Origin of the sequence: Xylanibacter caecicola, assembly GCF_013166515.1 — a bacterium.
Lineage (GTDB): Bacteria > Bacteroidota > Bacteroidia > Bacteroidales > Bacteroidaceae > Prevotella > Prevotella caecicola.
On sequence record NZ_JABKKJ010000002.1, the window covers coordinates 1 to 115,343 of the forward strand.

Annotated in this window: 94 protein-coding genes, 1 tRNA gene and 1 other RNA gene (1 of these 96 running past the window's edge); 44 read left to right on the forward strand and 52 right to left on the reverse strand. The window is 48.0% G+C overall.

The window, feature by feature from the left end:
* Nucleotides 1–379: 4Fe-4S cluster-binding domain-containing protein (locus tag HPS54_RS01735; protein WP_172343751.1), on the reverse strand; the 379-nt coding region annotated here is incomplete at its 3' end.
* 28 nt (nt 380–407) lie between these two features.
* Between HPS54_RS01735 and HPS54_RS01740 the strand changes: the two genes are divergently transcribed.
* The 10 genes from HPS54_RS01740 to HPS54_RS01785 all read left to right on the forward strand — a co-directional run bounded on the left by HPS54_RS01740 (nt 408) and on the right by HPS54_RS01785 (nt 11,518).
* On the forward strand, nt 408–620 hold the full coding sequence (locus HPS54_RS01740; protein ID WP_172343753.1) for a hypothetical protein: 213 nt from the start codon (nt 408–410) through the stop codon (nt 618–620).
* Between the two features lie 1,608 nt (nt 621–2,228).
* Nucleotides 2,229–3,059, forward strand: coding sequence for an SGNH/GDSL hydrolase family protein (locus HPS54_RS01745; RefSeq protein WP_172343754.1), 831 nt, complete (start codon nt 2,229–2,231; stop codon nt 3,057–3,059).
* Nucleotides 3,060–3,108: 49 nt separating this feature from the next.
* Entirely contained in the window at nt 3,109–4,557 is a 1,449-nt protein-coding gene (locus tag HPS54_RS01750; RefSeq protein ID WP_172343755.1) for an MBOAT family O-acyltransferase, read from the forward strand.
* A 12-nt stretch (nt 4,558–4,569) separates the two neighbouring features.
* A complete protein-coding gene (locus HPS54_RS01755; RefSeq protein WP_172343756.1) occupies nt 4,570–5,649 on the forward strand; it encodes a DHHW family protein in 1,080 nt (359 codons plus the stop codon).
* 11 nt (nt 5,650–5,660) lie between these two features.
* A complete protein-coding gene (locus HPS54_RS01760) occupies nt 5,661–7,139 on the forward strand; it encodes a DHHW family protein (protein WP_172343757.1) in 1,479 nt (492 codons plus the stop codon).
* 13 nt (nt 7,140–7,152) lie between these two features.
* Nucleotides 7,153–8,733 (forward strand): PQQ-binding-like beta-propeller repeat protein, encoded by a 1,581-nt coding sequence (locus tag HPS54_RS01765; protein ID WP_172343759.1) that lies wholly within the window; start codon nt 7,153–7,155, stop codon nt 8,731–8,733.
* Nucleotides 8,730–9,542: a carboxylesterase family protein gene (locus HPS54_RS01770; protein ID WP_172343760.1), complete on the forward strand. Its 813-nt coding sequence runs from the start codon at nt 8,730–8,732 to the stop codon at nt 9,540–9,542. The genes HPS54_RS01765 and HPS54_RS01770 overlap by 4 nt, the downstream gene beginning before the upstream one ends.
* A gap of 49 nt (nt 9,543–9,591) precedes the next feature.
* Nucleotides 9,592–10,155, forward strand: coding sequence for a Crp/Fnr family transcriptional regulator (locus tag HPS54_RS01775; RefSeq protein ID WP_172343761.1), 564 nt, complete (start codon nt 9,592–9,594; stop codon nt 10,153–10,155).
* 89 nt (nt 10,156–10,244) lie between these two features.
* Entirely contained in the window at nt 10,245–10,928 is a 684-nt protein-coding gene (locus HPS54_RS01780; protein WP_172343762.1) for a hypothetical protein, read from the forward strand.
* Entirely contained in the window at nt 10,925–11,518 is a 594-nt protein-coding gene (locus tag HPS54_RS01785) for a hypothetical protein (RefSeq protein WP_172343763.1), read from the forward strand. The genes HPS54_RS01780 and HPS54_RS01785 overlap by 4 nt, the downstream gene beginning before the upstream one ends.
* 348 nt (nt 11,519–11,866) lie before the next feature.
* Here the strand turns inward: HPS54_RS01785 and HPS54_RS01790 are convergent, their stop codons facing one another.
* Genes HPS54_RS01790 through HPS54_RS01820 form a run of 7 tightly spaced genes read right to left on the reverse strand, consistent with a single transcriptional unit; the run spans nt 11,867 to nt 21,552 of the window.
* On the reverse strand, nt 11,867–12,193 hold the full coding sequence (locus HPS54_RS01790) for a DUF2149 domain-containing protein (RefSeq protein WP_172343764.1): 327 nt from the start codon (nt 12,191–12,193) through the stop codon (nt 11,867–11,869).
* Complete coding sequence (locus tag HPS54_RS01795; RefSeq protein WP_172343765.1) at nt 12,190–12,789, reverse strand: MotA/TolQ/ExbB proton channel family protein; 600 nt, start codon at nt 12,787–12,789, stop codon at nt 12,190–12,192. Before HPS54_RS01795 ends, HPS54_RS01790 begins: the two co-directional genes overlap by 4 nt.
* Nucleotides 12,786–13,502 (reverse strand): hypothetical protein, encoded by a 717-nt coding sequence (locus tag HPS54_RS01800; protein WP_172343766.1) that lies wholly within the window; start codon nt 13,500–13,502, stop codon nt 12,786–12,788. The genes HPS54_RS01795 and HPS54_RS01800 overlap by 4 nt, the downstream gene beginning before the upstream one ends.
* Nucleotides 13,490–17,845: a cobaltochelatase subunit CobN gene (locus HPS54_RS01805; protein WP_420907306.1), complete on the reverse strand. Its 4,356-nt coding sequence runs from the start codon at nt 17,843–17,845 to the stop codon at nt 13,490–13,492. The genes HPS54_RS01800 and HPS54_RS01805 overlap by 13 nt, the downstream gene beginning before the upstream one ends.
* A gap of 18 nt (nt 17,846–17,863) precedes the next feature.
* Entirely contained in the window at nt 17,864–19,996 is a 2,133-nt protein-coding gene (locus tag HPS54_RS01810) for a TonB-dependent receptor (RefSeq protein ID WP_172343769.1), read from the reverse strand.
* A gap of 16 nt (nt 19,997–20,012) precedes the next feature.
* Nucleotides 20,013–20,699: an HmuY family protein gene (locus HPS54_RS01815; protein ID WP_172343771.1), complete on the reverse strand. Its 687-nt coding sequence runs from the start codon at nt 20,697–20,699 to the stop codon at nt 20,013–20,015.
* Nucleotides 20,700–20,712: 13 nt separating this feature from the next.
* Complete coding sequence (locus HPS54_RS01820) at nt 20,713–21,552, reverse strand: calycin-like domain-containing protein (RefSeq protein WP_172343772.1); 840 nt, start codon at nt 21,550–21,552, stop codon at nt 20,713–20,715.
* Between the two features lie 493 nt (nt 21,553–22,045).
* Between HPS54_RS01820 and HPS54_RS01825 the strand changes: the two genes are divergently transcribed.
* The 4 genes from HPS54_RS01825 to glmM all read left to right on the forward strand — a co-directional run bounded on the left by HPS54_RS01825 (nt 22,046) and on the right by glmM (nt 26,241).
* The gene (locus HPS54_RS01825; protein WP_172343773.1) at nt 22,046–22,957 is read left to right on the forward strand and encodes a glycosyltransferase family protein; all 912 of its coding nucleotides are present in this window, start codon (nt 22,046–22,048) and stop codon (nt 22,955–22,957) included.
* Between the two features lie 121 nt (nt 22,958–23,078).
* Nucleotides 23,079–24,104 carry a DHH family phosphoesterase gene (locus HPS54_RS01830; protein WP_172343774.1) on the forward strand — a complete coding sequence of 342 codons (1,026 nt, stop codon included), beginning with the start codon at nt 23,079–23,081 and terminating at the stop codon, nt 24,102–24,104.
* A 113-nt stretch (nt 24,105–24,217) separates the two neighbouring features.
* On the forward strand, nt 24,218–24,856 hold the full coding sequence (locus HPS54_RS01835; protein WP_172343775.1) for a BamK family beta-barrel-assembly machinery protein: 639 nt from the start codon (nt 24,218–24,220) through the stop codon (nt 24,854–24,856).
* Nucleotides 24,856–26,241, forward strand: coding sequence for a phosphoglucosamine mutase (glmM, locus tag HPS54_RS01840; protein WP_172343776.1), 1,386 nt, complete (start codon nt 24,856–24,858; stop codon nt 26,239–26,241). The genes HPS54_RS01835 and glmM overlap by 1 nt, the downstream gene beginning before the upstream one ends.
* Before the next feature lie 172 nt (nt 26,242–26,413).
* Here the strand turns inward: glmM and HPS54_RS01845 are convergent, their stop codons facing one another.
* From HPS54_RS01845 to HPS54_RS01890, 10 genes are all read right to left on the reverse strand, one after another.
* Complete coding sequence (locus tag HPS54_RS01845) at nt 26,414–26,926, reverse strand: hypothetical protein (RefSeq protein ID WP_172343777.1); 513 nt, start codon at nt 26,924–26,926, stop codon at nt 26,414–26,416.
* Nucleotides 26,910–27,899 (reverse strand): tRNA epoxyqueuosine(34) reductase QueG, encoded by a 990-nt coding sequence (queG, locus tag HPS54_RS01850; protein WP_172343778.1) that lies wholly within the window; start codon nt 27,897–27,899, stop codon nt 26,910–26,912. The genes HPS54_RS01845 and queG overlap by 17 nt, the downstream gene beginning before the upstream one ends.
* Nucleotides 27,877–28,488: a polysaccharide deacetylase family protein gene (locus HPS54_RS01855; protein WP_172343779.1), complete on the reverse strand. Its 612-nt coding sequence runs from the start codon at nt 28,486–28,488 to the stop codon at nt 27,877–27,879. The genes queG and HPS54_RS01855 overlap by 23 nt, the downstream gene beginning before the upstream one ends.
* Nucleotides 28,489–28,530: 42 nt before the next feature.
* The gene (locus HPS54_RS01860; protein WP_172343780.1) at nt 28,531–31,905 is read right to left on the reverse strand and encodes a glycosyltransferase family 117 protein; all 3,375 of its coding nucleotides are present in this window, start codon (nt 31,903–31,905) and stop codon (nt 28,531–28,533) included.
* 270 nt (nt 31,906–32,175) lie between these two features.
* Complete coding sequence (locus HPS54_RS01865) at nt 32,176–32,631, reverse strand: YqaA family protein (RefSeq protein ID WP_172343781.1); 456 nt, start codon at nt 32,629–32,631, stop codon at nt 32,176–32,178.
* Nucleotides 32,622–33,548, reverse strand: a complete 927-nt coding sequence (locus tag HPS54_RS01870; RefSeq protein WP_172343782.1) for a hypothetical protein — start codon at nt 33,546–33,548, stop codon at nt 32,622–32,624. The genes HPS54_RS01865 and HPS54_RS01870 overlap by 10 nt, the downstream gene beginning before the upstream one ends.
* 65 nt (nt 33,549–33,613) lie before the next feature.
* Nucleotides 33,614–34,882 carry a phosphoribosylamine--glycine ligase gene (gene purD / locus HPS54_RS01875; RefSeq protein WP_172343783.1) on the reverse strand — a complete coding sequence of 423 codons (1,269 nt, stop codon included), beginning with the start codon at nt 34,880–34,882 and terminating at the stop codon, nt 33,614–33,616.
* A gap of 107 nt (nt 34,883–34,989) precedes the next feature.
* On the reverse strand, nt 34,990–37,161 hold the full coding sequence (locus HPS54_RS01880; RefSeq protein WP_420907307.1) for a S9 family peptidase: 2,172 nt from the start codon (nt 37,159–37,161) through the stop codon (nt 34,990–34,992).
* 46 nt (nt 37,162–37,207) lie between these two features.
* Complete coding sequence (locus HPS54_RS01885) at nt 37,208–38,692, reverse strand: THUMP domain-containing class I SAM-dependent RNA methyltransferase (protein WP_172343784.1); 1,485 nt, start codon at nt 38,690–38,692, stop codon at nt 37,208–37,210.
* 65 nt (nt 38,693–38,757) lie between these two features.
* On the reverse strand, nt 38,758–39,654 hold the full coding sequence (locus HPS54_RS01890; RefSeq protein ID WP_172343785.1) for a serine O-acetyltransferase: 897 nt from the start codon (nt 39,652–39,654) through the stop codon (nt 38,758–38,760).
* A 507-nt stretch (nt 39,655–40,161) separates the two neighbouring features.
* Here HPS54_RS01890 and HPS54_RS01895 point away from each other — a divergent pair.
* The 10 genes from HPS54_RS01895 (at nt 40,162) to HPS54_RS01940 (ending at nt 51,858) form a co-directional block, all read left to right on the forward strand.
* On the forward strand, nt 40,162–42,426 hold the full coding sequence (locus HPS54_RS01895) for an inorganic phosphate transporter (protein ID WP_172343786.1): 2,265 nt from the start codon (nt 40,162–40,164) through the stop codon (nt 42,424–42,426).
* A gap of 273 nt (nt 42,427–42,699) precedes the next feature.
* Nucleotides 42,700–43,419: a head GIN domain-containing protein gene (locus HPS54_RS01900; protein WP_172343787.1), complete on the forward strand. Its 720-nt coding sequence runs from the start codon at nt 42,700–42,702 to the stop codon at nt 43,417–43,419.
* 121 nt (nt 43,420–43,540) lie between these two features.
* A complete protein-coding gene (locus HPS54_RS01905; protein WP_172343788.1) occupies nt 43,541–44,272 on the forward strand; it encodes a sugar phosphate nucleotidyltransferase in 732 nt (243 codons plus the stop codon).
* Nucleotides 44,269–45,087 carry an ATP-grasp domain-containing protein gene (locus HPS54_RS01910; protein ID WP_172343789.1) on the forward strand — a complete coding sequence of 273 codons (819 nt, stop codon included), beginning with the start codon at nt 44,269–44,271 and terminating at the stop codon, nt 45,085–45,087. Before HPS54_RS01905 ends, HPS54_RS01910 begins: the two co-directional genes overlap by 4 nt.
* A 12-nt stretch (nt 45,088–45,099) precedes the next feature.
* Nucleotides 45,100–46,035 (forward strand): CDP-alcohol phosphatidyltransferase family protein, encoded by a 936-nt coding sequence (locus tag HPS54_RS01915; RefSeq protein WP_172343790.1) that lies wholly within the window; start codon nt 45,100–45,102, stop codon nt 46,033–46,035.
* Entirely contained in the window at nt 46,028–46,735 is a 708-nt protein-coding gene (locus HPS54_RS01920; RefSeq protein WP_172343791.1) for an HAD family hydrolase, read from the forward strand. Before HPS54_RS01915 ends, HPS54_RS01920 begins: the two co-directional genes overlap by 8 nt.
* Before the next feature lie 31 nt (nt 46,736–46,766).
* Nucleotides 46,767–49,334, forward strand: coding sequence for a DUF5686 and carboxypeptidase-like regulatory domain-containing protein (locus HPS54_RS01925; RefSeq protein ID WP_172343792.1), 2,568 nt, complete (start codon nt 46,767–46,769; stop codon nt 49,332–49,334).
* Nucleotides 49,335–49,400: 66 nt separating this feature from the next.
* Nucleotides 49,401–49,886 carry a PaaI family thioesterase gene (locus HPS54_RS01930; RefSeq protein WP_172343793.1) on the forward strand — a complete coding sequence of 162 codons (486 nt, stop codon included), beginning with the start codon at nt 49,401–49,403 and terminating at the stop codon, nt 49,884–49,886.
* Nucleotides 49,887–50,209: 323 nt separating this feature from the next.
* Nucleotides 50,210–51,223: a LacI family DNA-binding transcriptional regulator gene (locus tag HPS54_RS01935; protein ID WP_172343794.1), complete on the forward strand. Its 1,014-nt coding sequence runs from the start codon at nt 50,210–50,212 to the stop codon at nt 51,221–51,223.
* Nucleotides 51,224–51,420: 197 nt separating this feature from the next.
* Entirely contained in the window at nt 51,421–51,858 is a 438-nt protein-coding gene (locus HPS54_RS01940) for an META domain-containing protein (protein WP_172343795.1), read from the forward strand.
* Between the two features lie 99 nt (nt 51,859–51,957).
* On the opposite strand, the gene HPS54_RS01945 is transcribed toward HPS54_RS01940, so the two are convergent.
* Both HPS54_RS01945 and HPS54_RS01950 read right to left on the reverse strand, forming a co-directional pair.
* Nucleotides 51,958–52,617 (reverse strand): DUF4230 domain-containing protein, encoded by a 660-nt coding sequence (locus HPS54_RS01945; RefSeq protein WP_172343796.1) that lies wholly within the window; start codon nt 52,615–52,617, stop codon nt 51,958–51,960.
* Nucleotides 52,604–53,281, reverse strand: a complete 678-nt coding sequence (locus HPS54_RS01950; protein ID WP_172343797.1) for a DUF4230 domain-containing protein — start codon at nt 53,279–53,281, stop codon at nt 52,604–52,606. Before HPS54_RS01950 ends, HPS54_RS01945 begins: the two co-directional genes overlap by 14 nt.
* Before the next feature lie 210 nt (nt 53,282–53,491).
* On the opposite strand from HPS54_RS01950, the gene HPS54_RS01955 reads away from it, so the two are divergent.
* Nucleotides 53,492–54,073 carry a DUF4738 domain-containing protein gene (locus HPS54_RS01955; protein WP_253951906.1) on the forward strand — a complete coding sequence of 194 codons (582 nt, stop codon included), beginning with the start codon at nt 53,492–53,494 and terminating at the stop codon, nt 54,071–54,073.
* 170 nt (nt 54,074–54,243) lie between these two features.
* On the opposite strand, the gene HPS54_RS01960 is transcribed toward HPS54_RS01955, so the two are convergent.
* The 3 genes from HPS54_RS01960 to HPS54_RS01970 all read right to left on the reverse strand — a co-directional run bounded on the left by HPS54_RS01960 (nt 54,244) and on the right by HPS54_RS01970 (nt 56,460).
* On the reverse strand, nt 54,244–54,996 hold the full coding sequence (locus tag HPS54_RS01960) for an exodeoxyribonuclease III (RefSeq protein WP_172343798.1): 753 nt from the start codon (nt 54,994–54,996) through the stop codon (nt 54,244–54,246).
* Between the two features lie 280 nt (nt 54,997–55,276).
* Nucleotides 55,277–55,753 (reverse strand): 6,7-dimethyl-8-ribityllumazine synthase, encoded by a 477-nt coding sequence (gene ribH / locus HPS54_RS01965; protein WP_172343799.1) that lies wholly within the window; start codon nt 55,751–55,753, stop codon nt 55,277–55,279.
* Nucleotides 55,753–56,460, reverse strand: coding sequence for a tetratricopeptide repeat protein (locus HPS54_RS01970; protein ID WP_172343800.1), 708 nt, complete (start codon nt 56,458–56,460; stop codon nt 55,753–55,755). The genes ribH and HPS54_RS01970 overlap by 1 nt, the downstream gene beginning before the upstream one ends.
* Nucleotides 56,461–56,607: 147 nt before the next feature.
* Between HPS54_RS01970 and recF the strand changes: the two genes are divergently transcribed.
* A complete protein-coding gene (gene recF / locus HPS54_RS01975) occupies nt 56,608–57,717 on the forward strand; it encodes a DNA replication/repair protein RecF (protein WP_172343801.1) in 1,110 nt (369 codons plus the stop codon).
* The gene (locus HPS54_RS01980) at nt 57,717–58,007 is read left to right on the forward strand and encodes a DciA family protein (RefSeq protein ID WP_172343802.1); all 291 of its coding nucleotides are present in this window, start codon (nt 57,717–57,719) and stop codon (nt 58,005–58,007) included. Before recF ends, HPS54_RS01980 begins: the two co-directional genes overlap by 1 nt.
* 11 nt (nt 58,008–58,018) lie before the next feature.
* Here HPS54_RS01980 and HPS54_RS01985 read toward each other — a convergent pair whose 3' ends face one another.
* The 11 genes from HPS54_RS01985 to HPS54_RS12975 form a co-directional block, all read right to left on the reverse strand.
* Nucleotides 58,019–58,564, reverse strand: a complete 546-nt coding sequence (locus HPS54_RS01985; RefSeq protein ID WP_172343803.1) for a 5-formyltetrahydrofolate cyclo-ligase — start codon at nt 58,562–58,564, stop codon at nt 58,019–58,021.
* On the reverse strand, nt 58,561–60,294 hold the full coding sequence (locus HPS54_RS01990; RefSeq protein WP_172343804.1) for a S41 family peptidase: 1,734 nt from the start codon (nt 60,292–60,294) through the stop codon (nt 58,561–58,563). The genes HPS54_RS01985 and HPS54_RS01990 overlap by 4 nt, the downstream gene beginning before the upstream one ends.
* Entirely contained in the window at nt 60,281–60,724 is a 444-nt protein-coding gene (locus HPS54_RS01995; protein ID WP_172343805.1) for a dCMP deaminase family protein, read from the reverse strand. Before HPS54_RS01995 ends, HPS54_RS01990 begins: the two co-directional genes overlap by 14 nt.
* A gap of 6 nt (nt 60,725–60,730) precedes the next feature.
* Nucleotides 60,731–62,836 carry a M3 family metallopeptidase gene (locus HPS54_RS02000; protein ID WP_172343806.1) on the reverse strand — a complete coding sequence of 702 codons (2,106 nt, stop codon included), beginning with the start codon at nt 62,834–62,836 and terminating at the stop codon, nt 60,731–60,733.
* A 97-nt stretch (nt 62,837–62,933) separates the two neighbouring features.
* On the reverse strand, nt 62,934–63,629 hold the full coding sequence (locus tag HPS54_RS02005; protein WP_172343807.1) for a Crp/Fnr family transcriptional regulator: 696 nt from the start codon (nt 63,627–63,629) through the stop codon (nt 62,934–62,936).
* Nucleotides 63,630–63,644: 15 nt separating this feature from the next.
* Nucleotides 63,645–64,673 carry an FAD:protein FMN transferase gene (locus HPS54_RS02010; protein WP_172343808.1) on the reverse strand — a complete coding sequence of 343 codons (1,029 nt, stop codon included), beginning with the start codon at nt 64,671–64,673 and terminating at the stop codon, nt 63,645–63,647.
* Between the two features lie 24 nt (nt 64,674–64,697).
* Nucleotides 64,698–65,387: a DUF6048 family protein gene (locus HPS54_RS02015; protein WP_172343809.1), complete on the reverse strand. Its 690-nt coding sequence runs from the start codon at nt 65,385–65,387 to the stop codon at nt 64,698–64,700.
* The gene (locus tag HPS54_RS02020; protein ID WP_172343810.1) at nt 65,338–65,823 is read right to left on the reverse strand and encodes a DUF6452 family protein; all 486 of its coding nucleotides are present in this window, start codon (nt 65,821–65,823) and stop codon (nt 65,338–65,340) included. Before HPS54_RS02020 ends, HPS54_RS02015 begins: the two co-directional genes overlap by 50 nt.
* Entirely contained in the window at nt 65,811–66,773 is a 963-nt protein-coding gene (locus HPS54_RS02025) for a glycosyltransferase family 2 protein (protein ID WP_172343811.1), read from the reverse strand. Before HPS54_RS02025 ends, HPS54_RS02020 begins: the two co-directional genes overlap by 13 nt.
* 56 nt (nt 66,774–66,829) lie before the next feature.
* Nucleotides 66,830–67,375: a DUF4199 domain-containing protein gene (locus tag HPS54_RS02030; RefSeq protein ID WP_172343812.1), complete on the reverse strand. Its 546-nt coding sequence runs from the start codon at nt 67,373–67,375 to the stop codon at nt 66,830–66,832.
* A 334-nt stretch (nt 67,376–67,709) separates the two neighbouring features.
* On the reverse strand, nt 67,710–67,841 hold the full coding sequence (locus HPS54_RS12975; RefSeq protein WP_256378086.1) for a hypothetical protein: 132 nt from the start codon (nt 67,839–67,841) through the stop codon (nt 67,710–67,712).
* Nucleotides 67,842–67,959: 118 nt separating this feature from the next.
* On the opposite strand from HPS54_RS12975, the gene ffs reads away from it, so the two are divergent.
* Both ffs and HPS54_RS02040 read left to right on the forward strand, forming a co-directional pair.
* Nucleotides 67,960–68,058, forward strand: an RNA gene (ffs, locus tag HPS54_RS02035) — signal recognition particle sRNA small type.
* 1 nt (nt 68,059) lies between these two features.
* Nucleotides 68,060–68,133, forward strand: a tRNA-Thr gene (locus HPS54_RS02040).
* 335 nt (nt 68,134–68,468) lie between these two features.
* Here the strand turns inward: HPS54_RS02040 and HPS54_RS12980 are convergent.
* Nucleotides 68,469–68,594, reverse strand: coding sequence for a hypothetical protein (locus HPS54_RS12980; RefSeq protein ID WP_256378087.1), 126 nt, complete (start codon nt 68,592–68,594; stop codon nt 68,469–68,471).
* 876 nt (nt 68,595–69,470) lie between these two features.
* Between HPS54_RS12980 and HPS54_RS02045 the strand changes: the two genes are divergently transcribed.
* From HPS54_RS02045 to guaA, 5 genes are all read left to right on the forward strand, one after another.
* Nucleotides 69,471–69,740, forward strand: a complete 270-nt coding sequence (locus HPS54_RS02045) for a co-chaperone GroES (protein ID WP_172343813.1) — start codon at nt 69,471–69,473, stop codon at nt 69,738–69,740.
* Between the two features lie 198 nt (nt 69,741–69,938).
* Nucleotides 69,939–71,567 (forward strand): chaperonin GroEL, encoded by a 1,629-nt coding sequence (groL, locus tag HPS54_RS02050; protein ID WP_172343814.1) that lies wholly within the window; start codon nt 69,939–69,941, stop codon nt 71,565–71,567.
* Nucleotides 71,568–71,988: 421 nt separating this feature from the next.
* The gene (locus HPS54_RS02055) at nt 71,989–73,527 is read left to right on the forward strand and encodes a RapZ C-terminal domain-containing protein (RefSeq protein ID WP_172343949.1); all 1,539 of its coding nucleotides are present in this window, start codon (nt 71,989–71,991) and stop codon (nt 73,525–73,527) included.
* A gap of 18 nt (nt 73,528–73,545) precedes the next feature.
* Nucleotides 73,546–74,349: a sugar phosphate nucleotidyltransferase gene (locus tag HPS54_RS02060; RefSeq protein ID WP_172343815.1), complete on the forward strand. Its 804-nt coding sequence runs from the start codon at nt 73,546–73,548 to the stop codon at nt 74,347–74,349.
* Nucleotides 74,350–74,378: 29 nt separating this feature from the next.
* Entirely contained in the window at nt 74,379–75,989 is a 1,611-nt protein-coding gene (gene guaA / locus HPS54_RS02065; RefSeq protein WP_172343816.1) for a glutamine-hydrolyzing GMP synthase, read from the forward strand.
* Between the two features lie 66 nt (nt 75,990–76,055).
* Here guaA and HPS54_RS02070 read toward each other — a convergent pair whose 3' ends face one another.
* From HPS54_RS02070 to HPS54_RS02080, 3 genes are all read right to left on the reverse strand, one after another.
* Nucleotides 76,056–77,807 carry a pectate lyase family protein gene (locus tag HPS54_RS02070; protein WP_216653014.1) on the reverse strand — a complete coding sequence of 584 codons (1,752 nt, stop codon included), beginning with the start codon at nt 77,805–77,807 and terminating at the stop codon, nt 76,056–76,058.
* Nucleotides 77,804–80,431, reverse strand: coding sequence for a glycoside hydrolase family 88 protein (locus tag HPS54_RS02075; protein WP_172343817.1), 2,628 nt, complete (start codon nt 80,429–80,431; stop codon nt 77,804–77,806). The genes HPS54_RS02070 and HPS54_RS02075 overlap by 4 nt, the downstream gene beginning before the upstream one ends.
* A 78-nt stretch (nt 80,432–80,509) precedes the next feature.
* On the reverse strand, nt 80,510–81,901 hold the full coding sequence (locus HPS54_RS02080; protein ID WP_172343818.1) for a glycoside hydrolase family 28 protein: 1,392 nt from the start codon (nt 81,899–81,901) through the stop codon (nt 80,510–80,512).
* Between the two features lie 697 nt (nt 81,902–82,598).
* Between HPS54_RS02080 and HPS54_RS02085 the strand changes: the two genes are divergently transcribed.
* Entirely contained in the window at nt 82,599–83,195 is a 597-nt protein-coding gene (locus HPS54_RS02085; RefSeq protein WP_172343819.1) for an RNA polymerase sigma factor, read from the forward strand.
* 202 nt (nt 83,196–83,397) lie between these two features.
* Here the strand turns inward: HPS54_RS02085 and rpe are convergent, their stop codons facing one another.
* The 6 genes from rpe to mscL form a co-directional block, all read right to left on the reverse strand.
* Entirely contained in the window at nt 83,398–84,057 is a 660-nt protein-coding gene (gene rpe, locus HPS54_RS02090; protein ID WP_172343820.1) for a ribulose-phosphate 3-epimerase, read from the reverse strand.
* Between the two features lie 12 nt (nt 84,058–84,069).
* On the reverse strand, nt 84,070–84,195 hold the full coding sequence (locus tag HPS54_RS12985) for a hypothetical protein (protein ID WP_256378088.1): 126 nt from the start codon (nt 84,193–84,195) through the stop codon (nt 84,070–84,072).
* Nucleotides 84,196–84,267: 72 nt separating this feature from the next.
* Nucleotides 84,268–85,947, reverse strand: a complete 1,680-nt coding sequence (locus HPS54_RS02095) for a SulP family inorganic anion transporter (protein ID WP_172343821.1) — start codon at nt 85,945–85,947, stop codon at nt 84,268–84,270.
* Between the two features lie 458 nt (nt 85,948–86,405).
* Nucleotides 86,406–87,035, reverse strand: a complete 630-nt coding sequence (locus tag HPS54_RS02100) for a flavodoxin family protein (protein WP_172343822.1) — start codon at nt 87,033–87,035, stop codon at nt 86,406–86,408.
* 16 nt (nt 87,036–87,051) lie between these two features.
* Entirely contained in the window at nt 87,052–87,372 is a 321-nt protein-coding gene (locus tag HPS54_RS02105; RefSeq protein WP_172343823.1) for a heavy metal-binding domain-containing protein, read from the reverse strand.
* A 523-nt stretch (nt 87,373–87,895) separates the two neighbouring features.
* Nucleotides 87,896–88,327, reverse strand: a complete 432-nt coding sequence (gene mscL / locus HPS54_RS02110; RefSeq protein ID WP_172343824.1) for a large-conductance mechanosensitive channel protein MscL — start codon at nt 88,325–88,327, stop codon at nt 87,896–87,898.
* A 188-nt stretch (nt 88,328–88,515) separates the two neighbouring features.
* Between mscL and gap the strand changes: the two genes are divergently transcribed.
* Entirely contained in the window at nt 88,516–89,526 is a 1,011-nt protein-coding gene (gene gap / locus HPS54_RS02115; protein WP_172343825.1) for a type I glyceraldehyde-3-phosphate dehydrogenase, read from the forward strand.
* Between the two features lie 231 nt (nt 89,527–89,757).
* Here the strand turns inward: gap and HPS54_RS02120 are convergent, their stop codons facing one another.
* The 7 genes from HPS54_RS02120 to HPS54_RS02150 form a co-directional block, all read right to left on the reverse strand.
* On the reverse strand, nt 89,758–91,803 hold the full coding sequence (locus HPS54_RS02120) for an alpha-amylase family glycosyl hydrolase (RefSeq protein WP_172343826.1): 2,046 nt from the start codon (nt 91,801–91,803) through the stop codon (nt 89,758–89,760).
* Between the two features lie 41 nt (nt 91,804–91,844).
* On the reverse strand, nt 91,845–93,767 hold the full coding sequence (locus tag HPS54_RS02125) for a glycoside hydrolase family 13 protein (RefSeq protein ID WP_172343827.1): 1,923 nt from the start codon (nt 93,765–93,767) through the stop codon (nt 91,845–91,847).
* A 10-nt stretch (nt 93,768–93,777) separates the two neighbouring features.
* Complete coding sequence (gene pulA, locus HPS54_RS02130; RefSeq protein ID WP_172343828.1) at nt 93,778–95,688, reverse strand: type I pullulanase; 1,911 nt, start codon at nt 95,686–95,688, stop codon at nt 93,778–93,780.
* Between the two features lie 24 nt (nt 95,689–95,712).
* Entirely contained in the window at nt 95,713–97,848 is a 2,136-nt protein-coding gene (locus tag HPS54_RS02135; protein WP_172343829.1) for a glycoside hydrolase family 97 protein, read from the reverse strand.
* Nucleotides 97,849–97,866: 18 nt separating this feature from the next.
* Nucleotides 97,867–100,536 carry a 4-alpha-glucanotransferase gene (locus tag HPS54_RS02140; RefSeq protein ID WP_172343830.1) on the reverse strand — a complete coding sequence of 890 codons (2,670 nt, stop codon included), beginning with the start codon at nt 100,534–100,536 and terminating at the stop codon, nt 97,867–97,869.
* 21 nt (nt 100,537–100,557) lie between these two features.
* Nucleotides 100,558–101,862 (reverse strand): MFS transporter, encoded by a 1,305-nt coding sequence (locus HPS54_RS02145; RefSeq protein WP_172343831.1) that lies wholly within the window; start codon nt 101,860–101,862, stop codon nt 100,558–100,560.
* A gap of 128 nt (nt 101,863–101,990) precedes the next feature.
* The gene (locus HPS54_RS02150) at nt 101,991–103,016 is read right to left on the reverse strand and encodes a LacI family DNA-binding transcriptional regulator (RefSeq protein ID WP_172343832.1); all 1,026 of its coding nucleotides are present in this window, start codon (nt 103,014–103,016) and stop codon (nt 101,991–101,993) included.
* A gap of 295 nt (nt 103,017–103,311) precedes the next feature.
* On the opposite strand from HPS54_RS02150, the gene HPS54_RS02155 reads away from it, so the two are divergent.
* The 7 genes from HPS54_RS02155 to HPS54_RS02185 all read left to right on the forward strand — a co-directional run bounded on the left by HPS54_RS02155 (nt 103,312) and on the right by HPS54_RS02185 (nt 114,358).
* A complete protein-coding gene (locus HPS54_RS02155; RefSeq protein ID WP_172343833.1) occupies nt 103,312–106,329 on the forward strand; it encodes a SusC/RagA family TonB-linked outer membrane protein in 3,018 nt (1,005 codons plus the stop codon).
* 54 nt (nt 106,330–106,383) lie between these two features.
* Entirely contained in the window at nt 106,384–108,093 is a 1,710-nt protein-coding gene (susD, locus tag HPS54_RS02160) for a starch-binding outer membrane lipoprotein SusD (protein WP_172343834.1), read from the forward strand.
* Between the two features lie 52 nt (nt 108,094–108,145).
* Nucleotides 108,146–109,336 (forward strand): SusF/SusE family carbohydrate-binding protein, encoded by a 1,191-nt coding sequence (locus tag HPS54_RS02165; protein WP_172343835.1) that lies wholly within the window; start codon nt 108,146–108,148, stop codon nt 109,334–109,336.
* A gap of 111 nt (nt 109,337–109,447) precedes the next feature.
* Entirely contained in the window at nt 109,448–110,908 is a 1,461-nt protein-coding gene (locus HPS54_RS02170; RefSeq protein ID WP_172343836.1) for an Outer membrane protein SusF domain-containing protein, read from the forward strand.
* A gap of 625 nt (nt 110,909–111,533) precedes the next feature.
* The gene (locus HPS54_RS02175; protein ID WP_172343837.1) at nt 111,534–112,433 is read left to right on the forward strand and encodes an Rpn family recombination-promoting nuclease/putative transposase; all 900 of its coding nucleotides are present in this window, start codon (nt 111,534–111,536) and stop codon (nt 112,431–112,433) included.
* Nucleotides 112,434–112,454: 21 nt separating this feature from the next.
* The gene (gene miaA / locus HPS54_RS02180; RefSeq protein WP_172343838.1) at nt 112,455–113,405 is read left to right on the forward strand and encodes a tRNA (adenosine(37)-N6)-dimethylallyltransferase MiaA; all 951 of its coding nucleotides are present in this window, start codon (nt 112,455–112,457) and stop codon (nt 113,403–113,405) included.
* 23 nt (nt 113,406–113,428) lie between these two features.
* Entirely contained in the window at nt 113,429–114,358 is a 930-nt protein-coding gene (locus HPS54_RS02185) for a diacylglycerol/lipid kinase family protein (protein WP_172343839.1), read from the forward strand.
* A 9-nt stretch (nt 114,359–114,367) separates the two neighbouring features.
* Here HPS54_RS02185 and HPS54_RS02190 read toward each other — a convergent pair whose 3' ends face one another.
* Nucleotides 114,368–115,066 carry a Crp/Fnr family transcriptional regulator gene (locus HPS54_RS02190; RefSeq protein ID WP_172343840.1) on the reverse strand — a complete coding sequence of 233 codons (699 nt, stop codon included), beginning with the start codon at nt 115,064–115,066 and terminating at the stop codon, nt 114,368–114,370.
* Nucleotides 115,067–115,334: 268 nt separating this feature from the next.
* Here HPS54_RS02190 and HPS54_RS02195 point away from each other — a divergent pair, with 268 nt between their 5' ends.
* Nucleotides 115,335–115,343, forward strand: partial view of a glycogen debranching enzyme N-terminal domain-containing protein gene (locus HPS54_RS02195; RefSeq protein WP_172343841.1) — the 5' end (the start) only. The gene runs 1,941 nt beyond the window's last position; 9 of the gene's 1,950 nt are visible here — the first part of the coding sequence; it begins with the start codon at nt 115,335–115,337; its stop codon lies off the right edge, out of view.

Sequence of the window (115,343 nt, forward strand, 5' to 3'; positions counted from 1 at the left end):
TGAAATTCTGTACCTTCTCCGTGTGGTAGTTGATGCCGTTGGTGGAGAAGGAGAAGCGGTAGGAGTTGAACCAGTGGTGGTTCAGTCTGTACATCTCCGTCTTCAGATAATCGCATATCTTGTCTATAAGATCTATTTCGAGGAACGGCTCGCCGCCGATGAAGTCCCAGATGACACTTTCCTCGTTGAACTCGTCCTCATGTTCCAGAATGTAGTCGATGGCTTGTTTTGCCACCTCCCACGACATGCGCTCTTTCGTGTTCTTGCCCACAAGGTAACAGTACTTGCAGGCAAGCTGGCAGTCCTTCGTCACGATGAACGTGATGCTCTTCGCAAGCCCTCCGCTCCATTCGGAGGACTTCGTTTTTAAGTTCTTCATAAAAGTAAATTAACAGATGGAATAAGGCATGACAGCGGTTATCATACCCTATCCCATATCCGGTTTGTTTAACGAGAACTATGACCGCAGTCATACGCGCACGTTCCCGTACAGGTTCCGCTGCAATGAGTCATACATGTTCCGCGACATGAGCCTTGGCAAGAAGCATTGCAAGTTGTGTAACATGAACCTCTACAATTCCCGAGGCAACTTGTGCTACAACCATAACGGCATCCCATAGGAGATTCTTCCGCAGCCTTCACAATAGCAGGTGTACCAGCCAGGACGATAGCGCCAAGAATGGGCAATGCGCCTTTGGCTGCTTTTTTGAAGAACTCTCTCCGAGACTGGAGTTCCTCCTTTTCTTTCTTCCCTTTCATAAGAATTAGAATAGATACCTATCGACCTCCCAGTTTCGGTGTAAATAAAAGATTTATTGATGAAACTATACAAAAAAGCGTGGAGATCCGTGCCTGTTGCCCGTCCCACACTCTGAGGCTTCTCGCATTGCCCGAAATAGTTGAACGAGCAACGCGAAACCCACGCCGATGAGTTTATATAATTATCCCTATATTCCTAACATCGCACACCTTATTATAATATATACAATAAAGGCATGATATACGGATATAAGGATGCCTATAAAAACATCCCATGAGCATCTACCGTTGCCATGTTCTGACTATTTCAAGAAATTTTGCGAGAATTTCAGAGTGTCAAGAACAAAGCGCTTAGCAAACGCCTTCTATATATAGCGACTTCCGTCCCACCCTTTACCGCGTCAGTACGGTATTTAAACCGTCCCTAAGCCCGGCGTGAGAAAGTACTCAAACTTTTATGAGGGGCTATGGCGGACACGTCCGTCGTGCCTTACGAAGCATGAGACTTCGGAAATCGATGCAAAAATAATGAATTATTTTATAAATACATAAAAAAAGAAAATAAATTAGAGTGAGTTCGGGATAAGAAATTCGTTATAAAAGTTGGTAATCTCGCAAATATTTTGTAACTTTATATTTGAAACACAATAACTTACAAATAATAATAAGTGATGATTACCAACTTTTATAACGAATTTCTTATCCCGAACTCGCGCATGTATGTCTACGTATTTCGACACACTTAACCGTCTTGGTTCTTAATATATCCGTATTCTGATTTTGACACATTGCTCTGTTGTGTGTGTATGTTCTGTCATTTTGCCAATCGAAAAATGTCACTCAAAAATCTTGTTTTAGATGTTTGGGATGTATAGAAAGCGCCTTCAGAGCGTAGAAAAGGCGGCTTATAATTCTGAAGTTACGCACTTTTGGCTGCAAAGTGCGTAACTTTAGCCATTAAAGATGCCTCTTTCAGCTTATTTATATGCCATCTTTAGATCCTAAAGATGCCTGTTTTAGCACCCAAAACATGTTGTTTTTCGTTCCGTATAATGCACACTTTTGCTGTTTCTTGTATAATAAGTTGATATGTTGAGAGTTGTTCCTGCACATGTATTTTCGCGTTTTTCCGGCAAATTGTGCTTCTGTTTCTGAATATTGCAGTGTCAGAGAGTTGCGTAAAATCATAAAGTAATGAGAAAAGATAAAAATCGTTACAATCTGATTTGTGCATCCATGGCATATCAAATCCGCTGTTTGGCATGCCGGTTATTGGTCTTTATTGATAAAAATCACCCTTTTTATCGCCTTTTACATACAGAAAGTATTAAAAAACAGGCGGTTCAAACAAAACTATCGGCAATACATGCACGGTTTGACAAAAGTTTCTTATTTTTGCACTCTCATTCAAAAACTTGTCTATAAGTGTCGTGGCATTAAGCAAGTTGACGATTGTCAAAAACAAAACTATGGTTAGGATGATTACCTTCATGCTGTCGTGGCTGTTGCTATATACCTGTAATACGGGTATACGGGCGCAACATGCCGGCATATCTGCGGTGCAGGCAAATAGCAATATGAATGTGGTGATACTCGGAGACTCCAACACTTCTATCGGCGGTGACGCATGTGACCGTCCCCAAGGTTGGAGCAAGTGGTTCCGTGACAAGTTTGCTCCCGCCACATGCCGCAGCTATGCAAGGAGCGGTGCAACGTGGACCAATACGGTGCGGACTACATACAACACAAAAGAGTATACGGAAAAATTGAGTGACAACAATGTGATATATAATCAAGTAAACAGGCTAAAGGAAGACTGTGACGCCAAAAGGCATGTCGAACCAAACCTTATACTTATTGCCGCCGGCACAAACGATGCTTGGTTCAGTACCTCGCGACCCGGTGTCTTCTCAAAGACGGCAGATAATGCCTTTGAGTATGACGGCGGATTTATAACCGGTCGCAAGGCTTCAGACATAAGGACACTTGCCGGTTCGGTGCGTTATTGTTGCGAGATGCTGATGGAACGTTTCCCCGATGCACAGATCATCCTGCTCACACCCATGCAGTCTGTTGCTGCCGGGACAGACGGAATACGCCGTGCAGGCGACATAATAGAGGGCTGTGCGCATCGCATGGGACTTGGCGTGATAAGGCAGGATCGCGAGAGTTGCGTCTATTATATCCGTGAGAAGAAATCGGCAAGATATACCATCGACGGCACTCACACGAGTGAAGACGGCGCAAGGCGTAACGGATGTTATATAGCCAACCGCGTCAGTGCCATGCTTCAGATGTAGGTATGCCCTTTGCGCGGTTATTGTAGTACATACTTTTAGGATATTAATAATGGTTTTCTCAGATTTATTCTTTCTCTTTGAATTCATTCCGACATTCATGCTTTGTTATTTGTTGGCGGCTTTTGTCGACAACAAACTGCTCTCTACCGAAACTGAACGCAGCAACAACGCCCGCAACTCCATGCTTGTCATCTTCTCGCTGATATTCTACGCATGGGGAGAACCGGTGTATGTGTTTCTCATGCTGGCATGTGTCTTTATCAATTATATTGCCGGTCTGAGCATAAACTGCTGCGAGGGAGGCAGGCGTAAGGCGGCTCTGACCGTGGGACTTATATGCAATATAGCAATACTCGGAACGTTCAAATATCTCGGTTTCTTTGCATCTGTGCTGGCAGATGTCGGCGTTGAAGTCTCTGTTCCCAAAATATCATTGCCCATAGGCATAAGTTTCTACACATTCCAGTCCATATCCTATCTTATAGACGTTTACCGTAAGGAGTCTCCCGTACAGCGCCGTTTCACCGGATTGTTGCTTTATATCTCCATGTTTCCGCAGCTTATTGCCGGACCTATCGTCAGGTATGGCACGGTGGCGGACGAGATACACAACCGCCGTGTGTCTGTAAACGACTTTGCCGACGGTTCATACCGTTTCTTTATAGGGCTTGGAAAGAAAGTAATTATTGCCAATCAGCTTTCCGAGATAGCCGACCAGTTCCTTGTAAACGGTCTTGGCTCGCTCTCCACTACAGGCGCATGGATCGGTATAGCGGCATTCACACTTCAGATATACTTTGATTTCTCCGGCTATTCGGATATGGCTATCGGCATGGGACGTTGCCTCGGATTTCATTTCAACGAGAACTTCAACCACCCTTATTGCTGCAAGTCAATAACCGATTTCTGGCGCCGCTGGCACATGTCGTTGGGAAGTTTCTTCCGCGATTACGTATATATACCCATGGGCGGCAACCGTCGTCACCAGACTGTCAACATAATGACTGTGTGGTTTCTGACCGGTATGTGGCATGGTGCAAGCTGGAATTTTATTATCTGGGGAGTGTTCTTCGGCGTGATACTTATGATAGAGAAGAAGACAATTTTGCGTGTGCGTGAAAAAGTTCCTGCACTGTTCCTGCATATTTACAGCATTGTTATTTTTGTTACGGGCTGGGGAATATTCTATTATGACGACTTCGACAAAATGAAGAAGTTCTTCAATGCCTATATTGGAAATGCACCCGTATTCACCGACTTCGTGTCTGAAAGTGCCATATTGGACAATTTCTGGCTATGGACGGCAGCCATTCTTTTCTGTATGCCGGTAAGACGTGCAGCCTCTAATGTTTTATGCCGGATTACAAGTTGGAATGATAACGTCCATGGCATGTGTGTTTTTACAGCCAGAGTGACTGTGTCAGTGGTCTTGCTTTCCCTCAGTGTAGCGCTCTTGGTGGGAGCCACAAACAACGCATTTATCTATACACGTTTCTGAAAATACGGTCTTATGAGAAATATACGCACATACATATTACTGCCCGTTGTTATTTTCCTACTGTCGGTATCGCTCCTTAATTCCTTTGCCGGTACACAGGGGCGGCATACGGCAAGAAGATATACGGATACAGTGACGGCGTGTCTGCCGGCTCACAAGTCGCCTACGGGTATTATCATTTCTGGTCGTGGAGACAGTGTAAGAGCTCTCGAACCCTTTTGCGGTGTGCCGGGAGGATGCATGCACTATGCCGATGCCGTGAACAGATATGATGAAACGTTCGGAGACAGCATACGGATTTATTGTATGGTGATACCCACTGCCGTCGAATATTACTGTCCGGACACGGCGCGGACGTGGACAAGAGATGAGCTTCCCGTGATAAACGGAATTTATGAACATCTGTCCCAACGCGTGCGTGCTGTGGATGTGTATACTGCGCTTGGCAACCATGTCGCCGAGAACATATATGCCCGTACCGACCACCATTGGCTGCCGTTGGGCGCATATTATGCAGCAGAAGAGTTTGCCCGCATTGCCGGCGTACCGTTTCGTACACTCGGAAATTATGACAGTCACGTCATAAGAAACTTTGTCGGTACAATGTACCGCTTTTCAAAAGACATTTCCGTAAAACACGCTCCCGAAGAATTCATCTATTACACGCCGCGCGATGTGGAATATACCACCACTTCCATCGCCTATACCTTGGACAGGAGCCGGCGGCGTGTGGTGTCTGAGACAGCCCCTGTCGAGAAACCTTTCTTCCGTACATACGCCGACGGGAGCAGTGCCGCATATTGCACCTTTATGGGAGGCGACACAAACCTTACCGTCGTAAGGACATCTACCCGGAACGGAAGGCGGCTTCTTGTGCTTAAGGATAGTTTCGGCAACGCACTGCCCGGATATCTCTTCCATTCGTTCGAGGAGATACATGTGGTGGACTGCCGCTATTTTACAAAGAACATAAAGGATTATATCGGCGCCAACGGTATTACCGACATACTGTTTGCCAATAACATAGGGCATGCCTGTTCATTGCGTACAAGCAACTCGTACAACCATTATCTTACAAAAGACACTGATTAAACAAAAACGTTATGACAAGAAACAAGATATATATATTATTGATTGCCGCGGTATTCATTACGTTCACTGTGGTCTTCGATACGTTTCCCCGCAGTACATACTCTGAATTAGAGAAGCGCGAATTGGCTTCGTTTCCGGAATTCTCGTTCGAGAAACTCTTTGACGGAAGTTTCACACGCGATGTGTCTTCATGGTTCAGCGACAGCGAACCTTTCAGAGACGACCTTATGTCGTGCAGCATGCAGATAAAGGACATGATACGTCTTACGATGTCCGAAGACAATGTCACCTTTCATGCAAGTGCCGACGCGCCTGCCGCCGTACAGGAGACGGAGACAGACAAGGATGCCATTGCCAACAGGAACGTGGACGAATACCATAACGAGCTTACTGCCAACGAGAATGCAAAGATTGCCAATGCCGGCATAATCGTAGTGGGGACAGGCGATAAGGTGCGTGCCCTTATGGCATACGGCGGAGGTTCTAAGGGCGGCGTGTCGTATGCCGGGGCAGCCAACAAATACAAGGAGACGTTTGGCAACAAAGTGAATGTTTACTGTATGGTTATCCCTACGGCGGCGGAATATTATTGTCCGGAGAAAGCCCGTAAATGTACGAACAGCCAGCAGGCTACCATCAACAACATACATGCACATCTGCGTCCCGACGTTAAGGCGGTGGACATCTATACTATATTGGGAGAGCATGCCGCGGAAGACATATATCTTCGCACCGATCACCATTGGGCACCCCTCGGCGCATACTATGCGGCATACAAGTTTGCCAAGGTTGCCGGTGTGCCTTTCAAGGATTTGAAGCACTACGACCGCAAGGTGGTGCGCAATTATGTGGGCAGCATGTACGGATATTCAAAGGATGCGTCGTTGAAGAACGCCCCGGAAGATTTTGTATATTACGTTCCGCGCGGCGTACAGTACACCACCACGTATATCAACTATACCATAAACAGCCACTATCAGGTGACGGGAGAGCAGAAACCTCAGAAGAGCATATATTTCTTCAAATACCGCGACGGACACAGCGGTGCGTATTGTACGTTCATGGGAGGTGACACAAAGATAACCCAGGTGCGTACTTCCACAAAGAACGGACGGCGCGTGATGATACTGAAAGACAGTTTCGGTAATGCCATTCCCGGCTATCTCTTCTTTTCGTTTGAAGAGATACATGTTGTAGACGCACGCTATTTTACAAAGAATATGGTTGACTATGTAAGGGAAAACAAGATAACCGACATACTGTTTGCCAACAACATATTCAACGCCTATTCCGGTGCCGTATGCAAGAAATACGTTCATTATCTTACGCAAAGGCACGGCGCAATGGCTCCCAAGGACGAGGTGAAGGACGAACACACACATGCCGCGCATGAGCGTAAAGACACTGTGGCACACCATGCAATCCATAAAAAGCCGGAACCTGCGGTTGACAATGTAAGTGAAGAGGCGGAAAAGAAAGAAGAGAAATGATAACTTTATGACCATGAAAAATATTATTATCGTATTGTCGTTTGCCCTTTTTGCTGTTTGTTGCGGCAGAACGGGCAATGGCAAGAGCGGTGGGGGAGAACCCGCAGCTGTCGATTCGGCAGCACACCGCGCCCCGACACTTGAAGAACTGTTCCTTCCCGACACCTGCTATGCGTCGGCAGAAGGTCTTGAATGGTGCACGGAATATGCCGACTCGCTCTCGCAGACGCTGCAATATGTGGATGATGCTTATGAGAAAGCGGGTGGAGTACGCACGTTCCGCAAGACTCTTATGCGCAATGCCGACTTCGGAAGAACGATAAAAGGCACTCCGACAACTGTGGAAACGGCATGGGTGTTTAATACGGAATACGATTCGCGCCCTACAAAATACGGAACATGGGGCGGCGGAACAGGCTGGACGGGACAGCCTCTGTATGTAAAATGGAGTGCCGCCGACATATCCATGTTTGCCAAGAACGGGCATGCTCTTGCCCGGGGATTTACGGGAGAGGAGATAATGGTAGGCTCGTTGTGCGGCAATGTATATTTCATCGACTTCAATACGGGCAAGCCTTCGCGCCGGCACTATGCTTCGGGCAACGTCATAAAGGGTACTATGTCGCTCGACCCGGAGTTCAAGAACCTTTATGTGGGGCAGGGCGTGCCGCACGACGAACCGTTCGGAAGTCTGGTCTTCGACCTTCTTAAACACGAGCGCACGCAGATATTCACCCGCGACCCGAAAGCCCGGCGCGGCTGGAATGCCTTCGATTCGTCTCCCATAGTTGCCGGAGGTTATCTTTTCTGGGCGGGAGAGAACGGTTCCGTTTATAAGTTCCGCCGCGAACAGGGACGGCTCAGTCTTGCCGCCGTGGCACGTTACAGAGCCGAGGGCATGGCTCCGGGCATAGAGTCGAGCCTGTGCGTATATCGCAACTACGGCTTTTTCTCGGACAACAGGGGCAATATAATATGTATAAACCTTAATACGATGAGACCGGTGTGGCACTGCAAGAATCTCGACGACTCCGACGGCACACCCGTTTGCCGCGTAGAGAACGGGCACCCTTACCTTTATACTGCCTGCGAGGTAGACAAGCAGGGCAACGAAGGTTTCTGCCGTTTTATAAAGCTCGATGCCCTTAACGGCAACGTAGTATGGGAGCAACCGATACGATGCACACGCTTTGTTCTTCCCGACAAGACGCTCGACGGCGGAATGTATGCCACTCCTTTACTTGGCAGCGGCGACTGCAAAGGCATGGTTTTTGCGAATATATGCCGTAACAAGGCAGGAAAGAAGCTCGGAGAACTGACGGCGTTGAGCACGTCCGACGGTAGGATAATATACACCGTGCCGCTTGACTACTTCGCATGGTCGTCGCCGGTGTCGCTCCGTAACGAGAAAGGAGAGATGTATATCTTCACAGGCGATGCCTCGGGCAGCATATATCTTGTTAGGGGAAAGACCGGAGAGGTGATTTTCAAGAAACACGTAGCCAACAACTTCGAGTCGTCGCCGGTGGTTGTGGGCAATTCAATCGTTGTCGGTTCCCGTGGAACGGCAATATATAAATTTACAGTAAGATGAAACGGATAATACTTATAGCGGCACTGCTTGTTGTCTCTGTCGTACGAATGTCGGCGCAGTATGATTTTCTTATAGCCAACCGCAATGTCATTCCCGGAGGCTATGACTTCTGGATCTATACTCCCGAGGACTATTATTATACCATGGAGTCCACGCCTGTAGTGATATTCCTGCACGGTGCGAGCCTTTGCGGCAGAAATCTCAACAGGGTGCGCCGCTACGGTCCGTTGGATGCCATTGTAAAGGGAAGGCAGATACCGGCTCTTGTCATCGTGCCTCAAAATCCGGGAGGAGCGTGGAATCCCAAGAAGATAAACGATGTGCTTGAATGGACAAAGAGTAAATATCCGGTAGACTCTACGCGTGTTTACGTGTTGGGCATGAGCCTTGGCGGTTATGGTACTATGGACTTTGCCGGTACTTATCCCGAGAAAGTGGCGGCAGCGATGGCGCTTTGCGGAGGATGTACGCTTAAGAATCAGGAGGGATTGGGGCGACTTCCTCTTTGGATACTGCATGGTACCGCCGACCGTGCCATATCCGTAAAGCAGTCGCAAGTGGTTGTTTCCAATCTTCAGGGCAATGGACTTGACACGCGTCTGCGTTTCGACTGGCTTAAAGGGGCGTCGCACGGAGCATTGGCGCGCATATTCTACATGAGAAAGACATACGACTGGCTGTTCTCCCATTCGCTTACGGATAAAGGAAGACCGGTGAGCCGTTGGTTCTCGATAACCAATGCCGACCTGTCGAAGGCATATCAGGACATGTCGCCGGAAGTTCCCGATCCTGAAGTGATAGACGATTGACGGAGACGTACATCGAACTTGTTATATATAATAATGTACACGGAAAAGTATGAAGTCATTCAATCAATACGAACAATACGCCGACATGGAGTTTCTGCGTGAATACTGTCTCAGGGAAGGCACGATCAGGCATTTCGACAAAGGCGAAGTCGTTGTACGCCGTGGCGGAAAGATAAAGTTCATGGGTGTTGTGGTGAAAGGATACTTTAAATATACCGTTACGGATAATGACGGAAACGCTCATGTCACGGGCTTTGTGTTCGGCGGCGGCATTGTCGGCGATTTCCTGAGTACCGTCGGGGCTGACAGTGTCGGCGCGGACATCACGGCGGCGACGACTGCCGATGTGATGGCGTGTGATTTACAGACAATAAAACGCCTGTTCATTGAAAACCCGGATGAATTCCGTGCCTTTGCAATAGGACTGTTCCGTCATGCTTATATGCAGTATCTCGACCTTCATACAAAGTCGCCTAAGGAACGTTATATGGCACTGTTGAAACGTTGCCCGGACATATTGAATCATATTTCCTTGAAGGAGATGTCTTCCTATCTGTGTATAACGCCGACGCACCTTAGCCGAATACGTAGGGAACTGACGTTTGGCGGATAATATTCGATGGTACGTGCAACTCTCAACATTTGTTGAGGGTTGTTTTGTTTATATGGTATAAATTTGCGGTTGTACAAACATTTAACGCTATGAAACATCAAAGATTTCTCTTTTCAGCCATTGCCGCCATGGCGGTATGCTGCTTGTTTATGCTCGGTTCTTGTCAGATAGCCGAGGCGGTGATAGCCGGTACGACATATTACGACACGGAAATAAAGACCAATGACAACCGGTTGATAACGGGACGTATCGGCGGACAGCGTTCGTCAAATCTTCCTTCAGGCTCCAAAACGATAAGCATAAAGACCGATGAGGGCAGAATGAAGATAAAGAGCGAGACGATAGAGTATATGAAACTGGCGCGGAAAGGACATCCCGAAAAGCAGCAGATGCTGGTGTATATGGACTTCAAGATGCCGTACAAGAAGAAAGGCGTGCAGAAATACCGCACGTTCAAGAGATGGCAGGTGCTTGACAATGCGGGCGACCACCTGCTTATAACAGCCTATGGCCATTCGTACAGCCTTTCAAAAGACGGCGCGCTGGTTATCACCTACAGTTCGGACGAAGGCATACAATACTGCATACAACGTCGTGGCGACGACTGCCCGATACTTATCGGCAGGAGTATCTCCGGGCGATCATTCATGCGGAAACAGTGGCAGGCATATCTTGAGGATGACGCAGTGTTGTGTAAGAAGATTGCCGACAAGGAGATAGACGCGTTCGACTTCAAGTCTATTACCGAGCAATATACTCCCGGACGAAGATGAAAAGACGCTTTATAGGACTGCTGCTTGCGCTGTCATGCCTGCAAAGTCTTTCGGCACAGGAGTTTTCCAAGGACGGTTCCGCGCTTTATAGCATCGGTGCGGGATATGAACGGATGCCGGATGCCTATTCCGCCGAGGGCTTTTCGTTGGGCGTAAGTGTGAGATTTTATACGTCCGGGCGAATGTTCTGCGAGCTTATGGGGCATTGGGGCACTCACGAAGGCGACAAGACTGTCATGCAGAAAGGCAAACCGTTTGCCGTTCATGACGAGCGCGACTGTTTGTTGGCTGCGGCAGGTGCCGGCTATGATGTCTTTCAGGATGCGGGCAAACGATACGCCCTTTATGTCAAGGCGCTTGCCGGGTATGGTGTAAGGTCTTCCCGGTATGACGATTATATGCCGTCCGATGCCGACGACGGTTCCGTCACTCTCGGATGTGAAGACAACCGGAAAGGGCTTGCGTTTGTCGCCGGCGTGGGATTTGACGCACGTTTCGGACGTTGGACGCTGACGCCTTCGGTCGATGCTATCTTTGTCGGCGGCAGGTGGAATGTCGCTCCTATGCTGTCGTTCGGTTTCTTTTATTAACGGTTAAAAGCCGTGTCGAGATACTAAGTCAACGTGATTCAGGCGTTTTTATTACCTCCGGACTTGTATCTGATATGTAAGGACATTGCATGGCATCCTTAAAAATATGCGATAGGTTTCTATCTCATATGCGATAGATTTGTATCTCATATGCGTTACGTTTCTATCTCATATGCGATAGATTTGTATCTCATATGCGTTACGTTTCTATCTCATATGCGATAGATTTGTATCTCATATGCGATAGATTTGCATCTCATATGCGATAGATTTGCATCTCATATGCGATAGATTCGTATCTCATATGCAATAGCTTTGTATCTCTTATACACGTTGTTTGTCACTCGGTCATTCCGGCACGTATATTATCTCTCCGTTGTCCAGTTCATAGGCAATGCCTACTTTCTTGCCCTTTGCCCCATTCTTTTTATCCTGGTTTTCTGACGGCGTGTAGCGGTTTATCTTTTGTCCCTCCTTTGTTATTATTTCCATGTTATCTTTGCCGGGATTTTTCACCATGGTGAAATCGTCCTGACTGAACATTTCCGTCATGTTATATCGCGTCACGAGCGCAACCATAAGGGCTACGGCAAAGACCATGGCAACGTCGAACAGGTTGCCGACAACGCTCATCGGGTCGTTGTCTTCCTCGGTTTTCAGTAAATTACGTCTCATTTGCTCTTCTGTTCGTTTATAAGTTCGGCTATAAAGTCCAGGTTTGTCATGTCCCGGAGATACCAGCGCTTTTTAACTTGCTGTGTTATGAAGCCCACCGCGCCGGAGAACAGTCCTACGACAGTCGTGGCAAATGCCACCTGCATGTTGTATGCCATTGAAGCGATGTCTCCGCTTGCCAGTCCCACCAGTGCCGGTCCCATAGGGATCAGCGTTCCCATAAGCCCCAGCATGGGTCCCATCTTTGTAAGTGTCTTCGACGTGTCGAGATCCTTGTCTGCCGTGATTTCAAAGCCGGCAAGCAGGCGTTGTACGTGTGCATGGCTTTCTTTTCTCTCCAATATCATGCGTATGTGCCTTACTACCGGTGATGTGTTGTTCTCGGGCAACCGTCCGGCTAAAGTCTCTATTTCGTCGGGTGTAAGCCCGTCGAGCAGGTCGTGCAGCATGGCACCGGTACGGCGAATTGACAGATACTGCCCGAAGAAACTGCCTATCAGCAGCAATGCCCTACCGAAAAGCATTATCAACAACACGATGACAGGAACCAGAAGTCCCGTCGATATCCAATAAAGAATGTCAGAAATATAGTTCATAGCTTTAATATTGATTTATGTTTGTTTATCGATTGTCTTTTTATTCTAAGTCTCCTTGCGGTCATTCCGGCAATTATCCCAATAGCCAGAAGTATCGCGAACCCACAGAAAGCGCTCCAGTCCACATCCCCTTCAGCCTCGACGGATGTCCTCCCGTTTACTGTCGCGATGACGCCGAGTATGGCTGTAAACGCATTCAGGAGGAACAACAGCTCCAACCGCAGTTCTTTTTCAGGGATTAATGTCCTCATCGCCCGCGAGCCTACCGGTATTGTTATTGCTATTATCATGCCGAGGCTCCATGCCACGAGCTTGAAGTCCGCGCCGGGCAATGAGAATATGGTGAATACCAGCAGACTGAACAACACGGGGAATATAAGTATGCCCGGAAACCAGCGGAGGGCACGGTACATCCGCAGCGTGCGCTTTTTTATGCCGCCTGCCGTAAGCATGTGGGCTGCCAGCATGCAGTATGCCATCTGTATGATCACCTCTATGCTGAGCACCACCGCTATGTCGAGCATCAGTCCGGTGTCGGCGAGCCAGTCCGCAATCTGTGTCCTCGACTGCTCTATGGCGTACTGCCACATCGTTCCTGTGAATATGCCGCACACGACAGCGGTCGTACATACGGAGCGGAACTTTCGTGCAGCCTGCTTGAGCATGAAGCTCAGGCAGACTGTCACCATAAGTATGATAACTACCGTTTCCATGTCTGTTTGCCATTGTTTCTTCTGCGTCGTTGCACTATCAGTATAAGTATGCCTGCAATGGCGACAACTGTTGCCACGGCAACGGCTGCACCGTTAACTGCGCCTGTCTTCTTTTCCGTTGCATCGTTCATTTCCTCTTTCTTCATCACAGTTCCCTTTTTGCCGTCGCCCATGTCGGCTTCGCGTATTTCCCTGATGTTCCTGTTGTACTGTTCGGCAGCGGCAGGGCTTGTCTTCGATGCGATGTATTGGCGCAGTTTGGCATTGTCGCACACAAAACCCGAGCACGACGGCTTGTACTTGTTTACCAGGTCCGTGTGCAGTCTGGCTATGTCCGCAACCTGTCCGGCACTTGCTTTCCACAGTCCCTTGCGTGCGCTTTCCAGCATGACGGCGGTGATTTCCTCCAGTGCGGCAGGATTGTTGCTCTCGAAATACTTCCGTACTCCTATGTCGAACTTGTCCTTTACATACACATTATATATATTGTCCCACATCTGTTTGTCCACGGCTTTCGGCTTCATGACGTTCCATCCGTAAGTGTTGCGCACCACCTCCGCAAATGTCTCGGCGCTGCTTGCCCCGCCTTTCATCCTTTCTTTTATATACTCCGGATTGAAAATCGTTGTGCGGCTCTCCACGCCTATAGCCTCCTTTACGTCCTGCATGCGTGCGTTGTTGCGGTTCCTGTAGTCGCTCAGATATGCGTCCGGATCCTTTCCGGTAACGTTGCGTACGGCAAGGTTCAGCCCTCCCATGAACTCATATACATGGTCAAGGCTCAGCGCTCCCCACGTGTTGCTTTGCCTTGGCTGCACCACGGCGTCGGTATTTGTCAGTGCCGCCTCAAGAACATGCTGCCTTGTCGCCTCCCAGTCCTTTTCACTACCGTAGAAAGCACCCATGTTGTTGAGATATACATCAGCTATCTCGCTCTCTTTCTCCCAGCGGTCGCCCGCCTGAACCATCCCGGTTATCCCCGTTCCGTAGTTACCGTTCACGCCTCCGAATACGCGGAATGTCGACATCTCGCGTGCTTCTTTCGGTGTCAGCCCTTTCGCTGTAAGAATCTTTTCAGCCTCCGTAACGCTTTGCGCCACAAGGTTGTCATATCTCTCATTGCCTGCCGCCGCTGCCATTTCCACGGCACGGTTGATGAGGAACAATCTCGACGCGGCAATGTCGCGCAACTGTCCGCTTGTTTGCACTACAACGTCTATGCGCGGACGCCCGAGCTGTTGCGACGGGATAAGGCGCAGATCTGTCACACGTCCGAAAGCGTCGCGCACCGGTTCCACGCCGAGCATGTACAGCACCTGTGCTATTGTGGCGCCTCCCGTCTCTATAAATTCGCTGCTCCACAGTGTATAGCTTACTTTGCGCGGCAGCGAGTCGTTGTGGTTTTTGCGGTACATGGCAATTGTGTTGTCGGCAAGTTGCCTGCCTTTTTCCCATGCCGCCTCGGTGGGAGTCTCTTCCGCGTTTATAGCAAAAAGGTTCCTTCCGGTAGGCAAAGTGTTCGGATTTACAATCGGATCGCCGCCGGCAGACGGTGGCGTGTATCCTCCGTTCAGCGCATTTATCATCGATGCAAGTTCCCGTTCGGGACTTTCCACGAGCGCTTTGCGGTATTTCCCGACGTTTTTCAGCGTGCGCTCCACCTCCATTATTGCCGTAGCCATGTCTATTTCATCCTTGCTGTATTTCTTTCGCGGCTTCATCATTGCCGCCATGCCGCCGGCATTCTTCTTTAGCATGCCGTTCCCTTTGCCCCTTTTCATGGCAGCCTCCATCTTCTTCAGCTGCTCTTTGCTTGCTCCCATCATTCTTGCCATGGCGAGCGCCTTGTCGGACGACATGCCTTTACCGCCTGTCGGCTTCATTCCTTTACCGCCCGTCGGCTTCATGCCTTTCATCTTTTTGTGAACCGTTCCCGTTTCCATTTCCTCAGCCATTGCCATCATTGCAGCCATGCCTTTCGGAGCGTTGCGCTCGGCATCTATTTCCCGTGCCTTTGCCAGCTGAGCCTCCGTAATGCCTGCCGTCTTGCAGATAAAGGCGTCCGTGGCAAGTGTCGGATTGGCAAGGAGCCTGCCCACAACAGCCTTTGCAGGCTCTATGTATGTGCGGTTGAACAACATGCGGTGCTTCTCTGTCTGCACGTTGGCACGTCCGCGCATCTTGTCGAGTGCGAGAAGACCGTACGCGATCGGTTCCGTTGCCATGGAATAGACACTCGATACAATCCGTTCCGCATCGTATGGAACACCTATTATATATAGTGCCCCTGTTATTTTCTCGGACGCAAGCTCCTCCCCGAAGTTCTCTATGCGCTGTATCTCATCCTCCGTATACGGCTTTCCGGCGATGCTGTCAAGCCCGAGGTCGCGGTGTATGCCTAACTGTAGCGTTATTTTCTTTACTGCCACGGCGGCTCGGGCAATAGCCTGCCTGTCTCCTTTGCCGCCGTTGGAGGGCAGAAGGTTGTTGTATATCTTTATGCTCTCGGTCAGTTTGCGGTATATTCCCCTCACGTTGCTTTCCATAAACGGAGGAGTTATGTGCGACTGGATGCCTGCGTATGAACGCCTCTTGGCTATCATGGCTTCGCCCACGTTGTTGATTGTATATATGTAGAAGTGGGGCAGAGAACCGACGAGTCTGTCCGACCAGTCGTTGCTGCTCAGCGCCACCTGCTTGCGCGGTGTGTATTCAAGGCTTCCGTGCGTTCCGAAGTGTATCATGGCATCGGCATTGAACCCGAAGCGTGCCCACAAGTATGATGCGATATATGTGTGGGGAGGCGCTGCGTCGGTGCCGTGGACAATCTTGAACGCGTTGTCTCCGCTGCCTGCCGCAGGCTGAGGCAACAGCACGATGTTGCCGAGACGAAGTCCGGATACGGCGAGACGGCCGTCTTCGCTTACCATGTATTTGCCCGGAAATTCTCCGTTGACTTTTATTACCTCATTATACATGTCGGGGCGCAGCGCCGTTTTCGTCCACTTGTCATATTGCTCTTTGCTTATCAGTTCCGGTTTCCCGTTCTTTATAAAGCGTCCCGATGCTCCCTCGGCGTAAGTATTGAAAACCGGACCGTGCTTTTGGAGCATCTTTCCCAGTTCTTCGGCGGTTTCCGGAAGCCCGTCCACGTTGTAGCCCTCACGCTTCATGCGTTTCAGAAGGTTGAACAACGACGGCACGACCTCCATGCCGCTTGCCGTCAGGGCGTTCTGTCCCGGACCCTTATAGTAGTATATCGCCACACGCTTCCGGCTGTTAGGCTTATGCTTTAATGCCACATAGTTGTTGACCGTCTGCACGAATGTCTCAAGGCGTTCGGGTATTGCGTATGTATGCTGCAAGCCCTCCCCGTCTTTGTAATTGCCGAATAATGCAAACGGGCGTATCGCCCCGTCTATCTCGGGAGTCACTATGCTCTGCGACATGAAACCGCCGCTCATTCCCATCTTGTCCGCTTCCCACTCTTCGGTGAGCCTGTTCACGTTAAGCGGTGAGAACAGCGGAATGTTGTTTGCCGTAAGAAAATCCACCATATAGTCGCCCATACGCCCGTGTGCCATGTTGATTACGGCGGCGGTATGTATGGAGTCTGCATGACCGTCATTTATGAACTTGCGCATCGAGCTTACGCAGTATACCATGTTGCCTGTCTCTTCAAGTCTTTTGACAAGGTCTGCAGGCTCACCCATCTGTCCTGTTACTATTATCTGCGGGGCACCGGCTTTTATAAGACGGTGCTTTTTCAGATAAGCATGATATTCGGATACCGAGTTGAAGAACACATCCTCCTCGTCCTTGTTCTCCATGTTGTAGTGATAAAGCAGTCCGCTTGCTTTCTCTATGGCAGCATCGGGCGCGTCGGCAAACAGCCTCTTCCCGTCAACGAACCTGCGTACATAGTTCAACAGACTACGGTAGTTCTTCCTTCCCCCGTTTTGCAGATATTCCTTCATCTCTTCCGCCTGTACGGAGTCTACCGACGTGATGTCGTTGTCCGGATTGGTGGCGGCTGTGGTAAGCACCGGAAGTCCGTTTCCGGCGGCATCCTTTATCAGCTCCCTCTGTTCGGCGGTTATGCGCAGTCCCATACCGTTGATGAAGACCATGTCGTAAGAGCCTATCTCGTCAAGATTATCGGTGTCAAGCTCGCTTATCTTTATGAATGAGTTTGTGTTTGCCTTTGATATCTGCCCGAGATTGATAATCTGGTAGTTTACGAATGCTATGCGTGTCGTTGACGCCCATTGGCTCCATGCCACGGCGAGAGCAAGCAGCACGGTTAATGCCGATACGGCTGCAACAGCCTTTTTCTTGTTTATTTTCAGTCTTGTCATAAGCTATTTGAATATTTTATCGATATCCACCGATATACCGGCGGCGAGTGTCGTGCCGGTTGTGGACGGTGAGTTGTTGTAATAATACGACGGTCTGTAGTTCAAGAGATTGTCCGCCGCCAGTGTGATATTGACGCCTTTGGCAATCCGTTGCGCAAGGCTCAGTTTCCACATTGCATATCCCGGATACCTCTGTCTCGATGTTTCCTCATACGATGACACGCTTGTATACTCGTCGGTGGTGACGCCTGACAGGAACCTTCCGCTCAGAGTGATGCAGAAGCCGTAGCTTTTCCATTGCCGGTCGTACTCTATCCGTGCCGTCGCCGTGTGCGGACGGGTGCTCGATGTAAGCGGTTCGCCTGCCTTTATGTGTTCGTGTGTGTAGGCGTATGATGCGCTTGCACCGAATCCGCAAGGATATTTCACCTGTGCGTTGACGTCGAAACCGGATATCTTCAACGGCGCCATGTTTACGTATTGCATGCCGTTGAGCGCCTTGTTCCATGCCGTTGTGATGCGGTTGTCCACCTTATTATAATATCCTGTCACGGTTACGCTGCACCGTCCCTTTATGTATTCTGCCAAGAGTGAGAAGTTGTGGCTTCTTTCCGGTTTAAGGTTTTCGTTGCCGTAAATCATGAATATGCTTGCCATGTCGAAACTCATGTACATCTCTTTGAGTGTAGGTGCGCGGAAACCGCCCGAGTATGAACCCCGTAACGAGCAGTTGCCGACCTTGTACATCATGCCGAGCTTGGACGACAAGTTGTTTGCCCGTGCCTCCGAATAGTAATCGTAGCGCAGTCCGGCTATAGCGCTCAGCTTGTCGGTGACATGCAAGTCCGCCTGTGCGAAAGCGTCGCAGGTGTACTGCCGCTTGCTGCCGTTGTTCTCAAACTGGTATGACATGAGATAGTCGCGCATGTAGTCTCCGCCTACGGTAAGCACGTTTTTCCTACCTGTCTTGTGATTGTAGAGCGCCCGCAGACTGTTCTGCACGTTGCTGTAGTCGCGTATGTCGTTGCGGCTTGACGTTATAAGGTCGCTTTTGTCATACTGGTCGAAAGAGTACGCCACCTCTATGTCGTCCTTTCCGCCGGCAAACGAATATCTTCCCTTTATGCCGCCGCTGAAACTGCGGTAACGGTTTCTGGTGTCGGCAGACTTGTCGCGTTCGCGAAAATAATATCCTGCACGTCCCGTAAAGTTCAGTCTGTCGGTCGCGTTGAACGTAAGCCGTTCCTTTATATTCCATGTCTTGCTTCCGAAAACGGTGGAGTAGTCGCCGTCGCGACCAAGGTCTATGGCGTCCGCGTGTGTGTGCTGTATGTTCGTAAGGCTGTTGAACTTGCCTGACTTGAAACTGAACGAACCGCCGTATCTCTGATTGTTGTGCGCCCCTATGCGTGCGTTCAGGTTGGCTGTCCACGGCTCCGTGGCATCGCGTGTTATCACATTCACCACTCCGCCGACGGCGTTCGAACCGTATAGTGACGATGCCGCCCCTTTGACAATCTCTATCCTTTCTACATTGTCCATGTTAAGTCGGTTGTAGTCTATGTTGTCGAGGGTCTCGCCCGCTATCCTCTCGCCGTCCTGGAGAAACAATACCGAGTTGCCGCCGAAGCCCTGCATGTTTAGTGTAACCTGCTGGTCCATTGCGTATGAGAACTCTATGCCGGGTATTTCTGCCTGTAGCAGTTCGCCGATGTGGGTTGCATCGGTCTTCTTTATGCGGTCGGCGGAAATGACCTTCGTCACTATCGGCGCGTCTTTCAGCAGCTTTGGTGTCCTTGTCCCGGTGATTACGACGGTCTGTAGTCCTGTCTCGTCCTCGTTTAACGCCAAGTCAAGCCGGTTTGTCTTTATCGAAGGCTTGCCCGTGCGTGGTATGTATCCGATGTACGATACTTGCAGTGTGGGGTCTTCACCTGCCGGTATCACTAATGTATAATGTCCTTTTGTGTCGGTGGTTGTTCCCGTGTGCGGTCTGTGTTTCAGCGAAACCGACGCGCCGATGAGCGGTGTTCCTCTCCCGTCGGTAACGGTTCCGTTTACCGTCCTTTGGGCGGAAACGGCAGAGGCGGTCATGACAAGGAGCGCAATGAATACCTTTCTTAATATAGTCTGCATGTCTTTTCGCTTTTTATCATGGATTGTTCATTATTAGTATGCCTTGTTCCGCCTGCGGATATATGTAATAATCGATGGTCATGTGACCTTTTATGCCTGCCGGATTCATAAAGTCCGACAATTTAAGACCAATGTGCCTGCCGTCTTTCAGCTTTACTATATATACCCTCCCGGACAGTGTGTAGGCAGGCGGCATGTTGCTTGTGTCCACATCAAGCCACCTCGACAACACCTCGTTGTAGTATGACGACGCATACAGGATGTTGCCGTCCATCATTCCCGACATGTCCGTTGCAATGCGGTCGGTGGTGTATACGTCTTCCGCAAACACCGCTCCTGCTGGCAGCGGCTTGCCCAAGACGTTTTCATCCGTTTCGCATACCGACGCTCCGTTTGTCTTCGTGTCGTAGCGGTGCACGGCAATGTCCCATTCCGCGGGCGCTGCGTCGGTGCTGTCTTCTCCTATTTCGGTGGTGTGGCACACCTTGTTGCGGAAGTCGATATAGGTCCACTTCTTGTAGTCCGTGGCGTCGATGCACACTTTACCCGATGCCGTGGCGTCGCCTGACGGCAGGAAACCGTATCCGTCTGGCGTGCTTTCTTGAGGAATATCGTATATATCGTCCAACATACCGTTGCATGATGAGAGTGACAATAATGCCACTCCCGTCAATAACGCTGTAAATATAGATTTTCGTTTCATGCCGTTTCCTTGCTTAGTTGGATGCCGACGCACTTGCAGGAGACCACGTTATTGTGAGACCGCCCATGACCGACGGAACGCTGAATACAAACTCCGGTGAGTTCTTCTCACTGTCGATACTTGCTTTCAATGTGCATGGATATTCCTTCTTGCTCTCTTCGGACATGCCCATTAAGCAGCTTCCCGCACCCTCTATGGTATATATGTCTCCGTTCATGGTCACTGTCGCATCATTTATGGTGAATGTTCCCCATGTGTCCGAAGTGTATGATATGTTCACCTTCCCGTTGTCCGCCACCTTGACCGTCACCGTCTGGTTCTCGCTTGTCATGCCTTGCGGAAAGTATTGTGCCACGGCTTTTGCCATGCCTTCATAGCTTCCTGTCACCATAACGTTTGCGGGCGCGTCGCCTTCGATGAAATCAACGGTCATGCCACCCATCACCGCCGGTACTGTAAACCTGAATGTGCTTCCCGATGCGCTTACTTCCGCACTCAGACTACATTCGTAACTCTTTCCGGTTCCGTTCATGCCCATTATCGTTGTGCCTGTGCCTTCGACCTTATATGTCGCCCCGTTCTTGGACACGGTGGCATTCTTTATTTCAAATGTGCCGAATGTCTCGGATACGTAGCCGATGTTTACCTTGTTGTCTCCTTCACGTGTGATTTCCAGTTTTTCGCCTGTTGCATACATGCCGTCGGGGAAATACTGTGCGGTGGATTTTGTGTATCCGTTATAGACCTTTGCTATTTCCTTGCCATAGTTCATGTCTTCACTGTTTTCATCGTTGCTGCATGACATCATGCACAGGGTCATGACAGCCAGCATAAAGATACTTTTCAATTTCATGATTTAAATGTTTGTTGTTGTTCTGATGTTTGTTTGTAAATTGCAGGATGCAAAGTTATAAGTGCGGCAGTTCATCTGCAATACTTAAAATTTGGTAAAATAAATTTGTATTACATGAATGAAAAATACTTACAAATAACCATCACGACAGCCGGATGTCCACGGTTTTCAATGCCTCTTGTCATAATTTTCAGGTAAAAAAGCCTTGTTCATATACCAAGTTGTAACATGTTGATTATCCGTATGTTACGTATTGCTTTCCAAGAGGTGCCCTTTTGCATTCTGAAAGACGGCGTTTTAGCGTCCAAGAGGTGCCCTTTTAGAACGCAAAAGGGCACCTCTTGAAAAACGGGGGATAATTCATGGTTTCAAGCAAGGTTATGTTGTGATGTGGCAGAGGTTATATCCGGTCTTATAAATAAAGGTATTAAATGTTCGGCAATCTCGTGAAAAAGAATTAATTTTGTGGCGATTAATATTAAAAAATATAACGATGAAACCAACTCTTATATTACTGGCTGCCGGCATGGGCAGCCGTTACGGCGGTTTGAAGCAGCTTGACGGACTGGGACCTAATGGTGAGACGATAATGGACTATTCCATCTATGATGCCATAAAGGCGGGTTTCGGCAAGATTGTATTCATTATCCGCAAGGACTTTGAAGAAGACTTCCGCATCAAAGTGCTTGACAAATATGAGGGACATGTGCCTCTTGAACTGTGTTTCCAAAGCCTTGATGCGCTTCCGGAGGGCTTCAGCTGTCCCGAAGGACGTGTAAAGCCGTGGGGCACCAACCATGCAGTGCTTATGGCAAAGGACGTGGTGAACGAACCGTTCTGTGTGATAAACTGCGATGACTTCTACAACCGCGACGCCTTTATGGCGATAGGTAAGTTTCTTGCTGAACTTCCCGAAGGAAGTACAAACAGATATGCCATGGTGGGTTTCCGCGTGGGTAATACACTTTCTGACAACGGAACAGTGGCGCGCGGTATATGTTCTACGGACGAGGACGGAAACCTTACCACCGTGGTTGAGCGCACGGAGATAATGAGAGTGGACGGAAAGGTGTCGTACAAGGACGAGAACGGCGAGTGGGTAGCAGTGGAAGACAACACGCCGGTGTCGATGAACGTATGGGGATTTACGCCTGATTACTTTGCACATAGCGAAGCATATTTCAAGGAATTCTTGTCTGCTCCGGAGACAAAGACAAACTTTAAGGCGGAGTTCTTTATCCCGCTTATGGTAAACAAACTGATAAACGAGAAGACGGCAACCGTGAAAGTGCTTGACACTACAAGCAAATGGTTCGGCGTTACGTATGCTGCCGACCGTCAGGGCGTGGTAGACCGTATCAGCGCACTTGTGGCAGAGGGCGTTTATCCGGAACGTTTGTTTTAACGGCAGATGCCTACGAAGGTTTTTTGCATGTATTTTTAAGTGAACAATATAAATGTGGCAGGGGCTTGCGGACCGGTGTCTACAAGTCCCTGTTGTGTGTGATGAATATATAGTACGAACGATGAACATTAATATACTGACCGATTTTGAGGTGGAACAGTTTTGCCGTATCGTCGATGCATCCGACAAGATTGTTATCTGCTGTCATCAAAATCCAGACGGCGACGCCCTCGGTTCAAGTCTCGGAATGGCTGAATATCTGCGCACAATGGGCAAGGAACCGCTCGTGGTCGTGCCGGATGCCTTTCCGGATTTTCTACAGTGGATGCCGGGAACAGAGCGTGTTGTCCGCTACGACAAGTACAAGGAACGAGTGGACGCGGTTTTGGCAGAGGCTGATCTTGTGATGTGCCTGGACTTCAATACACCCGGGCGCACGGATAAAATGGCGGATGCTCTTGTGGCATCGCCGGCAAGCAAGATACTCATCGACCATCATCTCGATCCCGACATAGATGTGGAGATGAAGATTTCGCAGCCGGAGGCAAGCAGCACATGCGAACTGGTGTTCAGGCTGATATGGCAGATAGGCGACTTCGAGAGCGTGACAAGAAAATGTGCCGTGCCCCTTTATTGCGGAATGATGACGGATACGGGCGGCTTTACGTACAACTCCACGCGTCCGGAAATATTCTTCATCATCAGTCAGTTGCTGACAAAGGGCATCAACAAGGACAAGATTTACCGCAATGTCTACAACAATTACAGCGAGTGGCGCATGCGCCTGATGGGGCATGTGTTGTACAACCGTCTTGTGGTAATGCCTGAGCAACATGCCTCTTACTTTATCCTTACACGCCGTGATCTCAAAAAATTCCATTATGTAAAGGGGGATGCCGAGGGATTGGTGAACATGCCTTTGCAGATAAAGGGCATGCGTCTGAGCATCTCTTTGCGCGAGGATACCGAGCGCGACAACCTTGTATGGGTGAGCCTTCGCTCTGTTGACGACTTCCCGTGCAACCGCATGGCGGAGAGATATTTCAACGGCGGAGGGCATCTCAATGCCTCCGGCGGACGGCTTACGTGCACCATCGAAGAGGCGGAGAAAAGAGTGAGGGAAGCCATTTGCAACTTCCGTCCTTGATGTCCGTATCGTGGCGTATGGGTTAAAGTAGCATAATATATGGTGTGTTGTTTGTCGTAATTGGCATGTTTTTTGTAAATTTGCCGTTATAATTGTATTATCAGATATAATATATGAATAAAATAACTTATGTGTTCATGGCGTTCTTTGCCATGATTCTTGCGGCTGCGTGCGATGATACGGAGACGTATGCAGAACAGAAAGACAGGGAGCGTGCTGCCATACAGGAGTATATAAGAGACTCGTCGGTAACGGTGATATCGGAAGAGCAGTTCTTTGCTCAGGACACCACTACCAATCTGGAGCGCAACGAATATGTCTTGCTTAACCGTTCTGGAGTGTACATGCAGATTATACGCAAGGGATGCGGTGAACGCATCAAGCCGGGAGAGACCACTACGGTGCTCTGCCGTTTCAAGGAATGGAACCTGTTGACGGACTCTCTGCAGCTTACCAACGAGGTAATGTCGTTTGCCCACATGGTGGACAAAATGAATGTGACGAACACCAGCGGTTCGTTCTCGGCGTCGTTCTTAAGCGGACAGAGCGTTATGGCAAGCTTTTACAACAGCACTTCGGTACCTTCGGGCTGGTTGGCTCCGCTGAGCTACATAAAGGTGGGGCGGCAGTCATCTCCCGATGAAGAGATTGCCAAGGTCAAGATTATAGTGCCTCACACGCAGGGACACCGGTATGCGTCGTCCGGCGTATATCCTTGTCTTTATGAATTAACTTACGAAAGAGGAAGATAATGACACTTATAAAGTCTATTTCAGGCATTCGCGGAACTATCGGTGGGTGCACGGGCGACACGCTCAATCCGTTGGATATAGTGAAGTTTGTAACGGCATATGCCACATTTATCCGTCGCAGCACCCGTAATGGGGCAACGGGCAGGATTGTTGTCGGTCGCGATGCCCGCATATCGGGCAGGATGGTGGATAGTGTGGTGTGCGGAACGCTCATGGGTATGGGCTATGATGTCGTCAACATCGGGCTTGCCTCAACTCCTACGACGGAGCTTGCCGTGAGCATGGCAGGTGCCGATGGCGGCATAATAATCACTGCAAGCCATAATCCGAGACAGTGGAATGCCTTGAAACTTCTTAACCGTTACGGTGAGTTCCTTAACAAGGAAGAGGGCAATGAGGTGCTTGCCATTGCGGAAAAGGAGGATTTTGAATATGCCGATGTGGACAGCCTCGGGCATTATATAGAGGATAATACATATAACAAGAAGCATATTGACTCGGTACTTGCTTTGAAACTGGTAGACGTTGAGGCTGTCAGGAACGCACGTTTCAAGGTGTGTGCGGATACGATCAACAGTGTGGGCGGCATCATATTGCCGCAGCTTTTTGAGGCATTGGGCGTTGAATACGAGATCTTGAACGGTGAGCCGAACGGTGACTTCGCGCATAATCCGGAGCCGTTGGAGAAGAACCTCGGTGGAATAATGGGCAAGATGAAGTCCGGCGGATTTGATCTTGGCATCGTGGTAGACCCGGATGTGGACCGTCTGGCGTTCATCTGTGAGGACGGAACAATGTTCGGAGAGGAATATACGCTTGTTTCCGTTGCCGATTATGTGCTGGAACACACTCCCGGAAATACTGTTTCGAACCTCAGTTCCACGCGTGCGTTGCGCGATGTGACCGTCGGTCGTGGCGGAAGCTATGCCGCATCGGCTGTGGGAGAGGTTAATGTAACGACCAAGATGAAGGAGACCGGTGCAGTGATAGGCGGTGAAGGAAACGGCGGCGTGATTTATCCTGAAAGTCATTACGGTCGCGATGCCCTTGTGGGTATTGCCCTGTTCCTGTCTTCTTTGGCTCATAAGAAGTGTAAGGTGAGCGAGTTGCGGGCATCTTATCCGAACTATTTCATTGCAAAGAACCGTATAGATCTTACTCCCTCAACCGATGTGCCGGCAATCTTGCGTAAGGTTAAGGAGATGTACAAAGATGCCGATGTAAACGATATAGACGGTGTAAAAATAGACTTCAGTGACTGTTGGGTGCACCTCAGGGCATCAAATACGGAACCTATTATACGTGTTTACAGTGAGGCTCCGACCATGGAAGAGGCTGATGCACTGGGCAAAAAGCTGATGCAGGTGGTACTCGACATGCAATGATATAATAAAAAGATAAAGGGAGATAAGAGAAGATAAAGGAAGATAAAAGACAAATGCCGACTGCTTGTTTCAAAGCTATTGTCCTTTATCTCCCGTGGCTTTAGCCACATATCTTCCTCTTATCTCCCTTTATCTCCTATTTAAAGATTGCCGGGTTGTCCCTTATCTCCCTTTATCTTCTTTCCCCTAAAAGTTTCTTTCCTACCGCATAGGCACTTTCCGTCATCTTGCTTATTATGTCGATGGCAGTATGCATGTCCATCGTACCGAGTATTTGACAGCGTGTGTAGGCGGTTTCGTGTTCATTTTGTGTGGCAAGTCTACCGCACAGAAGCAGTCCGAAGTTGCGCTTATACTCTTCTACCATTGTGGCATAGAACGCCTCTGTCTTGCAGGCAAGCCTTATGAGATCCATTTGTGTGGTGTCTTCCTTTATGAAAGAGCGTATCTCCTGTTCTATTTCTTCCGCCTTGTAGTTCATTCTCGAAATAGCGTAGAACGCCTCGGTGTTGAAGCATTGCGATATGCTTTCATAGTGGTTGAGCATGGTGCGTTTGATGTTTTGCGGTTCAAACTTTTCCATATCGTTGTCCGATGACTGTGTTTCAACTATGCCGAGAGTGAAATATCTGAAGAATGTCTTTATGAGCATGGCAAGCACTTTGTCCTTATTCACCTGTTCCATTGTCCTTGTTGTTTTCCTTTAAGTTATTGTTTACGGCTCTGATGTTTCTCATCAGACCCTCATATTTAACACGTTTCACCGCGCTGCCTTTGAACAGTCGTTTGTAGTCTTCTGGCGTAAGGCGGTTCCATTTGTCCCTCGTCATGTTCAGAAGTTCGTCTTTGGGGCGTAGCCGAGGCTCGTCCGACGGGGTGGAAAACCTGTTCCAGGGACATGCTTGCTGGCATCTGTCGCATCCATATATAGTGTTTCCCATTTTCATGGCAATGCCCTGAGGTATTTCCATGCGGTTTTCTATGGTCTGATATGACAGACAAAGCCTTGAGTCGAATGCCGTGGCATATTGCTTGTCGTTGTTCATTGAAGTATCGGATATACTGTCGGAGAGTGCTCCCGTAGGGCATGCGTCGATGCACGAGTGGCATTTGCCGCACCGGTTTTTTATCGGACTGTCGTATTCTGTTTCCCTGTCGATGAACAGTTCGCCGAGGAAGAACATGCTTCCGGCATGTGGAATGATAAGCTGATGGTTGCGTCCGATCCAGCCGAGGCCGGCTTTGACCGCCCAATAGCGTTCGAGCACGGGGGCACTGTCGCAGAACACGCGGTATGAATGCAGCCCGAGACGTTCGGCAAGAAGTCTTAATTTCTCCTTTACAATGAAGTGATAGTCCTGTCCGAGCGCATATGCGGCAAGTTGGAGTTCATCTTCGGGCATGCGGTATGCCGGAGCATAGTTCATTGCAACGCAGACAATGCTTCTCAATCCGTCCATAAGCAGGCGTGGGTCGAGGCGTTTGTCCATGTGGTTTGCCATATATGCCATGTCAGCATGCAGCCCGTTGCCAAGCCATATAGCCAGTTCTTCTTCCGTATCGGTGTCGACACGGTCTGCCCGGGCTATGCCGCACGTAAAAAAGCCGAGGTCTTTTGCCTCGGCTTTTATTCTTTCACTCGAAAGTCTTGAACTCATATCCTTGTTCTTTCAGCCACCTCAGAACCTCCGGTAAGGCATGTTCCAGTTTCCCTATGCTTTTTATCGAGTCGTGGAAAGTTATTATCGAGCCGTTGCGCGTATAGCGTTTTACGTTGCCGATGATATCTTCTGCCGTTGTCCATTTGCTGTAGTCGCGTGTCAGCAGATCCCACATCACGATGCGATATTTGCGCCCCAACCAGAAGTACTGTTCCCAGCGCATCCACCCATGAGGCGGTCTGAACAGGTGGCTTTTTATCAGTTCGTTTGCCATTTCCGTATTGGCACTGTATGAATGGGTAGAATGACGGAAGCCGCTCCAATGGTTGAAAGTGTGGTTTCCAACCTGATGACCCGCTTCGACAATGTCGTTGTAAAGATCGTGGTACTTAAGTACGTTCTCCCCAACCATGAAGAAAGTGGCTTTTACGTCAAATTCGGCAAGCGTCTTGAGTATGAACGGCGTACTTTCCGGTATAGGACCGTCGTCGAAGGTCAGATAAACAGACCTTTCATTCTTGTCCATTCTCCACGTAGCCCTCGGATAGAGCCAGTGGAGCCAGATGCTTGGTTGTTCTATAATCATTACGTTTGTTGCTTATGCCGAATTTGTTTACGGTCCTCACTATTACATGGGCAGCTGTCCGCCTCTTTCCTGATAGGTCTTTACGGACATTTCCCACTTCGTTTCCAAGGCATCAGCCCATTTCTCATCAACCAACGGAGCTATATCCAGACACAGCCTCATGATGTATATTTGCATCATGCACTCCTGCTGGGACATGGCAAAGCGGTTTGTGTTAAGTGAGTTGTACCACCGCATGTACTGCCATGCGTTGTTGAAGATGTCGCCAAGAACTTTCTTTGCCTGTGCCTTCTGACCAATCAGGGCGTATGCCTTTGCGATGTCGATGCCGCCGCTCATGTATGTCATGGGCACGTTATATGCCGGTATCATTTTGTCTGCGTACGCCAAAGCTTTGGCTGCCTTGTCGTTTTTACCTTCGCTGATGAGGTGCAGGGCGAGCTGTGCAAAGAGACGACGGTGGGTGTAGCACATGCGCATTACTGTCTCGTCGAGATATATGCCCTTCTTGTCAAGACCGCCGTACTTAAAGCGTGTCATCATGTTTGTGTACACCTTCTCCGTGTCGAAGTTCTTCATGTCGCCCGTGTTGGTGGTAAACGGTGTTATACGGTTTACCAATCCTTCTTGTATGAAGTTGTCTCCAAGATTCATATAGTTGTCGGCTCCAACCGTACAAGCCACGTATATAGGACGTGTCCAGTTGCATTGTGCAAGCATTTCAAGCATCATGAGGTCGCCTTTATAAAGGTTTCTTTTACCTTTTAGTGATATGACCATGCGGTCGGGAATGCTGTCGGCTGCCATCATCATGCCGCTCTTTCTTACGGCTTCCTTGTCTATTGTCAGATAGAGAGTGTCCGTTGGGATGAAGTGCATTTCCTTGTCCTTGCTGCGAACCCAGTATTTCAGTACGTTCTTAAGCTCGAACGGAGAGTCGCCGAACTGTTTCTTTGCCTCTTCGGGATGTTGTTTGTATAGTTCCAGTACCTGTGACTTGGCTTCCGGTTCTACCGATATGTAGTCGTTGGTTCCGGAACAATAGTCAAGTCTCGGCCATGTTATGGGCACCGATGGAGAGTTGTATGCCGGGCGACACATCTGGTCTATGTACCAGTCGGTCTGCAGGTAACTGAGGTTGCAGACGCGTGCATCAGTGCGTACGCCCTCCACTTCCTGGTTGTACCACAGCGGGAATGTGTCGTTGTCGCCGTTTGTGAAGACAATGGGGTTGCCCTTGTCCTGTAGCGACATGAGGTAGTTCTGTCCGAAGTCGCGGCACGTATAGCGTCCGCTGCGGTCGTGGTCGTCCCATGTCTGGCTTGCCATTTGTATGGGAACGAGTAGACATGCCACACCCACAATTGCCGCCAGAACGGTTTCTGTCTTTTTGTCGAGGCGTGCGTCTGCCGGTATTTTGCCATTGCCCGCCTGCTTGTATTTCATTCGGAGCAGACCTTTTTTGATAAGGTCAATCGTTGCAGCCACACCCATTCCGCACCATATTGCGAATGCGTAGAACGAACCGGCGTATGCATAGTCACGCTCGCGCGGTTGCATAGGTGTCTGGTTAAGATATATTACGATTGCAAGTCCTGTCATGAAGAACAGGAAGAACACCACCCAGAACTGTCGTATGCCGCGCTGTCCGCGGTATGCCTGCCAGAACAGACCTATCAGTCCGAGGAGCAAAGGCAGACAGTAGAACACGTTGTGACCCTTGTTCTCTTTCAGTTCGTCCGGCAGCAGACTTTGGTCTCCCAACATCATATTGTCTATGAAAGGTATTCCCGTAATCCAGTTGCCGTGTTCAAGCTCTCCGTTGCCTTGTATGTCGTTCTGCCTTCCGGCGAAGTTCCACATGAAATAACGCCAGTACATGAAGTTGCATTGGTATGAAAGGAAGAAACGAATGTTCTCCAGTTGCGACGGCATCTTTACCATTATCGTCTCGCCGCAGTTGTCGTATGGCACCTCCGTACCGTTCACGCCTCCCATCCAACTCTCGTATGCCTGTGCGTGGTCGCTCGAGTGCATGCGTGGGAAAAGCATGTTCTGAGCATATACATACTTGTTCTTGTGCCTTACAATGAAGTACGAGTCTTTCTCATCCGTCGATGCCTTTTCTTTTCGCTGGTATACCGGTGCGCCCTCTTTCATGCGCGGTATGCATCGGTTACCGTCGATGTCGAGCTGCACCTGCGATGTGTATGCCTGTCCGTATAGTAGCGGACTGTCGCCATATTGGTCGCGGCTGAGATAGCTTCCCAGTGTGAAGATATCTTCGGGAGAGTTCTGATCCATCGGTGTATTTGCCGATGAGCGTATTACAATGAGTGCATAGCTTGAGTAACCAATCATTAGCATGAGCATGCACAGCAGCACGGTGTTCTTCATACGGGCACTGACGAGAGCCGCCTTGTCCTTCTTGAAGTTCAGTACGAACCATAGTGCGGCAAGCACCACGATGCCTGTAACTACCGCCGCCCAGCCATGACCGACAAACGGAACACCGAGCATTGCCACGGCAATGAGGAAAGACACGTTGCTGCGTTTTGTACTACGATTAGTATAGCTTTCGTATATTGCCCAGATGACAGTGCCGACGAGCAGTATGATGTATATAATCTCGCCTGTGTTGAACGGGCATCCGAGCGTGTTGACGAAGAACAGTTCAAACCATCCGCCCACGGTGATGATACCCGGAACGACGCCATATAATATGCCGGCAACGATGGCAAACGACACGGCAAGTGCCATGAGCGAGCCTTTGAGGTCGGCATTCGGGAACTTGCGGTAATAGTATACCAGTACGATTGCAGGTACACACAGCAGGTTCAGCAGGTGTACTCCGATGCTCAGTCCCGTCATATACATTATTAATACAAGCCAACGATCGCTGTGCGGTTCGTCGGCATGATCCTCCCACTTGAGTATCAGCCAGAACACTACGGCGGTGAAAGCCGATGAGTATGCGTAAACTTCACCCTCGACCGCGCTGAACCAGAATGTGTCGCTGAACGTATATATCAGTGCGCCCACCATTCCGCTTGCCTCTATGGCTATCATCTTCGACAGAGTGAGGTCGTTCCAGTCTTTCAGTATCAGTTTGCGCGTTAGATGAGTGATGCTCCAGAACAGGAACAAAATGCATGTTGCGCTGAGCAGGGCACTCATCATGTTTACCATGAGGGCAACCTGCGAAGGGTCGCTTGCGAACTGTGAAAAGAGATTTGCCGTGAGCATAAAGAACGGCGCGCCCGGCGGGTGACCTATTTCGAGCTTATATCCTGTGACGATAAACTCCGGGCAGTCCCAGAAACTGGCTGTGGGTTCAACCGTGCTACAATATACAAAGGCTGCTATAAGGAATGCCAGCCAGCCCAGTATATTGTCCACTAACTTAAATTGTTTCATTTACAGATAATGTGATTATTATAAATTTTTGGTTACAAAGATACAAAGTTTGACTGTGTTTGTGGGTTATTTATTATTCTTTAACGCAACTTTGCGGGCGGGTAGGGGAGCGGTTGCACAATAGGGGAAAACATGCCGTATTGTAAAAGGGCACCTCTTGGCTTCTAAAAGGTGCCCTTTCTGGCTCTAAAAGATGCCCTTTTGGACGTTAAAAGACGTCCTTTTAGAAGTCAAAAGGTAAGATATTGAAAATCAAAATGTTATGAAATACTATGAGGCAAGCATACTTGCACCGTATACAAGCAGTACGTAGCGCAGGAATTTGCCTATTGCCATGCTTGTTGTCGATATCACAATGTTTGCTCTCATAAGTCCTAAAAGTATCGTTATGGCGCTGCCCAACACGGGCAGGAATGCAAAGAAGCCCATCCATGCCCCGTGTCCTGCCATGAAACGCTGTGCCTTGTCCAGATCTTTCTTCTTTACATGAAGATACTTTTCAATCCAGTCGAGACGCCCCATTCTGCCCACACCGTAGTTGAAAAGTCCCCCGAGAATGTTGCCCGCCGTACCGTATAAAATCAATCCCCACGGGTCAAGTCCGGTGGCAAGCAGTCCCAGCATCACCGCCTCGCTGCTGAACGGTAGGAAACTTCCTGCAAGGAATGCCGAAGCCAGCATTCCGACATATCCGTATTCTGTAAGAAATGCTATTATTACATCCATATATTATATGCAGTGAGTGCAAGTATTGCCGTTGTGATAGTGCAGAATGCCATATTGGTAAGACGCGTCCCCGTGAGTGCGATGAAGTGTGCCGCCGGCGGAGCCGTGTTCACTATGAGCAACGGCAGCAGCATGTCCGTGTGCTGCGGCTGCACCATGACGAACGCAATGATTATGAGGTTCATTATGATAAATGTTTCATATATGGTTCTCGTGCGTATCTTGTCGCCGTAGCTGTTGCGTAAATAGTGTATCATTCCCGTGAATGCAAGCAGCAGTATCAATGCCAGTGCAGCCAGTCTTTTCGTGTCGGGCAACGCATAAAGCGGCATGGGATTGAATATGGCGATGTCGGCAAAGTGGCGGATAAGTTCTTCATGGCTTCCGGTCAGCAGACAGTAGCCTGCAAGAAACCAGTATGGTGTGACCACTCCCAGTACCGATGCCCAAAACATTTTAGGGTTGAAGACCATCAGCTTGCCTGCCATTATAATCCACAACACCGGCACAAGAAACAGTATCTGTACGAAGAATATGCTTGCCAGTCCTATGAACAGGAACGCATAGAACATCCGTCCTCTGGTGTTCTTATTCTGATAGCATGAGAAAAAAGCCAGATAGAACGCTGTCATGCACATCTGCACGGCAAAGGGTTCGTATTTTTCAAACAGAAAAGCCGTCATGGCTGTGAGCACGAGAAACGTGCACGACACCATGCGGCTGTATATACGTATAAGCGAGTTTTGGTTGTTGAGAATCATCATCATGAATGCTGACGCTGCAAAGAGCGCAAACTGTATGTACATACCGTTGTCTGTCAGTCCTCCGGCAAGCCATACCAATGTTGCGTATACTGCCGTTACGGGCAGTGCAAAACGGCTTTCCGCCACCTTGTTCTGCAGTCTTTTCCTTGCCACAACCTTACTCCTTCTGTCTTTTCTCCTTGTTTTTTCTTATCTTGTATTCTTTGGTTTGCGTGCAATCAGAGGTCTGCACCTATATCCGAACGGAAATATTTGTCCTTGAACAGTATCTTCTGAGCCTCGGTGAAGGACTTCTTCAGCGCTTCTTCCTTGTCTTTTCCGTATGAACTTACTGCTATCACGCGTCCTCCGGCAGTTACAACCGTGTCGTCTTTCATCGCCGTGCCGCTATGAAAAACAATGCTGCCGTCCACGTCCTCGATGCCGCTTATGGGATATCCTTTGACATATTCCTGAGGATAACCTCCGCTCACGAGCATAACGCACACAGCCGCACGCTCGTCAAACGTAATCTCACGCTTGTCAAGATCGCCTTTTGCAACGCCTTCGAACAGGTCTACAATGTCGCTTTTCAGGCGCAACATCACGCTTTCCGTTTCCGGATCGCCCATGCGGCAGTTGTATTCTATCACCATAGGCTCGCCGTCCACGTTTATAAGTCCGAAGAATATAAAGCCCTTATAATCTATTTTCTCTTCTGCCAGACCGTCTACTGTCGGGCGGATGATGCGATCCTCCACTTTTTTCATCCACTCTTCGGTTGCAAAGGGAACCGGTGTCACGCTGCCCATACCGCCCGTGTTCAGACCGGTATCGTGTTCACCTATGCGCTTGTAGTCCTTTGCCTCAGGCAAAATCTTGTAGTTCTTTCCGTCTGTGAGTACGAAAACTGAGCACTCTATGCCGCTGAGGAATTCCTCGATGACAACGTTTGCCGAGGCATTTCCGAACATTCCGCCCAGCATTTCCTTGAACTCTTTCTTCGCTTCTTCGAGCGTTGGCAATATCAGAACTCCCTTGCCGGCACAAAGCCCGTCGGCTTTCAGCACGTATGGAGCCTTCATCGTTTCGAGAAAGGTCAGTCCTTCGTCGATGTTCATGCCGTTGAAGGTGCGGTATTTTGCTGTCGGGATGTTGTGTCTTTCCATGAAACTTTTGGCAAAGTCCTTGCTTCCCTCGAGCACGGCACCCTGCTTCGACGGTCCTATCACCGGCACCTTGGCAGTGCGTGGGTCGTCGCGGAAGTTGTCGTATATGCCTTTTACCAACGGGTCTTCGGGACCTACAACAACCATGTCGATGCCCTTTTCCACAACAAAATCCTTCAACTTCTCGAAGTCGTCAGCCTTTATTGCAACATTTTCGCCCGCGTTCGATGTTCCGGCATTACCCGGAGCAATGTACAGCTTTTCCACTCTCTCGCTCTGCGCAATCTTCCATGCAAGTGCATGTTCACGTCCGCCGCTTCCTAACAATAATATTTTCATACAGTAAACCGACTGTTTTTATAGTTTATGATATTCCTTTTTATAGCTATGTAGCCCGTCTGCCGGACCGTTTATGACATCTTTTTGCCTTACAGCCTATGCCGCTTTTATTTGAGATAGTCTTCAAAATACTGCGTTATACGTTCGTGCAGATGCACGCTTTTGTGTCCCGCCATGTTGTGACCTTCGCCCGGATAGACAAAGAAATCAGGCTGCGTGCCCGCTTCCGTGCAAGCGTTGATGAACTGCAGGGAATGTTGCGGAACGACGGTCGGGTCGTTCATGCCGATGATTATCTGCAATTTGCCTTTCAAGTCCTTTGCTTTTGCTATTAAAGATGCCTGCTCATAGCCCTCGGGATTGCTCTCCGGGGTGTCCATATACCGTTCGCCGTACATCACTTCGTACCATTTCCAGTCTATTACAGGACCTCCTGCCACTCCTACTTTAAACACATCGGGATAGTTTGTCATAAGCGATATGGTCATAAATCCGCCGTAGCTCCATCCGTGTACGCCCATGCGGTCGGCGTCTACATAAGGAAGTGTCTTGAGAAAGTCCACACCTTTCATCTGGTCTTTCATCTCCTCCTGTCCCAGGTGGCGGAATGTAGCCTGCTCGAAAGCCAGTCCGCGGTTCTCGCTTCCTCTGTTGTCGAGTATGAACAGCAGATATCCCTTCTGTGCCATGTACGTTTCCCACGAGCGGCTCAGATAGTGCCAGCTTGCATCCACGTTATGTGCGTGGGGACCGCCGTATACGTATATGACGGTAGGATATTTCTTATTGGGGTCAAATCCTATGGGTTTCACCATGCGGTAGTAAAGGTCTGTCGTGCCGTCGGCAGCCTTTATCGTTCCGCACGAGTATTCAGGAACGTTGTATCCTGTCCACGGGTCGGGCGCGCTGAATATCATGTTGCGCTTTGCCGTGCCTGTATTTATAACCTCGATGTTGCGCGGTACGTCCGGTTCCGAGTACTTGTCACATAGCAGGTTGCCGCTTTCCGACAGTGTGCCGTAGTGAACACCGCGCCCGTTGTCAAGCTGTGTCCTTTTGCCTGTGGTAGTGTTGACGGCGAAAAGGTTTCTTTGTATCGGGCTCAGCTCGTTGGATTCCACGATGACAGACTTCTTCTTGCTGTTCAGTCCGACAAGTTCCATGATTACAAAGTTGCCCTTTGTGAGTTGCACGGACTGCAGATGCTCCTTGTATGACACGCCCGCCGCCGTCTGTCTATTCTCCGGATAGATGCTTTTGCGCGTGTCGAACACATAAAGATGGTTGAAACCGTCACGCTGGCTTTGAAGTATGAACTTGTTGTTGTCCCATGGCAAGAACGTCAGAGGATGCAACGGCTCCACATATTTGTCGCTCCACTCCTCGTAGATAATCTCCTTTTGGTCGCCCGTTTCCGCGTTGTAGCTTGTCAGTAGCATGTGGTTCTGGTCACGGTTAAGCTCCTGTATGTATATGATTTTTGAGTCCGGACTCCACGTTATGTTGGTAAAATAGCGGTCGGTAGGGTCTCCGGTCTTAAGATATACGGTATTTCCCGTTGCCATGTCATATACCCCTACGGTAACCTTATGGCTTGTCATGCCTGCCATGGGGTATTTGTCAGGCTCGTATTCCGCCGCTCTTGTGAATGTGTTCACTTGCGGATAGTCGGTCACCATGCTCTGATCCATACGGTAAAAAGCCAGTCTGTCGCCCTCCTTGTTCCAAAACGTTCCGCTCATTATACCGAACTCATTGCGGTGCACCGCCTGTCCGTATACAATCTCCCGGCTGCCGTCTGTAGACAGTTGATTGGTGTTTCCTGCGGCATCGGTTACGAACAGTTGGTTGCCCTTTACAAATGCCACGGCTTTTGAAACACTGTTCCAGTCGGCGTTGGTCTCGCCTTCGCATACCTGCCGCCATATCGTCTTGCCCGCCTTGAAGTCAATGAGCATCCGCTCTTTACGGTTGCTTACCAATACGAGAGGTTTGTCTGCGTAAGGAAATCTTGCGCCGTAAAGACTTCGTATTTTTGTATTTTCGTTCGTTTCTGCCCATTTGTTGATATCTTCCGTACCGAATAAAGCCGTTTCCTTGCCGTTGTCCGTGTTTATCAACGAGCATGTCTCGGCACCGCGTCTTACCAGTTTGTCACCCCACCATGCGGTATATATGTTTTTGGGTGACATGTTGTAATAGTTCGTTCCGCCGTAGTTCAAATCTTCAAGCGTGAACTCTTTACCCTGTGACATGCCTGCAACTGTTGTCAGTATCATTATTGCCAGTGTTGCAGCCCTTTTTCCGAAGAGCCTCTTTATTACGTCAGTCTTTTCCATAGTTGTATCTCTTTCCCTTTTTGCCGAAGTCCTTTCCGCCTTTTCTTGCACCCCTTTCAAAACCTCTGCCCTTGTCATCGCGGCGACGGTCTCTGCCGTTGCGCTCCTCGTTTCTGTCGCGGTTGCGTTCGGCTTTGCGGCTGTTGCGCTCCTTGCGGTCAAACTCATCAAACTTGTGTGAATGGAACTTGAACGACCTTATGTCACCCTCTTCGTTCTCGGCTTCCTCTTCCAAACGCCTCTTGAACTCTCTGTTTTTCTTGAAGCGTCCCTTTTCAGCCATGGCTTTCTTCTCTTCCTCGGTTTTGAGGATTTTGCCGCTGCCGCGGAAATCCTTGAGTCTTCCGTCGAACATCTGGTACTTTCTGAACTCACATTCCAACGAACCGTTATACAGCGGTATCTTTATCGAAGGACGAAGTCCTATCTGGTCGAAGCACTCCTGACGGTAGCTGAGCACCCATGCCTCGTTGTTCTTGAACTGATGTTTCAGCGTTTCGCCTATCATCTTGTACGTTCCGAGCAGGTTGGGAGTGGATATACGTTCGCCGTATGGTGGGTTTGTTATTATTATAGATTTGTTCTCGGGTTGCTTGAAGTCTTTGAAATCGGCGTTTTCCACCGTTATTATGCTTGACATTCCCGCAGCTTTCACGTTCATTCGTGCCGTGTTTACGGCTTTCATGTCGATGTCGTATCCGTAGATGTGGTGCTTGAACTCCCTCTCCTGTGAATCGTCGTTGTATATGCTGTCGAACAACTCGCGGTCAAAGTCGTTCCATTTCTCAAACGCATATTCCTTTCTGAACACTCCCGGGGCAATGTTCTGTGCTATGAGTGCCGCCTCTACCAGCAGCGTTCCCGAACCGCACATCGGGTCGATGAAGTCCGTGTCGCCTTTCCAACCGCTCATCAGTATCATGCCGGCAGCCAGAACCTCATTCAGCGGAGCCTCTACCGACTCCTGACGGTAGCCCCTGCGGTGAAGGCTTTCGCCGCTCGAGTCGAGCGACAATGTACATTTGTCTTCCGCAATATGTATGTTCAGTCTGATGTCCGGATTGGTTACGGATATGTTGGGACGCTGTCCCGTCTTCTCACGGAACTGGTCCACAATGGCATCCTTTACCTTGTATGCCACGAACTTGGAGTGACGGAATTCCTCGGAGAACACCACTGCGTCTACGGCAAATGTCTTGTTGTTGTCCAAAAACTCGCTCCAGTCTATCTTTTTTATCTCCTCGTACACGTCGTCGGCACTTGCCGCCTTGAAGTGTTTGATTGGTTTCAGAATTTTTATTGCCGTGTGCAACTGGAAGTTTGCACGGTACATAGTCTCCTTATTGCCGCTGAACGACACCATGCGGCGTCCTGTCTGCACGTTGTTAGCTCCCATTTGTGTCAGCTCCTGTGCCAAAATGGGCTCCAGACCCATGAATGTCTTGGCGATGAGTTCAAATTCCTGTTCCATTATTTATATTGATGTTGTTCTTTCCATATAGTCCCTCGGTGCCATGTATGACAAAATCCCGGCATCTATGCCTTCTTGTATTTCTTTGTCTCAGGTTCCATGTCTTCCGTCACCCAGATGTTTGCCCCAACCACACAGTCGTGCCCTATGGTTATCCGTCCGAGTATTGTCGCGTTTGAATATACAACCACGTTGTCCTCTATTATCGGGTGTCGGGCTATGCCTTTAATTGGGTTACCGTTCTCGTCGAGTGGAAAACTCTTTGCCCCGAGCGTCACTCCCTGATACAGTTTCACGTTGTTGCCTATGATACATGTAGCCCCTATTACCACGCCCGTTCCGTGGTCGATGGTGAAGTGGTGTCCTATTTGTGCTCCCGGATGTATGTCTATGCCCGTTTCAGAGTGTGCCATCTCCGTCATCATGCGCGGTATTAGAGGCACTCCGAGCACCGTCAGCTCGTGGGCGATGCGGTAGTTTGTAAGAGCTTTTATCACGGGATAGCAAGATATTATCTCTCCTACACTTTCGGCTGCCGGATCTCCGCAATATGCAGCTTCCACGTCGGTGGCGAGCGTAGCGCGTATGACAGGCAATTTTTCTATTATTTGTGTCGCCAGCTGTTCCGACTCGCATCGCCTGACGTTAAGTTTCTCATACGTTTCCTCACTGCATTCATCGGCAAAACACAGTCCTGCCATGATCTGGTCGGCAAGCAGTTTGTGCAGCCGTTCCACATTTACACCGATGTGATATTTGATGGTTTTGATGTTTACGGATGACATTCCGTAGTATCCCGGAAACAAAATAGAACGTGACAGTTCTATTATTTCTTGCAGAGCCTTTGCAGACGGCAAGGGATTGCCGTCCCTGTGCTGATGGAAGATGCCTTTTAGCGATTCTTCCCGTGACAACTTTTCCGTTGTCATAGTCAGAATGGCAGTAGAGTGGTCAGTGCTCATTTACTTGTGTCTCAATCTTTATGCTGCAAAATTACTTCATTTATGGTTAACCGCCAAATAAATTCATACATTAATTAATGTCCGTCCGATGAATTTAAGCAACAGTGTATAGGCTTTCCATACCGTTCTTTTCAATTTTCGCCACGTAGTCTTTTATGTTATTGTATGTCAGCGAAAGTAAGATGACGAACACTGTAAAAGAGGTCTTGGAGTATGAAATGGCGTGTATGTCGAACCGCTGTTTACAACATTATTGCACCGTTTCGCGATGCCTTTTGTAACATCCTGTAAATCAGAATGATACCTTTTGCCTTCCAAAAAGGTGGCGTTTCAGCCTCTAAAAGGCGGCATATTGGAGGCTGAAATGCCGTCTTTTGGAAGACAAAACATCCTTGTTGAGATTACTTAACTGATTGTTTCCAATTCTTAACCTTATTGTAACACAATTGTAACATAGCATGTATATCTTTGCAGAGAGGTAAAAAGATAATAAAAACAACGAAGTTTATGATAACTATTTACTTTATTATTGTGGCGTTCCTGCTGATTTTGGCAGTGTTCGACCTTTTTGTCGGTGTAAGCAACGATGCCGTAAACTTTCTGAACTCGGCAGTCGGTGCCCGTGTGGCGAAATACCGTACGGTGCTGATTGTTGCTTCTGCAGGAGTTCTTCTCGGAGCAGTGATGAGTGCCGGCATGATGGATGTGGCGCGTCATGGCATAATGCGCCCCGACAATTACACGTTCCACGAGGTCATGACGATACTCCTTGCCGTAATGGTTACGGACGTTGTGGTGCTCGACATGTTCAACACCCTCGGCATGCCTACGTCCACCACTGTGTCGCTTGTGTTCGAACTGCTTGGCGGAACGTTCATTCTTGCACTTCTTAAGATGAATGCCGATCCCGCATTGGCTGTTACCGATCTGCTGAACAGCGACAAGGCGCTGAGTGTCATCATTGCCATTTTCGTGTCTGTGGCGGTGGCATTCTTTTTCGGTGTGGTGGTGATGTGGCTTTCACGACTTGTTTTCACTTTCAACTACAAGCCTCGTCTTCGATATACCGTGGCTGTGTTCGGCGGCATAGCTTTTACTGCGCTTGTCTATTTTATATTTATAAAAGGTATAGGCGACTCGCCTTTTGTTGCCGACGGCGTGCGTGCGTGGATAAACAACCGCACCTTGTTGCTTCTTGCCGTATCGTTTGTTGTCTCCGCCTTGCTTATGCAGGTGCTTCATTTGTTGCGCGTAAATGTCTTCAAGGTTATTGTCCTGCTCGGCACCTTTGCTCTTGCCATGGCTTTTGCCGGCAATGACCTCGTCAACTTTATCGGTGTTCCGCTTGCCGGTCTCGATGCCCTTCGTGATTTCATTGCCAACGGCAACGGTGCGTTCGATTCGTATAAGATGACCGTACTCATGTCATCGGCAAAAAGCCCGCTGTCCTATCTTGTCATTGCAGGTCTGGTTATGGTAGTGGCTATGTTCACCTCAAAGAAAGCAAAGAACGTTGTCAAGACCAGCGTAGACCTCAGTCGTCAGGACGAGGGCGACGAGATGTTCGGCTCGTCCAAGGTGGCGCGCAGCATCGTCCGTGCCACTCAAGACATCGGTGACGTTGTTTCTAAGATTGTGCCGCGCCGTGTACACAACATCATGGACAGACGTTTCAACAGCAGTGAGGCTGTTCTGGCACAGGGAGCGGCGTTCGACGAGGTGCGTGCGGCGGTAAATCTTGTTCTCGCCGCCATGCTTATAATTGCCGGTACCAACTATAAGCTGCCCCTTTCGACCACTTACGTAACTTTTATGGTTGCCATGGGTACGTCTCTTGCCGACCGCGCCTGGGGACGCGAGAGCGCGGTGTTCCGTGTAACCGGTGTCATGTCTGTCATCGGCGGTTGGTTTGTCACGGCAGGAGTGGCTTTCGCCCTGTGTGCAATAGTGTGCGCCCTGATGTATTTCGGAGGCATCGTTGTGATGGTGGCTTTTATAGTTCTCGACATCTATATATTATGGCGCAGCAACCGAAGATATGCTGCCAAAAGCAAGGAGGACAAGAAAGAAAACCTATTTGCACTGATGATGCGTACGCGCGACAAGGATATAGTGTGGGATCTGCTGTCCAAGCATGTGCAGCGCACGCAGAGTTTCGTGACAGGATTTGTTCTCGAACAGTTCAATGCCATTGTTATCGAAGGGTTTGCACAGGCAAACCTGCGCCGACTGCGAGACTGTGAGACTGCCCTCGATGAAGAACTCGGGCAACTGAAGAAATACCGCCGCCAGGAACTTCTTGCCCTTAAGCGTGTGCCGGACAACATGGCGATAGAGCGTAACACGTGGTTCCACCTCGGTATGAGCAGCGACAGGCAGTTCATATACTGTCTCAAACGCATGCTGGAGCCGGTGAAAGAACATGTGGATAACAACTTCAATCCCGTTCCAGAGGAATATATTGCCGAATTTGAACCCGTGCGCCGTAACATAAACGAGCTGATGAACCTTACGCAGCAGATGATTTCCACCAACAGGTACGACCGCTACCGTGAGACGCTTGCCGTTGCAGACGAGTGCAAAGACGGGCTTTCGGCTCTCCGCAAGCGTCATATAGACCGTATGTATCGCGACAACGGTACATCAGGGCTTAAGGTGTCGCTGCTCTATCTCAATGTGTTGCAGGAAACACAGGAGCTTGTTAGCATAATGCGTCATCAGTTGCGTGCGGCGCGCAAGTTCCAAGCGAAGAACAAATATGCATTCGGCTGATTTTTTTAATTGTTTTTATTAAAATATTTACTGTGTCGTGCAACATTCCTTGCTCTGCTTGCGTCTAATGGATGTAAATAATTATGATGGAGTTTGGAAATAAGAAGATAGAGGGAGATAGGAGAAGATAGAGGAAGATAGAAGACGTATGCTTTGTTGCTTGAAACAAGACTATTGTCCTTTATCTTCTGTGGCGCAAGCCACATATCTCCCCAAATCTTCCCTTATCTCCTTTACAATAAAGAAACAATAACGAATAAAACACCTGGAATTATGAAAAAGACAATGTTTGTTCTTTGCACCTTTGTGTTGCTTGTGGCAACATCGTGTGCAAGAAAACCGGCAGACGGACAGACGCCGGGGATGTGGTATGAAAACGATGTTACAAAGGTAAAGAAGACGTTTAAGGTTGCCGGCTTTGAGAAAATAGCGCTGGCAGGCAGTGTGGATGTGAAGTATGTTCAGGGCGACACCATGTCGGTTGTTGCCGGAGGGTCGGAGGATATGGTGGAAAGGCTCGATATAACTTCCGATGGTACAACCCTGCGCGTAAAACAGAAAGACAGCAACGGTATACACATTAATATAGGTTCGAAAAGTGCCGTGGTCTATGTAACGTCTCCGGATATCGTTGAAGTGACCGTTACAGGCTCGGGTGATTTCCGTTCGAAGAAGCATGTCGACACGGACAATATGAAGATAAAGGTTAAAGGCAGCGGCGACGTGTCTTTTTCCGACATAATATGCAACTCGCTCGATGTGTCGGTATACGGCAGCGGAGATGTGGAATTGAAAAAGGTCAAGTCGGCAAAGACAGGGCTTTTGGTTAAAGGCAGTGGTGACATAAGTGTCAAATTCGACGGTAGCGGTGATGTCGAGAGCAAGGTATATGGCAGCGGCGACATATCCCTTAAGGGTAAAGTGCGTTCGGAAAAGCATGTCATCAAAGGTTCCGGCGATGTACATACCGACAAACTCAGTAGTGGTTTGTAAAACAATGTCACATATTATAAAGTATTATTATAATAATGTAAAAAACTAAAATACTATAAAAAGTTTCATCATCTCGCCGATATTACATACCTTTGCGCATTGTTCAAATGGTAAAAGGCAGATGAAGTATGCTGTAATAGCTGCCGGTGAGGGTTCGCGGCTGGCGGGTGAGGGCATAGCAGTTCCCAAACCTTTGGTCAGAATTGGTGGCGAGTGTCTCATCGACAGACTTATACGTGTGTTTATGAATAACGGTGCCACGGAGATTGTCGTGATATGTAACGGTACGGCAATTCCCGTGAGTCGTCATCTGGAACATATTTCCAATGAGGGTTTGGACGGACATCCCGTACCATTACACTTTGTGGTAAAAAACACGTCCGGTTCCATGCACAGTTTCTATGAAATAAGCCGCCGGTTGAAAGACGGTCCGTTTTGTCTCACCACGGTGGACACGGTGTTCTGCGAAAGCGATTTTTCAAAATATATAAGTGAGTTCCGCAAGCTCGTCGACGGCGGTTTGGCAGACGGTCTTATGGGCGTTACCGGATATGTGGACGATGAAAAACCGCTTTTCGTGGGCGTGGATGACAATCTTGACGTGACGGGGTTTTACGATGACGAAAACGGATGCCGGTTTGTATCAGGCGGCATTTACGGACTTGTTCCTGCCGCAGTGGATGTTCTTGAACAGTGCATGGCGCGCGGAACAACGCGCATGCGCGACTTCCAGAGGGCAATGGTCGCCGGCGGAATGAAACTCAAGGCATACGCTTTTGATAAGATACTGGATATAGACCATGCCTCGGACATAGTAAAAGCAGAGAACTTTATACGCAAGTCCGTGCCATGACCCGTGTTCTTGCCATATACAGAGCCGAGCGTTTCTCGCCCAATTCGGTGGAACGTGACAAGGCTGTACTTGATGCCGCCGGCGAGAAGTTGCGGCGTCTCGGGCTTGATGTGGACTATGTAGGTGAACGCTTCCTTACACGGGATATGGATGCCGACGTGTTTCTTACAATGGGACGGGAGACGTCGACGACAGACATTCTTCATTACAAGGAGGCGTGTGGGGCGTTGGTGATAAATACTCCTGCTGCCATAAGGAGTTGTGCACGGTATGCGGTGGATGGCATGATGCGTGCCGCCGGCATACCGGCAGCACCATTGGAGGGTGACTTGGGATACTGGATAAAACGCGGAGATGAGGCTGCGCAGTGCCCCGCCGATGTGCGGTATGCCGCATGTGCGGAAGAGCGTGACATGATTGTAGACGGTTTTATACGTCGTGGCGTGGACAGGATGGTGGTTACAGCACATGTGGAGGGCGACCTCGTGAAGTTCTACGGAGTGCTCGGGACACGCTTTTTCAGATACTTTTATCCTACGGACGACGGTTGCCACAAGTTCGGCGATGAGCTTATGAACGGCAAGGCGCGGCACTACGATTTCAGGATAGAAAGCCTGTGCCACGATGCGGAGCGGCTTGCCTCGCTCGTGGGGACGGATGTGTATGGCGGTGACTGTATTGTCAGAAGTGACGGCAGCTATGCAATAATAGATTTCAACGATTTCCCCAGTTTCTCGAGATGCCGCGACGAGGCAGCCGATGCGATAGCAAGGCTTGTTGCAAGGCGTGCATGTCTCGGGACGGTAAATATATAATAAAAGAAAAAGATGAGTAGTTTTAAGGAAATGCTTCACGCATCGTTTAAGTCGGAAGATACCGAAGAATGGCTGGACGTGTACTTCACACGCCCCATAGGACTGGTCTTCGCACTGATGTGGAAGCGGCTGGGAGTACATCCCAACGCCATAACCGTATTGTCGATATTCCTCGGTGTAGGAGCCGGACTTATGTTCCGGCATACCGATTTGATGCATAATCTTCTTGGCGTGGTGCTCCTTATGTTTGCCAATTTCTGTGATTCTACCGACGGACAGCTTGCCCGCCTTACCGGAAAGAAGACGCTTGTGGGGCGTGTCCTTGACGGTTTTTCGGGCGATCTGTGGTTTTTCTGCATATATGCCGCTATATGTGTGCGGCTGATGAATGCCCCCATACCGGGCATGGAACTTTCGTGGGGCGTGTGGATATGGGTGCTTGCGTTTATGGCGGGTGTGATGTGCCATTCGCGCCAGAGTTCGCTTGCCGACTATTACCGCCAGATACACCTTTTCTTCCTTAAAGGAAAGGAAGGCAGCGAGCTGGATACCTACGCCGGACAGCGCGCCATGTATGAGTCGTTGCCGCGACGTTCGCTCCTCGCGCGTGCGTTCTATTATAATTATGCCAACTACTGTCGCAGTCAGGAAAAGCGCACTCCGCGTTTTCAGAAGTTCTTCAGAAAACTTTCCGAACGCTATTCCGAACCCTCGGAAATGCCCGAATGGCTACGCTCCGAATTCCTCTCCGGTAGCCGTCCGCTCATGAAATATACCAACATTCTGACTTTCAATGTAAGGGCAATATGTATCTACGTGACTTGTCTGGCAAATATTCCGTGGGTCTATTTCCTTGTTGAAATAACGATAATGAGCGTGTTGTATATCATGATGCACAAGCGTCATGAAACTCTTTGCGCAACATTAACAAACAAACTGGATGATTAAAGGATACATATTCGACTACGGCGGTACGCTTGATACGGGCGGATGTCATTGGGGAAAGGTGCTTTGGAGTGCATATATGAGGCATGGTGTGCCTGTGACGGAAGACCGGTTCCGTGAGGCATACGTATATGCAGAGCGGTTTTTGGGAAAGGGTGAGACCGTAAAACCCGGTCATACGTTCCGCAAGACTCTATCGATGAAGCTTGAAATAGAAATGAACCGGCTTGTTTCCACAGGCAGTTGGACCGCCGGAGAAGAAAAGATAAACCGGTTACATGAGGATATTCTCGAGGACGTATACGATGGTGTAAGGCGTGCGACGGCTTATAGCCGCGGTGTGCTGGAGAAGATAAAAGAGCGTTACCCCATGGTATTGGTAAGCAATTTTTACGGGAACATCAACACCGTGCTTGCCGAGTTCGGACTGGACTGCCTGTTCAACGGTGTCATAGAGTCGGCTGTGGTAGGCGTGAGAAAACCCGATCCGCGTATCTTCAGGCTCGGAACGGATGCTCTCGGATTAAATCCGGAAGACGTGATGGTTGTCGGCGACAGCTTTACAAATGACATTATTCCGGCAGCAGCGGCAGGTTGCCGCACGGCATGGCTGAAAGGCGAGGGCTGGACGGACGCAGTGTACGACGAGCAGTTGCCTGATGTTATAATCAAGGATCTCAGCCGGCTTCTGTCAGAAGTGTAGTATCAGATACCGGCAATGTTATAAACGAAAGATGAAAAGAATGAAGAAACTGTTGATATTGTTATTTCTCGTACTCTCTCATACCGTGGGGGCGCAGCGTATAACCGGTGTCGTTGTCGATGCCGTGACGGGAGACAGCATACCGTTTGCCAGTGTACAGTATAAGGGACATAAGCTTGCTGTTGTCGGCGAGGCATCGGGTACATTCTCTATAGAGCGCCACAACGGCTGGTCGATCACTTTCAGTGCGCTTGGATATAAGTCGGTGAAGATACTTATAGGTGCCAACACGCCTTCGGAGATGCGTGTTACACTGAAACCGGATGCGCGCGGACTGTCGGAGGTGAAGGTGAAAGGCAAGCGCGGAAAGTACAAAAGAAAGGACAATCCGGCGATAGCCCTCATGCGGAGGGTGATAGCTGCAAAGAAGAAAACACATCTCGAAAATCACGATTACTATCGTTATGACAAGTACCAGAAAATAACGCTTGCCGTAAACGACATACAGCCGGACGAGCTGGAGAAGGGCATGTTCCGTAACTCTAAATGGTACAAGCAACAGGTGGAGGTGTGCTCTCATAACGGAAAGCTCATCTTGCCCCTTTCTGTAGACGAGACGGTGACGCAGAACATATACCGCCGCGATCCGCAGAGCGAGAAAACGATAGTTAAAGGGCGCAGTTCAAAAGGTGTGAACAGCTTGATAGAGACAGGAGAGATATTGAACACGATGCTGAAGGACGTTTTTAAGGATGTGGATTTGTATGACGACCAGATAAACCTGCTGCATAAACGCTTTATAAGTCCTATAGGGCGCGATGCCATTTCGTTCTATCGCTATTATATAGAAGACACGGTGTATGTGGGCAAGGACAAATGTTTTCATCTTCAGTTTCTGCCCAACAACCCGCAGGACTTCGGTTTCAGAGGCGAGATGTGGGTGCTTGCCGACTCTACGTTGCACGTTAAACGCTGTGACATGACACTGCCTCAGAACACGGCGGTGAACTTTGTCGAGGGACTGAAAATCAATCAGGAATACAGCCGGTTGCCCGGTGGCGACTGGGCACTGACTACGGACGACATGGTAGTTGAGATGTCTCTACTCAATTTTCTTACAAAGGCAATAGTGATGAGGACAACGCGCAACAGCGGATATTCGTTCGAACCGTTGCCCGACAAGATGTTCCGCGGCATGGCAAAGGAGCGTTTCGACCCCGATGCGATGATACAAGGGACCGATTTCTGGAACCGTAACCGTAGAGCGGAGTTGTCGAAAAGCGAGGCGTCCATGGACGAGTTTATAAGCAATATGAAGAAAAGCAAGAACTTTGGATTTGTGCTTTTCGCCGCAAAGGCTTTTATAGAGAACTTTGTCGAACTGGGTAACGAGAAACATCCCAGCAAGATAGACCTCGGTCCTGTAAACACGTTGATAAGCAAGAACTTCATTGACGGAGTGCGCACGCGTATCAGCGGACAGACAACAGCTAACCTTAATCCGCATTGGTTCTTCTCCGGCTACTATGCAAGAGGATGGGACAGCAAGAAAAACTATTACAAGGGAGAGGTGACATACTCGCTGAACAAGAAGAAATATCTGCCCCGCGAGTTTCCGAAACGTACGCTGACGTTTACTTCCGCATACGATGTGTACTCGCCGTCGGACAAGTTTGTGACAACGGATAAGGACAATGTGTTCACTTCGTTCAAGTGGAGCGAGGTGAACAAGATGATGTTCTACAACCGCCAACAGCTTGCATTTGAGTATGAGACCGACTGGGGACTGAGGTTTATGACAAGCGTAAAGACCGAAGGGAACGAGGCTTGTGGAGAACTTTTCTTTGTTCCGTTGTCGTCGGAAACGGGGAGCGGGGACGTTGCAACGCATGGAAAACTGCGTACAACGGAAATACATGCCGAGCTGAGATATTCTCCCGGTGAGTCGTTTATCAACACCAAGCAGCGGCGAATACCTGCAAATCATGACGCTCCGGTGTTTCAGATAGGACATACTGTCGGTGTTAAAGGCTTCATGGGCGGTGAATATAACTACAACTTTACTGAAGCGAGCATATACAAACGTTTGTGGCTTGGCAGCTGGGGCAGGTTGGAAACGCGTCTCAAAGGCGGGGTGCAGTGGAACAAAGTACCTTTCCCACTGTTGATAATGCCTGCCACAAACCTGTCGTATATCGTGAACGATGAGACGTTCAGCATGATAAACAACATGGAGTTTCTAAATGACAGATATGCCAGTCTGCATCTTTCGTGGGAGCTTAACGGCAAGATACTCAACCGCATACCGCTGATACGCAAACTGAAGTGGCGCGAGTCGGTGGGTTTCAACTGCCTTTGGGGGTCTCTGAGCGACAAGAACAATCCGTTTGTAGAGGCTAATGCAGGCGACGGCAGACTGATGTATTTTCCCGAGGGGGCATACGTAATGGACGGCAGCAGACCGTATATGGAGTTTACGGCAGGCATACATAACATTTTTAAAATTCTGCATGTGCAGTATGTAAGAAGACTTAGCTATCTCAGTCTGCCTACAGCACGCAAGCACGGAGTGCGTTTCACGCTCGAATTCTCGTTCTGAGAAAGAGGCTTGATTGCGTCCGGCTTGTATCATCTTTGTAAAAGACAAACCTATAATCACATACTTATGAGAAAGATAAAGAACCCGTGGACCGGTGCGGAAGGTTACAATTGCTTTGGTTGCAGTCCGGAAAATCCGCTTGGAGTGCATATGGAATTTTATGAGGAAGGCGATGAGATAATAAGTTTCTGGAAGCCTCGTCCCGATTATCAAGGCTGGATAAACACCATGCACGGCGGCATATTGTCCACGCTTATTGATGAGACCGCCGGTTGGGTGGTGTTCCGCAAGTTGCAGACAAGCGGTGTTACGGCACGTCTTGACGTGCGGTATAAGAAGCCGGTTATGACCACCGAGCCGCAAATAACGTTGCGCGGACGCATTACCGGGCAGAACCGACGTCTCGTTACAGTAGAGGTGACGCTGGAAAATGCAAAGGGAGAGGTGTGTACCGAGGGCACTGCCACATACTATGTGTTTGAAAAGGAAAAGGCACATGCCATGGGATTTGTATCGTGCGACCTGGAAGGTGATGAACTTCTGCCACTGTAGAAGATAAAGACGTATAAAAAGAAAAAAGGTTCAAGAGTGTTTCACAACAGTCTTAAACCCTTTTTTTCTAACTAACTTATTATCAACTATTCATTACTCATTCTGAATTTGCATTGCAAAGATAAGTCTAAAAAACAGATTTTGTATGTTTTTTACTTAAAAAACATACGTAAACGTTTGCGTATTAAGGCATTTTTTGATACTTTTGCATTACACCATGTCATTGTTACAATGATGCGCATTGTCTTTTTACGATATTGTGTAATGTGTACGGATGCGTGTTTTGTGCCGATTGTGTGGCGTGAAACGTTAACCTTTATGATATGAGACAACAAAGAACCTCCTTGAAAGACCTTGCCAAACAGCTTGGTGTAAGCATTGCCACGGTTTCAAGGGCGCTGAGAGACAGTCATGAAGTTGGTGACGATATGAAACGGCGCGTGCAGGAACTTGCAAAGAAACTGAACTATAGACCTAATCCTTTTGCACAGAGTTTGCGAAAAGAAGCACCGAGAATAATCGGTGTTGTGGTGCCCAACCTTGTTTCCCATTATTATGCGGCGGTGGTGGACGGCATAGAAGACTATGCCACAAAGGAGGGATATTCGGTTGTGGTGATAAACAGCCATGAAGATCATGAGCGTGAGGAGCGTGCCATAGACAACTTTATCAGTATGCACGTGGAGGGGATAATAGCGTGTCTGGCGCAAGATACAGTAGATTATACTCACTTTGAGGATATCCACCGCATGGGCATACCGCTTGTCTTTTTTGCCCGGACGTGTCTTCCCGACCTGTTCTCGTCGGTTACTGCAAATGGAGATGAGGCGGCACGGCTTGCTACAAGTCATCTTATAGACACCGGAAGCAGGCGTATTGCATTTATAGGAGGTCCGAATCATCTTGATATGGTGCGCCGTCGCAAGCATGGATATCTTGAGGCGCTGCGCGAGAACGGCATAAAAATAGACCGTACGTTGGTGGTTTGTGACAAAATAGACTTTGAGGTTGCCCGCGAGGCGACCATGCGTCTGCTCACCCGTGATGACCGTCCCGATGCTATTCTTGCCTTCAACGACATTATAACATACGCCGCTTTCGACGTAATAAAAAACATCGGATTGAGAATTCCGCAAGATGTGGCGATAATAGGATTTACGGATACAGACACGGCGGTGTTTGTCACGCCAAAGCTTTCGGCGATAGTAGACAGATCATATGAGACGGGGTGCCGTGCCTGTGAGTTGCTTTTGAAAAACATTGGCGGTGATAAGCACATATACAGAGAGGTTGTTCCCATGATGCTTAAGATAAGGGAAAGTTCCAAAAAGGGATGATGCACATGCCGCTATGCCGTTTGTTGATAGAGCTTGGGCATAGCGGTAAAAAACAAAAAGCTTATAATAATAGGCAAACAATGTTATTTTTTTAGGCATTGTTTGCAAGAACATGCTATCTTTGCAAAACTTACGGGCATGGCGGCATACGACCGTTGTGCCTGTTTATATGAATAACTTAATATAAATAATGTAATATGAAGAAGTTTTTGACATTTATTATGGCGTCAGGATTTGCTGTTTTCATGGGTTCTTGCGGCTCGTCAAAGAGTGCGGCAGCGCTGTCAGCCATCGGCGGAGAGTGGGACGTTATGGAGATAGACGGTTCTCCTGTGAAAGTAGTAGAAGGGCAGGATGCACCGTTTATGGGCTTTGATGTGGCTGGCAAACTGGTGTATGGAAGTGCAGGATGCAACCGTCTTACAGGCGGACTTAATGCCGATGCCAAGACCGGAAAGATTAACTTCGGTGCTCTCGGAAGCACACGTATGATGTGTCATGACATGACAAATGAGGACAATATGCTGCGTGCGCTGGGCGAAATCACCGGATATAAGATAAAGGCTGACGGCACAATGACTTTCGGAAATGATGCAGATAAGGTGCTGATGGTGCTGAAGAAGCGTGCCAAATGATGACCGGTGATTTGAAAAAATAAAAGTGTGCCCGAAGAAGCGTCTGACACTGATGCTGCGACGGGCACACTTTCAATATATACGTTTAATTTTGAACATCTACTTATTGGTCTGATCCTGTGAAAACACAATACCCACTTTCTTATAACCCAATGCTTTCATCATCTTTGTGAACTGCTGTTCGGCATTTTCACGGGCATTTTCAATGTTTTCTTTTGTAAGGCATCGCTTGCGCATCGATGTGTATGCACGCATGTAGAGAGCTTCGCGGTCGGCATCGGTCCATTTTCCCGACTCGAAGAACGACTGTGTCTTAGCCTCGTCAATGAAGTCTTCGTCAAGCAGTTCCACATCGGGAAGGTGCATCGTTATGCTGTCTCCCGTCGCTGTTATCCAGTGCGGCTTTACCTTGTGCATGTTTATTCCGAGCCTAAGACGTCCGTAATAGATGCGTATCAGGTGGTCGTCTGAGAAGAAACCGCGTCTTGTTGTGTCTGCCATTTCCTCGTCTGTGACAGTCAGAAACTCCCATTCGCCGATTTCCTTCATTGCCGTGATGTGTGCCTGAGTTATGTTTATGGTGTCGTTGACAACTGTTTCGATCCTGTCTTTTGAGCACGACCGTACAGTCCAAACCGTTATAAAGACTATTGCCAGCACCGTAATGATGCCCGCTGTCAACGCCACCCGCGACATCAGACCTTTCATCAGGAACAGTGTCTGTATGCCTTTCCATTTCCTGTTTCTATTCCTTTCCATTTTCAATGCCGTTGTTTATCAATATTTGCGGAATGTCTTCGAGCGAGAATTTCTTGCGGAATGTTACGGTGATGTTCTCTTCCTTAAAGCCCATCTGCTCTATCATGGGTATCAATATGCGTGCTGCACTTTTCTGTGCCATGTCTATTATGCCGGTCTGTGGTATCGATGCTATTATCGATGCACGTCCCTGCTGCTCGTATGATGCCATTTCAGCATCGCTGAAAGCCCCTCTCAGGAGCGGCACCTGCTTCTTTATTTCCTTGTGATTGATGCGGCTTGACGTAAGCTCCACTTTGGGATCGGGTAGTATTATTTCGATCTTGTCACCTTTTCTCCTTATGTTTTTCTCGCTGAAGTCCGAAAAATCGACATACGCTTTCAGTGTGGCGTCCATCGGAATTGCTATCTTCCGCTCGCCTAAAGGCAGCGTTATGTCAAACTGTTGCTGAAGGAATGTGCCGCTAAGTTTCCTTGTGTCGTTGTGTGTCACAATCTTGTGTATGTGATACTCTGCCGTATACAGTTTCGAACAGTTCTTTATAACGGTAAGCATCATAGGTATCGTGTCGGCAGGGATATCCTTTCCCGCTCCTGTTCTCTTGCCGGAGCAGGCATAAAGTGCCGTAAGACACATTGCCATGTATATCAGTATATGTTTCATAAATGCGTTTTAAATATTTTATTCTATCTTATGCAAAGATAGTGCCAACCGAATGCAATGAAGCTTGCTTCGAATTGCTGAGGCGCCACCTATCTTATACAAAGATACGAAAAAGCACTTATAAACGTTCTGAAATGCTTTAAAAAACAGTTTTTCGCTTTGTGTTTAGTGTGATTTGCACTACCTTTGCAGTCGTATAAAATTATATTTATGATGAAAAACAGCATCAGGATGCGGCTGATAATGCCGTCGCTCATTGCCCTGTTGGCAGTTGCCACGTCGTGCAATGAGAAAAAAGAGACTACGGATATCATTGCCCCGAAACCGGTAAAGAAGGCTCCTGCCGCTCCCGTAAGAATGCAGGACTATACTCACAGCGAAGATGTGGAGTGGTTGGGAAAGACATATAAAGTGGTGATATCGCGCAGTGTGGACGGTGATTCGCCTGTCTTTGATGACGGTACGGGCACGAAATACCATGACAACAAGATACTTCTGCAGGTGCTGAGAGATGACGATACGTCGTTTTTTGAACGTAGTTTCACCAAGAAAAGCTTTTCGCAGTATTTGGAAGAGAAGTATCTCGGCAGCAATACTCTGTTGGGACTTGTCTTCGTAAAGGCAGAAGGAGACAATCTCGTGTTCTCCGTCAGTGTCGGTTCTCCCGATGCTCTCAGTGACGAGTACGTGCCTTTGTCGCTCGTACTGTCGCGCATGGGCGCGCTGACAGTAAAGAAAGACGTGCACATTGAAACATCCGCACCTGACGCAGAGGACGAGGACGGGGTTTAAACGTTCTCTTTCCCGTTTGCAGGCAAGTGCGGAAGATGTGGAGTATTGAATGCTTTAGTTTTTTTTCTTAACGCCTCTTCGATGCGTGCGGACATTTACAAGAAAAATGTCCCTACCTTTTGGGAAATATATGCGGATGTGTTTATCCCTGCATCCGCATATTTATTATGTTATTTAAGTTCCAGTTCTACCGGACAATGGTCCGACCCCATGATGTCTGTATGTATCTTTGCACCGGCAAGACTGTCTGTCAGACGATTTGAAACCACAAAGTAGTCTATGCGCCAGCCGGCGTTCTTGGCACGCGCAGAGAAACGGTACGACCACCAGGAGTATATGTTCTCCATGTCGGGATAGAAATATCTGAACGAGTCTGTGAAGCCACTTTCGAGCAGTGTGGTGAACTTTCCGCGTTCTTCATCGGTAAATCCGGCATTCTTTCTGTTTGTTTTCGGATTTTTAAGATCAATCTCTTTGTGTGCCACATTGAGGTCTCCACATACGATTACGGGCTTTTTCTCGTCAAGCATCAGCAGGTACCGGCGGAAATCGTCCTCCCATTTCATACGATAATCAAGCCTTTTCAGTCCGTCCTGAGAGTTGGGAGTATATACTGTTACAAGGTAAAACGTATCCATTTCGAGGGTTATCACGCGTCCTTCATGATCATGTTCGTCTATTCCCAGTCCGTAAGTGACGTTCAACGGCTGATGTCTGGTGAATATGGCAGTGCCGGAATAGCCTTTCTTTTCGGCATAGTTCCAGTACGATTGGTAGCCTTCGAATTGCAGATCCAGCTGTCCTGCCTGCATCTTTGTTTCCTGCAAGCAGAAGAAGTCGGCATTCAGCTGCTTGAAAATCTCGCTGAATCCTTTTCCTTCACAGGCTCTAAGTCCGTTCACGTTCCAAGATATTAGTTTCATTCTTTATTGCTTTTTTATGTTATTTCGATGCTTTGTTTTTACTGTCTGCACTATTCTGATAATCAGTATGTTACAGATCGTGTTCATAAAGCTATGCTTTACGACAAGAAAAGCATAGCTTTAGATACCTTAAAGCATAGCTTTACGAAGGCTAACCCTATGCTTTTTGTTTTTCGCAGACAATGTTTCCTGTTTTGTCATGCGTTTTCTCTTGTCTCTGTCTAAAATAAAAGGCCTGTGCTTTTTGCACAAGCCTTTATCTGTTTTATGCCTTCCGGCATCAGAATTTTGCCATTTTTATAGCGTCAATGGCACACTCGTCACCTTTGTTGCCATATTTTCCGCCGCTTCTGTCTTTTGCCTGTTGCATGTCGTTGGTTGTGAGAAGTCCGTATATTACAGGTATCTCGCTCTTTGCATTAAGTCTTGCTATGCCGTAGGTCACACCCTGACAGATATAATCGAAGTGAGGTGTCTCGCCCCGTATGACGCTTCCGAGAATTATAATGGCATCGTAGCTGCCGTTGAGTGTCATCTGGTGTGCGCCGTAGACAAGCTCAAAACTTCCGGGAACGGTCTTTACATGTATGTTTTCGGGCAGCGCCCCGTGTTTCTCCAACGTGCTTACGGCTCCATTTAGCAGTGCTCCCGTAATCTCGGAGTTCCACTCCGCCACCACTATGCCGAAGCACATGTTGCTTGCATCAGGTATCTTCTCGGTGTCGTATGCCGAAAGATTGTGTTGTGCTGTTGCCATTACTTGGTTGTTGCGCGTTCTATATATTTGTCTATTTCCTGTGAAACGGCAGAGTTCACATACTTCTTTTTTATGTCGTTGTATATGTCCAGAGCCTCTTCCTTTTTGTTCTGGCTTTCCAATATCTCTGCTGCCTTGATGAGGAATGTGGGCGACAGGCTGTTGTTTGTTTTGTCGTCAGCCTCCGAATCAGCCATTTTCGCTGCTTTCTTGAAGCAATCCACCGCCTTGTCAAGTTCGTTCAGGTGTGCGTAGGCATCACCGAGAGCAGATACGGCAGCCGGGCTTATCATCATATCTCCTGCCGTTGAGTAGTCTTCGAGGTACTGTACTGCCTCTTTCCATTTGTTAAGATTGGCATAACACAGTCCTGCATAGAGGTTGGCAAGGTTACCTGCGTCCGTGCTGCTGTAGTCCGAAGCGATCTTCACGAAGCCTGTATAGCCTGTTCCGTCACCGTTCAGCGCCTTGTCGTACTGCTGGTTTGCAAAGTATTCCTGTCCCTTTGCCAGCGCGGTGCTTGCCTCTTCCTGACGCGGTTCGGCAACGTATTTATTTTTATTGTAAAGTATGGTTCCTGCGATGATTACTATTATCGCTGCAACCACTGAAATGATAACATTCTTGTACTTAAGGAAAGACGCTTCGCGTTTTGTCAGCAACTCCTCTGCGCTCGGAGTGCCGTTCTTTTCGATTGGATTTGCCATTATTCTTATATTTTATTTATTTTCATATATGTTTAAAGTGTGGCAAAATTACTTATTTTATCCCATATATTGAAATTTATCAATGACTTTTTTCGTTTTTGAATGGCAAATGAACTAACTTTGCAAGGACATTGAATGTAACGGCAGATGTTACTTAAGAAAATCTCGATTATCAATTATAAGAATATCAGGGCGGCGTCTTTGGAACTTTCTCCAAAGATAAACTGTTTCATAGGTCATAACGGCGAAGGCAAGACAAACCTCCTTGATGCCGTCTATTACCTGTCTTTTTGCCACAGTGCCTACACATCTTCAGACTCCCAGGTGTTGTGTCACGATGAGGATTTCTTCGTGCTCGAAGGTTCTTATGAGACCGACGGCGGCGATGAGGAGAACGTGTATTGCGGCATGAAGCGCGGCATGAAGAAGCATTTCAAGCGCAACAAGAAGGAGTATAAGAGGCTGTCGCAGCATATAGGACTCATTCCGCTGATATTCGTATCGCCCTCCGACACTCTTCTTATTGAGGGTGGCGGTGAGGAGAGACGCAGACTTATGGATGTTGTCATATCGCAGTATGACGGAACATACATAGATGCCGTCAACCGTTATAACAAGGCTTTGCGTCAGCGCAACACGCTTCTCAAAATGGAAAGCGAGCCTGATGCCGCGCTTATGGATATATGGGAGGAGCAAATGGCAGAGTCGGGAGAACTGATATACGCCAAACGCCGTGAGTTCATACAGCAGCTTATACCGGTTTTTCAGAGTTTTTATGAGATAATATCCGATGGAAAGGAGGCCGTGTCGCTCGACTATATATCGCATTGTCAGCGCGGTCCGCTACTCGAAGTCATACGCCGTGACAGGATGAAAGACCGTGCCGTGGGCTATTCATTGCACGGTATTCACCGCGATGACCTTGAAATGCAGCTCGGAGGATATCCCATGAAGCGTGAAGGAAGTCAGGGACAGAACAAGACATTCGTCATTGCACTGAAGCTGGCACAGTTTGATTTTCTCCGGCGCACGTGCGGTAATACCAAGCCGATACTGCTTCTCGACGATATTTTCGACAAACTTGATGCCCGCCGTGTGGAACAGATTGTACGCATAGTGGCAGGCGACGGCTTCGGGCAGATATTCCTTACCGACACCAACCGCGACCATCTTGACCGCATATTGCACACCAGTTCGCTCGATTACAGGATATTCTCCGTATCCGGAGGCAATATAACCGAAAGGGAGGAAAACTGATGTTCAAGCGTGATGTGTTGTCTCTTGCCGACGTGATAAACCGCTGCCTTCGTCAGAACGGGCTTGAAACGCCACTCCTGCAAAAGCGTCTTATAGATGCGTGGGGTACGGTTACGGGGAGCATGGTGGAACGTTATACTGCCGAAAAGTATATACGCAATCAGATACTTTATGTAAAAATAACCAGTCCGGCGCTGCGTTCGGACCTGTCGATGATGCGTACACGTCTTGTGGCACGGCTCAACGGACATGTCGGCAGTAAGGTCATTACAGACGTAAGGATATATTGATGCGTTGCAGACTACTGCCCGTTGCATATCACTTCGTCCATTTTAATGTCATTCTTGTCAGCAGGCAGTTTCTCGACCTTTTGAAAATCAAAGCACAATCCTATCTTGTATGTACCGGGCATCTTTGCCAGAAAGCGGTCGTAATAGCCCTTTCCCCTGCCGAGCCGGTTGTTCTCGGCATCGAATGCCATGCCCGGAACAACTGCCACATCTATGTTTTCGTAACACGTATATAGCTCTCCCGTCGGTTCCATTATGCCGTATGCCCCTCTTTTAAGGCTTTGTTTGCCCTCATAACGGTGCAGTTCCATGTCGCAGTCGCCAGTCACGGCAGGCAGCAACACCGTTTTTCCGCTGTCTGCAAGCACGTCTGCCAAGGCATGGGTGTCCACCTCATCGGGCAGAGAGTAATATATAAATATTGTTCGCACGTTCTTTATTATATAATGGGAGAGCAGTCCCGTGACAGCCGAAAGCGACATTTCGCCCAGCTTTTCACCGGTGAACTGTCGCTTTCTCTCACGCATTATCTTGCGCAGATCATTCTTGTTTGTCATGCTTTCTGCGATATGTCGTGCCTTATCATTTCCGTTCCGGTGGGCGAGGGGATACGGTCCGTGCCGTGTAAAAGCGCCACCTTTCCCTTTTTACCTTTGTTTGCAGGTGCCGATTTCTTGGGGAATGCGGCGTTCCGGCGGAACACATCAAGCGCCGTGTCGATAACCTTGTCGTCCATGTTGATATACTTTATCCATGCCTCTTCGTCCATGATGTTGTATATTATACGGCTGTTGATGTAGCGTTCAAGCAGGTTGTGCGATTTCCTTATCATGAGATTGCGGCGCTGCAGTCCGTTCTTGTCCGCGAAAGACGCGAACTTCTCTACCGTGTTCTGTTTCACCAGATAGTCCGAAAGCTCCATCATTTCCGTGAAGTTGTTAAGTTTCAGACGATTGTCGTCGGTATATGTGAATGCAAACTGCAATATCATTCCGCTCATTGCCGCCTCTTTGTAGTACGAAGTCACGTTTGTCGTATCCTCCGGCACAAAGATGTCCGGGGTGATACCGCCCCCTCCGTACACCGTTCTGCCTATAACCGTGTGGTAGGCAGGACCGGTATGCTTTATACTGTCTTGCGAGAAAAACTCCCCGTGTGTGTATCTTTCCATCAGATCATCCTCATATCCGTGTTCCGCTCCGGGCACATACGGTTTCTGTATGCACCTTCCCGAAGGCGTGTAATACCGTGCCACGGTCAGTCTTATCATGGATCCGTCGTTAAAACTCATCTGCTGCTGTACCAGTCCCTTGCCGAAAGAGCGACGTCCTACTATCGTTGCGCGGTCGTTGTCTTGCATTGCCCCTGCAAGAATTTCAGCAGCGGAAGCCGAAGACTCGTTGATTAGTATCACGAGAGGTATGTCCTGATAGCTGCCATGCCCGTCGCTCGGATAGTCTTTGCGCGGAGAGCGGCGCCCCTCGGTATATACTATGAGTCGTTTTGCCGGCAGAAACTCGTTGGCAATCTGTATTGCAGACTGCAGATAGCCGCCGGTATTGTCGCGAAGGTCTATCACCAGGTTCCCGAAACCCTCCTGCGAGAGCTGCGCGAGTGCGATGAGCAGTTCCGGATATGTGTTGTCTCCGAAACTTTTTATGCGTATATATCCGGTCTTGTCGTCAAGCATGTATGCCGCGTTGACACTTTTCTGCGGAATGTCTCCGCGTGTAACCGTAAAATATCGCTGCTTCTTCTCGCGATAACGCAGCACTCCTATCTTCACTTTCGTATCTTTGGGACCCTTCAGCCGGTACATCGCCTCCTCGTTGGTGACGCTCTTTCCCACGAAAGGCTTGCCGTCAAGACTAACTATCTTGTCGCCTGCAAGTATGCCGGCACGCTCTGCCGGTCCGTTCTTTATCACCCCTTGCACACGTATGGTGTCGTTTCTTATTACAAATTCTATGCCCACTCCCGAGAAAGAACCTTTCAGTTCGTCTGTCGCACGCTGCACGTCCTTTGCACTTATGTACGTGGAATGAGGGTCAAGATCCGCCAGTATCTGCGGTATCGCCTTGTCTACGAGAGAGTCTATGTTCACTGCATCCACATATTGATCGTTTATTATGTGAAGCAGATTGTTCAGTCTGTTGCTGCCCGAGTTTATTATATTGAGTCTGTTGCCCGAAAAGTGGTTGGCATAGAATGTACCGATTAATATTCCCACCACCACGCACAGTGCCATTAGCAGCGGCATGTATCGGTTTGATTTATTCTGTCTCATTTTCTTCAGGATTAAGATATAGAACTTCGATGTCGGCTCTTCTCAACAGGTTTATGCCGTCTTCGAACCGGTATTTCTCACCGTATACCACGCGCTTGATGCCCGACTGTATTATCAGCTTGGCACATTCTATGCACGGGGCGGCCGTTACGTACAGCGTAGAGCCGTCGCTGTTGTTCGAGCTTCGTGCCAGTTTCGTTATCGCATTGGCTTCGGCATGGAGCACGTATGGCTTTGTCACGTTGTTATCATCTTCGCAAACGTTTTCGAAACCGCTCGGTGTGCCGTTATATCCGTCGCTTATAATCATCTTGTCCTTCACCACCAGCGCACCCACCTGCCGTCTTTGGCAGTAGCTGTTTTCTGCCCAGATGCGTGCCATGCGCAGATATCGCAGGTCAAGAAGCCTTTGTTTGTTGTCTGTTGTCATTTTCTTTCAGGAGTAATGTTTTTTCTTTTTTCCGCTTTCCTTTCTTATCCCGTTTCTTTTAAGCAGTGCATCCACTGTCGGGGCACAGCCCCTGAAATGCTTGTATAGCGTCATCGGATGCTCTGTTCCACCCTTTGAAAGTATGTTGTCACGGAAGCTTTGTGCTGTTTTTCTGTCGAATATACCGTTCTTTCTGAACATGCTGAATGCATCGGCATCCAGCACTTCCGCCCATTTATAGCTGTAGTAACCCGCCGCATAGCCGCCTGCCATGATGTGACTGAACTGCACCGTCATGCACGTGTCGGGCAGTTGTGGGGTGACGACAGCCTTTTCCCACGCTTTCTTTTCAAACGTTATTATGTCGTCGGTGAACTCTTCTTTCTGCGTATAGTATGCCATGTCGAGCAGACCGAAGCTCACTTGCCTCATGCAGGCGTATGCAGCCATGAAGTTACGGCTCTTCACAATGCGTGAAATTAGTTCATCGGGGAGAGGTTCTCCTGTCTCATAGTGGAAAGCGAACGTGCGCAGAAACTCCTTTTCTACTGCAAAGTTCTCCATTATCTGCGACGGAAGCTCTACGAAATCCCACCATACGTTGGTGCCGCTGAGGCTCTCGAAGCGCGTGTTGGCAAACATTCCGTGCAACGAATGTCCGAATTCGTGCAGGAAAGTCTCCACCTCTCCGAGGGTTAGCAGTGCCGGTTTCCCGTCGGTAGGCTTTGTAAGATTCATCACAACGCTTACATGCGGACGTACGTTCTCGCCCTTGCGGTCTATCCATTGTCCCTGATATTCGGTCATCCATGCACCGCCCTGCTTGCCATTACGCGGGTGGAAGTCGGCATAGAACACCGCAAGAAACGAGCCGTCGGCATCGAACACCTCGTAGGCTTTCACGTCCTTGTGATACACTTGTATGTCCTTGTTTTCCTTGAAAGTTATGCCGTAGAGACGGTTTGCCAGTCCGAAAACACCGTCGATGACCCTTGACAGTTCGAAATAAGGGCGCAACATCTCCGAGTCGAGGTTGAATTTCTTCAGTTGCAGCTTGTGCGAATAGTAGCTGAAGTCCCACGGTTGCAGCTCGAAGTCCTTGCCTTCGGCTCTCTTTGCTGTTTTCTCTATCTCGGCAACCTCTTTGAGAGCCGTCGGTCTGTATGCCGTTATCAGGTCGTCGAGCAGTCTGTACACGTTGCGGGCATTGCCTGCCATGCGGTTTTTCAGCACATATTCAGCGTATGTTCTGTATCCTAACAGCTGGGCAATCTCACGTCTGAGGTTCACTATCCGCTTGCATATCTCAATGTTGTTCTCCGTGTTGTCGTGCGTACACTCCGTATTGCGTGCCATGTACATCTCCTTGCGCAGGTCGCGTCGTGCAGAGTATGTCATGAAAGGGCTGAAACTCGGATGGTCGAGAGTGAACACCCAACCCTCCTTGTCCTGTTCCTTTGCGGCAAGGGCAGCTGCTTCGCGTGCCGTGTCGGGCAGTCCTTCCAACTGTTCCTCGTCGGTTATGTGCAGACAATATGCCTTGTTCTCTTTCAGCAGGTTCTGCGAGAACTGTAGCGACAGCATGCTTGCCTCCTCCGTAAGGCTGCGCAACTTTTCCTTACCCTCTTCATCCAACAGCGCACCGCTACGTACAAAACCGTCATAACTGTTGTCCAACAGTCTTTTCTCTTCGGGTGTCAGTCTGCGATGATGTCTGTGTACGGCTCTTACACGTTCAAACAGACGCTTGTTCAAGCGCACGTCGTTGGCGTGTTGTGTCAGTATGGGCTGTATTTTCTGTGCCAGAGCATCCATTTCTTCGTTTGTCTCGGCGCTCAGAAGATTGAAAAACACGGTGGATACACGCGACAGAAGGTCGTAATACCCCTCTTTATCCTCGTCCGCATCTATTATGGTGTTGTCGAAAGTAGGCTTCTCAGGATTGTTAATCGTCTTCTCTATCTGTTCGTTATCTCTCCTTATGCCCTCCATGAAAGCCTCTTCGAAGTCTTCCATGCGTATGTCTCCGAACGGCACCGTGTCATGCGGTGTTCCGTAAGGTTCCAGAAACGGATTTCGATGTTGCCTGTTTTCTGCTGTATTATTGCTCATAGCTGTATTGTCTTTTGCCGACTTGCAAAGTCGGTCGGATTGTTTTTCTTACCTTAATATATAATATGTTCTTTTGCCGTCGCAGCCTTCGGCTGTGTCAAAGATTGTCCTGCTGTTCCGCTCCTGCCGTCAGGATGAGCCGTTCCAGTTGCGGGAAACATATCTCGCTGCGTCTCAGCGTGATGATGCCTTCATCGTTCATGGCATTTAACTCTCGTGAAATGTTGAGGCGGCTCTCGTTTATCTCGCGTCCCAGTTGTTCCATTTTTATGTATAGTGTCTTCTTTCCTGCCGGTTTTGTGCAGCGCGTCTCCATGAAACGTGCAATCTTTGCGCGTATTCCCTGCGGATGTATGCGCCACGGATGACGTGTTGCTTTCTGTGTCTGCGTGCATAAAATGTTAAGCAGGTTGAGTCTGAAAATATCGAAATTGTCCGATATTTTCATGGCCTCCTGCTTGTTTATACTCATAAACTCACAGTCTGTTATAGCCCTGAATGTCTTTGTGTATCTCTGTGTCAGCCCGAAAAGACATTCAGGTTGCAGTATGTTCGGAGCGTATATTTCCTCTTCTATGATGTATCTCCTGTCGTCCGGTATGCTTTCGGTGCACAGTGTGCCTTTGATAAGGAACAACAGCCGGTTGCAACTGTCGCCATCTTTTATCACGGTGCGCCCTCCGGCAGTGTTCATGAAGCCGAAATGTGTGCTCATGATAACCTGTTCAAGGTCGCTGATGCTCATGCCCTGAAACAGTGGAAGCTCAAGAAGTTTGTTGTATGTGGGTTGCATAGGTATACGACAGGTCTATTTGATGAACTTTCCTTTCATGGATGCGGAGTGCCATACGGCGTTCTTTCCGTCCTTGTCCGAGTATATTAAATATGCCATAAGTTCGGGATGACGGTCAAGAACCGCCTTCGAACGTTCCAGTCCCATCACCATAAATGCCGTGGCATATGCGTCTGCCGTGGCGCAGTTGTCTGCCAGCACGGTGGCAGACAGTATGTTGTGCTGTACGGGCTGTCCCGTTTTCGGGTCTATGGTGTGTGCGTATTTCCTGCCGTTTTTGTAGTAGAAATTACGGTAGTTGCCGCTTGTCGCCATGGCTTTGTTGGTGACGTTGAGCACCGTCTGCACCTCGTTGTTCACGTTCAGCGAGTCGTCTGTGGGCTTTATCACCCCTATGCGCCATGGCACGCGTGCCTTGCTGACACCCGAAGTCACCACCTCGCCGCCTATTTCGACCATGAAGTTTTCTATACCCTTCGCCTTTAGCAGGCGCGCTACAACGTCCGTTCCGTATCCTTTGGCAACGGCACTGCAGTCGAGCATCGTCCTCTTGTCGTCCTTTACAACCTTTCCTGCCACCATTTTCACCTTCTTGTAGCCCACGATGCTGCGCAGACTGTCTATGGCATGTGCCGACGGCGTTACTCCTTTCTTAAATCCGAACCCCCATAAGTTGACCATCGGCGCCACCGTTATGTCGAATGCACCTCCCGTTTCGTCTGATATGTGGCGGGCAATGTCGAACACTTCGGCAAACATGTCATCGACTTTGATATCCTCGTTGCGGTTTATTCGCGATATCACAGACTGTTTGTTGAAAGTGGACAGGCTGTTGTCCACCTTCTTCAGTTCCGCCTCTATCTCCTTTTGCAGGTCCTTGTCGTACTGGTATTTTATGCTGTACACCGTTCCGAACACCATGCCGCTGTTGTGTATGTACGGCGTGGTGTGCTGTTTGCGTACAATCAGCACGGTGCCGATGACGAGCATTGAGAGGAAGGCAAGCGAGAATGCCGACAGCCTTTTGTTGTTTCCTTGTTTCATATCTAAGGGCTTATAACTTCGGTTTTATATCTCTATCGCTATGTTGAACAGTCCTCCGAACGCCGAGCCGTCGCTCCTTCCGTAGCCGGGAACGTACCACGACTTTCCCAGTCTGCCGTCATCATACGACGCCCTTTTGCGATAACGCAGGCTCCAACCCATGTGTACGGGTCCCCATATCTTGGCATCTACGCCTATACCGAACTCCAACCAGTGGTAAGAACAGTCCACATCCTTCGCCTCATATGGTGCCGTGTCGCCCCAAACGGGGTCGGAAACGCCCGGATGTCCGAGGTCGTACTTGAACGAAGTGAAAGCATATCTCACTCCGGCAAACAGCTTGTAGATGTCGTGCTTGTCCTTTAACAGGTTGAAGTCGATGCCTATGCGCCCGAACGGGGCACTCGTTTTGTATGACGTCTGTGTCACATCATCCGTATAGTCGGCACGTCCAACACCCAGTTCAATCACCGGAAAATATCTGTCTTTGAGGTTCACGCGCAGCGAAGCCTCGTATTGTCCGTAGTCGCCTATCGCCATTTGCACCGGTCCGACAAGGTCTACAGCCACTGCCATGCCGTTAAACAGCGGTACACTGTCGTTCTTCAGTGCCGTGTCCTTGCGCTGTGCCGCCGCCGGATGTGCCGCCGCCAGCATCAGCAGGCTAATCGCGATGCTTGAAATATATTCGGAAATGTTTCTTTGAAGTGTCATAGTCTACATTCGGATTATTGATAACGACGGAGTCGATGGCGTTGTCCGTGCACTCCACTGCCGTTATAGTGTGGAAGAACGACGGTCCGCAGTCTACCGACTCGAAGTGGGGCAGGTCTTCTTTCGACACGGTAAGCGTGTCGTATGTTATGCTGTTCTCGCCCTTAACCTCGACAAAGAACACGTCTTGCGGGTGCGAAAGGCTCATCGGAAGCGAGAAACCCGTTATGCGCGTGTCGCGGTTTATCAGCACGGAATCGCTCCCGTCGCTTCTGTTTGTCGATATTGTCAGCGTGTCGCGCAGCGTGTCACGCCGCCCGTCGGCGCCATATATGTCATAAGATGTGTACACAAGATTGTTCAGAGGGCAGTCTATCGACGAGCATGCGCTGACGATAAGAAGTGCTGCGGCAATGATCGGGATTATCTTCCGCATCGCAGTTCCTCCTCTATCTGATAGTCGTTGCGCCCCTCGGAGTTGCGGCTCACGAGGTCTGCGATAAATCCCGCAAGGAACAGCTGCGTGCCTATCATCATCATTGTCAGTGCGATGTAGAAGTAGGGCGAGTCGGTTACGAGCCTCTGCGGTATGTTGTGTGCCACCGCCCACAACTTGTCGGCACCGATGATGAATGCCGATATGAAGCCGATGATGAACATTATGGTGCCCAGAAAGCCGAACACATGCATGGGCTTGCGTCCGAAACCGCTGAGGAACCACAGTGTTATGAGGTCGAGATAGCCGTTGAAGAAGCGGTTTATGCCGAACTTCGACTTGCCGTACTTGCGCGACTGGTGGTGCACAACCTTCTCGCCTATGCGGCTGAAGCCTGCGTTCTTGGCAAGATAGGGTATGTAACGGTGCATCTCTCCGTACACCTCTATGTTCTTTACCACGTCGCGGTGGTATGCCTTAAGTCCGCAGTTGAAGTCGTGCAGGTTCTTTATTCCGCTTATTTTCCTTGCCGTTGCGTTGAACAGTTTTGTGGGGATTGTCTTCGACAGCGGGTCGTATCTCTTCTGTTTGTAGCCCGACACGAGGTCGTAACCCTCTTCCTTTATCATGCGGAACAGTCCCGGTATCTCGTCGGGAGAGTCCTGAAGGTCGGCGTCCATGGTTATCACCACGTCGCCCTGTGCCTCTTTGAAGCCGCAAAACAATGCGGGACTCTTGCCGTAGTTGCGGCGGAACTTTATGCCTTTCACGCACTCGTGGCTGTTGCTGAGGTCTTTTATCACGTTCCAGGAGTTGTCCGTAGAACCGTCGTTGATGAATATCACCTCGTAGGTGAATGAGTTCTGTTTCATCACACGTTCAATCCATGCGTATAGTTCGGGCAGGGATTCGTCCTCGTTGTAAAGAGGAATAACGACAGATATGTCCATATTTAATGTCTTGATATTGTTTTTTCAGATATATTTATGATGCGTCGGCACCTTTGTCATCGTCTTTTTCCGGCAGACTTTATTATTGCCGCAATGGGCAGGCTTATCATTACGCCCAGTATTATGTCGGTGGTAAGAAACTGCAGTGCCACGTCTATGGGGCGCAGGGCTGCAAGTGTGTCCAATGCCAGCTTCATGTCATCGGGCGATATACCGTATACGCTCTGCATCATTCCTGCCATATCCTTGTTTTTCATGGCATCCGTGTACTTGGCTATGAGGTAGCCTCCGTCTATGAATTGGAAGTAAACGAACTGTGCCACCGCCATGAGCAGTGCGGCGTAGAAGTATGTGAAGCATCCGTAACCGAACGCACGCCTGAAGGAAATGATGCCTCCCAGAATGTTGTCGCGGAACTTTCGTAGCCGCATGGTGGCGAAGACAACCGACGCTACGCCCGTGAAGAGGGATATAACGCCCAGCACGGGGACGGCAAACCCGCCGATGAAGCAGGCAAAACTGACAATCCAGAGCGCGCCGACAAGCGCACCGTCTATTCGGGCAAAAGCCTTTAGCTGTTCGTATTCCTCGCGTGTAGCCATTGTAGTATGAAAGATATTACGTACCGGGTGTGATGTTTTCTTTGGTACAAATCTTTGCTCCGCCGTTGCAGCAGCCGCTCTCCGTACCTTGCTAATATTCGACAAAAGTACTCATTTTCCATTATATAGTAGGTATAAGCACGTTTCTTTTTTTGTTTTTTAAGGTATGACGGAGCGTTGGAGGCTGAGGTAAAAGGAGATAAGGGGAATATAGAAGAAGATAAGGGGGAGATAAAAGACGTATGTCTCGTTGCTTCATATACAGCTATTGTCCTTTATCTTTCGTGGCTTTAGCCACATAACTCCTCCTGACTTTTTTAACTTCATGATTTAATCATACCCTCGTAACAATCCAACTCTTAGGGTATGGCTGTGCCATGGTGCTGCCGCTCAATGGCATACCTGCAATTTGCTCTTCGGCTGCACCATGGTACAGCCCTACATTGATGATGAATACATTGTGCATGTTACGATGACTGAATAGTTACCACACCTTCTTTAAAACGTTAAAAACTGATAAAACGATATGTTTTAGTGGCTTTTCACCAATCTTTTTTATTACCTTTGCAGCCGCAAACATACACGGGTAAGTCTTGCACGGCCAGCTCCCTTCGAATCCTCCAGGACGGGAACGTAGCAAAGGTAGTTGGTTGTAGCGGCGCGATGCAAGTAGCTTGCCCACCCGCCTCTTTAGCTCAGTTGGCCAGAGCACGTGATTTGTAATCTCGGGGTCGTTGGTTCGAATCCGACAAGAGGCTCAAAACGGGAAGGGCAAAAGCTGCTCTTCCCGTTTTTTTATGCCACTGTTTCGAATTTCAATACTTGTTGTTCAGTTGTAGGAGTGTGTGTCAAAATAAGCAACCACCAACGTGTAGGGACATATTCTTGTATTTGTCCGGTATACACCCGCTGATTTTTAAACTGTTATGGGCGGACAAATACAAGAATATGTCCCTACACACACACAATAAATATTGAATTTTGACATATATCCGTTGATGGCAATCTTAAAATCAAAGGCTTGCATATCGGACTTTTACAATGACGTGTTGTTGAACGAAGTGAAAAAAGTCCCTACAAAGCAGGCGACCACTTATTCTGTCATACCCACCGATGCACGTGTGCTTGCTTGTTTTGCCACACCCTTGTATGTGCTGAAATGGTATCCTTTACACAATGTCTTGATTTTTCCTATATCTCTTTCTTTTTGCTTTTTCATAACCCCTGAATAAGCCCCGTGCCGCAAAATAAAAGTCGGAAGGGCGCAAAAACGGCAAGGAAATGTGTGTAGGTGTAATGCGTTATGATACAAACAGTTACACTGTGTGTATTTCTTTTGTGCAATAAAACAATGTCTTTTTATGCCGGAAAACGGCGTTTTTCGGTCTGAAACGCGGCATATTGCACCCAGAAATGCCGTATGTTGCGTTGTAAAACACGGCACTTTACGGCATGAAACACGTATGTTTACGATGCAAAACACATAGCTTTATGCCTCCGAAAGGTAAAATTCGCGGTTTTTCAGAGCGTCGGTCGGTGCGTTGCTTTCTATTTCAGCCAAAATGGAGGACGCTTTTTAATTGACACTTTGCATGTCTTTATGTCTTTACAGGTGTCATATTGTTATTACAGACAATCCCCTGTGTATGTGCGGAGTTTATGTCCTTTCATTAATTTACGGTTGCATAGTATTAAATAAATCAAAATAATGAACATGTTTTTTGCCGTATGCAATAAAATCAATATCTTTGTATTGTAACATCCGAGAATGTATTACACACGATAATTTGCGTCAGTTCGAGATAAGATTCCCTTTCTCTTGAGTGTTATAATAAACCTTTTACTTTATGCTTGTCTCGGATTGGCGCAATGTTTTAGTGTGCCGTTAAGCCTGTCTTGTACCGTGTCTGTGACGCGAGTAGACGTGCATGGCGCGGCACATGTGACATGCCGCACCGCTCGTTATGCCACATTTTGCATTTATTTCTGCCAAACTGTCATGTCTTTTATATTGGCATGCTTTTCGCTTTTCGTTATGACAGATGCCGCCGGCATCGTATAATCAGATGTATTAACATTAAATATAATAAGAATTATGAACATCAAACCATTGGCAGACCGTGTGCTTGTTCTACCTGCACCGGCAGAAGAGAAAATCGGAGGTATCATCATTCCTGACACTGCAAAGGAGAAGCCGCTGCGCGGAAAGATCGTTGCTGCCGGAAACGGTACGAAAGACGAGGAGATGATACTTAAGGAAGGCGACGAAGTGTTGTACGGAAAGTATGCAGGAACCGAGCTTGAATATGAAGGAGAGAAGTATCTTATAATGCGTCAGAGCGACGTTCTCGCCGTTATGAAATAAGTAAACAAGGTGCGGAGAATGGTGAACTGAGGGTAGGGTTACGCATGTTTAGGTAATCATGATGATGCTCATCAGGCATTCTTCGGTTTAATAATAACAGTAAAAAGCAAAATAAAACACTTGAAGGACAAGGGCGTTGCATTGGAGAAATAAATTCTTCATTCTTCATTCTTCATTCTTCATTAAATTAATAAACTTATGGCAAAGGATATAAAGTTCGATATGGATGCACGCGACCTTCTTAAGAAAGGCGTGGATCAGTTGGCTAATGCAGTGAAGGTTACGCTCGGTCCGAAGGGTCGCAACGTGGTTATAGAAAAGAAGTTCGGCGCTCCGCAGATAACAAAGGACGGCGTGACTGTTGCAAAGGAAGTGGAACTTGAGGACCATTTCGAGAATACCGGTGCGCAACTGGTTAAGAGCGTGGCAAGCAAGACGGGTGACGACGCGGGCGACGGTACGACAACGGCAACGATACTGACACAGGCTATCGTGCGCGAGGGACTGAAAAACGTTACGGCAGGCGCCAATCCCATGGACTTGAAACGCGGTATAGACAAGGCTGTGAAGGCAGTTGTGGACTTCATACAGTCGAGTGCCGAGAAGGTGGACGACAACTATGACAAGATAGAGCAGGTGGCAACGGTGTCGGCAAACAACGACAAGGAAATAGGTAAGCTGCTTGCCGATGCAATGCGCAAGGTTAGCAAGGACGGTGTCATCACCATTGAGGAGAGCAAGAGCCGCGATACACACATCGGTGTTGTGGAAGGCATGCAGTTTGACCGCGGATATCTGTCGGGATATTTCGTGACAGACTCTGACAAGATGGAGTGTGTGATGGAAAATCCGTACATACTGATATACGATAAGAAGATAAGCAGCCTTAAGGACTTCCTGCCTGTGCTGCAGCCGGCAGCCGAAAGCGGACGCCCGATGCTCGTGATAGCAGAGGATGTTGACTCGGAAGCACTGACAACACTCGTTGTAAACCGTCTGCGTGGCGGTCTGAAAATATGCGCGGTTAAGGCTCCCGGCTTCGGCGACCGCCGCAAGGCAATGCTCGAAGACATCGCCGTGCTGACAGGAGGATTGGTGATAAGCGAGGAGAAGGGACTGAAACTGGAGCAGGCAACGCTCGAGATGCTCGGTACGTGCGACAAGGTTGTTGTGTCAAAGGACAACACAACAATCGTTAACGGTGCCGGCGAGAAGCAGCTCATCGCAGACCGCGTGGCTCAGATAAAGAACGAAATAGCAAACACTACAAGCTCTTACGACAAGGAGAAGCTGCAGGAGCGTCTTGCAAAGCTCGCAGGCGGTGTTGCCGTTCTCTATGTAGGCGCCAACAGCGAGGTTGAGATGAAGGAGAAGAAAGACCGTGTGGACGATGCTTTGTGCGCAACACGCGCTGCCATTGAAGAGGGTGTCGTTGCCGGAGGCGGTACGACATACATCCGCGCCCTTGACTCTCTGAAAGATCTGAAAGGTGACAACGCCGACGAACAGACAGGTATCAACATCGTCGAGCGTGCCATAGAAGAGCCGTTGCGCCAGATTGTCATAAACGCAGGAGGCGAAGGAGCAGTGGTTGTACAGAAGGTAAGAGAGGGTGAAGGCGACTTCGGATACAACGCACGCACCGATACTTACGAGGATATGCGCAAGGCGGGAGTTATAGATCCGGCAAAGGTGGCACGCGTGGCTCTTGAGAACGCGGCGTCTATTGCAGGCATGTTCCTCACTACAGAGTGCCTTATCGTAGACAAACCCGAAGAGAAACCGGCAATGCCGATGGGTGCTCCGGGTATGGGCGGAATGATGTAATATTGTAAAGTACAGATAACAAAAGGAGGACAGAGTGATTACTTTTGTCCTCCTTTAATGTTTTTTTTGATATATTGCGGTGAAAAAATGTGCTTAATGTTTTGTGGTTAGTTATAAACTGCATAACTTTGCAAGTGGAAATAATACAATAAAACTAAAATCATTAAATAAGAGATTTTTTGATTTGTTTTAGTAGATTAGTTTTTAAGTAGTTTGTTTTTTTGAAAATCGGTTGTCGTGATGACATCCGATTTTTTTATTTATTGCCTCTTTCTTATTTATTAATGATGTGTGTTGCCCCGTTTTTACAAAAATAACCATTACCTTTGCAGTCGGGTATCACTTGATGATAAATGACATTGTTATGCCCCTCGGCGGTAATGACGGACATTACGGTGGAGTAAAAATCATTTATGGCGCTATGCAGAGACTTCTTGATTTATATAAATCGTGGCATGGTGAAGAGCCTTGCGGAGTGGAAAAACTGCCGGGGGCAGGCAGTAACCGCGAATATTACAGGCTGACAGACCGGAAAGGCAGCAGTGTGATTGGCGTTACGGGAACAAGTCGCGACGAAAACCGTGCTTTTATATACCTGTCGGGGCATTTTGCACACAGGCAATTGCCTGTGCCCGAAGTGCTGGCAGTGAGCGATGACGGGTATTGTTACATACAGGAAGACCTCGGACGGACATCGCTTTTCGATGCTCTTAGAGGAGGGCGCGATGCCGGCGGCAGGTATAACAAAAGGGAAAAGGAACTGCTTGTAAAGACAATACGAAGGTTGCCCGAGATACAGATGCGCGGTGCCGGAGGACTGGACTGGTCGATGTGCTATCCGCAACCGGAGTTTGACGAGGACAATGTGCTGTTCGACCTTAACTATTTCAAGTATTGTTTCCTTAAGCCTGTGGGGCTTGACTTCCATGAACTTAAGCTCGAGGCTAACTTCCGCTTGTTTGCCAAGGACCTTACGGCTGAGACTACGGAGAGTTTTATGTACCGTGATTTTCAGGCACGCAACATAATGCTCGGTGCGGATGGCGGGCCTTTCTTCATAGACTTTCAGGGTGGACGCAAGGGACCGTACTATTATGACGTGGCTTCTTTCCTGTGGCAGGCTTCTGCAAAGTATCCTCATAAGTTGCGAAGGGAACTTGTATATGAGTATTACAACTCGTTGAAGAACTATACCGAGGTGCCTTCCGTACGGCACTTTGTCGAACGGCTGTGCCTCTTTGTGCTCTTCCGCACAATGCAGGTGCTCGGAGCCTATGGCTTCCGCGGCTATTTTGAAAGGAAGAAGCATTTCATAGACAGTATTCCCCCCGCAATGCAGAACCTTCGGGAACTGCTCGAGTTGGACGTGTTCCCTTATCCTTACATGGTGGATATGCTGAAACGGCTGACGCGCCTGCCGCAGTTCTCCATGATAGAGGGCACGGTGCAGAACCGTGCCGACGGGTTCCGCACGGCAGACAGCAATGTGTACAAGGCGCATCCTGCCGACGGACCGGCGACGTTCTCCAAGTATGACGGCAAGGGACCGCTTGTGGTGAGGGTGTACAGCTTTTCGTATCATAAGGGAATACCGGAAGACAACTCGGGCAATGGCGGCGGGTATGTGTTCGACTGTCGCAGCACGCACAACCCCGGAAGGTATGAACCGTACAAGAAACTTACGGGACTGGACGAGCCGGTGATACGTTTTCTTGAAGACGACGGCGAGATACTGACATTTCTTGAAAGCGTGTATAAGCTTGCCGATGCCCATGTCGAGAGGTATATACAGCGCGGGTTTACAAGTCTGATGTTCTGTTTCGGATGTACGGGAGGTCAGCACCGCAGCGTATATTCGGCGCAGCATCTGGCGGAACATATCAACGGGAAGTATGGCGTGGAGGTGCATGTGTGCCATAGGGAGCAAGGCATCTCACGGATACTTGACGCAAAACGGTAATCAATAAATATAAAGAAGATGAAGCAGGCGATGATATTTGCAGCCGGACTCGGCACCCGTCTTAAACCGCTTACGGACAGAATGCCGAAGGCGCTGGTGGAGGTGGTGGGCGAACCGCTGCTGAAACGGGTGGTCTTCTTGATGAAGGACGCGGGCATGGAACGTATTGTCGTAAACGTGCATCACTTCTCCGGACAGATAAAGGATTATCTTGAACGCAACGATAACTTCGGACTTGACATCCGTATCAGTGATGAGAGCGACATGCTTCTCGACACCGGCGGAGGATTGAGGAAAGCTTCTTCGTTGTTGTCGCCGGACTGTCCGGTACTTATACATAATGTGGACATACTGAGCAATACGGATATTGCGGGGCTTTATGATTATTCGCAGAGGCTTATGGGATACGGTTCCGACGGCGGACAGTCGTATGCGGCGGACTGTAGTGCGGATGCCGGCATCCGTCCTGCTGCCGTTCTGCTTGTGAGCAGGCGCAAGACAAACCGTTATCTGCTGTTTGATGAAGGCATGCGTCTTGTGGGTTGGACGAACATAAGTACTGGTGAGGTTAGGAGTCCTTATCCCGACTTGCAGCCGGAGAAGTGCCGTATGTATGCTTTCTCGGGCATTCATGTGTTTTCTCCGTGCCTGTTTGCCAAGATGCAGACGCTACCTTGCAAGTTCCCGATTATGGATTTTTATCTGGACAACTGTGCGTCGTCGGTGATTATGGGCTGTGTGAAGGATGACCTGCGCCTGATGGATGTGGGCAAGCTCGACACTTTGGCGGAGGCGGAAGCCTTTGTGGCAAGAGATATTTGACATAAATATATTTACAACCAAATAATAACATGCAACAAAAAATCATTATTCTCGACTTCGGTTCTCAGACCACGCAGCTTATAGGCAGGCGTGTGCGTGAGCTTGACACCTTCTGTGAGATTTTGCCTTACAACAAATATCCGGAGGATGATGCGGATGTGATAGGCGTGATTCTTAGCGGTTCGCCTTATTCCGTGCACGACCCCGAAGCGTTTAAGGTTAATCTCGAGCGTTTCATGGGCAGGCTTCCGGTTCTTGGCATCTGCTATGGCGCGCAGTTCATATCGCATACGTTGGGCGGACGTGTAGAGAAAGCCGGCTCACGTGAGTACGGGCGTGCCAATCTGATGACGTTTGACAAGGAAAATCCGCTGTTCAAGGGCTTTACAGACAATTCTCAGGTGTGGATGAGTCATGGTGATACAATCACGGCGATACCTGCCGGATTTGAATGTATTGCGTCTACCAACGACGTTAAATATGCTGCATACGCCGCAACAGACCGTCCGGTGTGGGCGGTACAGTTCCATCCGGAGGTGTTCCATACGGTTCAGGGTACTCAGTTGCTGCGTAACTTCGTTGTGGATATATGCGGTTCAAAGCAGAACTGGAGTGCGGCTTCGTTTGTTGATACGACGGTTGCCGAACTGAAAGAACAGTTGGGCGATGACCGTGTGATACTGGGACTTAGCGGAGGTGTCGACTCTTCTGTTGCTGCCGTGCTGTTGAACCGTGCCATAGGCAAGAACCTTACGTGTATATTTGTAGACCACGGCATGTTGCGCAAGAACGAGTTTACCGATGTAATGCACGATTATGAGTGTCTCGGACTGAACGTTATCGGTGTCGATGCAAGCGAAAAGTTCTTTAAAGACCTTGAAGGTGTTACCGATCCGGAGCAGAAACGCAAGATTATTGGTCGCGACTTTGTTGAGGTGTTCAATGCGGAGGCAAAGAAAATCACGGGTGCAAAGTGGCTGGCACAGGGCACTATCTATCCCGACCGCATAGAGAGTCTTAACATTACCGGTAAGGTTATAAAAAGCCATCACAACGTTGGAGGACTTCCGGAGGAGATGCACTTGCAGCTTTGCGAGCCGCTTAAGTGGCTGTTCAAGGACGAGGTGCGTCGCGTGGGACGCCAGCTTGAGATGCCGGAGCATCTGATTACACGTCATCCTTTCCCCGGACCGGGACTTGCTGTGCGTATACTTGGTGACATAACACGCGAGAAAGTGCGTGTGCTTCAGGATGCCGACGATATCTATATCCGCGGATTGCGCAACTACAAAGTTCGTCTGTCGGGAGAAGAAGCGCGTAAAGTGCTTGCAGCAGGAGTGCCTGCCGCTATGACCGACGGCGAGATAGAGGTGTCGCTCTACGACCAGATATGGCAGGCGGGAGCAGTGTTGCTCTCCACAGTGCGCAGTGTCGGAGTGATGGGTGATGAGCGTACATACGAGAATCCCGTCGCGCTTCGCGCCGTAACAAGCACCGATGCCATGACTGCAGACTGGGCACACTTGCCATACGACTTCCTTGCAAAGGTCTCAAATGAGATAATAAACAAGGTTCGTGGCGTTAACCGCGTATGTTATGACATTTCTTCAAAACCGCCATCGACGATAGAGTGGGAGTGATGTTTATATAATAAAAAGGCTTGAAGTGTGATGCTTCAAGCCTTTTTACTTATATTCAATTCCGGTTTATCTTTTGCGTATAACCTTATCTGTAATTGTCTTGCCGTTTGCAAGTGTCATTTTGCGTATGCTTATGCCCTGTGCCGGTTGCTCCAACTTTCTTCCGTCAAGAGTATAGTATTCTATCTTTGATACTTCGGAAGTCATTATAACATTTCCTATGCCTGTTGTTTGCAGTACAGGGTAGTACTCATCTACAGCAGATTCAGCATCGGCATTTTGTGCTTTAATAATATCTTCAACCAACGAGTTTGCATAAACCTCAAGGTTTGTGTAATAGCCCTTGGGGTCAAGTGTGTACAGATTTCCGTCACTTGCATCGTTGGGATTAAGTCCGTTGGCGGTCTCCCATTCGTCAGGAATGCCGTCTTTATCACTGTCTACAGGTGCTTTCCCTGCTTCCGGGCTAAGCCATGGATATGGATTGGATCCTTCATAGTCAGGAATGACGTCTGTACATTTGTCTATAATACCCTTCCATCCGTTGAGTGAGCCGGTGTATGTCGTTGTTCCGGTGCGTGCTTCTTCCATATAGCGTACATCATGTCCGTCTCTGTATAGGCAGGCTCCTCCATATTTAAGCATCTTTTCAAAAGCAACTTCAGCAGAGTGGGTAGTTACATCACCTGCATAAACAGGAGCATCAAGAGCCACTTTTACGCATGATTTACCGTTGTAGTCCGTATGTTCTCCCACATAGTAGTTCTTATTATCTACAGTATATCTTTCTCCATTGATGGTTATATGACCGTTATCAAATAAAACGCCTTTCCAATCGTAGTTCTTTGGTGAAGAAGCAGCCGATACATAATTCCCTTTGATATAGTAGCGACTTGCCATTCCTATAAGGGCACTGTTTGTACTGTTGCCCGATTCTCCTACACTTGCCTGAAGAACACGTGTCTTGTTTTTTGTGGCAGGACCTGCTTTGTAATAGCAATTTACAATATTACAATAACCGCCTCCGGGACCTCCGTAACATCCGTTGCCGTTTCCCCAGTTATAATATACATTGTTGCGCATGTCAACTCGCTCTGCTTCGACTGTATTTGAGTAGTCTGTTTTATCATAACCGCTCCATTCGTAACGTGCGCCGTTTATTCGTGGTACGCGGTTGTTTACATGGGCAATCATCGTGTGATGAAAAGACGCATTCTTTCCGCCCCATATACCACCATAGCTGTGGGTTCCTTTTGTATGACCTGAAGCAAGCCCTTCTGCGCATACACACCATTGCATGGTGAAGTTCTTGTTGTCATACCATGATGCAACTTCATCGGTACTCCATGAGAAAGAACAGTGATCAAGTATTATGTTGCTGCGGTTACGTCCCCATGCAGCGTCTGCACCGTCGTCTGTTGAAACGAGCTCACCGCGGCGGAAACGGACAAAACGTATAATGACGTTGTTTGCCTTGTTTTCAAAAGTCTGGTCACAGATTGTAATTCCACCCGGTGATGTTTGTCCAAGTACACTCACGTTGCCGTTACTTATGGTTAAGTTAGATTTTAGATGTATATCACCTGCCACATCGAATATAATGGTTCTTGTACCTGATGCTTTTAAAGCTTCGCGAAGTGATCCGGTACCACTATCATTCAGATTTGTAACATGAATGACCTTTCCACCACGTCCGCCTGTTGTTGTATATCGGGCAAAACCCTCTGCTCCGGGGAATGCCGGAGCTTGCGCAGTCTGCGCAACAGCCGTCGTACTGAGTACAACGGCTGTAATAAATGCTGATATAGTTCTTTTCATTTGTTTATGTTAGTCATTAAGTTTTTTATATCATATCCCATGCGTTCCATTTCGAGCGAAGCCCATATAAAGGGACCTACACCCTTGCCGTCATTGTCGCGGATAGGCTCGCTTATATAGTATTCGAATGAACCGTCGCGACGTTTGTTCTCCTTTACCTTCGGTGCGGCTTTCAGAACGTACTTGTTTATGCCCGGACCGAGACCTGATACTTCGCAGCAGCGTGTGAGCGAGATTGTCTTGTCTGCATTGACGCGTACAAACTGTTTCAGTATTCCCTTGTATGCCTTTATGCCTGCCTCTTTCAGTTGGTTGTCAAAGTATCCGAGGCGTGAGCCTTTCAGCAGGACGTATGCAAACATTGAAGATGCTGTCGCCTCAAGATAGTTGCGCTCGTCGTTGACATCCATCACATCGTACCACACTCCTGTCTTGTCGTCCTGATACTTCACGGTGTTCTTCATTACCTTGTTAAGCATTCTGATGAAGTCGTCGCGGTGTTTGTTGTCTTTGGGCAGAGCGTCGAGCACCTCAAGTATCGCCATGGCATACCAGCCTTGGGCACGTGCCCATGTGTGCTTTGACAGTCCTGTTTCCTTATCTGCCCAGAACATGGTGCGTGTCTCGTCCCATGCATGTTTCCACAATCCGGTTTTCTCGTCGAAAGTACGGTTGAATGTCTTTGCTATCTGCTCGTGCGCATCGTCATAGTATTTTGCTGCTTTCTTCTCGCCTTTCAGTACAGGGGCTGCCATCGTGTAGAACGGATGTCCCATGTACACACCGTCCAGCCATACCTGGTTTGCGTATATCGCCTTGTGCCACCACACACCGTCGGTGGTGCGGGGCTGTTTCTCAAGTTGTCTGAATACCGTACGCAACGCGATTTCGTTTTTCTTTTCAGGGAAAAGGTTGTTCATTCGCAGAATGAAGCGTGCCGGACGTGTGTTGTCAAGGTTGAAGTCCTCATATTTATATCCTGTGATGTTGCCTTCAGCGTCAATCATCTTTGCCGGATACTCTTTGAGATAATTTATTATCTTCTCGTTCTTGTTCGCCTGCCATGCGTCGAGAAGAGCCTCCAGTTCAATGCCTACCACGTATCCCCATTTCGGCTTTTTTGCAAAATCGATGAGCGTAGGGTCTGGGTTGCGCTGTATCTCGGACATTGCCATCCACTCGCTGTATGTGGAGTAGGGAGCTTCGGCAAGTATTATATTTCCGTTTATCTTCAGGTTCTCAAAGTTTATGTCGTGGCTCTTGCCTGTGCGGCGTACCGGTTCTTCCGTGACACCGTTGAACGTACAGTTCTTTACATTTATATTATATATGTTGCTTTCGTCCTCAAGACCGTTGAGCAGTATGCCGTATTTTGATTTCTGGCATGTCACGTTCTCCATCCATACATTGCGTACCGTTGGGTTGTGTCCGCGTTCTGCCGCCTCTTTCGGCTGGTAGTGCAGGTTTATGCGCATTACAGCTTCCTTGCATACGCCCACCGTTACGTTTCTCATGTAAACGTTTTCTGTCACGCCTCCGCGGCATGAGTTTGTCTTTATGCGCAGTATGCGGTCGAGGTTGGGCGAATCCATCCGGCAGTTCTCAACAAACACGTTCTTGCAACCGCCTGAAATCTCGCTACCAATCACCACACCTCCGTGACCGTCCTTCATCGTACAGCCGCGCACAATGATGTTCTTTGAGGGACGTCCGTCGCGTCGTCCGTCGCCGTTGCGTCCGCTCTTTATGGCTATGCAGTCGTCTCCCGTGTCGAATATACAGTTTTCGATCAGCACGTCTTCGCATGACTCAGGATCGCAACCGTCGCCGTTGGGACCCTCGTTCTGCACCTTTACGCCACGCACGGTGATGTTCTTTGAGAATAGCGGATGCATTACCCAGAACGGAGAGTTCAGCATGGTTACGTTCTCTATGAGTATGTTTTCGGAATTAACGAGGTTTACAAGCTGCATGCGCAGACCTTTGCCCATTCCGAACACACGCTTTTCAAGAGGTGTGTTGTCCTCGCACATCTTCTGGAGTTGGTCTCTGTATCCGAGTGTCTGTCCCGGTGCCGGATAACGGCAGTTCTCTTTTGTCTTTTCCTTGTCATAGCCAAAGAACGGAACGCCGGTCCACTGCCAGAAAGTATCATTGTTTCCGTTGCCGTCGATTGTTCCCTCACCGGTTATCGCAATGTTCTTTGCTCCGTTGGCGTATATGCACGGTGAGTAGTTGTACAGGTCAAGTCCCTCATATCTTGTATATACAAGCGGATAAAGTTCCGGCTGGAAAGCGAACTTAAGCACTGCGCCTTTTTCCAATACAAGGTTGACATTGCTCTTAAGTGTGATGGCTCCGGTCATGAATGTGCCTTCCGGAACAATGACCTTGCCTCCGCCTTTCTTCGAACACAGGTCTATAGCCTTGAGTATGGCTTTCTGGTTCTTTGCAGCCGTGGCTTTTGTCGAAGCCCCGTATTTTGTTATGTTGTATGTACTTTCGTTGAATGTAGGTGCAATTATCCTTGATTCGATTTGTTTGTATAGACCTTCATCCCAACCGTCGGCAATTATGGCCAGCGGAAAGAGCAGTAGGGCAAGGATTATGTTTGTCTTTTTCATGTTTGTTGCTGTTTTTGGGGGAATGGGAGACCTCTGAGTTCTCGGAGAGTTCTGAGAACTCAGAGGTCTCCGAGATTATTATTTCCAGTTTGTTGTAAGGTTCTCAAAGTAGATATCGTGGCTCTTGCCGGTTGCTTTTATAGGATCTGCGGAAAGACCGTTGAACGTACAGTTCTTTACATGTACGTTGTAAACCCTGTCTTCATCGTCAAGTCCGTTTATGAGCACGCCATGTTTGGACTTCTGACATGTCACGTTTTCCATGAAGATGTTGCGCACAGTCGGTATGTGTCCGCGCTCTGCAATCTCATTAGGTTCATATACAAGGTTTATGCGCATCACTGCTTCCTTGCACTGACCCACTTCAATGTTACGCATATATACATTCTGGATGATACCTCCACGGCATGTGTTAGTCTTTATGCGCAATACGCGGTCAAGGTTGGGCGAGTCCATCTTGCAGTCTTCTGCAAAGATGTTGTCACATCCGCCTGATATTTCCGAGCCGATGACTACACCTCCGTGTCCGTCTTCCATGACACATTTGCGTATTATCACGTTCTTGCACGGAACGTTTGCACGCAGACCGTCAGCATTTCGTCCGCTCTTTAGGGCTATGCAGTCGTCGCCGGTGTGGAATGTGCAGCCTTCTATGAGTACGTTCTCGCATGACTCGGGGTCGCAACCGTCACCGTTGGGACCTTCGTTGAACACTTTTACGTTTCTTACTATGAGGTTCTTGCAGAACAGCGGATGCATCACCCAGAACGGTGAGTTCAGCAGTTCCACACCCTCTATGATGACATTGTTGCAGCGTACAAAGTTCACGAGCTGCGGACGCAGTCCTTTTCCCTTGCCGAATACACGTTCTGCCACAGGAACCTGGTTGTCGCTCATCTTCAGCAGTTCGGCACGTGTACCCACCTTTGCCGTACCTTGCCACTCGTCTACGCCTTCCTTATAACCGTGGTGTTTGTTGCCTTTCATGTACCACCAGCGTTCGTTGCTTCCGTTTCCGTTGATGATACCCTCTCCTGTCAGTCCGATATTCTCGCAGTCTATGGCATATATGCACGGCTGATAGTTCATGATGTCAAGTCCTTCCCAACGTGTATATACCAGCGGATACAGGTCGCGGTCAAAAGCGAATACCACTTCCGCACCTTTTTCCACAACCAGATTTACGTTGCTCTTGAGTGTTATGGCGCCGGTGTTCCATTTTCCTGCCGGTATCACCACTTTGCCTCCTCCTGCCTTGTTGCAGGCAATTATGGCTTTGTTTATTGCTTTCTGATTCTTTGCTGCCGTAGCTTTTACCGATGCTCCGTATTTTGTAATCTTGAAAATACGGTCGGCAAATACCGGAGCCTTGATGTTTTTCTCAATCTGTTTGTACTCTGTATCCCATACGGATGCCGTCATCGCCATAGGGAACAGCAGGCATAATAATAATGTCTTTAGATGTCTCATAAATTTAAAATTATAATGTATTCGGTTTAAGTTTGATTTATCGTAATTTGTTGCAGCCCGGAAAGACTGCTCCGATATGTAGTTTGATTTATTTTGTATGTTTTCACAAACTTGCACAAAGATACACATTATATTATAATTAATTGTCATCGGTACTCCGTTTTTTAGAATAATTGGGATTTTCATGTCAATATTAAATATCTTATTCAGCCAAAGTGATTTGCATGAAATGAAGATACTGATGTTGCATATCGTTACGATTAAATGTTAAAGATATTAATTTTTAATATAAAAAGTTTGTCGTTGTCATTATAAAACTTTATATTTGCGATATCTTATTTATGATTTCGATAGTTTTACGAAATCAATTCCGAGGTTGGCTGCATCCTGCGTCAACCTCTTTTTATGATATATGTCATATTTTTGCAAGTTCTTTTTATAATGTAAAAACAACTTTTTAGGCTTATAATCAAACAAATATGTGAAAAAAATGTGCAGGCTAAGTATTTATGCGTATATTTGCATCAAAGAATTGGCATTGTAACCGCAAGTCGGACAAGACTTGACACTTGCTATTGCTTTTCAAGCAAATATAAAAACTGTATTTGCAGTAATTAAAGACTGATAACTAACTATTTAAAAAGAAAGAAAGCCTATTGTAACATCATTTACTTCAAAAAACAAAATGAAATAAATAATGAAGAATATCAATGAACTGACCGATGAGGAATTGGCTCTGGCATACATTGATGGAAACAATGGGGCTTTTGACTTGTTGCTGTCCCGCAATCAGTCCAAGTTGTTTTCATATATCTTATTTGTAGTTCACGACCACGACAAGGCGGAAGACATCTTCCAGGAAACCTTTGTGAAGGTCATTACAAAGCTGCATCAGGGAAAGTATACCACTTCCGGCAAGTTCTCTGCATGGATTATGCGCATTGCCCACAATGTCATTATGGACAGGTATCGCGACACGCGCACCCAAAGCATTGTGGAACCTGCGGCAGGTAACGACCTTTCAAACATCAAGTCCTGCGATATATTGGACTCTAATATCGAAGAGCATTTTATAAACGAGCAGGTGCTTAAGGATGTCAAGAAGATGATGAACTTGCTTCCGGCAACGCAGCGCGAGGTGGTGTTCATGAGATTTTATCAGGAAATGTCATTCAAGGAGATAGCCGAAACTACCGGTGTAAGCATAAACACATCGCTCGGACGAATGCGTTATGCCATACTGAACATGAGGAGAATGGCGCGCGAGCACAATGTGGTGTTACAGATGGAGTGAAGCTAAGGTTTTAAGGTCTTAGGGTTATGAGGTTATAAGGTGCAATTTGAGGTTGTAAGGTTGGAGGTCTTAAGGTTATAAGGTGTGGTATGTTATATTGTATTTATCATCTGATGATCTGAAACCTAAAAACCTGAAACCTGTCACCGGACATTTATCACCTAATAACCTGATACCTCAAATTCTGATACCTGAAGACAAGCTATCTTGTCTTCAATCCTTTCAGCCATTTTATTTTCTCGTGCGGATTGTCGGCTTTAAACACATAGCTGCCGCTCACAAGTATGTTCACGCCGGCGTTTACAAGCAGAGGTGCCGTCTCATCCTGTACCCCTCCGTCCACTTCTATCAGTGCCTTTGAGCCGGTACGGGCAATAAGTTCGCGCAGTCTGGCAACCTTGTCAATGGTGTTCTGTATGAATTTCTGTCCCCCGAAGCCGGGGTTTACGCTCATCAACAGCACCATGTCCACATCTTTTATTATATCCTCGAGCATGTTTACGGGTGTAGACGGGTTCAGTGTCACGCCCGCTTTCATCCCTTCATTGTGTATTTCCTCCACTGTGCGGTGCAGATGTGTGCACGCCTCGTAGTGCACGTTCATCATCATAGCCCCCGTTTTTGCCGTCTGTTTGATGTAGCGTTCGGGTTTTACGATCATCAGATGCACGTCAAGAGGCTTGGTACATGCCTTGGATACAGCTTCCAATACAGGGAAACCGAAAGAAATGTTCGGCACGAACACACCGTCCATCACGTCCAGATGAAGCCAGTCTGCATCGCTGGAGTTTATCATTTCTATGTCTCGTTGCAGGTTAAGAAAGTCGGCAGCGAGCAGCGAAGGTGATACAAGCGTTTCCATTTGCACCCTTTATTAGTTTAAACAATACACCTCCGTGCGTCCGTTCATTTTTATTGCACGGTATGTATATGCAATCTGTCGGATAAAGTTCAGCGTCTTTTCAGACGGATTGATTTCGTCATGTGTAAAATACTTCATAGGCAATAAATGTTTATTTCATATATAAACAACGTATGTTGCCTTGATTTTATTACACGTCGGCGAATATTTTTACTGTTCTACAATCTCCTTTGCCTTTGCAAGTGCTATGTTTATGTGGCTGCAGATGTTGTCTTCGCCTATAAGTTCGTAAAAGCCGCTGCGGGCAAGCACGCCGTGTACGTTGGGATTTACGCCGGACAGCACAATCTGTATGCCCTCCTTCTGGCTCATCGTACACAGGTTGGTAAGGTTGTGTATACCGGTGGAGTCTACAAACGGCACCTTTCTCATGCGTATTATGCGCACTTTCGGACGGTTGCCGAAGCGTGCCATGATCTCCTCGAAGCGGTTACCCGCACCGAAAAAGTACGGTCCGTTTATCTCGTACACCTCCACTCCGTCGGGTATTATGAGGTGTTCGTTGTTCTCCAGCTTGATGTCCGACTCGTCGTTGGGGTCTATCTCGTCCATTATTACTTTCACGTCCGTGGTCTCGGACATACGCTTCATGAAGAGCAGACAGGCGATTATCAGTCCCACCTCTATGGCTACGGTGAGGTCGAATATTATCGTGAGGAAGAATGTTATGAGCAATACCGTCACGTCGCTCTTCGGATTTTTCATCAGAGCCATGAACGAGCGCCAGCCGCACATGTTGTATGACACGACGACAAGTACTCCTGCGAGACACGCCATGGGTATGTATCGTGCGAGAGGCATTAGGAACAGGAATATCAGTACGAGCACTATGGCGTGTACGATGCCTGCCACCGGTGTCTTACCGCCGTTGTTGATGTTCGTCATCGTGCGTGCTATCGCTCCGGTTGCAGGTATTCCGCCGAACAGCGGTGTGGCAAGATTGGCGATACCCTGCCCTATAAGCTCGGTGTTCGAGTCGTGTCGGTCGCCTATTACACCGTCTGCAACAGTTGCAGACAGCAGCGACTCTATGGCTCCGAGTATGGCTATTGTCAGTGCAGGCGACACAAGTCCCTTTATCGTTTCCCATGTCAGTCCGGGCAATTGCGCCTCCGGCAACTGCGCGTTGATGGTGAAACGGTCGCCGATGGTCTCAATTGTGGCTACTCCCGCAAAGTTTTTCAGCAGCAGTGCAGCCACTGTCATTACGATAATGGCTATCAGCGAACCGGGTATCTTCTTGCTGAACCGCGGCGTGATGCTTATTATCACTACACTCAATATGCCCACAATGGCGCACCAGATGTCTGTTGTGCCGAGGTTTTGTATGTATACAATCCATTTTTCTATGAAGTCGCCCGGCATTTTGTCAATGGTAAGTCCGAACAAGTCTTTTATCTGCGTGGTGAATATCGTCACGGCTATACCGCTTGTAAAGCCCACCACGATGGGGTAGGGTATGTATTTGATGATGGTGCCGAGCCTGAGCAGTCCGAAAAGTATCAGGAACACGCCCGCCATGAGCGTGGCTATGGTCAGCCCCTGCATGCCGTATTGCTGTATTATTCCGTATATTATAATGATGAATGCACCCGTAGGACCGCCTATCTGCACCCTGCTGCCACCGAAAACAGATATTATAAAACCTGCCACAATGGCTGTGATGATACCCTTTTCGGGCGATACTCCAGAGGCTATACCGAAAGCGATGGCAAGCGGAAGTGCCACGATGCCCACGATGATGCCTGCCATAAGGTCTGCCGTAAATGTTTTCTTGTCATAATGTTTAAGTGCCGTGAACATGCGCGGCTTAAACTCAAAAGCTTTCATTTTATTTCTGATTTGAGTGACGGACGTGTGTCCTTAAAAACAATACTTTATATTTTTAAGGTTGCAAAGGTAGGGAAAATAATTAAGAATTAAAAATTAAGAATTAAGAATTGGGTGCTTGAACTAATTAAGAGCTGAACTAATTAAGAGTTAAGAAGTAAGAATTAGGCATTAAATTAACGCGAGTTTGCCGAATTATACAAACCACCCCTGCCCCTCCTTTGAAAAAGGATGGGACGCTGTGATGGTGCCATATACATATAATAATATGCTTGTTAACATCATCCAACGTATGTTTCAATAGAATACTTCCTGCGCGTCCCCGCCTTTTTCAAAGGAGGGGCAGGGGTGGTTTGTAATATAATAGGGAATATAAATTCATTGAACTCGTTAATTGGCTCAATTCTTACTTCCCAATTCTTAATTCTTAACTCTTAATTCTTAATTAGCTTAAGCTCTTAATTAGTTCTGATGAAGTTCATCGGTGTCCACGGTTCGCGCTCCGGTTTGTCACCGGTCTCCACTCCGTGTATCTTCTTAAGCATCCACGCCATGTTGCATGCAAGCGTGCGCATGGTCTGCATTCCCTCTATGTCGCGGGCGGTCTCGCCCTCCTCACGCCCGTAGGCGATGTTCCAATACTGTGATGTCACTATCGGCATGTTGCACATCTGGAACGGCATCTGCAACGTCTGGAATGCCGCTGTGGCTCCGCCGCGGCGGCACACGCATACCGCTGCCGCCGGTTTGCCTATGAAGTTCGCCCCTCCGGCATATAGCATTCTCTGCTGCAGGGCGAGAGCCTGCGCCGCCGGCTGTCCCCAATATACCGGTGTACCGATGACGATGGCGTCGCACTCTGCCATTCTTTCTATCACGGTGTTTGTGATGTCGTCGTTGAACACACAGCGGCTGTCGGCATTATCCTTGCACTTTCCGCAGGCAATGCACCCGCGTACCGCCTTGCTGCCTATCCATATCGTATCGCTGTCGATGCCCTGTGCCGCAAGTTGTCGTGCCACTTCCGCCAGTGCCACCGACGTGTTGCCTTCCTTGCGCGGGCTTCCGTTTATAAGTAATACCTTCATTTTCCCTTGTTGTGTGTCATTCTATTACTACTGCCGTGCCGCTTGTCGCCACCATAAGCATGGAACCGTTCTGTCCCACTGTCTCGTAATCGATGTCTATACCCACTATTGCGTTGGCGCCAAGCTGTGCCGCACGCTCCTGCATTTCACGCATCGATGTCTCTTTACCTTCGATGAGCACTTTCTCATAGCTTGCGCTTCTTCCGCCTACTATATCGCGTATTCCGGCAAAAAAGTCCTTTACAAAGTTCGCGCCGATTATCGTTTCTCCTGTCACCACGCCCTTATATTCGCGTATTGTGTGACCCTCTATTGTATGAGTTGTTGTAAGTATCATTGTTGTTCTTTTATGTTAGTTTACGACAGGCAATGCGTTGCATGTCATCTGTATGCCGACATGACGTTGACAAAATGTAATGTATATGCCCGTTATTCCTGTCTTTCTGTATTTCCGTAACCCCGAAATACGCCGCTTCTTCTGAATTTTTCTTCCCGTCAGGCTGAAAACGGGCAAAATGAGTGTGCAACTCTAACGTGAACATACACAGAGTTTTATCCCGTTTTATTCGGTGTGTGTGCAGCACAACATGTCCTTTCTATTCGTAAAGACGGCATTTTGCGGTGCCAAAGGTGCCCTTTTTGACTGCTAAAGATGCCCTTTTCAAGTGCCAAAGCAGGCATCTTAGGAGTGTAAAACAGGTATGTTTGACCCTCAAAGTGCGTATCTTCGCTATATTTTCCGCCTGTATTCACGCCGCAGAGCACCTTTTCCGGGGTCTGCCGCGTGTAGTTTGTCCTTTTTCGCGGACGTTTTTCAAGTTACATATTGTTGCTGTTTTCCGGCATGTCGCTTACACTTCTTATTTCCTTTCCTCTTTCAGCAGATCCCTTATTTCGGCAAGCAGCTTCTCTTCTGCCGACGGTGCGGGTGGTGCCGGCGGTGCGGCAGGCTCCTCCTCTTTCTTCTTCGAAAGACTGTTGATGCCCTTCACCATCATGAATACGCAGAAAGCGATGATGATAAAGTCGAGGGTTGTCTGGATAAAGTTGCCGTAGTTTATTGTTGCCGGCTGTAACTTTTCAAGTCCGACAACGTCTACCGACGGTAGCGTGAACTTAAGGTCGGAGAAGTTTACACCGCCTATTATCCACCCTATCGGCGGCATGATGATGTCGTCTACTATAGAAGATACAATCTTTCCGAACGCCCCTCCGATGATGACACCCACTGCCATGTCTACGGCATTGCCCTTGACGGCAAACTGTTTGAACTCGTTTATAAAATTACTCATACGCTTTGTTTTTTATAATATTTAATATAGAATAGTGTGCAAATATAGAAAAAAATAGTAACTTTGCAGCCGAAAAGAATGAAAAAAGCCGATTGGCGTCTTTAAAGGTTATTAGTATGTCCCGTTGACGGGCGCTGAAATAGGTATATTTAAGGATAAGTTTTTAACCCAAAAATAATAATAAAAAAATGATTAAGATTGGTATTAACGGTTTCGGTCGTATCGGCCGTTTCGTTTTCCGCGCAGCTCAGACTCGCGATGACATTCAGGTTGTAGGTATCAATGACCTTTGTCCGGTAGACTACTTGGCTTACATGCTGAAGTATGACACCATGCACGGTCAGTTCGAGGGTACAATCGAGGCTGACGTAGAGAACAGCAAGCTGATTGTCAACGGCAAGGAAATCCGTGTTACTGCAGAGCGCAACCCGGCTGATCTGAAGTGGAACGAGGTTGAGGCTGAATATGTAGTAGAGTCTACAGGTCTGTTCCTGACACAGGAGAAGGCTCAGGCTCACATCGACGCCGGCGCTAAATACGTTGTAATGTCTGCACCTTCAAAGGACGCTACTCCTATGTTCGTTTGCGGTGTGAACTTCGATAAATATGAAAAGGGTACACAGTTCGTTTCTAACGCATCATGCACGACAAACTGTCTGGCTCCTATCGCAAAGGTTCTGAACGACAAGTTCGGTATCACAGACGGTCTTATGACAACCGTTCACTCTACAACAGCTACACAGAAGACCGTTGACGGTCCTTCTATGAAAGACTGGCGCGGTGGTCGTGCAGCTTCCGGCAACATCATTCCTTCTTCTACAGGTGCTGCAAAGGCTGTAGGTAAGGTTATCCCCGAGCTGAACGGCAAGCTGACAGGTATGTCTATGCGTGTTCCTACTCTGGACGTTTCTGTTGTTGACCTGACTGTAAATCTGGCTAAGCCCGCTACATACGCAGAGATCTGCGAGGCTATGAAAGAGGCTTCAGAGGGTGAGTTGAAGGGTGTTCTGGGATACACTGAGGACGCAGTTGTTTCTTCAGACTTCCTCGGCGACACACGTACTTCTATCTTCGACGCTAAGGCTGGTATCGCTTTGACAGACACATTCGTTAAGGTTGTGTCTTGGTATGACAACGAGATCGGTTACTCTAACAAGGTTCTCGAGCTTATCGCACACATGAAGAAGGTTAACGGATAATCCGATTATCACGTTAGTATAATAAAAAGGAGCCTCCCGACAAACTGTCGGGCGGCTCTCTTTATTATGGGAGATAAATGGAAATATAAGAAACAGAGGGGAGATAAATTAAGATAGGAGAAGATAAAGGAAGATATAATACGTATGTCTTGTTACTTGGTTCAAGGCTATTGTCCTATATCTTCCGTGGCTTTAGCCACATATCTTCCCCTATCTTCTTTTATCTCCTTTTTATTTCACAATCTTCTTTCCATTGACGATGTAGATACCTTGTGGAAGTCCCTGTATTGCTTCATTGGCGGTTATCTTGCCGTTGAACTTTCTTAATGTTCTGCCGTCTATGGTTGTCACAGTCGTTGCGACGGGCGTTGATGTGCGGTCAGCGACAACAGTATTGATGCCTGTTGCGTATTCGGATGTCACGTCCAGCACTTTGTAGTGACCGTTGTTGTCCTTTTCGGTTGTTACGATGAAATAGCTTGTCTGCTTGACGTTCTGTACGTTTTCTGTCTGTTGACTGCCTTTGTTGGTGTTGAACACGAAGTTCACGTAGTCGTCGTTGCTGTTCATCGTGTAGTTTAACGTATACCACTGCTTGCCGCCCTGTGTGGTTGTTGTGGTTATGTTGTCTCCGGGCCATGATGTGGCTGTGGGCTTGTGAGAACCGTCACCGCCCCACGACCATACGTTCATGCTTTGCCAGCCCACCTGGTCTGCGTTCACGTTGACAGATATACTGTATGGCTTGAACGACTTCACCGAGTATTGGCGCTCTGTCTGTCCCCACACTCTTCCGTTGTATAGCAAGGCTGTCTTCATTGTGTAGCTGCCTTCGGGAAGGGACAAAGTTGTTCCGTTCTCTATCGTCAGGCTGCTTGCTGTCGGAGTGGTGTTGTCGATTGTGTACACAATCTTCGCCCCTTCGGTTTCGGTTATGGCGCGAAGCGTGACACGTGTGTCGTCGTAGTATGTGCCCGACGGCAGTGACGGCCATGCCGTTTCCTGAGATTTCTCAATGAAGTATCTGTAGTTCTTTCCCTCAGCGGAGAGAGCCCAGTTGCCTGTAGTTGGCGTGTAGTCGGCTGCCGACGAACCTACTGCGGCGAGCAACTTGCCACGTGTGCCTGTCGATGTGAGTACGTAACGACCTACGTAGTTCTCGTTTTGCGTCCATGAACTTTGGTTGTTTATACCCGTAAGATTGCGCAATAGAATCATGTTTTTGATTTCCGGCTTGTAGGCTAGCCAATGCTGTAGGAATACACATGGCGTGCCCGGCATGGCGAGCAGATAGGCATTGGCAGCAAGAGTGTCTTTGCGGATTGGGTCTTGCGGATTGTCTGAGCGTGTCTGCGTGTCGTGGTTTTCAATGAAAGTCACGGCATATCGACTGTAGGCTTGGTCTGTGGCAAGTCCTCCATTGCCGAGCTTGCTCCAGTTGCTGTTGTTTGCAGCGTCGCGTATGGCATAGCGCATAGGGAAGTCGAAGGCTGCGCTCTGTATGGCGTTGTTCACCTTTGTGCCGTTAATCCAGTTGATTACGAGCTGTTTGTTTCCGTCGAAATATTCACCTATGGAAAATTGCGGTTTGGCGGCATCGTTGTAAAGTGCTGTGAATGATGCGGAATATCCTTTCACCATATCATAGCGCACGCCGGCATAACCGAGGTCATTGAGCAGGAAGTTGAGGTAAGCCTTTACGTTGTTCTGTACGTTGAGGCTTTTGTGGTCGAGGTCGCGTGCGAAGTCAACACCATCGCCTGTGTCATAGTTCTGGCTTAACTGGTATCCGTTTTGTTGTGCCCACTGTGCTGTTTTGCCGGAGCAGTCGTCTTTGCAGATGTCTGTTGGCAGGAGCTGATAAGTGGTTCCGTTGTATGTCTCCTTGGGGAAGTCTACCCAGTTTGTGAGCGTCTTGCGGTGGTTAATCACCACGTCGGCTATCGTGCCCAGTCCTTTCTGTTTGAAAGTTTGTATCATGGAGCGAAGTTCATGTTCCGAACCGAAGGCACTCTTGTAGTTATCAAACCAGTAGAGCGGGTCGTATCCCATTGATTCGGAACCGCAGTTGCCGCTTTGCGGTATCCAGATGAGTTTGAAGTACTGTGACAGCTCGTCGGCTTGGCTTTCGAGGTTCTTCCAGTTTGTGGCATCGTAGCTGTTCCAGTAGAAACCTTGTAGCATCACGCCTTCGTAGGCGGCGGGCCATCCTTGCGCCATCATTATGGTTGAGGTGGCGAGAGTGGCAAGGAGTGTTGATAATTTCTTGTGTCTCATATTTTTCTTATTGCTTATGTTTAATGTTTTGAGGCTGTGCTTTATAGTTCGAGAATCATCGTGGCACGAGGCTGTAGGGTGATGTCTTTGGTTAGACATATCTTTCTGCCCGTGAGGATATTTGTAGCCTCTGTTGCGTCTTTTATTATTTCGGCGTAGTGTGCTGTGTTCATCTTCTTCCGGTGGCTTGTGCCGTTGAGTATGGTGAGCACCGCTTTGTCTTCGAGGGTGCGTGCTATGACGTATACCCCGTCTTTGGGGATGAATTGTGTCTGCTTGCCTTCGGTGATGAGTTTGTTGCCCTGTCGCCAGTGAAGCAGCCGTGAGAGCCACAGGAACATCTGCTGTTGCTCCTTTGTCCGTCCTTCTGCTGTAAAGGCATTATCGGAGTCTCCGGGGAAACCGCCGGGGAAGTCGCGGCGCACGTTACCGTCGGTCACTTGTTTTGTGCCGTTCATCAGAACTTCCGTACCGTAGTATAGCTGCGGTATCCGGTTTATGGTGAGCAGCATAGCAAGAGCCTGTTTAAGGGCAAGCGTATCTTGACCGTCGGCAAGGAAGCGGTCGGTGTCGTGGTTCTCTATGAACGCCATTACGTGCGACGGATCGTTATACAGATAGTCGTAGCAGAGAGAGTTGTATATGCGGTTGAAACCGTTCCACCATGTGTCCGTCTCCTCATGCTTTGCCTGGTTAAGACGGTCGAAGAAGGCGAAGTCCATAACCGTCTTAAGGTTAGAGTTCATGTTGGATAGCTTCGAGTCTTTCTGCCATGCTGCGGTGTAGGCAGGTTCCGTTACCCATGTTTCGCCCACGGTGTTGAAGTTCGGGTATTCTTTGTTAAGCTCTTCCATCCATTTTGCCATAGCCTTGCGGTCGGCATAGGGGTAAGTGTCCATTCTTATGCCGTCGATACCTGCTGTCTCAATCCACCACTTGCTGTTCTGTATAAGATAAGTCATTAGGTGCGTATTTCTCTGGTTAAGGTCGGGCATTGTGGGCACGAACCATCCGTCAACGGTTTCGCTTAGGTCCGCCTGGCTGGCGTAAGGGTCGAGCACGGGCGTAAGCTTATAACTCGTCTGCACATATTTGTCGTTCACCATGGCGGCACCGTCGATGGTTTTAGCCTTTTTGTTGTTGGCTTGGTTTTCTGGCAGCAGCCATTCGGGGTTGTTAAACCAGTCTTTTGAAGGCATGTCCTTGACCCACGGATGTTCAAAGCCGCAGTGGTTGAATATCATGTCCATTACCACTTTCAGCCCCTTTTTGTGAGCCTCTTCAATGAGCTGCGAGTATTCCTCGTTGGTGCCGAAGCGTGGATCCACACGGTAGTAGTCGGTAGTTGCGTATCCGTGGTATGTACTCTGTTTGCCGTTGTCGGGAGAATTGTTTTCAAGAACGGGTGTGAACCACAGTGCCGTGACGCCCAGTTGGTTGAAATAGTCGAGATGCTGCCTTATGCCGCCGATGTCGCCTCCATGTCGCAGACTTGGTTCCTTGCGGTTGATGGAGTAGGGATGCATGTCCTTGATGTTGCTCCTGTCGGTTCCGCTGTTGGCAAAGCGGTCGGGCATGAGCATGTATAGCACGTCGGCATTAGAGAAACCCTGTCGGTCTTCGCCCTTCATCGCTCTCTTCTTAAGGTTATAGCTAATGGCCTGCTTAAAGCCTTTGGCGGAGAATTTGAGGTTCATCCTGCCCGGTTGCGCATCCTTGAGGTTCATGTATACAAGCAGGTAGTTAGGCGAGTCGAGACGCACTACGCTGTCGATGCGTGCTCCGGGATAGTCGGTCGATACCTCTGCGGCACGTATGTCTTTACCGTATACCATCAGTTGCAGTTGAGGGTTCTTCATGCCTGCGAACCAGTCGGCAGGCTCTATTCGTGAAATTTTTGTAGCTGCGCTCATTGTTATTGTGCTGCCCAATAGAAGGACAGAGATAGCTGATTTGAAATTCATAATTATAGAGTTATAATTTATACATTATTGTGGCACTTTGCGGTGCGGCATCTATGGTTGTGTCATCAAAAATCCTTATGCCGCTGCTGTTTATCACTCCACATTCCGCCACTATTGTGTATCTGCCTTTCGGGATGTTGATGGTCTGTGAAGTCTTTGAAGAGTTGAGGATTACGATAATGTCTTTCCATTGGTCGCCGCCGGCATGATCTTTCAGACGGAATGCCACGGTGCCCTTCGGACTGTCAATAAACTCGAGATGCTTCCTTACATCGTCGGCATCGCCCATGCGGAAGGCGGGGTGGTCGAGGCGCAGGTGTATGAGAGAGCTGTAGTAGTTGAACACCTGCGGATATTTGTTCAGATTGTCCCAGTCAAGATGGTTTATCGAGTCGGGAGAATTGTAGCTGTTATGTACACCCTTCTTGTTGCGTAGCATCTCCTCGCCCGACAGGATGAAAGGCACGCCCTGCGATGTGAGCACGGCGGTCTGTGCAAGAAGGTCGAGTTTGATAAGTTCATCTTCCGTGATGCCGGGGATGCTTGCCCTGAGTCTGTCGGTGAGACACATGTCATCATGGCAGCTCACGTAGCTCACCATCTGCGTGGGAGCGTTTGCCCATGGTTCCTTACTATAGTTCACCTTCTTCATGTCAATCTGCGGATGACTTATTGCACCTGCAATGCCAAACTTGATGCTTTCCTCCATATCAGGCACACCGGCAAGAAAACCGCCCTTATGGTCGTCATTGAACGGACCACGCAGAGCGTCGCGCATGTCGTCACAGAATGCACCGATGCCATAGAGTTGCTTTGTGTTGGCTTTCATTGCGAGTTGTTCGGTGGGCAGAGCACATCCGCCTGCGCTCCATCCCTCACCATATATATATATTGACGGGTCGATCTTGTTCACCTCATGACGGATGAGGTTCATCGTTTCGATATCGTGCACGCCCATCAGATCGAAGCGGAAGCCGTCGATGTGATACTCTTGTATCCAATATTTCACGCTCTCAAGCATATATTCCCTCATCAGAGGCTTCTCGGATGCCGTTTCGTTGCCGCAGCCGGAGCCGTCGGAATATTTGCCGTCAGTGGTCTTGCGATAGAAATAGTCGGGATAGACACGTTGGAAGTTGCTGTTTTCGATATCGAAGGTATGGTTGTAGACCACATCGAGTATAACTCTTATACCGGCTTTGTGGAGGGCTTGCACCATTTGCTTGAATTCCTTTATGCGCACTTCGGGGCTGAAAGGATCTGTGGAATAGCTGCCCTCGGGCACATTATAGTTCTTTGGATCGTAGCCCCAGTTGTATTGCGGTATAAAGAGTCTGGTCTCGTCGACAGACGCATAGTCGAACGAAGGCAGGATATGTATGGCGTTTACACCAAGTTTTTTCAGATAGTCGATAGCCCGTTGTTCGGTGAGGGCAAGGTATTTGCCTCTGTTCATCAGTCTCGATGAAGGATCTATAGAGAAGTCACGATGATGTAACTCGTATATCACAAGGTCTGTTGGCGATGCGATGTCCGGTCGCTTGTCGAGTGTCCATCCTTTCGGATCGGTGCTGCTCATGTCAATGATTGCCGCACGGTTGCCATTCACTCCGACAGCCTTTGCGAAAAGTCCCGGACATTCTCCGTTGCCTGTATCGAAAGTATAGAACTTGCCTTTCAAGTCGCCCTTAACCGTGGCTTGCCATTTGTTGCCACCTGCGTTTTTCATCTTGATGATTTTGACGGCATTCTTGGCATCCGCCTTGTCATATATGCGCAGTGTGACAGTTTGTGGCGCATTAAGCGTGAATGCCGTTTTGTCTTTAGCGTATTGCATCTCGTTGAACACTTTCTGTGCAATCAGATGATGTGCCACAAATGTGCCGAAAATCATTGTCAAGAGTATTTTTCTCGTATTCATTTCCGTTTATTTACTGTTCAAAATCTATTTAGCCATTAGCGATATGGCGAATCCACCGCCGCGGGCTTCTTTTATTTTAAGCACGTCACCTTTCTTTATAGTGCGGTGAGATATGCGGTATGCCTTGGGGTTCTTTTCGTAGTCGGCATCGGGAGCATCCTGATAGATTGCGCAGTCGTAACGTTTACCCTTGTCGAGGAAGTCGAATTTCACAACAGCAGTGTGAACTTCTTCTCCTGTCTTGCCGCCTACAAACCAGTTGTCGGTGCCTTTTGCCTTGCGAGCCACGGTGATGTATTTTGCCGGTTCTGCTTCAAGATAGCGAGAGTCGTCCCAATCGCAAGCCACGTCGCGTATGAATTGGAAGGCATCGTCATATTTCTCATAGTGTTCAGGCAGATCGGCTGCCATTTGCAACGGACTGTACATTACGAGATACAGAGACAACTGTCCGCAGAGCGTGGAGTGAACAAAGCTTGGGTTCTGGCTCCAATCAGATAGTTTTGTCTCGAATATGCCCGGGGTATAGTCCATAGGTCCTCCTTGAAGGCGGGTGAATGGCAGCATCACGGTGTGGTAGGGCACGCTGCCTCCGAATGCCTCGTACTCCGTACCGCGTGCGCTCTCGTTGCCAACTAAGTTGGGCCAAGTGCGGCAGATGCCTGTTGGTCGGGTTGCTTCATGGGCGTTCACCATGATGTGGTGTTTTGCAGCCTCTTCCACTACACGCTGATAGTGGTTGTTCATGAGCTGGCTATAGTGGTATTCGCCTCGTGGAATTATGTCTCCCACGTAACCGGTCTTCACGGCGTCATAGCCATACTTGTTCATCAGGCGGAAAGCGTTTTCAAGATGACGCTCGTAGTTGAGCACGGAAGCGGAAGTCTCGTGGTGCATCATTAGCTTGACGCCTTTGGAGTGGGCATATTCGTTGAGATATTTGATGTCGAAGTCAGGGTAGGGAGTAACGAAGTCGAATACGTCGAGTTTCTGATGTCCGAACCAGTCTTCCCAACCTGTGTTCCAACCCTCTACGAGTACTTCCTGCAGACCGTTCTTTGCGGCAAAGTCAATGTATCGTTTCACTTCAGATGTCGTTGCTCCATGTGTGCCGTTAGGCTTGCATTTCGAATAATCTGTCACGCCCAAGCGAACCGACGGGTAGTCGTCGGTGTAGCTCCATGTCTTGGTGCCCACTATCATGTTCCACCATACACCGCAATACTTTGTAGGATGAATCCATGATGTGTCTTCAATCTTGCAAGGTTCGTTCAGGTTTAGTGTGAGCTTGCAGGAGAGCATGTCGCGTGCGTCATCGCTGACAAGCACTGTGCGCCACGGAGTGTTGAAAGGTGTCTGTATGAAGCCTTTTCTCCCCACTGCGTCAGGTGTCAGCCACGATTCAAAAGTCAGTGTCTCCTCGTTGAGATTCAGGTGCATCGTAGGATAGTCAATGCAGGCAGCCTCATGGATATTTATGTATAGACCATCGTTGGTCTTCATCTGTAGCGAGGTCTGTACTCCGGTGTCAGAGAACACGGTGGTGGAAGAGTTACTCTTGTATTTCTCGCGGTCGCGGCTGATAACGTCCTTAATGCCCGTGAGAGGTGTAATCTGATATTCGTACTCCTGTGTGTCGTAGTCGCCCGGTATCCAATAAGCCGTGTGGTTGCCGTTCATGGCAAACTGTGTGTGCTCTTCTTTGATGACGAAATAGTTGAGCTCCTGCTGTTGCGGAAACTCATATCTTAGTCCCATGCCATAGTCGTAAACACGAAACCTGATTGTTATGTTCCTACTTGTAGACGGTTGGTTGAGGTCTATTTGCATCTCGTTGTAATTGTTGCGTATGGTTGCCGTTTCGCCCCATACCGGTTTCCATGTCTCATCGAATGTTGAGATATTGTGGCTCGTCTCCTTAAAACCGTCCATAAGGTCGGTTTCCTGCATGAACTTCGAGGCATGTTTGTCTTTGGCGAGTTTCAATCCGAGGTGTGACGGCTTGCATACCGTCTTACCCTTGTAAGTCATCTCATAAGTAGGCTGCCCGCTCTCAGAGAGCGAGAATTTTACCGTGACATTTCCGTTTGGCGAGGTTACTGTTTGTGCCATAGCCAAAAGAGGCAGCAATGCAAATGCTAATAATGATATTCTCTTCATATTAATAGTCTTTGTATTTTACCTTATCTTAATCAGATCCTTAATATTGTCATTATATTCCTTATTGGCAATAAGTTCCTCAATATTGACGTGCATACGGTAACGCCAATAGTGGCGAGGATTGGCAGGAATGTTTATGCGCTCGGCATCGGCGTCAGCAAGGCGTAACTTTTCGTCAATGGCAAACCAGTCTTGCAGAGACAATATACAGAGCATTGAAGGACATTTCAGTTGGTTGACGATTATCTCTTTTGCCAACCATCCTGGCAGAGGATGAGGAGCACCGCCGGAACGATAAAGCTGTGAATGGTAGTAGTCCTGAGTTCGGTCATAATCTTCATCCCACCATTGACGTAGAGTAGGCATGTCGTGAGTGGACAGAGTGCAAACGCTGCGGTATGGATTCTTCCATAACTCGCCGAACCTCACGCACGGGTCTTTAGGCATCTGCTGCAGTTCAAGGCTAAGGATACGCAGCTCGTTCATTACCCATGCCACACAGTCTGGCACCATGCCGAGGTCTTCGGCACATACAAGCATGCGCGTTGCCTGAACAAGGACAGGCAGCTTTTTCATTGCCTCGCTATACCAGAAGTTGTTGTTGCGGCGATAGTAATAGTCGTTGTACAGACGATTGAACTTCTCTTTGTCAGAGTCCATAAGGGCTTCGTACATGAAGTTCAGTTGAGCCGTTATTCTTGGATGGAATTTGTTGCGGTCATTGTTGTCACGCACAAACAACACGTCTGCGGCAAGAGCATACAAACCGTCGCGGATCCAAATGTCGTCTGCAGAATCCTTTCCCTTGAAGGCTGCTTCAATCTTGCGCTCGGTGTCGTATTCGGGCTTCAGAGAGAATATGTCGTCATGTTCATGACTGAGGTATTTTTCTGTTACCTCATCAGCATGAGGACCAAACACGCGGTTTACCACCCAGCGGGCAATAAACGGTGTGGTGAACAGATGCTCTTGGAAGTGCAAGCCATAACCTTCGATCTCCTCGCGTGTCATCGCAAGCGACGGAGCAAACTGTCCGAGCAGACCATGCACGCATGTAGTAGGTATCGCCCAGATACGGAAGAATCCCAATACATGGTCTATGCGGTAGGCGTCAAAATATTTTGATATGTTCTGAAATCTTCTTATCCACCACTTGCAGCCATCCTCTATCATGCGTTGCCAGTTGTATGTAGGGAACCCCCAGTTCTGTCCGTTTATGGAGAAATCATCAGGTGGAGCGCCTGCTTGGGAATTCAAGTTGAAATACTGAGGTTCGTGCCATACGTCACATCCGTTGCGGTTCACGCCAATAGGAATGTCACCTTTTAATATAACACCTCTTGCCATGGCGTATTCGTGGGCAGAACGCATTTGGCTGTCAAGCACAAACTGCACGTAATAATAGAATGACACATCGTCAAACTCCTTGGATTTCGGATTGAGCAATATGCCGCGGTCTTGTTCATGCCATCTCTCATGTCCCTTCCATGAAGAGAAATCCGTATTGCCGAACGTGTCGCGCAGGTGGCAATATTGTGCGTATGGTACGAGCCAGTGTTCATTGTCTTTAAGAAAATTCTTAAAGTCGGACGACTTCAATATCTTCTCGCCTTCTTGATTAAATATGATACGCAGATATTCCGTCTTGGCATTGTTTACACGTTCGTAGTCAATCCGGCTTAGTGCATTTAGCTCTTTGCGCAAAGTTTCCATTTCGGTCGCCTTTTTCTTGTCCTTAACCTTAGGCAGTTGCCGCAAATCGGCATACTGGGGATGCAAGGCAAAGATGCTGATACATGAATAAGGGTAGGAGTCGGTCCAAGTATGAGTGGATGTGGTGTCGTTGATAGGCAACACTTGCAGTACTTTCTGTTCGGTTTCCGCCACCCAGTCTATCATCAGTTTCAAGTCACCGAAGTCCCCCACACCAAAACTGTCTTTGCTGCGCAGGGAGAATATGGGAACAAGAGTGCCGGCAAGTTTAGTGTTGCAAATCTCAAAAAAGGCTTGGTCCATTTCATATACACACACCTCGCCGTCATTTATATCCGGAATCTGTATTTCTCTGTTATAACCGGTTTCCCAAAGTACAGCTCCTTTATCGTTTACAGCAATGAATTTCAGTTCCGTTTCTTTCTCTTTGAACGTTTCAGCATCAATGTCAACTATCCACTCGTTATAGTTATGCTCGTACATCTTCAGAGCACGGTTGGCGTGCCAACAGCCAAGAGAGTTGCTTTTACCAGTAACATACAGCCGTTCGCCTTTCCTCAGTTGTGGCGCACGCACGATAAGCCGCAATACCTTCTTATATTTTGTTGCAGGAATATCCTCATGATGACGGCGGTTGACACAGTCGGTAAAGGCAGAACTATACAGATAAGAGTCGCATGGAATGTCAGTCCAACGGTTATACACCGTATATTCCTTGGCGCTGGTAGCGTTAAACTCCAGGCGATGAGAAATGGTCTGCCATTCATGGCGTAGTTCTCTGCCACTATTGTCAAGACTGTAAAAATAGTTTATAAGCACCGGATGCTTATCCAGTTCTATATCACACTGCCATGTTTTACCATCGGCAGTGTTCATGCCGTAAGATGTTGAGACGGACTCATTATCGGCAAGGATGTTCAAACGTAAGTCTTGCCCAAACTCAGTATCGTATTTTATAAAAAAATGTATTTTCATAGTTGCATGTATTTAGTCGTTTTACTTTTTTACCTTTATAAAACAAACGCTTATCGTTCCCAATAGAAGCATTATAGCAGCAACGAGCATCATGTTGTATTGATGAGAGCCGACAAGAGAAAGTAATGTCCCGCCAATAGCAGCCGCTACAATTTGAGGCAGACAGATTGTTCCGTTGAACAGACCGAGATAAGCTCCTTTGTGTCCGTAGCCTTCAAGAGCGTTGGTGACGAAAGCAAACGGCATGGCAAGCATTGCAGCCCAAGCACAACCTATGAGCAGGAACGGCATGATAAGCAAAGTCTTGTCAGCAATGAAAGGTAACATGGCAAAACCTGCAGCGCCAAGCAACAGACTTAAGGCGTATGCAAACTTTTCGCCTTTTATTCTTGGAAGAACCATAGCCCAGACAACGCTGCCGAGAGCTTGCCAGAAAAATAGGACCCCAACCCAGTTACCCGCCTCTTGGTAGGCGGCAGAAGAAACGTCGGTGGTGTGCCATACGGTGTCGGCAATAGTACCGTTTGTATAAGTCCACATATACATAAAAGCTGCCCAACAGAAGAATTGCACCAGTCCTACTTTCCAGAACATAGATGGAGCATTCTTGAGAAGCTCTATCCAATTGGCTTTATGTTCTTCAACTTCAGACTTACGCTCATTATATTCAGCATATTCTTTCGGATCCCATTCTTTTACGGTGAGTGTGGTGTAAAGCACACAGAGGATAAGAATGGCGGCGCCGATATAGAAGGAATAAATCACAGAATCAGGGATGACACCTTTGGGTGCCTCGTTAGCAATTCCTATAGCCGTGAAGAAAAAAGGAAACATGTAGCCGATAAGCGAACCGCTGTTGCACAAGAAACTTTGGATGGAGTAAGCAAGCGACTTCTGTTTCTCGTTCACCATGTCGCCGACAAGCATTTTGAACGGCTGCATTGCCATGTTGATGCTTGTATCAAGAAACATCAATGATATAAGTCCGAACACCATTGCAGTGCTGACAACCATGCCAAAGGAACCGGCATTTGGCAACAGGCACATTACGGCAACTGAAACAGCAGAACCAATAAACAAGTAAGGAATACGACGCCCGAAGCGACACCATGTGCGATCGCTAAGTGTACCTACGATAGGCTGCACGATAATGCCCATAAGTGGCGGCAGTATCCAAAAGTAACTCAGTGAATGAGGATCAGCCCCAAGAGTGGCGAATATTCTTGATATGTTGGCGCTTTGCAGGGCATAGGCAATCTGTACGCCAAAGAAACCGAAGCTAAGGTTCCATAGCTTCCAAAAACTCAAATCTTGTTTCTGTTTCATAGGTTATGTTATTTTTTATTTAGAATTCAGTGTTATTTCGTTTCGCTGTTATCAGGAGTTGTTTGATTTAGATGTTAATTCATAATTCCTAATTCCAAACTCCAAACTCTTCATTCTTAACTCCTAATTCATCTACTGCTTCCCCTAACGACAAGCCGTGTTCTTATCACTCGTTTTTCAATTTTGTCGAAAGGACTGATTCCTTCCACCTTATTAATAAGTATGTCGGCTGCCTCTCTACCAACCTCCACACCGCGTTGCTCCACGGTGGTAAGCTGTGGGTCGCATGCCACGGCACGTTCGCCGTTGGTAAAGCCACACACAGAAATGTCTTCGGGAATGCGCAGTCCCATACGCTTTGCCGTATACATTACGCCGATAGCCGTATCGTCGTTTACGCAAAAAAAGGCATCCGGGGGGGTAAATTTCTTTAAAATGGCAGGGGTAATATTCTCAGCGTCAGCACGATTATCACATTCAAATATCAATTGCTCATCCAGTTTCAATCCGGCTTTCAACAGGGCGTCCTTGTATCCGTTAAACCTGTTTTTGCCGATAACGGCGTTTCCTCTCATGCCATAGAATGCAATTCTTTTGCAACCGGTATTGATGAGATGCGTCACCGCATTGAATGCACCCATATAATCGTCTACGACAACGAGACTTGCACTCACTCCGGTGCATATCCTGTCGAAAAATACCAATGTCATTCCTTTTGCAATGAGTGATTTGAAATGATCGTATACTGTAGTAGCCTTTGCTTGCGACACGATGACTCCGCAAACTTGGTGAGCTTCGAACATCTGGCATAATTGCACTTCACGTTCATAACTTTCCTTGCTCATTGCTATGATGATACGGTAGTCGCGCTCAGAAGCTCTCTCTTCAATACCGGAGAGTACTGATGAAAAATAATAGTGGGTAAGTTCCGGAACGATAACGCCGATAATCTTAACAGGTTTCTTTTTTGAGAAACGGAGTGATTTGGCAATGTCGTTGGGGTAGAAATTATGCTCTGTGGCATATTTCTGTATGGCATCACGCTTATCTTCCCTGACACGTTTGTTTCCGCTAAGTGCACGAGATACAGTAGAAACGGATACTCCAAACTTCTCGGCAATATCCTTCATCGTTGTTGTCTGACTGTCGTTCATAGGTTACGTAGTAATTTCCGGGAACAAAGATATAGCAAACTTTTTAATGTTGTTACACACATACCATTCATTTTTGTTAAAGGTTTTGCAAACGTTTGCACTCGATAAATAAGATATTTATACGTGAACAAGTATTAACGTATAGTAATACATTCTATATTTGCAGCATAATAATACAATGCCTAAATAGTGAAACAAAACTTGGTAGATGAAAAATACATCGTAGAGATGCATTCCACATTATAATATATGCATAACTAACAATTTAATAACATAACTAAAAATTCAAACAGTAATGAAGCAAGTTAAATTCAAAAATGCTTTAAGGAGTGTTGCGTTGGCAGGCGGCTTATTCCTTACAGCAAGTGCCTTCGGACAGCAACTTGTCGTGAAGGGACATGTGAAAGACGCTTCTGGCGAACCCATTATCGGAGCAACCGTTCGTGTTGATGGCACAGATGGTGGAACGATAACGGATTTTGATGGAAACTTCTCTATCAAGGCTGATGCCAAGTCAGTAATCAAGGTTTCGTATATAGGCTACGAGACGGCATCTGTTAACGCAGGGCAAAGCATGAACATCATTCTACAGGAGCAGGGCGGCAACAGTCTGAACGAAGTTGTCGTAATCGGTTACGGCCGTGCCAAGAAAAATGACCTTACAGGTTCAGTTACAGCAATGAAACCGGATGAGATGAGTAAGGGTATCACCAATAACGCATCTGATATGCTCGTCGGCAAAATTGCAGGCGTTGATGTACAGACCACAGGTGGAGCTCCTGGAGCCGGTGCACAGATCAGAATCCGTGGTGGTGCATCTCTCTCCGCAAGCAACGACCCTCTATATGTAATCGATGGTCTGGTAATTGACAACAACACAGCAACGGGTATGAGTAATATTCTTGCCAATATTAATCCAAACGATATTGAGACATTCACTGTGTTGAAGAGTGCTTCGGCAACAGCCATCTATGGTTCTCGTGCCAGCAACGGTGTCATCATTATTACCACGAAGAAAGGACGTAACGGGCAGAAGCCTACTTTTACTTATAACGGAGACATCACTGTTTCTACGGCTCTCAAGAAATACGACGTTCTGAGTGGTAACGAGTATAGAGACCTCATAGAGTCTTTCGGACTCAGTCGTGACCTTCTTGGAGATGCCAATACCGATTGGCAGGATGAGATTCTGCGCACAACGGTATCTACAAATCACAGCATCAGTATGCAGGGTGGACTGAAGAATATGCCTTACCGCGTGAGTGCCGGCTATAATATCGGCAACGGTATCTTGAAGACAAGTTGGATGCGTCGTTTCAATGCGAGCGTGAATCTTGCACCTTCGTTCTTCGACAAGCACTTGAACTTCAACTTCACAGCCAAGTATATGTATGAGAAAGACCGCTATGCCGATAGTGGTGCCATAGGAGCGGCTCTTGCAATGGATCCTACACGTCCCGTGCGTGTGTCTGACCCGGAATACAGTGTGGTGGGCGGCTACTATCAGACATTGGTAAATGCTTCTTATAGTGATCCAGAATGGAAGAAGACTTCATATTCACAGACACCGCAGAACCCCGTGGCTATGTTGAACAACAAGTATTGTCTTGCCAATTCCCATGACTATAGCGGCAATGCTGAGGTAGATTATAAGATTCATGGATTTGAAGACCTGCATATACACGCAAGTCTTGGAGCTCAGTACACCGCGACCGATCAGGAAACCGACATCAGCCGCACTTCCTATAGCAACAACTATTACGGACGTCAGGAATTATTGACATACTATAAGTATAACATCGTAGGTAGCGCATACGCTCAGTATATGCATGAATTCGGCAACCATGACGTTGACATCATGGCAGGTGCAGAACAGTCGCACTACCACCGTTCCGGTATTGATAACATGGGTTATGGTATAGACCCTGTGACAGGTGACCGTTTTGATGAGAAAACAAGAAAGGATAGAGAATGGGCAACACATAATTCTCTCGTTTCTTATTTCGGACGATTAAACTATAACTTCCTTGACCGCTACCTCGTTACTGCAACGTTCCGTGCTGACGGCTCTTCTCGCTTTAAGAAGGGTCATAAGTGGGGCTATTTCCCGTCAGCGGCCGTAGCCTGGAAGATTAGCAGCGAGCCGTTCATGAAGAACGCCAAATGGCTCAACGACTTGAAACTTCGCTTTGACTGGGGTAAGACCGGTCAGCAGAATGGTATCGATGATTTCTCATATGTTCCGGTATACGTAAAGGGCGACCAATATTCACAGTATTCTTTCGGTGATACGTATTACTATACCATGCGTCCCAACAAGTATAACGAGAAACTTACTTGGGAAAAGACCGAGACATGGAATGTCGGTTTGGACTTCGCTGCCCTCAATAACAGATTTACTTTCTCTATCGACGGATATATTCGCAATACAAAGGATCTATTGGCTAAAGTGGCAACAGAGGCTGGAGTAACTTTGGGCGACAACCTCATACAGAATGTCGGTTCGCTGCGCAACTACGGTCTTGAACTCTCGTTTGATGTTAAACCGATAGTTACAAAAGACTTCACTTGGGACCTCACATATAACGTGGGCTGGAACAAGAACAAGATTACTGCTCTCAATGCCGGCGATCGCGATTGGGTTTGGGTAGACGGCACTAATGCTGCACGTGGCAACGATACCAAGCTACAGCGTAACAAGGTGGGTGAGCCTATTAACTCTTTCTTTGTTTACCAGCAGGTTTATGACGAGAACGGCAAACCTATCGAGGGTGTTTACGTAGACCGCGACGGCAACGGCGTTATCGACGATGGAGACCGCTACTACTATAAGAGTCCTGCAGCTGATGTTATCATGGGTCTTACATCTAAGTTCCTCTACAAAAACTGGGATCTCAGCTTCTCGCTCAGAGCTTCTCTCGGCAATTATGTTTACTACCATGCTCTTGCCAATAGTGCTATCGTTTGCGAACAGGGATTGCGCCGTCAGGCAGGTGCCTTCTCAAATGTGATATCCGATGCCGTATCTCTCGGATTTACCGGTCAGACAGCTGCAATGAACAGTATCAGCGACTACTTTATCCGCAATGCTTCATTCTTGAAGTGTTCCAATATTACTTTGGGTTACACCTTCCCTGCACTGCTTAAGTATTCCGGACAGGATTACTTCTCCGGTCGTGTTTATTTCACGGTGCAGAATCCGTTCATCATTACCAAGTACAAAGGTCTTGACCCGGAAGTGGCTAATGGTGTTGACAAGGATCCTTATCCGCGTCCAATCAGCTTCCAGCTTGGTGTGAACTTTAATTTCTAAGATACAAGTGGATAAGGAAATTAATTCGTCAAATAAATAAAAACGACAATAATTATGAAACATATAGTATTGAAAAGTGCGGCATTGGCTTTCCTTACATTCGGAACAATGTCTTGTGCCGATGACTTGAATATATCTCCAATAGACCCTAAGACTTCTCCTACATACAATGTAGAGGAACTGCTTGCCAAACAATATGGTACGTTGGGACTTACAGGGCAGAAAGGTCCTGACGGCGACGGCGATATGAGCGGTAATGAGGGTGAGAGCGGTTACTACCGCACAGTGTTTAACCTCAACGAACTCAACTCCGACGAGATACTCTGGGCATGGCAGGACAACGAGGATATGGCACCTATCACTAACATGGCATGGACCTCGGCTTCTACACGTGTAAACTGGTGCTATCAGCGTTTGGCTTACGATATAACGCTTCACAACCAGTTTATCAGTGAGCAGACAGGCAAACTCTCAGACGACCAGATTGCAGAGATTCGTTTCTTGCGCTGTCTGAACTATTATCAGTTCCTCGACCTCTTCCACAGAGCTCCGTTCAAACTTGAGTTCAATGGCGAACTGCCGGGAGAAAAGGCTGGTATCGACCTGTATAAATGGATTGACGAAGAGCTGACCACTATCGAACCTATGATGAAAGAAGTGGGTACTTATTGTAATAGCAGTGATTTTGGTCGTGCCGACCGCGGTGCAGCATACGCCCTTCATGCACGTCTCGCTTTGAACGCCATGGTTTATACCGACGGGCAGATAAACGATTACAAGAAGGCCAAGGACTATTGCGATAAAATCTTTGAAAGCAATGCTTACGACCTTTGTAAGGTTACAAAGAACGGCTACACAGGTTATCAGCAGCTCTTTATGGCAGACAACGACGAGAACCCGGAGGCTATGAAAGAGATAATCTTCCCTATCCGTCAAGATGGTGCAAAGACCCGTAACCACGGTGGTTCGACTATGCTTATCAACGGTTCTCGTTGCGATGGTATGCCTTATTATTATCAGGTCAACCCATGGCAGTGTATCTTCGCACGTAAAGACCTCGTTGCCAAGTTCTTGCCGTCTCTCGATGTTGTAAATTCAGACAACGATGCCTGCAAGGCAGCTTACGAGCAGTATTTGAAAGACAACAATCTCGATGCCTCTAAACTTACTGAGGCTGATGTCCTTCGGATGGATAAAGTGCTCGGTGGTAGCACAGAAGAATTTTTAGACAAGGCGGGCGACGACCGTGCTCTTCTCTATGGTGGCTTTGGTGGTGGCGTGCGCCGCTTGTCTCCGGACAAGATGATCAAGAACTTCTTCGACGGACTGTCTATCGTGAAGTGGTCAAATGTTCGTTCGGACGGTGCTGCCGTTCATGGCGACAATTTCTGCGATACGGATATTCCTCTCTTCCGTTTGGGCGAGATTTATCTTACCCGTGCAGAAGCTCGCTATCGTCTTAATGATAAGGAAGGTGCGCTGAAGGATATTCAGGAGTTGCAGGGGCGTGCTCACAGGAAAAATGTGGCACAGTCTGTAGACCTCAACCTTATCCTCGATGAGTGGTGCCGCGAGTTCTATCTCGAAGGACGTCGCCGCAGCGACCTCGTACGTTTCGGACTCTATACAAGCAGTCAGTATCTGTGGAGCTTCAAGGGCGGTCAGCCTAACGGAGTGGGTGTTGACGCTCACTATAATGTATATCCTATACCTGCCAATGAGATTGCCGGGAACAAGAACTTACATCAAAATCCTAAATATTAATTCCAAGTACGGTGAATTGATAACATGTTTTAATAATTAAAGAATACGTATCATGAAATATATAAATAAATTGATGATGCTTACGTTGCTCGTTATGCCGTTTTTGTTTGCATCTTGCGACAAAGACGATGACAGCAACCCTACGCTTGACTTGAGCCATGTGGCAGAGGGCTTCGTGCTTAACACTCCGGCGTATGCAGGCAATACATACGACCTTGCCAATTCAGACGGCGTTCAGCTTACATGTACCCAACCAGACTATGGCGACGGGGTTCCATACATTGTGCGCTATTTCGTGCAAGTGTCTATAGATCCCACATTTGCCGGGGGCAACAAGGATGCAAAGTTCACAGAACTTTCAACATCTTTCACTACGGCAAAGATGCTTGCCAATGCCCGTGAGATGAACGATGCTTTGGTGGATTTGTATCAGGCTGCTAATCCTGATGCAGATATTCCTTCTTCCATGCCTGTTTATGTAAGGTTGCGAGCCATTATTGACGGTTCTATGATAGAGAACTTGGGCGAGACCTACTCTAACGTTATTACACTGCAGTCTGTACGTGCTGAGTATCAGGCTCCTGATGTGGAGTATCCTGCATGTCTTTACGTTGTCGGCTCTTCTATCCAGAACGCATGGAGCAGTTGGAAACAAGTGTCTGCCGTTTACGGATTGCCCGGACAGTATTACACCGTGGTTTATGTGCCGGACGGCGGTTCATTCAAGTGGGGTACATACGAGAGTGATTGGCGCGGATACTCTCGCATCACCGTTGACGACAAGGCAGGTGCCGGTGTTTCCGATAACGCGGACGACAATCTTGTTATTGCCAAAGGGGGATGGTATACTCTCCACTTCGAGGGAACAATGAGTGCCGACAAGAAGAGCATTAGCTATACTCTGCATATCCAGCCTGCCGAGGCTTACATCATGGGTGCTGCTGCCGGCGGCGCTTGGGACGAGGCTAATGCGGCTTGGGCACTACAGGCTCCTGCCGACCAGACTGGAGAGTGGGTTTCTCCTGCATTCGCCGGCAGTGGTGAGCTGCGCGCTTACATCCGCGTTCCCGGATTGGAGTGGTGGCGTACAGAGTTCACTCTCTACAAAGGTAATGTGTTCTATCGCAAAGATAATATCGTTGATAACTGGGCTTCCAATGTGGGCGAAGAATATTCTGTAAACTGCTCGCCGGGTCAGAAACTATATATCAATTTCGACAAGAACACCGGTGAGGTGAAATAAGATTGAAGAAATGAAGTGTAGAAAGAGGATTATAAGTCTTATATATCCTATAATTCTTATCGATGTGTAAGTCTTGTAACCCTCTTAAAAAGAATAAAAAATAGAACAACAATGAAAAAGACATTATTATATAGTTTGGCGGCTTTTGTTGGTCTGACCTTCGCAAGCTGCAACGGTGACTACGATGACTGGACTGCTCCTCAGGGGTGGGGGCAGGAGGATGCCATTACTTTACCCGGCTTTAGTGCTACTGTCGTAGCCGGTAACATAGACCTTGCCAATCCCGGTCAGGATGTTAAGGTGTTCACACTTTCCGAGGCGGCTTTGCCGGAGGGTACGGAACTTAATAAGACTCGCATGATAATAACACCTACAGGCGAGGCTGTTTACAACTTGCCTCAGACCATAGAGGTTAACAACGACGGAGCAGTGGATAGCACAGCTCTTCAGACAGCAGTTGTGAAGGCATATGGCAAGCGTCCTGAAGCCCGTCCGTTCAAGGCTCATATCTATTCTGATGTAATGGCAAACGGTCAGGCTCTGTTGGTTGATGCAGGCGAGATAGATATCAATGTAGTTCCAAAGGCTCCGTTCATATCCAAGGCTTATTATTTCATAGGCGACTTCAATGGCTGGACATCGGATGTGACAGAACTTGTGAAGTATAAATTCACACATTCTGGCGTTGATGTTTACGAAGACCCCATCTTCACCTATACTGTGACTACAACCAATGCAAACCAGTGCTGGAAGATTATTCCTCAAGAGAATATCGACGCTAACAATGTTTGGGCACAGGGTGTTGTAGGCACCGTAAGGGACGGCTCAACCGACACAGAAGGTGCGCTCGTGACAGAGAACCCGCAGGCAGGTAAGTTTGCAGAGCCGGGCACTTATGTCGTGACTCTTAATATGCTTGACTACACATATACAGTCACAAAAGTAGACACTTATTATATGGTAGGCGGTGTTTACGGTTGGAATGCTGATGCAGCGTCAAAACTTGCCTTCTACAATGAAAGTGGCTCTAAAGCTTCTATAACCACTCAGTGGACCGGTGATGCAAACTTGAAGATTTGGAACCGTGACAACATCGGCAACTGGGATGTTGCTTGGGGTAGCGTTACGGATGGTGCAACTGATGCAGAGGGTGACCTCATCAATAGTGGTGCCAATGCCTTTGTTTGTCCGGAGAAAGGGGCTTACTATACTCTGACTATCGATATGGCTGCAAAGAAATATTTCTGGACAAAACTCGACAATCAGGAACCTCAGGCTTACACCACTGTAAGTCTTATCGGTGGTTTCAATAATTGGGGCGGAGATGTTGATATGCAGCAGACTGCTTCACACAACTGGTACGTAAGACATACGTTCAATGCAGGCACAGAAATGAAGTTCCGTTCTAACCACGATTGGAGTTCTACCAACTGGGGTGGCAAGGCAGAGTCTCTTGCAGGTATGATATATGCTGCCGAAACCGGTGGTGATAACCTTAATGTTGCTGCTGGAACATACGATATCTACTTCAATGATATTACCGGCAAGTTCCTCTTCGTTGAGGTTAAGTAAGCATTCTTTTTATTTGGTTGATATATGAAGTTATAAGAGAGTGCTTGCAGTCTAAAGAGGACGGGGCGTGTCAAAACTAAAATGACCTCTCCGAAAAGTTACAGATGATATCTCTGCAGAACCTAAAAGGGTCGTGTCAAACTCTGTTTTGAGTGATGATACGACTCTTTTTTATAAACCTATAATTTCAAAAAATCGTTGAACTCATTTTGATTAAACCCCAATCGGTCTAATGACAGATAGGGGTTTAATCTGTCGGCAGAATTATTGATTGTAAGACAGCGATGATTACATTTTCAAAAGGTGTCCTTTCAGCATGTAAAACATGACCTTTTACCTTCTAAAAGGTTACCTTTAGCACGCCAAAAGGTCGTCTTTTGCAAAGCAGTAGGGAACCGGTGAAAACTGTAAGCAATGCCCCTTTGTATCTGACAAATCGTAAGCATTTGCCTTGAAGAGATACTAGTAATTCCGCTGACGATTGTATCATATATTTGTAGTTTCATTTCATGTCGCTTTTATATGAGTATGGCTGTGTACCATACATGGCATAAAAAACACGGGAAGTATTTGGTTGTTTCATGTAAAATTCATATCTTAGCCAACGTAAAAGAAGCAAAGACTTATGGCAAATTATATACGATTTGATTGGGCGATGAAGCGTATGCTTCGTAATAAAGCCAATTTCGGTGTTCTTGAAGGACTGTTGACAACGTTGCTCAGAGAAAAAATAACCATCCGTCACATGCTTGAAAGTGAAAGCAATCAAGAAGAAGAGTACGACAAGTACAATCGTGTGGATATGCTGGCGGAAAACTCTAAGGGTGATCTGATACTGGTAGAGGTGCAGAACAATAATGAGTTCGCTTATTTTCAGCGCATGCTTTTCGGAACATCCAAACTCATCACAGAGTATATTAGTCGCGGAGAGGGATACGATAAGATAAGGAAAGTGTACAGTGTAAACATTGTTTATTTCTCACTCGGTCATGGAACTGATTATGTATATCATGGCACTACCGAGTTCAGAGGAATACATGATAACGACATTCTGCAGCTGTCACCATTTCAGATGGAAAAATTCAAGGAGACAGAGGTTTGCAAACTCTTTCCCGAATACTATGTATTAAAGGTCAATGACTTCAACCGTCTTGCCAAAACACCGCTCGATGAATGGATTTACTATCTGAATACAGGTAATATTCCGGACGAATCAAATGCTCCCGGACTTGAAGAGGCAAGGCAGCGGTTGCTGCTTGACCGCATGACAAAAGACGAACTTGCCGCTTATTATAGGCACCTTGATAACATAGTGATATTGCGTGACAATATAACGACAGAACGTGCTGAAGGAAGAGCCGAAGGAAGAGCTGAAGGAAGAGCAGAAGGAAGGGTCGAGGGGGAAGCCGAAGGACGTAACAAGGAGAAGAAAGATATCGCCCGTAAAATGAAGGTTTTGGGTATTGACACGGCAACGATAGTGGGAGCTACAGGATTGAGCGAAAGCGATATTTCTGCATTATAATGTCGTTGAAGAAGCTGGGAAATGAATAAACTTGTGACCATACTCGGACCAACGGCAAGTGGAAAGACATCTATTGCCGCCGCGTTTGCAGCGGAGACGGGAGCCGAGATAATAAGCGGAGACAGTCGTCAGGTATACAGGCGCATGGATATAGGAACGGGAAAAGACCTTGCCGACTATGTCGTGGATGGCAGGAAAATACCATATCACCTTATCGATATAGTAGAACCGGGAACCAAATACAATCTGTTTCAATATCAGCAGGATTTCTTACGGGTATACGAAGACTTGACATCACGTGGTGTATTGCCTATACTGTGTGGCGGTACGGGACTGTACATAGAATCTGTGCTCGGCGGTTACAGACTGATGCCGGTTCCCGAGAACAAGGCGTTGCGCGAAAGCCTTTCGGACAAGACGCTGGCGGAACTTGCCGTGATTCTTGAAAGACTGAAGAAAGAAAACAATTCGAAAATGCACAACACCACCGATGTGGATACCGTGAAGCGTGCGATACGTGCAATAGAGATAGAGACATATTATAAGACTGTTCCTGTAGGAGAGCGCAGCTTCCCCGATATCCCTTATATTATAATAGGTGTGGATATTCCGCGCGACGAGCGTAGACGGAAGATTACACAGCGCTTAAGGCAAAGGTTGGATGAAGGCATGGTGGACGAGGTCAAGGCGTTGCTGGATAGCGGAATAAGACCGGAAGACCTTATATATTACGGGTTGGAGTATAAGTTTGTTACGGAGTATATCATGGGACGGCTTTCGTTCAATGAGATGTATTGTTCGCTCGAAACGGCGATACATCAGTTCGCAAAGCGGCAGATGACATGGTTCCGCGGCATGGAGCGACGTGGCTTTCATATAAACTGGATTGATGCGATGATGCCCATGGAGGACAAGGTCGGCATGATATTGGACATCTGTAAACGGCAGGACAATGCGGATAATCTGCAATAAGACATATAACATTAGGCTAAGACATGACAACGGACAAATGGGGAGTGCTGTATTGTCCCAAATACCGCACGGGCAGCAGACATAAATATTGGGAGAAAGTAAGAAAGACGCTGTGCGACAACGGCATAGACTTCGACTTTGTGCAAAGTGAGAGCGAGGGAAGTGTGGTGCGTCTCATCAACATGATGATAAACAACGGATACAGAACCATTGTCATTGTGGGTGGCGACTCGGCTCTTAACGATGCCGTAAACTGTCTTATGGCGGTGGAAAAAGACGTACGCGATGCCGTTGCCCTGGGTGTTATACCCAATGGGGTGATGAACGACTTTGCCCGTTATTGGGGAATAAAGGAGGGCGATGTGGAGAATATTGTGGCGTGGATGAAAAAGCGCAGGGTGAGAAAAATAGACCTTGGATGCCTGAGATATACGGACAACAGGGGCGAAAGGCATTCACGCTATTTCCTCAACTGTGTCAATATAGGCTTTATCGCCAACGTCATGAACCTTCGTGAGCGCACGCGTCGGTTTTTCGGTTCGCGCACGTTGTCCATGCTTTTCTCTTTGTTGCTGCTTGTCTTCCAGCGCCTTGAATATAAGATGCACCTTAAAATAAACTCCGATGTGATAAAGCGTAAGATTATGACTGTGTGCATAGGCAATGCCTCGGGCTATGGGCAGACGCCAAGTGCGGTACCTTACAACGGGATGCTTGACGTGTCGGTGGTGTATCATCCGGGAATTACACAGGTGTTCGAGGGCTTCTATTATCTTCTGTCCGGAGCATTCCTTAACCATAAGAGCGTTCATCCGTACCGTACGCGCGAAGTTGTTGTAGAAAAGGCACGCCATGCCCTGGTGAGCATTGACGGAAGACTGATAAGAAAGCCCGTGGGAAGCTATAAGGTAAGCGTGGAGCAGGAGGTGATAAACTTTATCATACCCGACTGACTGACGGGCTTATCCTTTTGATGATATCCTAACGAGTTCGTCGTCGTGTATTATCTTGATTTTCTTTCCGTCTATGGTTATGATCTTTTCATCGGCAAATGCCGAGAGAGTGCGTATGGCATTGCTCGTAGTCATATTGGAAAGGTTTGCAAGATCTTCGCGACTAAGGTTTATTCCCAATGTCGAACCGTCTTCTTTAACGCCGTATTTCTCTTTAAGGAAGAGCAACGCCTCGGCAAGTCGTCCGCGGATGTGCTTTTGTGTAAGGTTTATTGTGCGTGTGTCCGAGTTGCCAAGTTCGGTGGATAGCTGTCTGATGAAAAACTTGCAGATGTTTATGTTTTCGTTCATCAGTTGCAACAGCGTGTCGAGATGTATTAGAGCCACTACCGACGGTTCGAATGCCATTGCACTTGTCATGTAATCCTCATCGGCAAAGAACGGTCTGAATCCGAAAATGTCCTGCGGTTTAACCACACGTATTATCTGCTCGCGACCATATACGCCCTCCTTGCATATCTTTATCTTGCCCTTGATGAGGCACATCATGTATTGGGGACTGTCTGATTTCCTGTATATGAAGTCGTTTTTCTCAAAGCATTTTATCGTAATGTCGCGATGTATTGCATCCCGCTCGTTGTCTGTCAGCGGTTCCCAAACGTCGCATATAAACTTTGCAGCTTTATCCTTGTTCTCTTCAATTTCCATGACGATTTATTCAATCCACAATGTCTTTACCTTGAAAGTATTGTGCAAAAGTACAACTTTTCCACGTAAAAGAGGCACACCGATGTTATCCTTTTATGTTATAGAGCATAAAAAAGGGGGTTGTCGGGGAAAAAAGAAAGCTTTTATTTTGCCTTGAACGATAAAATTAGTATTTTTGAACGTCTTATAGTTGTGTGCCGTATGTCTGCGGTGTATGACTTTGATAAATTTGATACAGAGAAACATTTTAAACCTTAATAGAATAACTATGAGTTAT

Excerpts from the sequence above, each read along its gene's own strand:
- HPS54_RS01740 (WP_172343753.1), top strand. The coding sequence starts at position 408 with ATGACAGCGGTTATCATACCCTATCCCATATCCGGTTTGTTTAACGAG.
- HPS54_RS01745 (WP_172343754.1), top strand. The coding sequence starts at position 2,229 with ATGGTTAGGATGATTACCTTCATGCTGTCGTGGCTGTTGCTATATACC.
- HPS54_RS01750 (WP_172343755.1), top strand. The coding sequence starts at position 3,109 with ATGGTTTTCTCAGATTTATTCTTTCTCTTTGAATTCATTCCGACATTC.
- HPS54_RS01755 (WP_172343756.1), top strand. The coding sequence starts at position 4,570 with ATGAGAAATATACGCACATACATATTACTGCCCGTTGTTATTTTCCTA.
- HPS54_RS01760 (WP_172343757.1), top strand. The coding sequence starts at position 5,661 with ATGACAAGAAACAAGATATATATATTATTGATTGCCGCGGTATTCATT.
- HPS54_RS01765 (WP_172343759.1), top strand. The coding sequence starts at position 7,153 with ATGAAAAATATTATTATCGTATTGTCGTTTGCCCTTTTTGCTGTTTGT.
- HPS54_RS01770 (WP_172343760.1), top strand. The coding sequence starts at position 8,730 with ATGAAACGGATAATACTTATAGCGGCACTGCTTGTTGTCTCTGTCGTA.
- HPS54_RS01775 (WP_172343761.1), top strand. The coding sequence starts at position 9,592 with ATGAAGTCATTCAATCAATACGAACAATACGCCGACATGGAGTTTCTG.
- HPS54_RS01780 (WP_172343762.1), top strand. The coding sequence starts at position 10,245 with ATGAAACATCAAAGATTTCTCTTTTCAGCCATTGCCGCCATGGCGGTA.
- HPS54_RS01785 (WP_172343763.1), top strand. The coding sequence starts at position 10,925 with ATGAAAAGACGCTTTATAGGACTGCTGCTTGCGCTGTCATGCCTGCAA.
- HPS54_RS01790 (WP_172343764.1), bottom strand. The coding sequence starts at position 12,193 with ATGAGACGTAATTTACTGAAAACCGAGGAAGACAACGACCCGATGAGC.
- HPS54_RS01795 (WP_172343765.1), bottom strand. The coding sequence starts at position 12,789 with ATGAACTATATTTCTGACATTCTTTATTGGATATCGACGGGACTTCTG.
- HPS54_RS01800 (WP_172343766.1), bottom strand. The coding sequence starts at position 13,502 with ATGGAAACGGTAGTTATCATACTTATGGTGACAGTCTGCCTGAGCTTC.
- HPS54_RS01810 (WP_172343769.1), bottom strand. The coding sequence starts at position 19,996 with ATGCAGACTATATTAAGAAAGGTATTCATTGCGCTCCTTGTCATGACC.
- HPS54_RS01815 (WP_172343771.1), bottom strand. The coding sequence starts at position 20,699 with ATGAAACGAAAATCTATATTTACAGCGTTATTGACGGGAGTGGCATTA.
- HPS54_RS01820 (WP_172343772.1), bottom strand. The coding sequence starts at position 21,552 with ATGAAATTGAAAAGTATCTTTATGCTGGCTGTCATGACCCTGTGCATG.
- HPS54_RS01825 (WP_172343773.1), top strand. The coding sequence starts at position 22,046 with ATGAAACCAACTCTTATATTACTGGCTGCCGGCATGGGCAGCCGTTAC.
- HPS54_RS01830 (WP_172343774.1), top strand. The coding sequence starts at position 23,079 with ATGAACATTAATATACTGACCGATTTTGAGGTGGAACAGTTTTGCCGT.
- HPS54_RS01835 (WP_172343775.1), top strand. The coding sequence starts at position 24,218 with ATGAATAAAATAACTTATGTGTTCATGGCGTTCTTTGCCATGATTCTT.
- glmM (WP_172343776.1), top strand. The coding sequence starts at position 24,856 with ATGACACTTATAAAGTCTATTTCAGGCATTCGCGGAACTATCGGTGGG.
- HPS54_RS01845 (WP_172343777.1), bottom strand. The coding sequence starts at position 26,926 with ATGGAACAGGTGAATAAGGACAAAGTGCTTGCCATGCTCATAAAGACA.
- queG (WP_172343778.1), bottom strand. The coding sequence starts at position 27,899 with ATGAGTTCAAGACTTTCGAGTGAAAGAATAAAAGCCGAGGCAAAAGAC.
- HPS54_RS01855 (WP_172343779.1), bottom strand. The coding sequence starts at position 28,488 with ATGATTATAGAACAACCAAGCATCTGGCTCCACTGGCTCTATCCGAGG.
- HPS54_RS01860 (WP_172343780.1), bottom strand. The coding sequence starts at position 31,905 with ATGAAACAATTTAAGTTAGTGGACAATATACTGGGCTGGCTGGCATTC.
- HPS54_RS01865 (WP_172343781.1), bottom strand. The coding sequence starts at position 32,631 with ATGGATGTAATAATAGCATTTCTTACAGAATACGGATATGTCGGAATG.
- purD (WP_172343783.1), bottom strand. The coding sequence starts at position 34,882 with ATGAAAATATTATTGTTAGGAAGCGGCGGACGTGAACATGCACTTGCA.
- HPS54_RS01880 (WP_420907307.1), bottom strand. The coding sequence starts at position 37,161 with ATGATACTGACAACAGTTGCAGGCATGTCACAGGGTAAAGAGTTCACG.
- HPS54_RS01885 (WP_172343784.1), bottom strand. The coding sequence starts at position 38,692 with ATGGAACAGGAATTTGAACTCATCGCCAAGACATTCATGGGTCTGGAG.
- HPS54_RS01890 (WP_172343785.1), bottom strand. The coding sequence starts at position 39,654 with ATGAGCACTGACCACTCTACTGCCATTCTGACTATGACAACGGAAAAG.
- HPS54_RS01895 (WP_172343786.1), top strand. The coding sequence starts at position 40,162 with ATGATAACTATTTACTTTATTATTGTGGCGTTCCTGCTGATTTTGGCA.
- HPS54_RS01900 (WP_172343787.1), top strand. The coding sequence starts at position 42,700 with ATGAAAAAGACAATGTTTGTTCTTTGCACCTTTGTGTTGCTTGTGGCA.
- HPS54_RS01905 (WP_172343788.1), top strand. The coding sequence starts at position 43,541 with ATGAAGTATGCTGTAATAGCTGCCGGTGAGGGTTCGCGGCTGGCGGGT.
- HPS54_RS01910 (WP_172343789.1), top strand. The coding sequence starts at position 44,269 with ATGACCCGTGTTCTTGCCATATACAGAGCCGAGCGTTTCTCGCCCAAT.
- HPS54_RS01915 (WP_172343790.1), top strand. The coding sequence starts at position 45,100 with ATGAGTAGTTTTAAGGAAATGCTTCACGCATCGTTTAAGTCGGAAGAT.
- HPS54_RS01920 (WP_172343791.1), top strand. The coding sequence starts at position 46,028 with ATGATTAAAGGATACATATTCGACTACGGCGGTACGCTTGATACGGGC.
- HPS54_RS01925 (WP_172343792.1), top strand. The coding sequence starts at position 46,767 with ATGAAAAGAATGAAGAAACTGTTGATATTGTTATTTCTCGTACTCTCT.
- HPS54_RS01930 (WP_172343793.1), top strand. The coding sequence starts at position 49,401 with ATGAGAAAGATAAAGAACCCGTGGACCGGTGCGGAAGGTTACAATTGC.
- HPS54_RS01935 (WP_172343794.1), top strand. The coding sequence starts at position 50,210 with ATGAGACAACAAAGAACCTCCTTGAAAGACCTTGCCAAACAGCTTGGT.
- HPS54_RS01940 (WP_172343795.1), top strand. The coding sequence starts at position 51,421 with ATGAAGAAGTTTTTGACATTTATTATGGCGTCAGGATTTGCTGTTTTC.
- HPS54_RS01945 (WP_172343796.1), bottom strand. The coding sequence starts at position 52,617 with ATGGAAAGGAATAGAAACAGGAAATGGAAAGGCATACAGACACTGTTC.
- HPS54_RS01950 (WP_172343797.1), bottom strand. The coding sequence starts at position 53,281 with ATGAAACATATACTGATATACATGGCAATGTGTCTTACGGCACTTTAT.
- HPS54_RS01955 (WP_253951906.1), top strand. The coding sequence starts at position 53,492 with ATGATGAAAAACAGCATCAGGATGCGGCTGATAATGCCGTCGCTCATT.
- HPS54_RS01960 (WP_172343798.1), bottom strand. The coding sequence starts at position 54,996 with ATGAAACTAATATCTTGGAACGTGAACGGACTTAGAGCCTGTGAAGGA.
- ribH (WP_172343799.1), bottom strand. The coding sequence starts at position 55,753 with ATGGCAACAGCACAACACAATCTTTCGGCATACGACACCGAGAAGATA.
- HPS54_RS01970 (WP_172343800.1), bottom strand. The coding sequence starts at position 56,460 with ATGGCAAATCCAATCGAAAAGAACGGCACTCCGAGCGCAGAGGAGTTG.
- recF (WP_172343801.1), top strand. The coding sequence starts at position 56,608 with ATGTTACTTAAGAAAATCTCGATTATCAATTATAAGAATATCAGGGCG.
- HPS54_RS01980 (WP_172343802.1), top strand. The coding sequence starts at position 57,717 with ATGTTCAAGCGTGATGTGTTGTCTCTTGCCGACGTGATAAACCGCTGC.
- HPS54_RS01985 (WP_172343803.1), bottom strand. The coding sequence starts at position 58,564 with ATGACAAACAAGAATGATCTGCGCAAGATAATGCGTGAGAGAAAGCGA.
- HPS54_RS01990 (WP_172343804.1), bottom strand. The coding sequence starts at position 60,294 with ATGAGACAGAATAAATCAAACCGATACATGCCGCTGCTAATGGCACTG.
- HPS54_RS01995 (WP_172343805.1), bottom strand. The coding sequence starts at position 60,724 with ATGACAACAGACAACAAACAAAGGCTTCTTGACCTGCGATATCTGCGC.
- HPS54_RS02000 (WP_172343806.1), bottom strand. The coding sequence starts at position 62,836 with ATGAGCAATAATACAGCAGAAAACAGGCAACATCGAAATCCGTTTCTG.
- HPS54_RS02005 (WP_172343807.1), bottom strand. The coding sequence starts at position 63,629 with ATGCAACCCACATACAACAAACTTCTTGAGCTTCCACTGTTTCAGGGC.
- HPS54_RS02010 (WP_172343808.1), bottom strand. The coding sequence starts at position 64,673 with ATGAAACAAGGAAACAACAAAAGGCTGTCGGCATTCTCGCTTGCCTTC.
- HPS54_RS02015 (WP_172343809.1), bottom strand. The coding sequence starts at position 65,387 with ATGACACTTCAAAGAAACATTTCCGAATATATTTCAAGCATCGCGATT.
- HPS54_RS02020 (WP_172343810.1), bottom strand. The coding sequence starts at position 65,823 with ATGCGGAAGATAATCCCGATCATTGCCGCAGCACTTCTTATCGTCAGC.
- HPS54_RS02025 (WP_172343811.1), bottom strand. The coding sequence starts at position 66,773 with ATGGACATATCTGTCGTTATTCCTCTTTACAACGAGGACGAATCCCTG.
- HPS54_RS02030 (WP_172343812.1), bottom strand. The coding sequence starts at position 67,375 with ATGGCTACACGCGAGGAATACGAACAGCTAAAGGCTTTTGCCCGAATA.
- HPS54_RS12975 (WP_256378086.1), bottom strand. The coding sequence starts at position 67,841 with ATGCACAATGTATTCATCATCAATGTAGGGCTGTACCATGGTGCAGCC.
- HPS54_RS12980 (WP_256378087.1), bottom strand. The coding sequence starts at position 68,594 with ATGAAAAAGCAAAAAGAAAGAGATATAGGAAAAATCAAGACATTGTGT.
- HPS54_RS02045 (WP_172343813.1), top strand. The coding sequence starts at position 69,471 with ATGAACATCAAACCATTGGCAGACCGTGTGCTTGTTCTACCTGCACCG.
- groL (WP_172343814.1), top strand. The coding sequence starts at position 69,939 with ATGGCAAAGGATATAAAGTTCGATATGGATGCACGCGACCTTCTTAAG.
- HPS54_RS02055 (WP_172343949.1), top strand. The coding sequence starts at position 71,989 with ATGCAGAGACTTCTTGATTTATATAAATCGTGGCATGGTGAAGAGCCT.
- HPS54_RS02060 (WP_172343815.1), top strand. The coding sequence starts at position 73,546 with ATGAAGCAGGCGATGATATTTGCAGCCGGACTCGGCACCCGTCTTAAA.
- guaA (WP_172343816.1), top strand. The coding sequence starts at position 74,379 with ATGCAACAAAAAATCATTATTCTCGACTTCGGTTCTCAGACCACGCAG.
- HPS54_RS02070 (WP_216653014.1), bottom strand. The coding sequence starts at position 77,807 with ATGAAAAGAACTATATCAGCATTTATTACAGCCGTTGTACTCAGTACG.
- HPS54_RS02075 (WP_172343817.1), bottom strand. The coding sequence starts at position 80,431 with ATGAAAAAGACAAACATAATCCTTGCCCTACTGCTCTTTCCGCTGGCC.
- HPS54_RS02080 (WP_172343818.1), bottom strand. The coding sequence starts at position 81,901 with ATGAGACATCTAAAGACATTATTATTATGCCTGCTGTTCCCTATGGCG.
- HPS54_RS02085 (WP_172343819.1), top strand. The coding sequence starts at position 82,599 with ATGAAGAATATCAATGAACTGACCGATGAGGAATTGGCTCTGGCATAC.
- rpe (WP_172343820.1), bottom strand. The coding sequence starts at position 84,057 with ATGGAAACGCTTGTATCACCTTCGCTGCTCGCTGCCGACTTTCTTAAC.
- HPS54_RS12985 (WP_256378088.1), bottom strand. The coding sequence starts at position 84,195 with ATGAAGTATTTTACACATGACGAAATCAATCCGTCTGAAAAGACGCTG.
- HPS54_RS02095 (WP_172343821.1), bottom strand. The coding sequence starts at position 85,947 with ATGAAAGCTTTTGAGTTTAAGCCGCGCATGTTCACGGCACTTAAACAT.
- HPS54_RS02100 (WP_172343822.1), bottom strand. The coding sequence starts at position 87,035 with ATGAAGGTATTACTTATAAACGGAAGCCCGCGCAAGGAAGGCAACACG.
- HPS54_RS02105 (WP_172343823.1), bottom strand. The coding sequence starts at position 87,372 with ATGATACTTACAACAACTCATACAATAGAGGGTCACACAATACGCGAA.
- mscL (WP_172343824.1), bottom strand. The coding sequence starts at position 88,327 with ATGAGTAATTTTATAAACGAGTTCAAACAGTTTGCCGTCAAGGGCAAT.
- gap (WP_172343825.1), top strand. The coding sequence starts at position 88,516 with ATGATTAAGATTGGTATTAACGGTTTCGGTCGTATCGGCCGTTTCGTT.
- HPS54_RS02120 (WP_172343826.1), bottom strand. The coding sequence starts at position 91,803 with ATGAGACACAAGAAATTATCAACACTCCTTGCCACTCTCGCCACCTCA.
- HPS54_RS02125 (WP_172343827.1), bottom strand. The coding sequence starts at position 93,767 with ATGAATTTCAAATCAGCTATCTCTGTCCTTCTATTGGGCAGCACAATA.
- pulA (WP_172343828.1), bottom strand. The coding sequence starts at position 95,688 with ATGAATACGAGAAAAATACTCTTGACAATGATTTTCGGCACATTTGTG.
- HPS54_RS02135 (WP_172343829.1), bottom strand. The coding sequence starts at position 97,848 with ATGAAGAGAATATCATTATTAGCATTTGCATTGCTGCCTCTTTTGGCT.
- HPS54_RS02140 (WP_172343830.1), bottom strand. The coding sequence starts at position 100,536 with ATGAAAATACATTTTTTTATAAAATACGATACTGAGTTTGGGCAAGAC.
- HPS54_RS02145 (WP_172343831.1), bottom strand. The coding sequence starts at position 101,862 with ATGAAACAGAAACAAGATTTGAGTTTTTGGAAGCTATGGAACCTTAGC.
- HPS54_RS02150 (WP_172343832.1), bottom strand. The coding sequence starts at position 103,016 with ATGAACGACAGTCAGACAACAACGATGAAGGATATTGCCGAGAAGTTT.
- HPS54_RS02155 (WP_172343833.1), top strand. The coding sequence starts at position 103,312 with ATGAAGCAAGTTAAATTCAAAAATGCTTTAAGGAGTGTTGCGTTGGCA.
- susD (WP_172343834.1), top strand. The coding sequence starts at position 106,384 with ATGAAACATATAGTATTGAAAAGTGCGGCATTGGCTTTCCTTACATTC.
- HPS54_RS02165 (WP_172343835.1), top strand. The coding sequence starts at position 108,146 with ATGAAATATATAAATAAATTGATGATGCTTACGTTGCTCGTTATGCCG.
- HPS54_RS02170 (WP_172343836.1), top strand. The coding sequence starts at position 109,448 with ATGAAAAAGACATTATTATATAGTTTGGCGGCTTTTGTTGGTCTGACC.
- HPS54_RS02175 (WP_172343837.1), top strand. The coding sequence starts at position 111,534 with ATGGCAAATTATATACGATTTGATTGGGCGATGAAGCGTATGCTTCGT.
- miaA (WP_172343838.1), top strand. The coding sequence starts at position 112,455 with ATGAATAAACTTGTGACCATACTCGGACCAACGGCAAGTGGAAAGACA.
- HPS54_RS02185 (WP_172343839.1), top strand. The coding sequence starts at position 113,429 with ATGACAACGGACAAATGGGGAGTGCTGTATTGTCCCAAATACCGCACG.
- HPS54_RS02190 (WP_172343840.1), bottom strand. The coding sequence starts at position 115,066 with ATGGAAATTGAAGAGAACAAGGATAAAGCTGCAAAGTTTATATGCGAC.